Origin of the sequence: Xanthomarina sp. F2636L (assembly GCF_026410195.1) — a bacterium.
GTDB lineage: Bacteria > Bacteroidota > Bacteroidia > Flavobacteriales > Flavobacteriaceae > Xanthomarina.
The window spans coordinates 57,672-173,014 of record NZ_JAPMLM010000058.1; the positions used below are offsets into that span (position 1 = coordinate 57,672).

117 protein-coding genes, 1 tRNA gene and 1 pseudogene (1 of these 119 only partly in view) are annotated in these 115,343 nt (G+C 31.6%); 68 read left to right on the forward strand and 51 right to left on the reverse strand.

Features of this window, described 5'->3' with window-relative positions; genetic code table 11:
* The 4 genes from OS191_RS04015 to OS191_RS04030 form a co-directional block, all read right to left on the reverse strand.
* Positions 1-43, reverse strand: the 5' portion of a protein-coding gene (locus OS191_RS04015) for a TrmH family RNA methyltransferase (protein ID WP_267154430.1). It extends 755 nt beyond the left edge of the window; the window shows 43 of its 798 coding nt (coding positions 1-43); the start codon lies at positions 41-43; its stop codon lies beyond the left edge, outside the window.
* A gap of 60 nt (positions 44-103) precedes the next feature.
* Positions 104-1,414, reverse strand: a complete 1,311-nt coding sequence (locus OS191_RS04020; RefSeq protein ID WP_267154431.1) for an amidohydrolase family protein — start codon at positions 1,412-1,414, stop codon at positions 104-106.
* 11 nt (positions 1,415-1,425) lie between these two features.
* Positions 1,426-4,404 carry an amidohydrolase family protein gene (locus OS191_RS04025; RefSeq protein ID WP_267154432.1) on the reverse strand — a complete coding sequence of 993 codons (2,979 nt, stop codon included), beginning with the start codon at positions 4,402-4,404 and terminating at the stop codon, positions 1,426-1,428.
* Positions 4,405-4,471: 67 nt separating this feature from the next.
* On the reverse strand, positions 4,472-5,542 hold the full coding sequence (locus OS191_RS04030; RefSeq protein ID WP_267154433.1) for a DUF3810 domain-containing protein: 1,071 nt from the start codon (positions 5,540-5,542) through the stop codon (positions 4,472-4,474).
* 72 nt (positions 5,543-5,614) lie between these two features.
* On the opposite strand from OS191_RS04030, the gene OS191_RS04035 reads away from it, so the two are divergent.
* Complete coding sequence (locus OS191_RS04035) at positions 5,615-7,075, forward strand: aminoacyl-histidine dipeptidase (protein WP_267154434.1); 1,461 nt, start codon at positions 5,615-5,617, stop codon at positions 7,073-7,075.
* A gap of 85 nt (positions 7,076-7,160) precedes the next feature.
* Here the strand turns inward: OS191_RS04035 and OS191_RS04040 are convergent, their stop codons facing one another.
* From OS191_RS04040 to OS191_RS04050, 3 genes are all read right to left on the reverse strand, one after another.
* Entirely contained in the window at positions 7,161-8,300 is a 1,140-nt protein-coding gene (locus OS191_RS04040) for a peptidylprolyl isomerase (RefSeq protein ID WP_267154435.1), read from the reverse strand.
* Between the two features lie 76 nt (positions 8,301-8,376).
* Entirely contained in the window at positions 8,377-8,913 is a 537-nt protein-coding gene (gldI, locus tag OS191_RS04045) for a gliding motility-associated peptidyl-prolyl isomerase GldI (RefSeq protein WP_267154436.1), read from the reverse strand.
* Positions 8,906-9,925 (reverse strand): DHH family phosphoesterase, encoded by a 1,020-nt coding sequence (locus tag OS191_RS04050; protein ID WP_267154437.1) that lies wholly within the window; start codon positions 9,923-9,925, stop codon positions 8,906-8,908. Before OS191_RS04050 ends, gldI begins: the two co-directional genes overlap by 8 nt.
* A 90-nt stretch (positions 9,926-10,015) precedes the next feature.
* Here OS191_RS04050 and OS191_RS04055 point away from each other — a divergent pair, with 90 nt between their 5' ends.
* A complete protein-coding gene (locus OS191_RS04055; protein WP_267154438.1) occupies positions 10,016-10,435 on the forward strand; it encodes a nucleoside-diphosphate kinase in 420 nt (139 codons plus the stop codon).
* A 102-nt stretch (positions 10,436-10,537) separates the two neighbouring features.
* Positions 10,538-13,087 carry a M4 family metallopeptidase gene (locus OS191_RS04060; RefSeq protein WP_267154439.1) on the forward strand — a complete coding sequence of 850 codons (2,550 nt, stop codon included), beginning with the start codon at positions 10,538-10,540 and terminating at the stop codon, positions 13,085-13,087.
* Positions 13,088-13,162: 75 nt separating this feature from the next.
* Here OS191_RS04060 and OS191_RS04065 read toward each other — a convergent pair whose 3' ends face one another.
* The 4 genes from OS191_RS04065 to recF form a co-directional block, all read right to left on the reverse strand.
* Positions 13,163-13,354, reverse strand: a complete 192-nt coding sequence (locus OS191_RS04065) for a cold-shock protein (protein WP_267154440.1) — start codon at positions 13,352-13,354, stop codon at positions 13,163-13,165.
* Between the two features lie 80 nt (positions 13,355-13,434).
* Entirely contained in the window at positions 13,435-13,731 is a 297-nt protein-coding gene (locus OS191_RS04070) for a DciA family protein (protein ID WP_267154441.1), read from the reverse strand.
* Positions 13,732-13,743: 12 nt separating this feature from the next.
* Entirely contained in the window at positions 13,744-14,169 is a 426-nt protein-coding gene (locus OS191_RS04075) for a hypothetical protein (protein WP_267154442.1), read from the reverse strand.
* Between the two features lie 107 nt (positions 14,170-14,276).
* Positions 14,277-15,356 (reverse strand): DNA replication/repair protein RecF, encoded by a 1,080-nt coding sequence (gene recF / locus OS191_RS04080; RefSeq protein ID WP_267154443.1) that lies wholly within the window; start codon positions 15,354-15,356, stop codon positions 14,277-14,279.
* 131 nt (positions 15,357-15,487) lie between these two features.
* On the opposite strand from recF, the gene OS191_RS04085 reads away from it, so the two are divergent.
* The 9 genes from OS191_RS04085 (at position 15,488) to OS191_RS04125 (ending at position 22,339) form a co-directional block, all read left to right on the forward strand.
* Complete coding sequence (locus OS191_RS04085) at positions 15,488-16,258, forward strand: tetratricopeptide repeat protein (protein ID WP_267154444.1); 771 nt, start codon at positions 15,488-15,490, stop codon at positions 16,256-16,258.
* A 25-nt stretch (positions 16,259-16,283) separates the two neighbouring features.
* On the forward strand, positions 16,284-16,766 hold the full coding sequence (gene ribH, locus OS191_RS04090; protein WP_267154445.1) for a 6,7-dimethyl-8-ribityllumazine synthase: 483 nt from the start codon (positions 16,284-16,286) through the stop codon (positions 16,764-16,766).
* A gap of 186 nt (positions 16,767-16,952) precedes the next feature.
* Entirely contained in the window at positions 16,953-17,165 is a 213-nt protein-coding gene (locus tag OS191_RS04095) for a hypothetical protein (protein ID WP_267154446.1), read from the forward strand.
* 8 nt (positions 17,166-17,173) lie between these two features.
* A complete protein-coding gene (locus tag OS191_RS04100; RefSeq protein ID WP_267154447.1) occupies positions 17,174-17,449 on the forward strand; it encodes a riboflavin synthase subunit beta in 276 nt (91 codons plus the stop codon).
* Positions 17,450-17,457: 8 nt separating this feature from the next.
* Positions 17,458-19,311 (forward strand): DNA mismatch repair endonuclease MutL, encoded by a 1,854-nt coding sequence (mutL, locus tag OS191_RS04105; protein ID WP_267154448.1) that lies wholly within the window; start codon positions 17,458-17,460, stop codon positions 19,309-19,311.
* A 15-nt stretch (positions 19,312-19,326) separates the two neighbouring features.
* Positions 19,327-20,091, forward strand: a complete 765-nt coding sequence (locus OS191_RS04110; RefSeq protein WP_267154674.1) for a rhomboid family intramembrane serine protease — start codon at positions 19,327-19,329, stop codon at positions 20,089-20,091.
* A gap of 3 nt (positions 20,092-20,094) precedes the next feature.
* Complete coding sequence (locus OS191_RS04115; RefSeq protein ID WP_267154449.1) at positions 20,095-20,964, forward strand: rhomboid family intramembrane serine protease; 870 nt, start codon at positions 20,095-20,097, stop codon at positions 20,962-20,964.
* A gap of 12 nt (positions 20,965-20,976) precedes the next feature.
* Positions 20,977-22,002: an endonuclease/exonuclease/phosphatase family protein gene (locus OS191_RS04120; protein WP_267154450.1), complete on the forward strand. Its 1,026-nt coding sequence runs from the start codon at positions 20,977-20,979 to the stop codon at positions 22,000-22,002.
* A gap of 10 nt (positions 22,003-22,012) precedes the next feature.
* Positions 22,013-22,339, forward strand: coding sequence for a DMT family transporter (locus tag OS191_RS04125; RefSeq protein WP_267154451.1), 327 nt, complete (start codon positions 22,013-22,015; stop codon positions 22,337-22,339).
* Between the two features lie 2 nt (positions 22,340-22,341).
* Here OS191_RS04125 and OS191_RS04130 read toward each other — a convergent pair whose 3' ends face one another.
* From OS191_RS04130 to OS191_RS04165, 8 genes are all read right to left on the reverse strand, one after another.
* Positions 22,342-22,650 (reverse strand): DUF6122 family protein, encoded by a 309-nt coding sequence (locus OS191_RS04130; RefSeq protein ID WP_267154452.1) that lies wholly within the window; start codon positions 22,648-22,650, stop codon positions 22,342-22,344.
* On the reverse strand, positions 22,650-23,270 hold the full coding sequence (locus tag OS191_RS04135; RefSeq protein WP_267154453.1) for a WbqC family protein: 621 nt from the start codon (positions 23,268-23,270) through the stop codon (positions 22,650-22,652). The genes OS191_RS04130 and OS191_RS04135 overlap by 1 nt, the downstream gene beginning before the upstream one ends.
* A gap of 64 nt (positions 23,271-23,334) precedes the next feature.
* Positions 23,335-24,912, reverse strand: coding sequence for a signal peptidase I (gene lepB / locus OS191_RS04140; protein WP_267154454.1), 1,578 nt, complete (start codon positions 24,910-24,912; stop codon positions 23,335-23,337).
* Positions 24,913-24,976: 64 nt separating this feature from the next.
* Entirely contained in the window at positions 24,977-25,678 is a 702-nt protein-coding gene (gene dapB / locus OS191_RS04145) for a 4-hydroxy-tetrahydrodipicolinate reductase (protein WP_267154455.1), read from the reverse strand.
* Between the two features lie 3 nt (positions 25,679-25,681).
* Positions 25,682-26,284 carry a DUF5683 domain-containing protein gene (locus OS191_RS04150; protein WP_267154456.1) on the reverse strand — a complete coding sequence of 201 codons (603 nt, stop codon included), beginning with the start codon at positions 26,282-26,284 and terminating at the stop codon, positions 25,682-25,684.
* Positions 26,274-27,173: a ParB/RepB/Spo0J family partition protein gene (locus OS191_RS04155; RefSeq protein WP_267154457.1), complete on the reverse strand. Its 900-nt coding sequence runs from the start codon at positions 27,171-27,173 to the stop codon at positions 26,274-26,276. The genes OS191_RS04150 and OS191_RS04155 overlap by 11 nt, the downstream gene beginning before the upstream one ends.
* Positions 27,174-27,175: 2 nt before the next feature.
* Entirely contained in the window at positions 27,176-27,940 is a 765-nt protein-coding gene (locus OS191_RS04160; RefSeq protein ID WP_267154458.1) for a ParA family protein, read from the reverse strand.
* Positions 27,941-28,063: 123 nt separating this feature from the next.
* Entirely contained in the window at positions 28,064-29,218 is a 1,155-nt protein-coding gene (locus tag OS191_RS04165) for a porin family protein (protein WP_267154459.1), read from the reverse strand.
* Between the two features lie 168 nt (positions 29,219-29,386).
* On the opposite strand from OS191_RS04165, the gene nirK reads away from it, so the two are divergent.
* The 4 genes from nirK to OS191_RS04185 all read left to right on the forward strand — a co-directional run bounded on the left by nirK (position 29,387) and on the right by OS191_RS04185 (position 33,698).
* Positions 29,387-30,856 carry a copper-containing nitrite reductase gene (gene nirK, locus OS191_RS04170; protein ID WP_267154460.1) on the forward strand — a complete coding sequence of 490 codons (1,470 nt, stop codon included), beginning with the start codon at positions 29,387-29,389 and terminating at the stop codon, positions 30,854-30,856.
* 9 nt (positions 30,857-30,865) lie between these two features.
* Positions 30,866-31,642: a formylglycine-generating enzyme family protein gene (locus OS191_RS04175; RefSeq protein ID WP_267154461.1), complete on the forward strand. Its 777-nt coding sequence runs from the start codon at positions 30,866-30,868 to the stop codon at positions 31,640-31,642.
* On the forward strand, positions 31,643-32,362 hold the full coding sequence (locus OS191_RS04180; RefSeq protein ID WP_267154462.1) for an SCO family protein: 720 nt from the start codon (positions 31,643-31,645) through the stop codon (positions 32,360-32,362). It begins immediately after the preceding gene.
* 64 nt (positions 32,363-32,426) lie between these two features.
* Positions 32,427-33,698, forward strand: a complete 1,272-nt coding sequence (locus OS191_RS04185) for an alginate export family protein (RefSeq protein ID WP_267154463.1) — start codon at positions 32,427-32,429, stop codon at positions 33,696-33,698.
* Between the two features lie 17 nt (positions 33,699-33,715).
* On the opposite strand, the gene OS191_RS04190 is transcribed toward OS191_RS04185, so the two are convergent.
* From OS191_RS04190 to OS191_RS04205, 4 genes are all read right to left on the reverse strand, one after another.
* Positions 33,716-34,177 carry a hemerythrin domain-containing protein gene (locus tag OS191_RS04190; RefSeq protein ID WP_267154464.1) on the reverse strand — a complete coding sequence of 154 codons (462 nt, stop codon included), beginning with the start codon at positions 34,175-34,177 and terminating at the stop codon, positions 33,716-33,718.
* Positions 34,149-35,360, reverse strand: coding sequence for a hypothetical protein (locus OS191_RS04195; protein WP_267154465.1), 1,212 nt, complete (start codon positions 35,358-35,360; stop codon positions 34,149-34,151). The genes OS191_RS04190 and OS191_RS04195 overlap by 29 nt, the downstream gene beginning before the upstream one ends.
* 244 nt (positions 35,361-35,604) lie before the next feature.
* Positions 35,605-36,336: an iron-sulfur cluster repair di-iron protein gene (gene ric / locus OS191_RS04200; RefSeq protein ID WP_267154466.1), complete on the reverse strand. Its 732-nt coding sequence runs from the start codon at positions 36,334-36,336 to the stop codon at positions 35,605-35,607.
* A gap of 68 nt (positions 36,337-36,404) precedes the next feature.
* Complete coding sequence (locus tag OS191_RS04205; RefSeq protein ID WP_267154467.1) at positions 36,405-36,839, reverse strand: RrF2 family transcriptional regulator; 435 nt, start codon at positions 36,837-36,839, stop codon at positions 36,405-36,407.
* Positions 36,840-36,972: 133 nt separating this feature from the next.
* Between OS191_RS04205 and OS191_RS04210 the strand changes: the two genes are divergently transcribed.
* Positions 36,973-39,738 (forward strand): M16 family metallopeptidase, encoded by a 2,766-nt coding sequence (locus OS191_RS04210; protein WP_267154468.1) that lies wholly within the window; start codon positions 36,973-36,975, stop codon positions 39,736-39,738.
* 720 nt (positions 39,739-40,458) lie between these two features.
* Here the strand turns inward: OS191_RS04210 and OS191_RS04215 are convergent.
* The 8 genes from OS191_RS04215 to OS191_RS04255 all read right to left on the reverse strand — a co-directional run bounded on the left by OS191_RS04215 (position 40,459) and on the right by OS191_RS04255 (position 48,599).
* Complete coding sequence (locus OS191_RS04215; RefSeq protein ID WP_267154469.1) at positions 40,459-41,046, reverse strand: hypothetical protein; 588 nt, start codon at positions 41,044-41,046, stop codon at positions 40,459-40,461.
* A 40-nt stretch (positions 41,047-41,086) separates the two neighbouring features.
* Positions 41,087-42,133, reverse strand: coding sequence for an AAA family ATPase (locus OS191_RS04225; protein WP_323370045.1), 1,047 nt, complete (start codon positions 42,131-42,133; stop codon positions 41,087-41,089).
* 118 nt (positions 42,134-42,251) lie between these two features.
* Positions 42,252-44,408 (reverse strand): methylmalonyl-CoA mutase, encoded by a 2,157-nt coding sequence (gene scpA, locus OS191_RS04230; RefSeq protein ID WP_267154470.1) that lies wholly within the window; start codon positions 44,406-44,408, stop codon positions 42,252-42,254.
* Between the two features lie 23 nt (positions 44,409-44,431).
* Positions 44,432-45,127 carry a hypothetical protein gene (locus OS191_RS04235; protein ID WP_267154471.1) on the reverse strand — a complete coding sequence of 232 codons (696 nt, stop codon included), beginning with the start codon at positions 45,125-45,127 and terminating at the stop codon, positions 44,432-44,434.
* Positions 45,124-46,476, reverse strand: a complete 1,353-nt coding sequence (locus tag OS191_RS04240; protein WP_267154472.1) for a methylmalonyl-CoA mutase subunit beta — start codon at positions 46,474-46,476, stop codon at positions 45,124-45,126. The genes OS191_RS04235 and OS191_RS04240 overlap by 4 nt, the downstream gene beginning before the upstream one ends.
* Complete coding sequence (locus tag OS191_RS04245; RefSeq protein WP_267154473.1) at positions 46,466-46,795, reverse strand: FtsB family cell division protein; 330 nt, start codon at positions 46,793-46,795, stop codon at positions 46,466-46,468. Before OS191_RS04245 ends, OS191_RS04240 begins: the two co-directional genes overlap by 11 nt.
* On the reverse strand, positions 46,795-47,403 hold the full coding sequence (udk, locus tag OS191_RS04250) for a uridine kinase (protein ID WP_267154474.1): 609 nt from the start codon (positions 47,401-47,403) through the stop codon (positions 46,795-46,797). The genes OS191_RS04245 and udk overlap by 1 nt, the downstream gene beginning before the upstream one ends.
* Before the next feature lie 89 nt (positions 47,404-47,492).
* Entirely contained in the window at positions 47,493-48,599 is a 1,107-nt protein-coding gene (locus OS191_RS04255; RefSeq protein WP_267154475.1) for a PQQ-dependent sugar dehydrogenase, read from the reverse strand.
* Positions 48,600-48,707: 108 nt separating this feature from the next.
* Between OS191_RS04255 and OS191_RS04260 the strand changes: the two genes are divergently transcribed.
* Positions 48,708-48,782, forward strand: a tRNA-Pro gene (locus OS191_RS04260).
* A gap of 238 nt (positions 48,783-49,020) precedes the next feature.
* Here the strand turns inward: OS191_RS04260 and OS191_RS04265 are convergent.
* Positions 49,021-49,596 (reverse strand): RNA polymerase sigma factor, encoded by a 576-nt coding sequence (locus OS191_RS04265; protein WP_267154476.1) that lies wholly within the window; start codon positions 49,594-49,596, stop codon positions 49,021-49,023.
* A gap of 116 nt (positions 49,597-49,712) precedes the next feature.
* Here OS191_RS04265 and OS191_RS04270 point away from each other — a divergent pair, with 116 nt between their 5' ends.
* The 6 genes from OS191_RS04270 (at position 49,713) to OS191_RS04295 (ending at position 61,570) form a co-directional block, all read left to right on the forward strand.
* Positions 49,713-50,882 carry a FecR family protein gene (locus tag OS191_RS04270; protein ID WP_267154477.1) on the forward strand — a complete coding sequence of 390 codons (1,170 nt, stop codon included), beginning with the start codon at positions 49,713-49,715 and terminating at the stop codon, positions 50,880-50,882.
* A 161-nt stretch (positions 50,883-51,043) separates the two neighbouring features.
* Positions 51,044-54,478, forward strand: a complete 3,435-nt coding sequence (locus OS191_RS04275; RefSeq protein WP_267154478.1) for a SusC/RagA family TonB-linked outer membrane protein — start codon at positions 51,044-51,046, stop codon at positions 54,476-54,478.
* A gap of 11 nt (positions 54,479-54,489) precedes the next feature.
* Positions 54,490-55,905 carry a RagB/SusD family nutrient uptake outer membrane protein gene (locus tag OS191_RS04280; RefSeq protein ID WP_267154479.1) on the forward strand — a complete coding sequence of 472 codons (1,416 nt, stop codon included), beginning with the start codon at positions 54,490-54,492 and terminating at the stop codon, positions 55,903-55,905.
* A gap of 36 nt (positions 55,906-55,941) precedes the next feature.
* Positions 55,942-56,976: a TlpA family protein disulfide reductase gene (locus tag OS191_RS04285; protein ID WP_267154480.1), complete on the forward strand. Its 1,035-nt coding sequence runs from the start codon at positions 55,942-55,944 to the stop codon at positions 56,974-56,976.
* Positions 56,977-57,163: 187 nt separating this feature from the next.
* A complete protein-coding gene (locus OS191_RS04290; protein WP_267154481.1) occupies positions 57,164-59,953 on the forward strand; it encodes a M16 family metallopeptidase in 2,790 nt (929 codons plus the stop codon).
* Positions 59,954-60,058: 105 nt separating this feature from the next.
* Entirely contained in the window at positions 60,059-61,570 is a 1,512-nt protein-coding gene (locus OS191_RS04295; protein WP_267154482.1) for an aminotransferase class V-fold PLP-dependent enzyme, read from the forward strand.
* On the opposite strand, the gene OS191_RS04300 is transcribed toward OS191_RS04295, so the two are convergent.
* A complete protein-coding gene (locus OS191_RS04300; RefSeq protein ID WP_267154483.1) occupies positions 61,571-62,719 on the reverse strand; it encodes a BamA/TamA family outer membrane protein in 1,149 nt (382 codons plus the stop codon).
* Positions 62,720-62,885: 166 nt separating this feature from the next.
* Here OS191_RS04300 and OS191_RS04305 point away from each other — a divergent pair, with 166 nt between their 5' ends.
* The 7 genes from OS191_RS04305 (at position 62,886) to OS191_RS04335 (ending at position 67,541) form a co-directional block, all read left to right on the forward strand.
* Positions 62,886-63,314: an FKBP-type peptidyl-prolyl cis-trans isomerase gene (locus OS191_RS04305; RefSeq protein ID WP_267154484.1), complete on the forward strand. Its 429-nt coding sequence runs from the start codon at positions 62,886-62,888 to the stop codon at positions 63,312-63,314.
* Positions 63,315-63,546: 232 nt separating this feature from the next.
* Entirely contained in the window at positions 63,547-63,876 is a 330-nt protein-coding gene (locus OS191_RS04310; RefSeq protein WP_267154485.1) for a YtxH domain-containing protein, read from the forward strand.
* Positions 63,877-63,881: 5 nt separating this feature from the next.
* Positions 63,882-64,232, forward strand: a complete 351-nt coding sequence (locus OS191_RS04315) for a phage holin family protein (protein WP_267154486.1) — start codon at positions 63,882-63,884, stop codon at positions 64,230-64,232.
* 3 nt (positions 64,233-64,235) lie between these two features.
* On the forward strand, positions 64,236-64,436 hold the full coding sequence (locus tag OS191_RS04320; protein ID WP_267154487.1) for a hypothetical protein: 201 nt from the start codon (positions 64,236-64,238) through the stop codon (positions 64,434-64,436).
* Positions 64,437-64,608: 172 nt separating this feature from the next.
* Positions 64,609-65,142: a lipid-binding SYLF domain-containing protein gene (locus tag OS191_RS04325; RefSeq protein ID WP_267154488.1), complete on the forward strand. Its 534-nt coding sequence runs from the start codon at positions 64,609-64,611 to the stop codon at positions 65,140-65,142.
* A gap of 147 nt (positions 65,143-65,289) precedes the next feature.
* Complete coding sequence (locus OS191_RS04330; RefSeq protein ID WP_267154489.1) at positions 65,290-66,639, forward strand: dihydrolipoyl dehydrogenase family protein; 1,350 nt, start codon at positions 65,290-65,292, stop codon at positions 66,637-66,639.
* Positions 66,640-66,644: 5 nt separating this feature from the next.
* Positions 66,645-67,541: a YihY/virulence factor BrkB family protein gene (locus OS191_RS04335; protein WP_267154490.1), complete on the forward strand. Its 897-nt coding sequence runs from the start codon at positions 66,645-66,647 to the stop codon at positions 67,539-67,541.
* 131 nt (positions 67,542-67,672) lie between these two features.
* Here OS191_RS04335 and OS191_RS04340 read toward each other — a convergent pair whose 3' ends face one another.
* Positions 67,673-67,864 (reverse strand): CsbD family protein, encoded by a 192-nt coding sequence (locus OS191_RS04340; RefSeq protein WP_267154491.1) that lies wholly within the window; start codon positions 67,862-67,864, stop codon positions 67,673-67,675.
* A gap of 218 nt (positions 67,865-68,082) precedes the next feature.
* Between OS191_RS04340 and OS191_RS04345 the strand changes: the two genes are divergently transcribed.
* The 10 genes from OS191_RS04345 to OS191_RS04390 all read left to right on the forward strand — a co-directional run bounded on the left by OS191_RS04345 (position 68,083) and on the right by OS191_RS04390 (position 78,671).
* The gene (locus tag OS191_RS04345) at positions 68,083-68,322 is read left to right on the forward strand and encodes a DUF7218 family protein (protein ID WP_267154492.1); all 240 of its coding nucleotides are present in this window, start codon (positions 68,083-68,085) and stop codon (positions 68,320-68,322) included.
* Positions 68,323-68,375: 53 nt separating this feature from the next.
* On the forward strand, positions 68,376-69,392 hold the full coding sequence (locus tag OS191_RS04350; RefSeq protein ID WP_267154493.1) for an AI-2E family transporter: 1,017 nt from the start codon (positions 68,376-68,378) through the stop codon (positions 69,390-69,392).
* A 136-nt stretch (positions 69,393-69,528) separates the two neighbouring features.
* On the forward strand, positions 69,529-70,140 hold the full coding sequence (locus OS191_RS04355; protein WP_267154494.1) for a nitroreductase family protein: 612 nt from the start codon (positions 69,529-69,531) through the stop codon (positions 70,138-70,140).
* Positions 70,141-70,163: 23 nt separating this feature from the next.
* Positions 70,164-70,805 (forward strand): NADPH-dependent F420 reductase, encoded by a 642-nt coding sequence (locus tag OS191_RS04360; RefSeq protein WP_267154495.1) that lies wholly within the window; start codon positions 70,164-70,166, stop codon positions 70,803-70,805.
* Between the two features lie 114 nt (positions 70,806-70,919).
* Positions 70,920-72,752, forward strand: a complete 1,833-nt coding sequence (locus OS191_RS04365) for an SLC13 family permease (protein WP_267154496.1) — start codon at positions 70,920-70,922, stop codon at positions 72,750-72,752.
* A 9-nt stretch (positions 72,753-72,761) separates the two neighbouring features.
* Entirely contained in the window at positions 72,762-73,658 is an 897-nt protein-coding gene (locus OS191_RS04370) for a mechanosensitive ion channel family protein (RefSeq protein WP_267154497.1), read from the forward strand.
* Between the two features lie 162 nt (positions 73,659-73,820).
* Positions 73,821-74,363 carry a helix-turn-helix domain-containing protein gene (locus tag OS191_RS04375; protein WP_267154498.1) on the forward strand — a complete coding sequence of 181 codons (543 nt, stop codon included), beginning with the start codon at positions 73,821-73,823 and terminating at the stop codon, positions 74,361-74,363.
* Positions 74,364-74,388: 25 nt separating this feature from the next.
* The gene (locus tag OS191_RS04380; RefSeq protein WP_267154499.1) at positions 74,389-74,835 is read left to right on the forward strand and encodes a response regulator; all 447 of its coding nucleotides are present in this window, start codon (positions 74,389-74,391) and stop codon (positions 74,833-74,835) included.
* A gap of 14 nt (positions 74,836-74,849) precedes the next feature.
* A complete protein-coding gene (locus OS191_RS04385; RefSeq protein ID WP_267154500.1) occupies positions 74,850-77,444 on the forward strand; it encodes a PAS domain-containing protein in 2,595 nt (864 codons plus the stop codon).
* A gap of 198 nt (positions 77,445-77,642) precedes the next feature.
* Positions 77,643-78,671, forward strand: coding sequence for a helix-turn-helix domain-containing protein (locus OS191_RS04390; protein ID WP_267154501.1), 1,029 nt, complete (start codon positions 77,643-77,645; stop codon positions 78,669-78,671).
* Positions 78,672-78,967: 296 nt separating this feature from the next.
* Here the strand turns inward: OS191_RS04390 and OS191_RS04395 are convergent, their stop codons facing one another.
* Complete coding sequence (locus OS191_RS04395) at positions 78,968-79,120, reverse strand: hypothetical protein (RefSeq protein WP_267154502.1); 153 nt, start codon at positions 79,118-79,120, stop codon at positions 78,968-78,970.
* 11 nt (positions 79,121-79,131) lie between these two features.
* Complete coding sequence (locus OS191_RS04400; RefSeq protein ID WP_267154503.1) at positions 79,132-80,496, reverse strand: NAD-dependent succinate-semialdehyde dehydrogenase; 1,365 nt, start codon at positions 80,494-80,496, stop codon at positions 79,132-79,134.
* A 191-nt stretch (positions 80,497-80,687) separates the two neighbouring features.
* Here OS191_RS04400 and OS191_RS04405 point away from each other — a divergent pair, with 191 nt between their 5' ends.
* The 7 genes from OS191_RS04405 to OS191_RS04435 all read left to right on the forward strand — a co-directional run bounded on the left by OS191_RS04405 (position 80,688) and on the right by OS191_RS04435 (position 83,808).
* Positions 80,688-81,020 carry a YtxH domain-containing protein gene (locus OS191_RS04405; RefSeq protein ID WP_267154504.1) on the forward strand — a complete coding sequence of 111 codons (333 nt, stop codon included), beginning with the start codon at positions 80,688-80,690 and terminating at the stop codon, positions 81,018-81,020.
* A gap of 3 nt (positions 81,021-81,023) precedes the next feature.
* On the forward strand, positions 81,024-81,371 hold the full coding sequence (locus OS191_RS04410) for a hypothetical protein (RefSeq protein ID WP_267154505.1): 348 nt from the start codon (positions 81,024-81,026) through the stop codon (positions 81,369-81,371).
* 41 nt (positions 81,372-81,412) lie between these two features.
* Entirely contained in the window at positions 81,413-81,622 is a 210-nt protein-coding gene (locus OS191_RS04415; protein WP_267154506.1) for a hypothetical protein, read from the forward strand.
* 73 nt (positions 81,623-81,695) lie between these two features.
* The gene (locus OS191_RS04420) at positions 81,696-82,130 is read left to right on the forward strand and encodes a hemerythrin domain-containing protein (RefSeq protein WP_267154507.1); all 435 of its coding nucleotides are present in this window, start codon (positions 81,696-81,698) and stop codon (positions 82,128-82,130) included.
* A 199-nt stretch (positions 82,131-82,329) separates the two neighbouring features.
* Positions 82,330-82,779 (forward strand): ferritin-like domain-containing protein, encoded by a 450-nt coding sequence (locus tag OS191_RS04425; RefSeq protein ID WP_267154508.1) that lies wholly within the window; start codon positions 82,330-82,332, stop codon positions 82,777-82,779.
* Positions 82,780-83,017: 238 nt separating this feature from the next.
* Complete coding sequence (locus OS191_RS04430; protein ID WP_267154509.1) at positions 83,018-83,179, forward strand: DUF1328 family protein; 162 nt, start codon at positions 83,018-83,020, stop codon at positions 83,177-83,179.
* 305 nt (positions 83,180-83,484) lie between these two features.
* On the forward strand, positions 83,485-83,808 hold the full coding sequence (locus OS191_RS04435) for a hypothetical protein (protein ID WP_267154510.1): 324 nt from the start codon (positions 83,485-83,487) through the stop codon (positions 83,806-83,808).
* 2 nt (positions 83,809-83,810) lie between these two features.
* On the opposite strand, the gene OS191_RS04440 is transcribed toward OS191_RS04435, so the two are convergent.
* Positions 83,811-84,221, reverse strand: a complete 411-nt coding sequence (locus OS191_RS04440) for an arsenate reductase family protein (RefSeq protein WP_267154511.1) — start codon at positions 84,219-84,221, stop codon at positions 83,811-83,813.
* A 396-nt stretch (positions 84,222-84,617) separates the two neighbouring features.
* Here OS191_RS04440 and OS191_RS15535 point away from each other — a divergent pair, with 396 nt between their 5' ends.
* The 3 genes from OS191_RS15535 to OS191_RS04455 all read left to right on the forward strand — a co-directional run bounded on the left by OS191_RS15535 (position 84,618) and on the right by OS191_RS04455 (position 86,955).
* Positions 84,618-84,896, forward strand: a complete 279-nt coding sequence (locus tag OS191_RS15535; protein WP_323370050.1) for a hypothetical protein — start codon at positions 84,618-84,620, stop codon at positions 84,894-84,896.
* A gap of 123 nt (positions 84,897-85,019) precedes the next feature.
* On the forward strand, positions 85,020-86,000 hold the full coding sequence (gene trxB, locus OS191_RS04450; protein ID WP_267154512.1) for a thioredoxin-disulfide reductase: 981 nt from the start codon (positions 85,020-85,022) through the stop codon (positions 85,998-86,000).
* Between the two features lie 157 nt (positions 86,001-86,157).
* Positions 86,158-86,955 carry a hypothetical protein gene (locus OS191_RS04455; protein ID WP_267154513.1) on the forward strand — a complete coding sequence of 266 codons (798 nt, stop codon included), beginning with the start codon at positions 86,158-86,160 and terminating at the stop codon, positions 86,953-86,955.
* Positions 86,956-87,033: 78 nt separating this feature from the next.
* Here the strand turns inward: OS191_RS04455 and OS191_RS04460 are convergent, their stop codons facing one another.
* The 4 genes from OS191_RS04460 to OS191_RS04475 form a co-directional block, all read right to left on the reverse strand.
* Positions 87,034-87,759, reverse strand: a complete 726-nt coding sequence (locus tag OS191_RS04460) for a head GIN domain-containing protein (RefSeq protein ID WP_267154514.1) — start codon at positions 87,757-87,759, stop codon at positions 87,034-87,036.
* Between the two features lie 135 nt (positions 87,760-87,894).
* Positions 87,895-89,667 (reverse strand): PspC domain-containing protein, encoded by a 1,773-nt coding sequence (locus OS191_RS04465; RefSeq protein WP_267154515.1) that lies wholly within the window; start codon positions 89,665-89,667, stop codon positions 87,895-87,897.
* Positions 89,667-90,005 (reverse strand): PadR family transcriptional regulator, encoded by a 339-nt coding sequence (locus OS191_RS04470; protein ID WP_267154516.1) that lies wholly within the window; start codon positions 90,003-90,005, stop codon positions 89,667-89,669. The genes OS191_RS04465 and OS191_RS04470 overlap by 1 nt, the downstream gene beginning before the upstream one ends.
* Positions 90,006-90,193: 188 nt before the next feature.
* Entirely contained in the window at positions 90,194-90,640 is a 447-nt protein-coding gene (locus tag OS191_RS04475; protein ID WP_267154517.1) for a DUF4870 domain-containing protein, read from the reverse strand.
* 159 nt (positions 90,641-90,799) lie between these two features.
* On the opposite strand from OS191_RS04475, the gene OS191_RS04480 reads away from it, so the two are divergent.
* The 4 genes from OS191_RS04480 to OS191_RS04495 all read left to right on the forward strand — a co-directional run bounded on the left by OS191_RS04480 (position 90,800) and on the right by OS191_RS04495 (position 93,701).
* Positions 90,800-91,987: a T9SS C-terminal target domain-containing protein gene (locus tag OS191_RS04480; RefSeq protein WP_267154518.1), complete on the forward strand. Its 1,188-nt coding sequence runs from the start codon at positions 90,800-90,802 to the stop codon at positions 91,985-91,987.
* A gap of 64 nt (positions 91,988-92,051) precedes the next feature.
* Positions 92,052-92,507: a DUF4442 domain-containing protein gene (locus tag OS191_RS04485; protein WP_267154519.1), complete on the forward strand. Its 456-nt coding sequence runs from the start codon at positions 92,052-92,054 to the stop codon at positions 92,505-92,507.
* A 62-nt stretch (positions 92,508-92,569) separates the two neighbouring features.
* A complete protein-coding gene (locus OS191_RS04490) occupies positions 92,570-93,370 on the forward strand; it encodes a TIGR00266 family protein (protein ID WP_267154520.1) in 801 nt (266 codons plus the stop codon).
* 133 nt (positions 93,371-93,503) lie between these two features.
* Positions 93,504-93,701, forward strand: coding sequence for a hypothetical protein (locus OS191_RS04495; protein WP_267154521.1), 198 nt, complete (start codon positions 93,504-93,506; stop codon positions 93,699-93,701).
* Between the two features lie 28 nt (positions 93,702-93,729).
* Here the strand turns inward: OS191_RS04495 and OS191_RS04500 are convergent, their stop codons facing one another.
* Positions 93,730-94,668, reverse strand: a complete 939-nt coding sequence (locus tag OS191_RS04500) for a LysR substrate-binding domain-containing protein (RefSeq protein WP_267154522.1) — start codon at positions 94,666-94,668, stop codon at positions 93,730-93,732.
* A 105-nt stretch (positions 94,669-94,773) separates the two neighbouring features.
* On the opposite strand from OS191_RS04500, the gene OS191_RS04505 reads away from it, so the two are divergent.
* The gene (locus OS191_RS04505; protein ID WP_267154523.1) at positions 94,774-95,253 is read left to right on the forward strand and encodes a Dps family protein; all 480 of its coding nucleotides are present in this window, start codon (positions 94,774-94,776) and stop codon (positions 95,251-95,253) included.
* A gap of 78 nt (positions 95,254-95,331) precedes the next feature.
* On the opposite strand, the gene OS191_RS04510 is transcribed toward OS191_RS04505, so the two are convergent.
* A complete protein-coding gene (locus tag OS191_RS04510) occupies positions 95,332-95,757 on the reverse strand; it encodes a DUF2141 domain-containing protein (RefSeq protein WP_267154524.1) in 426 nt (141 codons plus the stop codon).
* Positions 95,758-95,997: 240 nt separating this feature from the next.
* Here OS191_RS04510 and OS191_RS04515 point away from each other — a divergent pair, with 240 nt between their 5' ends.
* Positions 95,998-96,615 carry a trimeric intracellular cation channel family protein gene (locus OS191_RS04515; protein ID WP_267154525.1) on the forward strand — a complete coding sequence of 206 codons (618 nt, stop codon included), beginning with the start codon at positions 95,998-96,000 and terminating at the stop codon, positions 96,613-96,615.
* Between the two features lie 71 nt (positions 96,616-96,686).
* Here the strand turns inward: OS191_RS04515 and OS191_RS04520 are convergent, their stop codons facing one another.
* Entirely contained in the window at positions 96,687-97,409 is a 723-nt protein-coding gene (locus OS191_RS04520) for a peptidylprolyl isomerase (RefSeq protein WP_267154526.1), read from the reverse strand.
* A gap of 72 nt (positions 97,410-97,481) precedes the next feature.
* Between OS191_RS04520 and OS191_RS04525 the strand changes: the two genes are divergently transcribed.
* Positions 97,482-98,123 carry an NUDIX hydrolase gene (locus OS191_RS04525; protein WP_267154527.1) on the forward strand — a complete coding sequence of 214 codons (642 nt, stop codon included), beginning with the start codon at positions 97,482-97,484 and terminating at the stop codon, positions 98,121-98,123.
* A gap of 48 nt (positions 98,124-98,171) precedes the next feature.
* Positions 98,172-98,987: a lysophospholipid acyltransferase family protein gene (locus OS191_RS04530; protein WP_267154528.1), complete on the forward strand. Its 816-nt coding sequence runs from the start codon at positions 98,172-98,174 to the stop codon at positions 98,985-98,987.
* Here OS191_RS04530 and OS191_RS04535 read toward each other — a convergent pair whose 3' ends face one another.
* Together OS191_RS04535 and OS191_RS04540 are read right to left on the reverse strand one after the other, a co-directional pair.
* A complete protein-coding gene (locus OS191_RS04535) occupies positions 98,988-99,632 on the reverse strand; it encodes a DUF8845 family protein (RefSeq protein WP_267154529.1) in 645 nt (214 codons plus the stop codon).
* A 3-nt stretch (positions 99,633-99,635) separates the two neighbouring features.
* Positions 99,636-100,130, reverse strand: a complete 495-nt coding sequence (locus tag OS191_RS04540) for an RNA polymerase sigma factor (protein WP_267154530.1) — start codon at positions 100,128-100,130, stop codon at positions 99,636-99,638.
* 128 nt (positions 100,131-100,258) lie between these two features.
* Between OS191_RS04540 and OS191_RS04545 the strand changes: the two genes are divergently transcribed.
* Positions 100,259-101,536: an NAD(P)/FAD-dependent oxidoreductase gene (locus OS191_RS04545; protein WP_267154531.1), complete on the forward strand. Its 1,278-nt coding sequence runs from the start codon at positions 100,259-100,261 to the stop codon at positions 101,534-101,536.
* Positions 101,537-101,602: 66 nt separating this feature from the next.
* On the opposite strand, the gene OS191_RS04550 is transcribed toward OS191_RS04545, so the two are convergent.
* A complete protein-coding gene (locus tag OS191_RS04550) occupies positions 101,603-102,271 on the reverse strand; it encodes a lysoplasmalogenase (RefSeq protein WP_267154532.1) in 669 nt (222 codons plus the stop codon).
* A gap of 137 nt (positions 102,272-102,408) precedes the next feature.
* Here OS191_RS04550 and OS191_RS04555 point away from each other — a divergent pair, with 137 nt between their 5' ends.
* From OS191_RS04555 to OS191_RS04580, 6 genes are all read left to right on the forward strand, one after another.
* Positions 102,409-104,562 (forward strand): TonB-dependent receptor, encoded by a 2,154-nt coding sequence (locus OS191_RS04555; RefSeq protein WP_267154533.1) that lies wholly within the window; start codon positions 102,409-102,411, stop codon positions 104,560-104,562.
* 95 nt (positions 104,563-104,657) lie between these two features.
* On the forward strand, positions 104,658-105,389 hold the full coding sequence (locus OS191_RS04560) for an energy transducer TonB (protein WP_267154534.1): 732 nt from the start codon (positions 104,658-104,660) through the stop codon (positions 105,387-105,389).
* Positions 105,390-105,565: 176 nt separating this feature from the next.
* Complete coding sequence (locus OS191_RS04565; protein WP_267154535.1) at positions 105,566-106,195, forward strand: hypothetical protein; 630 nt, start codon at positions 105,566-105,568, stop codon at positions 106,193-106,195.
* A gap of 8 nt (positions 106,196-106,203) precedes the next feature.
* Positions 106,204-107,541 carry a 2TM domain-containing protein gene (locus tag OS191_RS04570; RefSeq protein WP_267154536.1) on the forward strand — a complete coding sequence of 446 codons (1,338 nt, stop codon included), beginning with the start codon at positions 106,204-106,206 and terminating at the stop codon, positions 107,539-107,541.
* The gene (locus tag OS191_RS04575; RefSeq protein WP_267154537.1) at positions 107,532-107,855 is read left to right on the forward strand and encodes a 2TM domain-containing protein; all 324 of its coding nucleotides are present in this window, start codon (positions 107,532-107,534) and stop codon (positions 107,853-107,855) included. Before OS191_RS04570 ends, OS191_RS04575 begins: the two co-directional genes overlap by 10 nt.
* Positions 107,856-107,913: 58 nt before the next feature.
* Positions 107,914-108,678 (forward strand): LytR/AlgR family response regulator transcription factor, encoded by a 765-nt coding sequence (locus OS191_RS04580; RefSeq protein ID WP_267154538.1) that lies wholly within the window; start codon positions 107,914-107,916, stop codon positions 108,676-108,678.
* A 12-nt stretch (positions 108,679-108,690) separates the two neighbouring features.
* Here OS191_RS04580 and OS191_RS04585 read toward each other — a convergent pair whose 3' ends face one another.
* Positions 108,691-109,866, reverse strand: a complete 1,176-nt coding sequence (locus OS191_RS04585) for an LETM1-related biofilm-associated protein (RefSeq protein WP_267154539.1) — start codon at positions 109,864-109,866, stop codon at positions 108,691-108,693.
* A gap of 151 nt (positions 109,867-110,017) precedes the next feature.
* Here OS191_RS04585 and OS191_RS04595 point away from each other — a divergent pair.
* Both OS191_RS04595 and OS191_RS04600 read left to right on the forward strand, forming a co-directional pair.
* Positions 110,018-111,262: pseudogene (locus OS191_RS04595) on the forward strand (DUF4331 family protein).
* 74 nt (positions 111,263-111,336) lie between these two features.
* Positions 111,337-112,632 carry a tetratricopeptide repeat protein gene (locus OS191_RS04600; RefSeq protein WP_267154540.1) on the forward strand — a complete coding sequence of 432 codons (1,296 nt, stop codon included), beginning with the start codon at positions 111,337-111,339 and terminating at the stop codon, positions 112,630-112,632.
* Between the two features lie 220 nt (positions 112,633-112,852).
* Here OS191_RS04600 and OS191_RS04605 read toward each other — a convergent pair whose 3' ends face one another.
* The 3 genes from OS191_RS04605 to OS191_RS04615 form a co-directional block, all read right to left on the reverse strand.
* The gene (locus OS191_RS04605; protein ID WP_267154541.1) at positions 112,853-113,533 is read right to left on the reverse strand and encodes a hypothetical protein; all 681 of its coding nucleotides are present in this window, start codon (positions 113,531-113,533) and stop codon (positions 112,853-112,855) included.
* Between the two features lie 176 nt (positions 113,534-113,709).
* Positions 113,710-114,291: a DUF1287 domain-containing protein gene (locus OS191_RS04610; protein ID WP_267154542.1), complete on the reverse strand. Its 582-nt coding sequence runs from the start codon at positions 114,289-114,291 to the stop codon at positions 113,710-113,712.
* Positions 114,292-114,719: 428 nt separating this feature from the next.
* Positions 114,720-115,058, reverse strand: coding sequence for a hypothetical protein (locus OS191_RS04615; protein ID WP_267154543.1), 339 nt, complete (start codon positions 115,056-115,058; stop codon positions 114,720-114,722).
* Positions 115,059-115,343: the final 285 nt, after the last annotated feature.

Consider the following 115,343-nt stretch of genomic DNA (forward strand, 5'->3'; position numbering starts at 1 on the left):
ATTTTAAATAAGGATTTTGGGTGCTTGCTATAACTTTATTCATGATGCAAAAATAGAATATCTAAATTAAAAAGCTCCAGAATAATTCTGAAGCTTTATCTATTTACTGATTCTTATATTTTTTCGAATAACGTTCATAGAGTTCGGTTTGGTGGGTTTCCAAACTAATGTCTCTACCTTGAATAAAAGCTTTGCTTATTTTGTTTGTTCGCATATCTAAGGCGTCTCCTTCGCTAATAAAAAGTGTGGCATCTTTACCTGATTCTAAAGTGCCACAAATGTCATCAATACCTAGAATTTTTGCTGTATTACTAGTAATGAGTTTTAAAGCTTCCTCTTTATCCAATCCATAAGCAGCACAAGTTCCAGCATAAAATGGAAGGTTTCTGGAATTCATACGTTCCATGCGTCCTCCATTAACTTCTAAGGCTACTAAAATATCATTATCTACAAGGATTTTTGCCATCTTAAAAGGTAAGTCGTAATCTTCATCATCACTTGTTGGTCTAGAGTGAACACGTTTAAGTATTACAGGAATATTGTTCTGTTTTAAAATGTCTGTTACTTTGTAAGCTTCATAACCACCAACAATAACCATGTCTTCTATGTTGTTTTTCTTTGCAAACTGAACTGCATCTGTAATCCCTTTGGCATTATCTACATGAATATATAACTTTTTAGAACCCTTAAAAATACCTTGTAAAGCTTCAAAAGGCAAGTGTTTTTTTTGTTTCTCTCCTTTTAAATATGCTTTGCCTTGTTCCAAATAATCAGTAAGTTCATCAATTTGTTTTGCATAATTTTCGTTTGGTTTTAAATGCGAAGGTTCGCCTAGCCACCATTTACCTCTACTATATGGATTTGGCCAATTTAGATGAATCCCATCATCGGTTTTAATTACAGCATCTTCCCAGTTCCACGCATCAAATTGTACAATGGTTGATGTTCCTGCAATGCGTCCACCTTGAGGAGTTATTTGTCCAATTAATACGCCGTTTGGTCTCATGGATTCCACAACTTTAGATTCAGTATTATAGGCAATTAAACTTCTAATATGAGGATTCATACTTCCCACTTCATCATTATCTTGTGTAGCACGGACAGAATCAATTTCACCTAAACCAAGTGTGGAGTTTGGTACAATAAATCCCGGATAAACATGTTGGCCATCTGCGTTTATAACTTCCATATTGGACATGTCTATTTTAGAAGTAGTCGCATCGGCTACGAGCTCGATTTTTCCGTCTTTTAAAACAATAATACTGTTGTTTATTACTTGTCCGTTACCAATATGAGCGGTTGCGCCAATAATACAAATATCTTGTACTTGTTTAGGTGCTGGAGTTTGTTGCGCTGAAATTATTGTAGTACACAATAAAAAAGCAGTTAAAATGTATATAAATGATTTTTTCATCTTTTTAAATTTTAATGTATGTGTCCTTCAACAGTATCACAGTGAAATGTTTGTTTTTCTTTTTTCTTTACAGGAACTGTTTTTAGTCCTTTATTTTTTGCCTGAAGCATCATATTAGTGAGTTCGTTTTTTTCTTGTTTCATCTCACGTCTTAATTGTTTATCTCTTTCTATATCAAAGTAGGTGATACCATCAATCAAAGTTTTCTCAGCCTTGGCATAAATAGATAATGGATTATGGCTCCATAATACCACATCAGCATCTTTTCCAACTTTAATACTTCCAACTCTGTCGTCAATATGTAGTAGTTTTGCAGGATTAAGAGTTACAAACTTCCAGGCATCTTCTTCGCTAACGTCTCCGTATTTAACAGATTTTGCAGCTTCTTGATTTAATCTTCTAGACATTTCTGGATCATCACTATTAATAGCAACTGTAACCCCAGCATTGTGCATAATTGCAGCATTATATGGGATGGCATCGTTAACTTCGTATTTGTAAGCCCACCAATCGCTAAAAGTAGAGCCGCCAACACCGTGTTCTTTCATTTTGTCGGCAAGTTTATATCCTTCCAAAATATGTGTAAAGGTGTTTATATTAAAATCAAATTGATCAGCAACCTTCATCAGCATATTTATTTCACTTTGTACGTAAGAGTGGCAACTAATAAAGCGTTCTTCATTTAATATTTCGACAAGTGTTTCTAGCTCCAGGTCTTTTCGATAAGGTTTTCCACTTTTTTTAAGTGTTTCGTATTCTTTAGCTCTTGTAAAATAATCGATGTAAACTTGTTCCACACCCATTCTTGTTTGAGGAAAACGTATATTAGCATGGCGGCCCCAATTGGATTGTTTGACATTTTCTCCAAGAGCAAACTTGATGAATTTTGGACTGTCTGTATAGATTAAGTTATTTGCTGTTTCTCCCCATTTTAATTTTATAACTGCCGAGCGACCACCAATGGGATTAGCTGAACCATGAAGTATTTGAATAGACGTAACACCACCAGCAAGGTTGCGATAAATACTTACATCTTCAGCGTCTATAACGTCCTCGATTGTGACTTCTGAAGACGCATTCTGTCCTGCCTCATTGACTGCTGAGGTTGCAATATGCGAATGTTCATCAATTATTCCAGATGTTAAATGCTTACCTGTGGCATCTACTACTATGGCATTATTTTCGTTTAAATTGTTTCCTATTTTTGCAATTTCCCCGTTTTTAATTAAAACATCGGTCTCATTTAAGATTCCTTCTTGTTCATTAGTCCAAACGGTAGCATTTTTAAATAAAATGGTTTCTTGTTTAGGCATTGTTTTAAAACCATACGCTTCGTTTGGATAGTTAACAGGAAAGAAATCCGGTGCATCTTTCTTGGTTTCTTTTTTGTCTTTAGAGATTGAATCTATCTTTTCTATTTTCTTTGCGTAGAATGTGGTTTCATTTCCATTGGGTAAAAATGCCTTTCCCTTTATAGAATTGATATTTGAAATTTTTGATGTTAACCTGACATAATTTTGTTTCGTGGTATCAATATTAGAGAATGTAAGATTTAGCCAATTGTCTTGAAAAGAAATTTTTGAACCTAAGGTTTTCTCATTGGCTTTTACGGTCGATTTTAATTTTTCCATTTTCCCAGAAACATTTAAATCGTATGTGTTTCCGGCAAGTGAAATGCTATAATCTCCACGAATATCTTTGGTTGTCATAGAGGTGATTTCATATTTCTCACCTTTTACCCAGTTTTCATAAAGCGTGACATCTTTTTCAAAAATATCTCCAGAAGTAATTAAAAAATTAGCGTACGCCCCATCCTTTAAAGATCCAATTTGGTTTTGCTTCCCTAATATTTCTGCAGGAACAGTTGTAAGAGCTTCTAAGGCCATGGTTTTATCTAAACCGCGTTCAATAGCTTTTAAAAGATTTGGCATAAACTCTTTAGGCTCCTTTAATCCTTTTAAAGTAAGAGTAAACTTGATGTTGTTCTCTGCCAATATTTTAGGATTTGAAGGCTTTTGGTTCCATTCTCGTAAATCTGATAAATTAGCTGCTTCCGCAATAAACGGATCTTCCATATCAAAAGCTGCAGGAAAATCTATTGGAATAATAAATGTAGCTTGTGTTTCTTTAATGGCATCGATACGTTCGTATTCATCACCTCCACCAACAATTACAAACTGCGTATTAATTTCGTCTCCAACTTTATCAAAGCGTAAAGCATTGACTTTACTTCCGGCATCTATTATCTGAACTAAAGATTTATTTGTATTATAAGCTTCAAGGGTTCTATCCGTTACTTTAGAATGACCATTTGCATACCACTCTGCATCGTAATGTACTTGACGTATTAAAGCCATGGTTCCCATTAAAGACGTAGGATAAGACTGTCTGGATTGTAAACTTTTTTTTGTTGAATAATATTGAGCAGAGCGATTATCTAATATCCTGGAAGCATCACCGCTATTAGGTGTTAAAGCTATTAAAGTACCGGTTCCTCTAATAATGCCATCTGGAATATGAGTGTTGATAACACCAAAGCCTGCTTTACGTAAATTATTTGCTTCTTTTTGGTTGTATTTAAAATGTTCTATAGCATTTTGTTCCGAACGGATATGGTCGTTCCAATAAAAACCTTCACGATTTGAATCGTATTGCGGACTATTAGATTTTGCTGCTGTCTGAGGTTTTTCTAATCCGAAGTTTGAATAAATATCTATAAACGACGGATAAATGGTTTTGTTAGAAGCGTCTATAATGACGGCGTTTTTAGGAATTGAAACTGAAATTCCTGTTGAAACAACTTTGCCATCTTTAATTAACAATGTAGCATTTTCGATAACCTGATTAGGAGTTATATAAATTTTAGCATTGGTAATAGCTGTGTAATTAGTGTTCGTGGTGTGTACACCATCATTTTTCGGAAAATACTCTTGTGCACTAGTACTAATATAGCCCAGTAACAGTATAAGAATGTAAAACTTTTTTATCATTTAGGATTGAATATTTGGTAAGTTTCTAAAAATAGAAAATATTGATCGAGAAATTTAAATTTAAGAATTATTTAACGTGATTCGTTTCAAAATAATTCACAATTAGAGCCACCACATAGCTATAACTTTTCATACCGTCTTTTTGATTATTGGCTATTAAATAACTGTTGTATGTGCTTTTAAATAAAGGTTCGGCAGGATTTTGATACCTGTCCCAAAAATCTTGAACTTCCTGATAGTTTTTTAAAACACCTTTATTTAAGGTTTTTAAGGTTTCAAAATATAAATTGGTGTCACGTTTGTAGATCTCCAATAAACAATGTTTTAATAAGAATGTATAACCACTATAATTAAAATAAACATCTGGATGATTAATAGCTGCTAAACCCCCAATAAAATTAGCCTCGTTCTCTTTAGCATAACCTAATTGATGAGCCACCTCATGAGAGCCAACTACTGGAAATCTATAAGAAACAATAAGCCCATTAATTTGTGCTTCGTTGGTTAAAGGATTTAAATACCCACTAAAACCCATATAAGTTAATGGTAAACTAAATAATGATTTTTTAATACTTTTTGGATGGTATTCTAAATGAGGGAACTCTTCTTCTAAAGCTTTATATCCTTTAGGAATTAAAGAAATAATCTCATTCTTACTATATGGTAAATCTATTTTTAGGGTATCGTTTTTAACTAGTTTTAAATGAAGCGCGTTCGACTTTTCTATTAATTTTTTAGTCACAGAAATAAGTTGCTCGTTGGAGTAATCAGCTTCTAAATTTAAGTTTTTATGTAAAGGCATTCTGTGATAATTCATGGCCCAAAATAAGTGAAAGGCAAAGTATATAATTGAAACAGCAGCAAACACATCAATCAACCAATATTTGGTGTCTTTTATTACACGTCTTCTATTTAAAATAAGCCATCTTATTATATAGATTATGGCAAAACCATAAACTAGATCTCCAAACGAGAAAGGTATCCAACCTAGAGTAAAACGAAAAAAGCTAGAAATAATAGGGTAAATTCCCAAGCTGTAATAGGTTTCTACAACTCCTGGAAACTGCTTTAATAATTTCACTATTAAAAATAATGGAATTATGGAAAAAGCTATATATGGTTTTGGGTTTTTAAGCATCTTTCAAAAATAGACAAATGTTTTAATACTCTATAAGATATAAGTACCTTTGTAAAACTTAAAAATACAGATATGAATTCAGAAATAAGAAACCTAGAGCCAAAAGTACTTTGGAACAAATTCGCCGATTTAAATGCAGTGCCAAGAGCTTCAAAAAAAGAAGAACAGGTTATTGCTTTTATGAAAGATTTCGGTAAAAAGTTAAATCTCGAAACTATCGAAGATGAAGTTGGTAATGTCATTATAAAAAAACCTGCAACTTCTGGCATGGAAGATCGTGTAACAATTGTTATGCAATCGCATTTAGATATGGTTCATCAAAAAAATGCAGATACTAATTTCGATTTTGCTACTCAAGGCATCGAAATGTTTGTGGACGGCGATTGGGTTCGTGCAAAAGGAACAACTTTAGGTGCCGATAATGGCTTAGGTGTTGCTACAATTATGGCTATTTTAGAAAGTACAGATATTCCTCATCCGGCTATTGAAGCTTTATTTACCATAGATGAAGAAACGGGTATGACGGGAGCTATGGGATTAAAAGGAGGTTTGCTTGAAGGTGAAATTCTTTTAAACTTAGATACAGAAGAAGATGATGAGATTGGTGTGGGATGTGCCGGAGGTGTCGATGTAACTGCAACTAGAACATATAACGAAGAAGAGACACCTGAATTTAAAACCGGATTTTCTATTGTAGTAAGAGGCTTGCAAGGTGGACATTCTGGAATGCAAATTCATGAAGGATTAGGAAATGCTAATAAACTAATGAACCGTTTATTATTTGATGGTTTTGAAAATTTTGGCTTGCGTATTTCTGAAATCGATGGAGGAAGCTTAAGAAATGCTATTCCTAGAGAAAGTAAAGCTATTGTTGCTATTGATGCTATTCATGAAGAGGCTTTTGTAACTGAAATGGCAGATTATGTCAAGGAGATTAAGACAGAACTGAAAACTATGGAACCAGATTTAGAGATTGAAGTTTCTAAAACTGAAACTCCTAAAAAGATTATGGATTTAGGGGTTCAGGAAGGTTTAACAAGAGCGTTATATGCCGCATTAAATGGGGTGTATAGAATGAGTGCAGATATTCCGGATTTGGTTGAAACATCTAATAATGTTGCTAGAGTGATTGTAAAAGATGGACAGATAGAAATAGCATGTCTTACACGTTCTTCGGTTGAAAGTGCCAAATGGGATTTGGCTAATATGCTACGCGCAACTTTTGAATTGACTGGTTGCGAGGTAGAATTCTCTGGAGATTATCCGGGTTGGGAGCCAAATATGGATTCGGCTATTTTAAAAGTATTAGATAACTTGTACCAAAAGATGAATGGAGAGAAAGCACATGTTGCTGCTTGTCATGCTGGATTAGAATGTGGAATTTTAGGTCAGAATTATCCAGATATGGATATGATAAGCTTTGGTCCAAACATTAAAGGGGCACACTCTCCAGATGAAAGAGCTCAAATATCTTCAGCTCAAAAATACTGGAAATTTGTTTTAGAAATTTTAAAGCAGATTCCTAAGAAGTAAATTGAAATTTAATTAGAATTAAAAAAAGAAAAAGCAGCTCCATTGAGCTGCTTTTTTACTCTATATACTATAAGGGAACAGAGTTTTATTCTGCTATTCCCATGATTTCTAAATCGAAAACTAGATTGCTGTTTGGAGGAATTGGACCCATGCCATTTGCTCCATAACCTAAATAACTTGGAATAAATACGCGGGCTTTATCTCCAACATTCATGTTAAGCATGGCTTCTCTAAAACCAGGAACTAAGCTTGCCGTTTCATTATAAATCATAGGGAATGGTTTGTAACCACCTTGAGTGTCTCTTTGTTCGTTATACTGGTTGTGCTCTTTAGCAACTTCAGCCCAAGAGGTGTCAAATAAGCGTCCATCTTCAAAATAACCAGCATAATTCACCAATACTTTTTGAGAAGAATTTGGTTTAACTGCAGCCTCATCTTGTTTAGTAAATAGCATGACCACACCTGTGTCTAAATTTTTAACTGTACCACCTAAATCGGCGTTTTTAGTTAAGAAAGTTTCAGAAGCTACTTTAGCACTTTCCTTAATTTTTTGAGCTTCTTCTTCTTTTAATTGTTTTTGTCTTTCTTCAACTTTAGGTAATTCTTCAATGTAGGCTTTAGCAGCATCAAAAGCTTCAGCATCTTTACCTTTTTTAATAATATTGATAGATTCAACAATTACCGGCTCATTTGGTTTATTTCCTTGTGGGTTTACAGCCACATTAGAAATGCTGTCTTGTACGTCTAAACCAAGTACTAATTCACCAAAAACAGCATGTCTGTTATCTAAATTAGGGGTAGGAACTTCTGTTATAAAAAACTGACTTCCATTGGTTGCAGGACCAGAGTTTGCCATAGATAAAATTCCTGGCTTATCATGTTTTAAATCAGGATGGAATTCGTCTAAAAACTTGTAACCTGGATTACCAGAACCTGTTCCTGTTGGATCTCCTCCTTGGATCATAAATTTATCAATAACTCTGTGGAAAGTTGTTCCATCATAATATCTTTTACCTTTTAATGAATCTGAAAGGTTAGGATGCGTACCTTCAACCAAAGCTACAAAATTAGCTACAGTAACAGGAACTTCCTTATAATGTAGTTTAGCGACCATGATGCCTTTGTTGGTAACAAATTCGGCGTAAAGTCCGTCTTCTAAATCAGGATATTTTTGCTGTTCGCAAGATGTGACACTTACTAGAAGCGCAAGAATTAAAATTTTCATAGTATGTTTTAAAATGTTCATTTGTTAATAAATTTTCGGTTTTAAAAATAGTGTTTTTTTGAAATTATAATTGGGGTTATTTATCAATGATAGAATTTACAGAAACCTCGCATTTTAATGGCACATTAAGACCAATTCTATTCTCGTCTCCATAATATCCAAAAGCTTTTTGTGAAGGAAACATAAAGGTTACTGTTTCTCCAGATTTCATGAGTTTTAATCCTTCTCTTAATCCAGAAAATAATTCTTGTTTATCCATAACATAGGTTTGGTTTTTTATGTCTTCTTTGGAATAAATAAGTTCGTCTGTTAAGGTTTTAACGTTATAATTAAAGTTTACAATGTCTCCGAATTCTGGAGAAATCAAGCTGTCTGCCTGTTTTACATTATAATAATACCAAAAACCATTTTCTGAAGCGATATAGTTTTCTTCAGGGTTTTCTGACATGATTTTTTTAATATAAGCTTGCTCTCTTTCGTTTAATTTAATATTTCTTTCAACAGAAGCATCTATAAAAGAACCGGACTTTGAAGATACTGGTCTTCTTGCTTCGGGCGATTTACAAGCTACTAGAAGTAGAGTACATATTAATATGGTAAGAATTTTACTCATTATTTAGGGCATTTTTATAGCTTGGTAATATACTAATAAAATTTTCAACGGTTGAAATTAAATTTAATTCGCTTTTGCCACCTGCAGCATTAGTGTGTCCTCCACCTTCAAAATGAGCTCTGGAAAAATCGTTTACAGAAAAATCTCCTTTAGAGCGTAACGATATTTTAATAATGTTATTTTGCGAATCTTCAATAAAAATAGCAGCAAAAATAATGTTGTTTAAAGAAAGTGCATAATTTACAAAGCCTTCCGTATCTCCTTTTTTAAAATTAAATTCATTCAATTCGTTTTGAGATAATGTAATATATGCCGTTCTGTACTCTGGTAAAACTTTTAAATTGCTTAAAGCTCTACCCAAGAGTTGCATACGCTCGTAACTGCTATTATCGAAAATTTGGTTGTAAATTTCTGAATGATTGGCACCATTATCAATCAAGTCTCCAGCTACTTGATGTGTTTTGCTTGTAGTGGAAGGAAATCTAAAAGAGCCAGTATCTGTTAAAATCCCAGCGTATAAACAACTTGAAATATCTGCATCTATGAGGTTTTTGTCTCCTAGCATTGATATAAAATTATAAACCATTTCGCAGGTGGAACTCATACTAACATCCGAATACATATAAGTTGCATAACTGTCTGGTTGTTGATGATGGTCTATCATGATTTTTAAAGCATCACTGGTGCTTAAAGCTTCTTCCATGTCTCCAGTTCTGTTCAAGGCATTAAAATCTAAAGTAAAAATAACGTCAGCTTGAGAAATTAAGACATCGCTTTCTTCTTTTTGAGAGTCATATTTTAAAATTTCTGATTCTCCTGGCATCCATTTTAAAAAATCTGGATAATCGTTTGGAGCAATAATTTTTACATGTTGTTTATGTTTTAAAAGAAAATGATATAAGCCTAAAGTAGAGCCAATAGCGTCTCCATCTGGATTTTTATGTGGAACAATAACTATTTTTTTAGGTGTTTTTAATAGCTGTTTTATCTTTGTAATCTCATCTTTTTTCATAGGGAACGAAGATACAATTTTTTAATATGCGATTTTGATGTTTTTTTATGGAAAAGCATTACTTTTGCACCCAAATTAAAAAAAAATAAAATGGCAACTAACAGAACATTTACAATGCTTAAGCCTGATTCAGTAGAAAAAGGACACATTGGCGCAATTTTAGAAAAAATTAATGCTTCAGGTTTTAGAATCGTAGCAATGAAATTAACACAAATGACAACAGCAGATGCTGAAGAATTTTATGCAATCCATAACGAAAGACCTTTCTTTGGAGAATTAGTAGAATATATGACTCGCGGTCCTATTGTAGCTGCTATTTTAGAAAAAGAAAATGCAGTTGAAGATTTTAGAACTTTAATTGGTGCTACAAACCCTGCTGATGCTGCTGAAGGTACTATAAGAAAATTATATGCTGCTTCTATTGGAGAAAATGCTGTTCACGGAAGTGATAGTGATGAGAATGCTGCCATTGAAGGTGCTTTTCATTTTTCTGGAAGAGAAATGTTTTAATTTAAAGCAGTCCTAAATATTTTATAATCAAGCCTGAAAATTAAATTTTTCAGGCTTTTTTTATTTTTTTTATTCTAAATTCGCTCCACAAAAAAATGACTAATGAAAAAAGTAATCATGCTTTTGGTTGGTTTCGTGATGATTAGCTCAGTGGCTTTCTCTCAAAACATGCAAGAAGCTATTAAGAAATTAGAAACAAAAACAAATGCTAAAATTTCTGTAAACTTAAACGGCATAGCAGAATTTATTAAATTTCCGGCTACCAATCCTTTAGAGTTAGAGGGGCTTACCATTCAATCTAAGGTGGCTTCGTTTTTAGAATTAAATAAAGATTTATTTCCTTATCAAAATTTAGATAACACTTTTAAGTTTGGCACAGTTAAGATAGATAGTTATGGGTTTAAACATATTACTTTAACACAGCATAAAAATAATGTGCCTGTTTTTGATGGTGAGTTACGTTTTCATTTTGATGATAATAATAAGTTGACCGCTATTAATGGAAATTATATTCCAAGTATAAAAACTCATTCAGAACCTTCAATTAGTGTTTCAGAAGCAAATAGTATTGCATTAGAAACTGTAAATAAACAAGAGGTTAATAACTCAGGAGTTGCGTTATTTGCTTTTGATACCAACATGTATCTATTTCAAAAAGGGTTGATTGATAATACCTTTGGAGCTACTTATTTGGTTTATGAAGTTGAGGTTAGAAACGATGCCGATGTTAGAGAATATGTTTATGTAAATGCACATTCTGGTGAAATAACAGAGCAATTTACTGGAATGGCTCATGCTTTAGATAGAATTGTTTACGAAAATAACACCTCAAATATTGTTTGGCAAGAAGGAGATGCATTTCCTGGAACGTTGAATATTTGGCAACAAAACGAAGTTGCAGCATCAGAACATATGTATAATTTTTTCAATAATGCTTTTGGATACGTGTCATATGATGGTGCAGATGCCCAAATGAGAACCATAAATAATAACCCATATATCTCATGTCCAAATGCTAATTGGAATGGAGTTACAGCAAATTATTGTAACGGAACAGCTTCCGATGATGTAATTGCACACGAATGGGGACATGCTTACACAGAATATACTAGTGGTTTAATTTATGCCTACCAATCTGGAGCTATGAACGAAGCATACTCTGATATTTGGGGAGAAACCATAGATTTACTTAATAACTATGAAGACGCAGACGATGATCAATCGTTAAGAACGGCTTGCTATAGTTCAGATAGATGGAGAATGGGTGAAGATGCTACTGCTTTTGGTGGAGCTATTAGAGATATGTGGAGCCCACCATGTAATGGAGATCCTGGAAAATTAACCGATAGCCAATATTATTGTGGAGATGGAGATGGAGGAGGAGTTCATTCTAATTCTGGAATTCCAAATCATACCTATGCACTTTTAGTAGATGGCGGAATATATAATGGACAAACCATTACGGGTATTGGTTTTACAAAAGCGGCTCATATATTTTGGAGAGCTCAAAGCGAATATCTAACTGCTACTAGCGATTTTTATGCCTTAGCAGATGCTTTAGACGCTTCTTGTTCAGATTTATTAGGAATTAATTTAGAAGGTTTAAGTACTGCAGCTCCAGTAGGACCTTCTGGTGAAATAATCACAGCTGCAGATTATACGCAATTAATAAACACTTTAATCGCCATAGAATTAAGAGAAGAAAATGGTTGTGGATTTGTTCCACTTCTTGCAGCAACAACAGATCCTTGTGATGCTGCTATAAATGCTCCAATATTTTTAGAAGACTGGGAATCTGGAATAAACGATTGGACATTATCTCAAATTGCAACGAATCCGGAAACTTGGGAAGATAGAGATTGGATTATTGATGTCGATTTGCCAAATGGGAGAGATGGTCAAGCTATTTTTGGAGCAGATCCTATCAATGGAAATTGTTCAACCTCTTTACAGAATGGGATTATTAGGTTAGAAAGCCCACTAATTACTATTCCTGATCAATTAACTGGAGAATTTGAAATGACATTTATGCATTATATTTCTACTGAAGACAGTTGGGATGGAGGTAATATAAAATATAGTTTAGACGGAAGTCCGTGGGCAATTTTGCCAACAGCTGCTTTTACTGCAAATGCGTATAATGGTTTTATTAACGGAGTTAGTGAAGGAAATGATAATCCATTGGAAGGAGAACCTGCGTTTACAGGATCAGATGGAGGTTCTACTTCTGGGAGTTGGGGTAGAAGTTATATTAATTTATCCGATTTAGGCGTAACGGCCAATTCTACAATTCAATTTAGATTTGAACTTGGTACAGATGGCTGTAACGGAAGAGAAGGTTGGTATTTAGATGATATTTCTGTTTATAATTGCGAAATGACTCTGTCGGTTACAGATTTTGAAGATTTGCAAAACGATATTAAAGTTTACCCAAATCCTTCAAATGGAGAGTTTACACTTAAAAATTTAAATAATATTGAGTTAGTAAAAGCGGAAATTTTTGATATCAATGGAAGATTAATTAAAACTATCGATCTTTCATACAGTCAAAATCTTCAAATTATAGACATGAAGCAGGCTGATGCAGGTATTTATTTTATGAATGTACATGCTAAAAACGCAACACAAGTATTAAAGCTTATCAAGCAATAATATAGTTTCTATAAAATAAAAAACCCACAACTTGATGTTGTGGGTTTTTTTGTTCTAAAAAGATAAGCATATATATTAGATAACTTTTACGTTTATTGCGTTTAATCCTTTTTTGCCTTCTGTTAATTCGAATTCAACTTCATCGCCCTCGCGAATTTCATCGATTAATCCTGAAATGTGTACAAAATGCTCTTTGTTTGAACCTTCTTCTATGATGAATCCAAATCCTTTGGCATCGTTGAAGAACTTAACTGTTCCTTTACTCATAATAAATTTTTATTAAATTAATTACTAGATATAAGGCAAACATTATGCCAAGAATATTATGTGCTTATTAAAAAAATATCTTATCGTAAGACTATTTTCTTAATTACGTCTTTTCCAAGAGATTCATTTAACATGGAAATAATTTTTTCCTTACCATAACTAAGTTCTTCTCTTAGCACACTAGAGCTTAATTGTACGTATAGTGTGTCGTTTTTTAATTGAATATCTGTCGTGTAATTATTTACACCATTTCCCATCATGTCTCTCCAGGTGTCTTGTACATTAACGACATCTAAACCATATTCTAGCTTATTGGTTTCAACAAATTCTTTTAAAGCATCTGCAATGCTAATATGTTCGTTGTTTCTTTTTGCCATGTTTTTGAATTCTTATTTTGTGATGTCTATAGGTGTAAATTTCTTATATAAAAATACAGCTTTATTTTTATTTATAACTTTAAGTTGCTCATTTGTTGCTAACAAAACAGTTTCTTTCCAAGTGTCGAATGGAGTTTTATAATATAAGTTTAAACTATCGTTTTCAACTTTAATTGTAAATTGTTCTGTGTCTTTAGAAGTTTCATAAGTACCATCGAAACCGGGTTTTAACTTTATTCTAAAACCAGCCATACTATCTAAAACCTCAATATAATCTACAGTATCATTATATGTGTATTTTTTTTTGCTGCCATCTGGTAATTGTACTTCTTCAATTTCCCAATAGCCTTCAAGATGCTCAATGTATGTGTTTGGGTCTTTAGAACAGCTGTTAAATATTAGCAGACTTAAAACTGCGATGAGATATTTTGAGTTCATAATGGAATCAGGTTTAAGATTCAAAGTTCAAAAAAAATGAATTAAGTAACAAGTAGAATGATATAAGAATCTAAACTAAACAGTTTATTTATCTTTCTTACATGGCTTTATAGTTTAAATATCTCATAAGCTTGATGCACTTGTTTTACAGCTTTTTCGGTTCTTTCTGCATGAGTATCGCTAATGAAAATCTGACCAAAATTTTCGTTGTCAACCAATTTTAGTATTTGAGACACTCTGTTCTCGTCTAGCTTATCAAAAATATCATCCAGTAACAAAATAGGATTTTCGCCACTTTGGGCTTTAATAAAATCGAATTGCGCTAATTTTAATGCAATTAAAAAAGATTTTTGTTGTCCCTGACTACCAAATTTCTTTATGGGATGATTTTCAATTTCAAAAACCAAATCATCTTTATGGATACCAACACTTGTGTACTGTAAAGCCTTATCTTTATTAATGGAATTCTTTAATAATATTTCTAGTTGCCCTTGGTTTAAATCGCTATTGTAAATTAAACTAACATCTTCATTTCCATTGCTAATAGCGTTGTATCGTTCTTTAAAGATAGGAATAAAAGTCTTTAAAAAAGCTTGTCTTTTTTCAAAAACAACATGTCCATAATCATTAAGCTGTTTGTTGTAAATATTTAATGTATCCGCATTAAAAGTATTGTTTAGGGCAAAATATTTTAATAAAGAATTTCTTTGAACAAGAATCTTATTATAATTTATTAAGGTATTTAGATAGGTTTTATCGCTTTGAGAAATTACACTATCAATAAATTTTCTACGGGTTGTACTGCCTTCAGTAATTAAATCTCTATCTGCTGGCGAAATTATAACAAGAGGTAAAAACCCAATATGATCACTAAATCTATCGTAATTTTTGCTATTGCGTTTAATTATTTTTTTCTGACCCTTTTTTAAGCTAACAACAATTTTTTCTTTTTTATCTGCTTTTTCATAGTCTCCATTAATTACAAAAAAGCTTTCGTCATGTCTTATGTTTTGAGAAGCAATTGGGTTAAAATAGCTTTTTCCAAAGGATAAGTGATATATGGCATCGAGCACATTCGTTTTACCAACACCATTGTTTCCAACAAAACAATTAATCTTGTGGTTAAACTCAAAAGACTGACTTTCAAAATTTTTATAGTTGAGTAATGAAAGTGATTTTAAAATCATAAAAAAGTAACTTAAATACGGTTTTGAATTTCTAAAAGAATAAGTTGTGCAAATTATTGAAAAATAACAAATAAATAGGCTTTTATATATGAAGAAAAATCATATTTTTGCTCCGCATTAATTTAAAGAATATGGCAACTTACAAGAAAAGAGGATACAAACCAGCTAATAAAGAAGAAAAGGAGCACGATATTGTTGATAATTCAACAACTGCTGAAGTTTTTAATACATTAGATGAGTCGGCTTCAAAAACGGAAGACTGGGTTATTGCTAATCAAAAATACATTTTTATAATTATTGGAGTTGTAGCGGCTGTTGTGTTAGGATATTTAGGGTTTAACGAATTTGTTGCTAAACCAAAACAAAGCGAAGCATCGAATGAAATGTTCCATGCTCAAAAATATTTTAATCAAGCTGTAACTGGTACACAAAAGGACTCACTTTATACTCTAGCATTAAATGGAGGAGAAGGAAAACTAGGGATGATAGATATAGCATCTGAATATAGTGGAACTCCTGCAGCTAATTTAGCAAACTATTATGCTGGAATGGCTTATTTAAACTTAAAAGATTATAAAAATGCAGTAACGTATTTAAGTGATTTTTCTAGTAAAGATTTAGTTTTAGCTCCTATGGCTAAAGGTAGTATTGGTGATGCTTTTGTACAGTTAAACCAACCAGAAGATGCTCTAGATTACTATGAGCAAGCTGCTAAATTAAGAACAAACGATTTTACAACACCTTTGTATTTATATAAAGCTGGTATTATTGCTTTAGAATTAGGTAAAGCAGATAAAGCGCTTACTTATTTTAATAATATTAAAGAAAACTATGCGTCTTCTACTGAAGCATCTAATATTGATGTGTTTATAGGAAAAGCACAAGTGTTGGCTAATAAATAATTTCTCCGTTAATCGGAAAGAACACATGGCAACAGAGAACAAAAATTTATCTGAATACGATAAAACTACAATCCCAAGCGCGAAAAATTTTCGGTTTGGGATTGTTGTTTCAGAATGGAACGATACCATAACAGAAGGATTGTTTAAAGGTGCTTATACCGCATTATTAGATAACGGAGTAGATCCAAATAACATTCTACGATGGGATGTGCCTGGGAGTTACGAACTTATTTTTGGTTGTAAAAAGATGCAAGAAAAAGATGTTGATGCAGTGATTGCTATTGGAAGTGTCATTCAAGGAGAAACCAAGCATTTCGATTTTGTGTGTGAAGGAGTCTCTCAAGGTATCAAGGATCTGAACATACTTCATGATATTCCTGTTATTTTTTGTGTATTAACAGACAATAATCTACAGCAAGCCATCGATCGATCTGGTGGTAAACATGGAAATAAAGGTACAGAAGCTGCTATTGCTGCTATCAAGATGGCTGTTTTAAATAAGCTGTAAAAAAAGTGTATCTACTCCAGTAATAAAAAGGATAAATCCTACTTCTTACTTTTTTAAAAAATTCTGTATTGATTTTGCAATCATTAGCGATATTTTAGCCTATGAATGTTAACAATTTTTGGCATTTGAAAGCCTGTTATTCTTTGTTTTTTAAGTATTTTTGAAACATATCAAAGGATTATACTCGTGGCTATATTCAAAAAGAATAGACAATTTAATATCAAACCTAAATATCAAAAGGACACTGATGCAAGTCAGGAGAAAGATATTCAGTCAAAATGGCACGAATTAAAACAAGCAAGAACACGAAAAAGTAGTATTTTAACCTCACCATGGTATATGGTCTTGTTTTTGATAGTTCTTTTAGTGCTTTGGTATTTTTTAAGTGGTTATGAATAGACGATTGTATGGGGATTTTTAAAACAAGAAAAAATAAAACGTATAGTTATACACCTAGACATTATAAAGGTGAAGGCAATCCGTATGAAATAAAACATAAGTTCGACGATTTTAGAACAACGGTTGGAAGTAATAAAGGATTAAAAAATAAGCTTGTTACAGCTCTTAATGATTATAAAAATAATCAAGATAAAACGGCAAATAAACGAGTTTTAATAATTATTGGAATTTTAGTTTTAATCTTCCTTTTTATTATTGAATTCGATTTATCCATCTTCTTTTAAAAGCGCTCATGTCAGATATTATTCAGTTATTACCAGATCATGTAGCTAACCAAATAGCAGCAGGAGAAGTTGTACAACGTCCAGCCTCTGTTGTTAAAGAGCTTTTAGAGAACGCTATTGATGCCCACGCAACTATTATAAAACTACTTGTTAAAGATGCAGGAAAAACTTTAGTTCAGGTTATTGATAATGGTTCAGGAATGAGCGTTACAGATGCCAGATTAAGTTTTGAGCGTCATGCCACTTCAAAAATACGTTCTGCAGAAGATTTATTCCAATTACACACTAAAGGCTTTCGAGGTGAAGCTTTAGCTAGTATTGCTGCTATTGCTCATGTAGAATTAAAAACCAAACAAGAGCAGGATGAGGTTGGAACACAAATAGTTATTGAAGGTAGCGAAGTGGTTTCTCAAGACGTTATAGTAACTACAAAAGGCACATCGATAGCAGTAAAAAATTTATTTTTTAATATTCCTGCCAGACGTAATTTTTTAAAATCTAATCAGGTGGAAACGCGTCATATTATTGACGAATTTCATAGAGTTGCTTTAGCACATCCAAACATTCAATTTGTAATGTATCATAATGGAAGTGAGTCTTTCAATCTTCCAGAAAGTAATTATAGACAACGAATAGTAAATATCTTTGGTGCTAAAACTAACGAAAAATTAGTTCCAGTAAATGAAGAAACCGAAGTGCTAAAAATTTCAGGATTCGTTGGAAAGCCTGAGTATGCTAAGAAAACCAGAGGTGAACAATTCTTTTTTGTAAACAATAGATTTATAAAAAGCGCTTATTTAAATCATGCTATTACATCGGCTTTTGAAGGGCTTTTAAAAGACAACACGCATGCTAGTTATTTTTTAAATTTAACGGTAAATCCTCAAACTATAGATATAAATATTCACCCTACTAAAACAGAAATTAAATTTGACGATGAACATACGCTCTATGCCATTTTAAGAGCTTCAGTAAAACATAGTTTGGGACAATTTAATATTGCTCCTGTTTTAGATTTTGAAAGAGATGCTAATCTAGATACTCCTTACAATTATAAGGATGTTCATAATCCAAGTGTCCCAAATATAGAGTTTGATAGAAGTTTTAATCCGTTCAAAGAAAAAACCGTTTCGGGGAAGCAAATTACTGCATTTAAAAAACAAACGCCAGCTAATTGGGATAGTTTGTATGTAGGATTAGAATCAAAAGGCACTCAAACACAAAAGGATTTTTCTAGTGTGCAATTTGAAAGTGAAGAACAAACGGGCTCTATTTTTGGAGATCATACACAGGTTGAAAAGAAGCAAACCACATTTCAAATTCAAAATAAATATATTATTAGCACTATTAAATCAGGGATTTTAGTAATTGATCAACATCGCTCACATCAACGTGTACTCTATGAAGATTTTCTTAAGAATATGACCATAAAAGAAAGCATGAGTCAGCAATTACTATTTCCTGTTCAGTTGCATTTTTCACCTCAAGAAATTGAGATTATTAATCAAGTAAAAGAAGATTTAGAACATACAGGGTTTTTGTTTTCAGAAATTACATCAGATCATATTGAAATTTCAGGAGTACCTGTTCATGTTCCTGAAAGTGAGGTTTCGGTAATCTTAGAGCAGTTAATTAGCGATATTGAAAATGAAGTTCCAGATAGTAATTTTAGTCCAACAGATTTATTAGCAAAATCGATGGCAAAAAGCCTGGCAGTAAAGACTGGGCAATTTCTTTCTGTACAAGAGCAAGAACATTTGGTAAACAGTCTATTTGGTTGTAAAGAACCTAATATGTCGCCAACAAATAAAACAACGTTTATAACGTTGGGTGTAGATGAATTAGATAAAAAATTTATATAAGTACTTTGTCTTATGATGAATAATATTACAGATACTGTAAAACATTTGATTATTATTAATGTAATCATGTTTATTGGAACCCTTGCTATTGGTGGTCAGGCCTTTGGTGAAAACACGTTGTTTTACGATTGGTTTGCCCTTCATTTTCCAAAAAATGCAGCCTTTCAACCTTGGCAGATAATTACACACATGTTTATGCATGGAGGATTTATGCATATTTTCTTTAATATGTTTGCACTTTGGATGTTTGGTACTGCTGTAGAAAGTCAATTGGGAAGTAAAAAATTTCTATTTATTTATATTTCTGCAGGATTGGGAGCCGTATTATTTCAATTAGGATTTTATTATTTTAATTACTTACCAGGTTATAACGAATTGATTAATGGTGGTTTGTCTAAAGATATGGTGGTTCAAGCTTTAAATACAGGTCAAACTACTGGTGGTGTAACCCAAAGTCAATTGGTAATATTAAAAGATCTTTTCCAAATATATCACGCTTCTATGGTTGGGGCTTCAGGTTGTATAATGGGAATTTTAGCAGCTTTCGGAATGATGAACCCTGAAGCCAAATTGATGCTTATTTTTTTACCAATCCCCATAAAAGCTAAATATTTTATTCCTGGAATTATTCTTCTAGATGTTATTTCAGCTTTAACTGGACAATCATTTTTTAGCCCGAGTAATACTGCTTATATGGCCCACATTGGAGGTGCTTTAACAGGGTTTATAATTATGTGGTATTGGAAAAAAACACAGTTTAATAAAAACCGGTGGAACTAAAGAATGACAACGCTTAATAAAGATATACAAGACAAACTGCAGAACTTAAATGTGTTCGAAAAAATAATTGGAATCAACCTCATTATCTTTTTTGTTGGTTTAATTATTAAAGTAGTTTTTTCAATGGGCTCTAGCCTAAGTTGGCTAGAACTACCAAGCGATTTTATGGATTTTATTTTAAAACCATGGAGCCTTATTTCTTACGGATTTACACATTACGATTTTTGGCATATCCTATTTAATATGCTTTGGTTGTACTTTATTGGACGCATGTTTATGAATATGTTTTCGGTAAAAATGAGTTTAAATGTTTATTTCTTAGGAATTATTACTGGAGGTATATTGTTTTTATTTGGCTATAATGTATTTCCAGGTTTTTTTGAAGGGAGTAGCCGACTTGTTGGTGCTTCAGCAGGTGTTAGAGCATTACTAATATTTTTATGTGCTTATATGCCAAATATGGAAGTGCGCTTTTTTACTTTCAATTTAAAACTGTGGTATGTTGGCGCTGCAATTGTAGCTTTTGATGTGCTTGGGCTTTTTGGATTAAATGCTGGTGGAAATCTCGCGCATATAGGTGGTGCTTTGCTAGGATATTTCTATGCTATCCAATTAAAAAAAGGAACAGATATAGGAAAAGGCTTCGAAAAATGGATGGATTGGTTTGCAGGTTTGTTTAAAAAATCTAATAAATCGCCTCTAAAAACCGTTCATAAAAAGAAGTCTCAGAAAGTTGCTGGTTTTTCTAAAGATGAATTTAACGAGTTTAATAAGCAGAAAAAAATCGATCTCATTCTAGATAAAATTAGTAAAAGTGGTTACGATAGTTTAACTAAAGAAGAGAAAGAGTTTTTGTTTAAAGCAGGTAAATAATAGATTGTACATATGAAAAACCTAAAGCTTATCGATAAATTCATTTATGTGATTAATGCTTTAGTGGCAACCATGCTTTTGCTTTCGTATGTGCTTCCTTATTTTCCTCCAAAAACGTTTGCTTTGCTTTCTGTTTTAAGTTTGGGTGTGCCTTTTTTAATTTTAACTAATGTGCTTTTCTTTATTTATTGGTTGATAAAACTCAAAAAGCAACTCATTACTTCCTTAGTTGTTTTAATTATTGGATATTTTACTTTGGGATCTTTTTATAAGTTCTCGTCATCAGATTTGGAACCTGATAAAACCGATTTATCGGTTATGAATTATAATGTGCGTTTGTTTAATCTTTACGATTGGATTCCAGAAAAAGGCATTGAAACAAAAATGGTAGATTTTATAAAATCAAAATCTCCAAATGTGCTTAGTTTACAAGAATATCATCCTCATAAAAACATAGATTTATCCTTTTATAAATACAAATTTGAAAAACTGTCTGGAAATAAAGTGAAATATGGACAGGCTATTTTTTCGCAATATCCCATAATTCATTCTGGTTCTGTAGAATTCCCAAATACTTCTAATAATGCCATTTTTGCAGATATTGTTAAAGATGAAGATACCATTAGAATTTATAATGTTCACTTGCAATCTCTTAAAATAGATGCTAATGTTGAAAAACTAAAACAAGAAGATTCCGAATGGATTTTAAAACGTGTGGAACAAACCTTTAAAATGCAGCAATTACAAACCGAAATATTTTTAAAACACAAAGAATCAAGTCCGTATAAAATGATTATTTGTGGCGATTTCAACAACTCTGCTTTTTCTTATGTTTATAAAGAGATTAAAGGCAATTTAAAAGATGCCTTTAAAATGGCAGGAAATGGTTTTGGAAGAACTTACGATTTTAAATTTTTTCCCATAAGAATAGATTTTATTTTTGCTCAAAAGGAGTTTGAAGTCACAGACTTTAAAACTTTCGATAATAAATATTCAGATCATTATCCTCTTTTAGCAACTTTTAAACTTCATCCATAACTTAACAAAAATGAATTGGATTTTATTAATTATAGCTGGATTGTTCGAAGTGGCTTTTGCAGCCTGTTTAGGCAAAGCAAAAGAAACTACAGGAAATGAAATGATTTTATGGTATGCGGGTTTTATTGTTTGTTTAACTATAAGTATGTTTTTACTTGTTAAAGTCACTCAAGAATTACCTGTTGGCACTGCGTATGCTGTTTGGACAGGAATTGGAGCCGTTGGAACTGTGCTTGTTGGGATTTTTGTGTTTAAAGAACCAGCTAGTTTCTGGAGAGTCTTCTTTCTATTTACTTTAATAACGTCTATTGTAGGTTTGAAATTTGTTTCAAATTAAAACTACATCAACATGCAATCTACAGAATCGGCAATGATGTGAATAACCAAGCCTAAACCAATTAATCTTGTTTTCTTAGGAAGTAATAAAAGCACATAAACTACCATGGCGTAATAACTGTGTAATGGATGAAAATTAATACTACATCTATTTGGATCAAACATGGGAGTAGCAAGTAAATGATCTAAGTCTATTAGCATACCACAAATCATGATAAGATAAGCCATTTTCCATTGTTTTTTAAAAAAGAAAATGGCAACTGCTAAAGGCAATAAAAAGTGTATCCCATAATGTACAATAGGTTGCAACATTATATATGTTTGAATTGATTTTCTAAATAAATTGAAGCATTAGGACCTTCGTTAAATAACAAATCTAAAACACTTAAATTTGATATAAAACCATGCTTATCGTTAAATACTTGCATGTAAAAATCGAAGTTATATAATGGCTCTTTTCTAGCGTTTGTTAAATGTCTAAAATCGGTTTTACCTTCTAACGATTTCTCATAGATTTTAGTTTTAGAACTATTTAATTCTAGTTGTAAACAATCGAAAATCACATCCAAACAAGCCATGTTAAAATCTAAAAGTTTTTCTGCTTTTTTAGTGAAAAGAGGTTGGAAATCATCTTCGTAAAACTCAAAGAAAGGAGATGTCCTATAAGCTGTTTCTATAGATTTCCAATGAATGGCTTGCCAGCTTTCATTATTGTAAATCTTAATATCTCGATATTTTTGTCTTTCTTTTTGGGTGTGGATAATAGGAATACTTAACTGTAAATTCCCATTAGCTCCATAAATATACGTTCTGTTTCTATAGGTTTGCTTTTGATAGTTATCGTCCATTTCAAACGTTACTTGGTCTGATTGAACCATAGCAGCAACATGTGCAATGTTTGGAAAATATGTTGGATGGATTAAAACGTCCATTAGTTTAGTTGTTTGAAGTTAGGTTTTTTTAAAATATTCAGCCAAACGTCTTTAAGCCTAACAACTAACTATTTGCTTTTTTATGCTTTCTCCACTTGTTAAAACCGAATAAAACAGCTAATGCAATTAAAAACGGAATTATATAAGATACAGGTTTTCCACTTCCGTGAACCGTAGTGAAAAATCTGTCCCAACGTGGTTTTCCAAATCTATCCCAACTCATCCAGATAAATACTGGTTTTCCTACCACATGGTCAAATGGTACAAATCCCCAAGATCTAGCATCTTGAGAGTTATGACGGTTGTCTCCCATCATCCAGTAGTAATCGTTTTTAAAAGTATAAGAGGTTGCTACTTCTCCATTAATAAAAATTTGATTTCCCTTTATTTGAAGTGTATTATTCTCATATTCTGTAATAACTCTTTTATATAAAGGCAAAACATTTAAATCTAAATCAATTGTTGCACCAGCTTCAGGGATGTAAAGTGGACCAAAAAAATCATTGTTCCAATGGTAGTTTGGATCGTGAGGAAACACGCTAGCTTCACGCTGTCCTTTTTCTCGTTTTAAAGATTCGACACTTGCAACGTTTGGATGATCTTTAAACTGATTTAAGGTCTCATCTGTTATTCCAGGAAAATAACTTATAGAATAATCTTGATTGTATTGTGGCAAATCAGTAATATCATATCTTTTAGTTAATTGATCGTTATTGAAAGGACCGTTTTTAGTTTCAATTTTATAAGAAAACTGCAGTTTAGCTCTATCTGGTAATTCATTTTGTTTCCCATTAATATAAACATAACCATCTCGAACTTCTAGTGAATCTCCAGGTAATCCAACGGCACGTTTTACATAGTTTGTTTTCTTATCGATAGGTTTATAGCGATTTCTATCTGTATAACGCATATTTAGCATGGTATCTACAGGCCAGTTAAACACAACAATATCATTGCGCTTTATGTTTTGAAAACCAGGAATACGCATATAAGGTAAAGACAGCTTATTAACAAAGGCTGTGTTTTTTTTCTCTAAATGATCGTTATACAAATAAGATTTCTTTTTTATAAAAGGAATGGTATCATGAACCATTGGTGCAGCAATAGTAGTCATTGGTACTCGAGGCCCATAATGAAATTTACTTACAAAGAGAAAATCTCCTACCAATAAGGATTTCTCTAATGATGATGTTGGAATGGTATAAGGTTGAATAAAATATGTATGGACAATGGTAGCAGCTACAATAGCAAAAAGAATGGAACTCACCCAATCTCCTGCTGAAGTTCGAGGGTGTAAACTTCTGTCTTTAACATGTTCAAGATCTAAAACATAATTAAGGTAATAATTATAAAAGCCTAAGGTTAAGATTGCCAGAACAGTATCTTTTGTCGTGTTTTTTCCAAAACTTCTAGCAGTTTCAACCCAAACTACAGGAAACATTATAAGATTTACAATAGGTAAGAAAAGTAAAATAGTCCACCACCAAGGTCTATTAATTATTTTCATTAAAATAACAGCATTGTAAACTGGAACAAAAGCTTCCCAAGCTTGTCTACCAGCTTTTATATATAATTTCCAAGTTCCTAATCCATGAATTATTTGAATAATTATTAGGAAAATAAACAATTGCGTTAAGGTCATAGTTTTGTCTTTTGTTTTTTTATTAGTGCAAAATCACTAAAAAATGTTACTTATTATGTAAGTGTTAACCAATATTTAACACATCATTCATGGTGAAAACTCCTGTTTTTCCCACAATCCATTCTGCAGCTACAATAGCTCCAAGAGCAAACCCTTCTCTAGTGTGCGCTGTGTGTGTTATGGTTATAGTATCTGTTTTACTTGTATAGTCTATAGCATGTGTTCCAGGAACATTTTCTAATCGTTTGGCTGTAATAGGAATGCTATTTTCCTTGGTTTTGTTTAGTAGCCATTTGTTGTATTCTTGATGTTCTGATATAATTCCTTCTGCCAAGGTTATAGCTGTGCCACTTGGTGCATCTAGCTTTTGCGTATGATGAATTTCTTCAATAGAAACCTGATATTGTTTCAATTGGTTCATCATTTTTGCTAGATGTTTGTTTAGTTCAAAAAAAATGTTGACTCCTAAGCTAAAATTTGAAGCATAAATAAAAGAGCCCTTATTTTCAAGACAAAGTTGTACAGCATGTTCGTAATTATTTAACCAGCCTGTTGTTCCAGAAATAACAGGAACTCCTGATTTTAGACACTTTGCAATATTAAAAAAGGCAGCTTTTGGTACGCTGAAGTCAATAGCAACATCAGCTTGAGAAATATCGTAACCATCCTCATCATTGGTTTTTATTACAATTTCATGTCCACGTCGTAAAGCAATTTCTTCAATTGTTTTACCCATTCTTCCATAACCAAGCAATGCAATTTTCATGAACTAGAATTTGAAATTTAATGTTAGACCTAGATCTCCGGTATTATCGTATTCATTTAATTTATAATGAGGTTTTAGAGATAAGTTATCATCTACATTATATTGAAGTAAATGTGCATCTACATTGGCATCAATAATGTTTAAGGCGTAAATAGCGATGGTAACCAATAGCGAAATTTCTCTGTTTCTACCAAAGTTTTTTTGTGCTTCCTGTAAGCCATCTGTAGTAACGGTTCCAAAAAACTCATCATCTTCAAAACCGGCTAATCGTCTTTTATAGGCATCTCTATAACGGTTGTATTCTTTGTTGTTATCTATGTAGAAATAAAGTCCAACTCCCAAACCAGCATAGACAATAGGTATTTTCCAGTATTTTTTATTGTAAGCTTGGCCTAAACCAGGTAGGACAGCAGAATAGAAAGCAGCACGAGCAGGAGATAAAGGGTCTATAGGGTCTTGAATTATAGATCCTGCTTCCACAACCAACTCTTCTGTTGGAATGTTGTTTTCGTTCTTTTTCTTATCTTTTTTCTTGTCTTCTTGTGCAACAGTAGATAGACAAAACACAAGAAAAAAAACAGCTAGTATGACAAGTTTATTTGGCACCCTTTATTAGTTTTAACATACGTTTAAAATCTTCTTCGGAATGAAATGGAATTGTAATATTCCCTTTGCCATTCTTAGAAACTTTAACGCTAATTTTATGTCCAAAGTATTCAGAAAAATCTTGAGTTCCTTTTTTTATGAAATTGGGGATTTCTAGTTTTTCTGGAACCTCTATTGTTTTCTTGTTTTGGTAGGTCTTAACCAAAGCTTCTGTGTCTCTAACAGATAATTTGTTTGAAATAATTTTTTCGTAAATATCAAGTTGAATGTTTTGATCTTCAATATTGATGATGGCTCTTCCATGACCCATGGAAATAAAACCATCTCTCATACCAGTTTGAATAATAGGATCTAACCTTAATAAACGTAAATAATTAGCAATGGTTGAGCGTTTTTTTCCAACACGTTCACTCATTTGCTCTTGCGTTAAGTTAATTTCATCAATTAATCTTTGGTAAGATAAAGCAATTTCAATTGGATCTAAATCTTGACGTTGAATATTTTCAACCAAAGCCATTTCTAAAGATTCTTGATCATTTGCAATACGAATGTATGCTGGAATGGTTTTTAAGCCAATTAATTTGGAAGCTCTAAAACGTCTTTCTCCAGAAACTAATTGAAACTTATTAAATTCAAGCTTCCTAACAGTTATTGGTTGAATAACACCTAATTCTTTGATAGAAGATGCTAGTTCTAATAAAGTTTCTTCATTAAAATTAGTTCTTGGTTGAAACGGGTTGATATCAATAGTTTCTATGTCTAATTCAACAATACTACCAATAACCTTATCTGCATTTTTATCTTGTACAGATGATATGTCGTTTGAAGGGTCTTTTAAAAGAGCCGATAATCCTCTTCCTAAAGCCTGTTTTTTTGTTGCCTTCGCCATTTTTAGGAGTTTTTAATAATAAGTTCTTTTGCCAAACTTAAGTAATTAGAAGCGCCTTTGCTACTTGCGTCATAGTTTATAATACTTTCTCCATAGCTTGGAGCTTCACTTAAACGAACATTTCTTTGAATAATGGTTTGAAATACCATATCGTTAAAATGCTTTTGGACTTCTTCAACCACTTGATTGGATAGACGTAAACGCGAATCGTACATAGTTAACAATAAGCCTTCAATATCTAAGGTTTGATTATGTATTTTTTGAACACTTTTAATGGTGTTTAAAAGTTTTCCTAAGCCTTCTAATGCAAAATATTCACATTGAATTGGAATAATTACAGAGTCTGAGGCTGTTAGGGCGTTTAATGTTAATAACCCTAGAGAAGGTGCGCAATCTATTAGAATAAAATCATAGTCATTCTTAATATCTTGTAATGCTTTTTTAAGCATATATTCACGTTCTTCCTTGTCTACTAATTCAATTTCTATAGCTACTAAATCTATATGCGATGGAATTACGTCCAGATTTGGTGAGCTGGTTTTTAAAATAGAATCTTTGGCATTGCTAGAATGTTCCAACAATTGGTAGGTACCAACGTCTACTGTATCTACATCTATTCCTAATCCTGAAGTCGCATTGGCTTGTGGGTCTGCATCTATTAAAAGTACTTTCTTTTCAAGTACTCCAAGAGAAGCAGCTAAATTTATTGAGGTTGTTGTTTTTCCAACGCCACCTTTTTGATTAGCAATTGCTATGATTTTACCCATTAATGATTTGGTTTTTTATAACCGTAAAAATACAATTATTTGTGAGTTTAAAAAACGTAACTTGTTAACAAAAAAGTCGCTTCTTCAAGCGACTTTTATCTTACTAGAAGTTTTTATTAAAAATTAAAACACATATGTTGCTTTTAATTGAAAGCCAGACATTTTATAATAACCTTCTATTCTGCTTAAGTTATCGGTAGAAACAACTTCAAATTTGTTTTCTGGTTGATATGTTAAATTAAAATCTATTTTTTGTTTTCCAAAGTGAATATATGAACCGATACCAAGGTTATAAGCTAATTTATTAGTAGAATCAAAATTTATTAATTGCGCTCCAAACACGGCATCTTGAACAGAAACACTAGACATGGAATTAAAAATAAACCCACCATTAAACCCTATGTAAGGGCTAAACGTTTTACTAATGTTATTAAAAGTATATCGTGTTCCAATCATTCCGGTGATATAAGATAGTTCAGATTTTAAATGAATTAAATTCTCACTAGAATTAAACTTTTTTGGTAAAGAATAATCTACTAAAATTATAAATCCTAAACGCTTCTCTAGCATATTTGTGTTAAAATATACCTGAGCTCCAATTACTGGTGTTCCATAATTATTAGAAACCCCTGGAGATAAATCGTCAAAAGTAGTATTTAAGAAGCTATAGCCTATATTTACACCAATTTCAATAATTTCTGAAGGTGCATTTGCAAGTTCAATAATGTTTGTTGCAAACTGGGTGTCTTCACTTAAATTACAGGTGTTAAAAGTTTCAACAACATCTTTTAAAACACTAATTGAAATAGATTGATTTTTATTATAAGCAAGTTCTTGCGCTTCTTGACATTTATTAACAAAAACCGAAAGAGTTGCATAGTCAAATCTATTTAAGGTTTTTTCATCAATTACAACTCTTGGAATTTCCTTTAAACCATATTCTTCATTTTCTAAAAAATAATTTTTCCCACTTTTATAAAGCGATAAGGTGCTTTTGCTAACTTCTTCTAAAAGATATAAGCTTTTTTTATATTGTCTTGTTTTGTAGTTAACATTATTTTTTCTGAGGCTTACAACATCATTTAAAGAAATGTCTGTCTTGTCATTATTTGCCGTTTTAGTTTTTAATCCAACAATAAAATCTTCTGTATTGTATTCAAAACTTACTTTATCAAATTGTTTTTTGGAGCCATCTTTAAAAGTAATGGTCGAAGAATTATTTTGTGCAAACCCATAGGTAGAACATAAAATTAAGTAGATTAGGATTGTTTTTTTCATATTATTTTTTTATTTTTTAATGGTTCAAAGATATTATTTCCAAAAGCTAATTTCATGATTTTTGTCATATTTTCGCTAAGTTTATACGCATATATTTGCAGTGTAACAATTAGGATTAATTTGTCCGAATTAAGAACTGAATTAATAAATCACTAAAAATTATTTTTTATGAAAACAAACCAAAAATCAAAAAGAAAATTTAGATTAGTAAGGAATATGGCTTTACTAATAACACCTATCTTTTTTGTAGCTTGTTTAAACGACAAGAAAGAAGAGAAAGTAAATGCAGCTGAAATTCCAGTAAATCAAGAGATGATGGCCGAATTAACTTCGCCACCAAACGTTCCAACACCCGTAGGAGCAAGAAAAGCGAAAAAGCTTAAAGTGAATATGGAAATACTAGAAGAAGAAGGCGAAATGACGGACGGTGTGCGCTACAACTATTGGACATTTGGAGGTTCTGTACCAGGAAGTTTTATTAGAACTCGAGTAGGTGATGAAGTAGAGTTTACATTATCGAATCACCCCGATAACAAGTTGCCGCATAATATTGATTTACATGCCGTAACTGGACCAGGTGGAGGCGCTGAGTCTTCTTTCGTAGCTCCAGGTTTTGAAAAAACGTTTTCTTTTAAAACGTTAAATCCAGGGCTTTTTGTTTACCATTGTGCTACAGCACCAGTTGGGATGCATATTGCAAACGGAATGTATGGTTTAATTTTAGTTGAACCAGAAGGAGGTTTACCACCTGTAGATAAAGAATATTATATTATGCAAGGTGATTTCTATACCAAAGGAAAAAATGGTGAAAGAGGATTACAACCTTTCGATATGCAGAAAGCAGTTGATGAAAATGCAGATTACGTGGTGTTTAACGGTAGTGTTGATGGTTTAACAGGCGATAATGCTATTACTGCCAAAGTAGGAGAAACTGTAAGACTTTATGTTGGTAATGGTGGACCAAACCTAGTATCATCATTCCATGTTATTGGCGAAATATTTGATAAAGTATATGTTGAAGGTGGCGATTTAATTAACGAAAATATCCAAACAACACTTATCCCTGCAGGAGGTGCTGCTATTGTAGAGTTCCGTGTAGACGTTCCTGGGTCACTTGTTTTAGTAGATCACTCTATTTTTAGAGCTTTTAATAAGGGTGCGTTAGGAATTTTAAATGTTGAAGGAGAAGAAGATGAGAAAATCTATTCAGGTGAAACATATGAAGGTATCTACCATCCGGAAGGCCCTGGTATTCAAAGTATGCCTACAACAGATGAAATTGTAGAATCTGAAGTTCCAGCAAAATCATTTGAGGAGCAAATGGAATATGGTAAACAAGTATATATGCAAACCTGTTTTGCTTGTCACCAAGGTGAAGGTCAAGGGATTCCTAATGCGTTTCCTCCATTGGCAAAATCAGATTACTTAAATGCTGATGTTAATCGTGCCATTAGTGCGGTAGTAAATGGGTTAAGTGGAGAAATAACTGTAAACGGAAAAACTTATAATAGTGTTATGACGAGACAGATGATTTCTTCAGAAGAGGTTGCAAATGTATTAACTTACGTTTACAATAGCTGGGGTAACAATAAACAAGTTGTTACAACAGAGATGGTTAATAAAGTAAAAAATAAATAAATTTTAATTATGAAAACCAAAGTCTTTAGCTTGTTATTAACGTGTTTAGTTTTTCAAACTTTTATGTTTGGACAAGCTAAAGAAATGGTTCTCATAGAAGGTAGTCGCTATTTACCACTTTACGGAAGGGATTCTACAGTAGTTGCTGTCAAGGATTTTAAAATGGATGTGTATCCAGTAAGTGTTGAAGAATATATGACTTTTTTAAAAGATAATCCGAAATGGCGAAAGTCTAATGTTAAAGGATTATTTGCAGACAAAAGTTACTTGTCTAACTGGGAATCCGATTTAAAAATGAATGAATCTGTTAACCCAAATAGTCCAATTACAAATGTATCTTGGTTTGCAGCTAAAGCTTACTGCGAATGCCAAGACAAACGTTTACCAACTGTTGATGAGTGGGAATATGCTGCTATGGCAGACGAAACTACTAAAGATGCTAGAGTTAAACCAGATTATAACGCACGGATTTTATCTTGGTACGAAGAACCTCGTAAAGAACTTATTATTGGTGATAGCCCAAAAAATATATGGGGAGTTTACGATTTGCACGGCTTAGTGTGGGAGTGGACTCTAGATTTTAATTCGGTATTAATCACTGGAGAATCAAGAAAAGATACCGATAAGGACAGTAATTTGTTTTGTGGTAGTGCGTCCATAAATGCTACCGATTTAATGAATTATGCAGCCTTTATGCGTTATGCGATTAGAGGAAGTTTGCAAGCAAAAAATTCTATGAAAAACTTAGGTTTTCGTTGTGTAAAGGATGTAAATGAATTAAAATAAATGAAATATCTAAAAACAATCATATCAGTAATGATGTTGCTTATAGTAGTAACATCTTGTAATTCAGATAAATCTAAAGGTTCTCAAGAAGAAGTAGCCGTTTATCAATGTCCCATGCAATGCGAAGGGGATAAAACCTATACTGAAAACGTAACTTGTCCTATCTGTAAAATGGATTTAAAACAAGTTGATGCCCAAGTAAAAAAATCTGAAGCTAGCGATGAAATTTCAGGTGAATCTATTTTTAATCTTACTAGTAAATGGAATACAGAAGAAGGTAAAGAAATTCAACTTGAAGATTTAAAAGGAAAAACCTTAGTTATGGTTATGATTTATACGTCTTGTAAAGCAGCCTGTCCAAGACTTGTTGCAGATATGCGAAATATTGAAGCTAAAATTCCTAAGGAAAGATTACAAAATTTAAACTTTGTTCTAGTAAGTATAGACCCTACTGTAGACACACCAAAACGTCTTAAAGATTTTGCCATAGAAAATGTTATGGATGATGAGCACTGGACATTTTTACAAGGAACAGAAAGTGGTGTAAGAGAGTTTGCCAATGTTCTTTCTGTAAAATATAAAGAAATTTCACCTATAGACTTTTCACATTCTAATATTATAAGTGTTTTTAATTCTGAAGGCGAGTTAATCCACCAACAAGAAGGCTTAGGTGTAGACAATAAAGAAACTGTAGAAGCTATTATTCAGTTAACACAATAATTTTACCACTCGATAATTATTAAAAAGCGTTTTTATAACGCTATCGAATCCTAAAAATAATACAATGAAAAAAATACTAGCAATCCTATGTATAGGACTTGGCATGGCAACCTATGCTCAAGAATTTGAAGTTTCGGCAGAATTAAGACCTCGGTTTGAATACAGACATGGTTACAAAACATTAGCCGTAGACTCTATAAATGCAGCTGCTTTTGTATCTCAGCGAACACGTTTAAATTTTGGGTACAAAAGTGAAAAACTAAATGCCTATTTTAGTTTGCAAAACGTAAGAGTTTGGGGAGATGTTCCAACTTTATCAGATTCTGATGTCAACGGCACAGCCATTCATGAAGCTTGGGCTGAAGTTCTTTTAAACAACCAGTTTTCTTTAAAATTTGGACGCCAAGAAATTGTTTACGACGACCAACGAATGTTTGGTAATGTAGGCTGGGCACAACAGGCCAGAAGCCACGATGCGCTTATTGTAACCTTTAAACCAAATAAAAATAACAGAATAGACTTAGGTTTAGCTCTTAGTGCTGAAAGTGAATCTTTGGCTGAAATAGATTATAATGTAAATAACTACAAATCGTTTCAGTATCTATGGTATCATACCCGTTTAAGTGATATTGGATTGAGCTTTTTAATTCTTAATAATGGTTTGGCTTATTACGATTTAGATAGCGAGCAACAAGTAGATTATAACCAAACTTTTGGAACACATGCTAGCTATGCTAAAAGCAAACTAAAAGCAGATGCTTCTGCTTACTTTCAAACAGGAAAAATAGCAAATACAGATTTAAGCGCTTTTAACTTCGCTTTAAATGCATATTATGACATTACAGATAATTTTAATATAGGTTTAGGAGGTGAGTATTTATCTGGTACAGATATGAACACTACAAGTAATAAGCTTGAATCTTTTAATCCTTGGTATGGAACCAACCATAAATTTAATGGATGGATGGATTATTTCTATGTTGGCAGTCATTCAGCTTCTGTTGGGTTACTGGATTTGAATGCAACCATTGCTTACCAAAAGAATAAATTTACAGCGAAATTAATGCCACATTTCTTTTCCTCAGCAGCAACTATTATTAATGGTTCAGGAGAGGAGTTAAGCAATACTTTAGGAACTGAAATAGATTTGACACTTGGTTATAATTTCTCGAAAGACATCCAGTTTCAAGTAGGATATTCTCAAATGTTTGCTACAGAAAGTATGGAAGTTTTAAAAGGAGGAGATAAAGATGCAACCAACAATTGGGCGTGGGCTATGATTGTGGTAAAACCAACCTTGTTTAAAACCAACTTCAAAAAAGAAGTAACAGAATAAAAACTATTTAAAATAGATTATTTCCAAAATTCATCATCAAGATTGTCTTCAAAAGGCGCTTCGTGGTGAATTTTTTCTATTAGAATTAATTGCTCTTCTGTTGCAATTTTTTGAATTTCAGGAAAAAGCACGCGTTCCTCAAAACGAATATGTTGTTCTAATTCTTCTTCAATTTTACTTAAGGTTTTTGGTTCTACTTCTGTTTCCGAAAACAATCGCTTTAAACGTCTGTGTTCTGCTAAAGCACGTTTTACCAGTTCATTGTCACTTTCTAAAATAGGGAAAACATGATTTTCTTCCATGTCAAAATGAGGAATCAAATGTGTTTCAAAAAACCAATCTGCATATGTTTTTATACGTTTTGGATCTATGTTTTTATTGAATCCGCTTCTAATTTTCCATGATAAAAGTAAGCCATGATGATGCTCTCTGCTTAAAGGTTGTAACGCTTTATGACGTTTTTGAGGTTTGGTTTTCATATGATTTGGTTTTATAAATATTAAAAATAAGACCTACAATTCCTAAAGGAAGTAAGATACTACTTAAAAACAGTAAGACATAATAGTTTGGTAACAATCCTATTCCAAAGTAAAACAAACAGCCTTGAATTATTAAAATGAGCTCTGTTAGCACAAACCCCAATACAAAAATATACATTCCAAGAGTTATGTTTTTATTGAACTTTACTAAGTTGCTTTGTAAAATATAAACAAATAAAAATCCTGAAATAACGCCTAACATGGTTAAATGTATGAAGCCAATTACTAAGTTTCTATGTTGAAATGCCATATTTGAAATTTCTGGAATTAATGATAAAGTTTGCATACCTATTTTTAATATGAAACAGAATAAGGCAAACCTTAACATGAACTTAATAATTTTAGAGCTTTCATTGATTACTTTTTTAAAGCCGGGTTTAATTAGATTTAAAAAAATCATTAAAGCAGCTATTTGAAGTATTACACCCAAACCATTAACCCAAAGTAACGTAATATGTGGGGCAAACCAGTTTATAGGTAAAGCAAATGTGAGAATGGTTGAGGTAATTAGTAATTTAAAAAAAAGTCTAAATTTTCTTGAGTCTTTTATCTGTAACTTATGAAACAGAATGGCTAAAACAGCTATTAAAAACCATCCGTTAAACTGAAAATGTAGGAAAAACTGTATGGCAATTTGATAAAAAGCTGAAGCCTGACCAAGAATTCCAACTGCAGGACCTAAACACCATACTCCAATGGTAGAAATAATCATAAATAGGAGTGATCCTTTAAGTAACAGTTTGGAGACTATAGACTGCGTTTCATGGTTTTTCCAAATAAGTCTAAAAAAATAATAACTACAAAATATATGGAGCGTCGAGAATGTTATTGAAATTGCAGCATAGCCTTGAAAAGGAAAACTGAACAACATACCAACAACTGCAATTTGGGTAATCCAGAATAAGATATTGTAAACATGTTTTTTCTCAGGAATAAAATAATGGACAAAAAGTGTGTAAAGCATTAAATATACCCAACCCAACATGGCAATATGTGAATGCGCATGTGTTAAAAACCGATAATTAAAAGAGATAGGAGATAAATAGGTGTAGCGCAAAGCCAATCCTAATAAGGCTGCAATAAGAAAATTAATTAAGCAAGTAAGTACGAGCTTTTTGGGCATATTTAAAAACAATAGTAAAATGTAAAAGTAACGAAATAAAGAAAAACACTCCTCTTGTATTAGAAAAACTACATGAACATAAACTTACTCCTCAACAAATTTAAAACCATAATTAATTACAGGAGAAGTGTTTTATTAAATACTATTACTAATGTTAAAATATTTATATTTTAAAATCTGGAAGCCGTTGGGGAAGAGACTCCCAGATTTATCTTTAGAAAATGTCATTTGCTATTAATCATTCTTAAAGAAAAGCTTTTTCTAATTTGGCAGCTTCAGGGAATAATATGTTATTTTCTAAATGGATATGTAAGTGTAAATCTTTTTCAAACTCATCCAACATGGCAAATGTTACTTTGTATGTATTACAAGCATCTGCTGGAGGTGTATAATTGTCTGTCAATTCAGCAATTTGTCTAAAGCGCTCTCCTTCATTCTCATGTTCTTGCATCATGGCAGCAATAGGATTAGCAACAGTTTCAAACTGTGGAGATAAAATGGCACCTTTTTCTATTTGTGCTTTTACCATCTTTTTAATGAAAGGGAATAAAATTAATTCCTCTTTTTTCATATGAGATGCAAGCTCACCAGTAGAAGCAGTAAACAACTCATTGATTTTAAATAATTCAGGATGATTCCCACCATGTACTTTACAAAGCTTATCTAAAAACTGACGTAAAACAGGTGTTTTTTCTTCCACATATCTGTGATGTTTTTTCTCAATATACTCAGCTAATAAATCTAATGGCCATGATTTGTAATCTATAGATTGATTTGCATTGGAAGATACAATCTTATCTAAGTCGCTTAATAAAGTGTTGCTATCAATATTATTTTTTGTACAAACTTCTTCGATTGTTCTGTCACCTTTACAGCAGAAATCTATTCCATACTTAGAAAATACTGAAGCTGTTCTATAATCTTCGGCAACATACTGCCCTATTTGTTTTTGTGTGTCTTTAGTTAATGTTTCCATAATTATTTTTATTCGGATGTTTTTATCCTATTTATATTTAAATTTTTTTAAGTGAACTCAATTATTTTTTAAGTTTTTAAAAATGAGACACCAGATTTAATGTCTAATGCTAATTCTTCTAAGTTTGTGTTTTCCAACATAAATTTTAATTCGTCTCTAACAGATTTAAATTTATCGTGTACTGGGCAAGGATGCAACTCATCACAAGTATGTAAACCTAAGCCACAACCTTTATAAATACTGTCTCCATCTATAGCATTAACAATTTGAGATAATTTAATAGTTGCAATAGCATGTTTGTCTATCTCAAAACCACCATAAGCACCTTTTACAGAGTTAATAATTCCATGTCTTACTAGATCTTGAAGAATTTTAGCTGTAAAAGCTTCTGGAGAATTTATTTCTTTAGCAATAGCTTTCAGGCTAACTCGTTTATTTTCATAAGAGTTTAACGCTATATAAATAGACGCTTTAATTCCGTATTCGCATGCTTTAGAAAACATATAATAGTTTTAATTCGGTACAAATGTAAAATAAAAATTTAATACGGACAAATTTATCCGAATTAAAATAATGTTAAATTTTAAAACAGATTTATTTGTAAGATTTTATATATATTTAAAGAAACAAAAAAATATGAAATCAAAAAATCGATTTATTGCTGTATCCGCTAGTTTATTGCTATTTATAATGTCTTTTACTACAGCGGCGCAAATTAAACAGACTGCGAGTGTTGAAGGAATAACAGAATATAAGCTAGATAATGGTTTAAAAGTGCTATTGTTTCCAGATAATTCGTCATCAACAATAACAGTAAATATTACCTATAAGGTTGGTTCTAGGCATGAAGGTTACGGAGAAAAAGGCATGGCTCATCTATTAGAACATATGGTATTTAAAGGCACACCAAAACATCCTAATATTCCAGAAGAACTTACATCTCATGGAGCTAGGCCTAATGGAACAACTTGGTATGATCGTACTAACTATTTCGAAACATTTAATGCAACAGATGAAAATTTAGATTGGGCTTTAGATTTAGAAGCAGATAGAATGGTGAATTCTTATATTGCAAAAAAGGATTTAGAATCTGAATTTTCCGTAGTAAGGAATGAGTTTGAAAGTGGCGAAAACTCACCTTCAGGTGTGTTGATGAAAAAAGTTATTAGTGCTGCATTTATGTGGCATAACTACGGTCAGTCAACTATTGGTAATCGTTCAGATATTGAACGTGTTCCAATAGAAAACTTACAAGCATTTTATAAAAAGTATTATCGCCCAGATAATGCCGTATTAATGGTAACCGGTAAATTTGAAACGGACAAAACTTTAGCTCTTATTGAAAAAAAGTTTTCTGGTTTAAAAAACCCTTCAACACCATTAAACGATGTGCCAACTATAGAGCCTCCACAAGATGGAGAAAAGTTGGTGACTTTAAATAGAGTAGGAGATTTACAAATTGTTTCTGCATTATATCATACCCCAGCCGGATCTCATGAGGATTATGCTGCTATGAGCATCGTAGATAAAGTGCTTAACGATGTCCCATCAGGGAGAATATATAAAGCTTTGGTTGATGAGAATAAAGCCTCTTCTGTTTGGTCGTTTATGCCATTTACAAAAGAGCCTTCTTTTATTTATATAAATGTAAATGTGCCTTCAGATAAATCTTTACCAGAAGCAGAAGCAGCGTTATTAGGCCTATTAGATGATTTAAAAAATAATCCAATTACTGAAGAAGAACTCAATAGAGCGAAATCTTTAGAGCTTAAACAAATAGATCAGTTATTTAGAAATTCGTCTTTTTTAGCTACTTATATGAGTGAATTCATAGGCGCTGGAGATTGGAGATTAGCTTTTATAAATCGAGATAGAATAGAGGAAATGACTGTAGACAAAGTTAACGCTGCTATTCAGAGGTATTTAATTCAAACGAATAGGACAGTAGGAAAGTTTATTCCAACCGAAAAACCTATGCGTGTTGCCATTGAGCATACAGAAAATGTAGAAGAGTTAGTTGCTAATTATAAAGGTAAAGAAAGCCTGGGAGCAGGAGAAGCTTTTGATGTGTCTTATGATAATATTGCAAGTCGTTTAGATATAGGAAATCTTGAAAAAACGGTTATCGAATATGGCTTTATTACTAAAGATAATCGTGGAGAAACAGTTAATCTTACATTTACCATTAGAAATGGAAATATAAACGATTTCATGAATAAAGGAATGATTGCTAGTTATACTGCAGGTATGTTAGATAAAGGAACAACTACCAAAACTAGACAAGATATTGAAGATAAATTAAGCGCTTTGAAATCTTCAGTAAATATCAATGGTTCTAATGGTAACATTCGCGTGACAATAAATAGTACTCGCGAAAATCTAAAAGGGGCTTTAGCAATAATGACAGATATGTTAAAGAATCCAAAGTTTGATCAAACAGAATTAGATAAATTAAAAACACAAGCTCTAGCTAGTATCGAACAAAATAAAACAGAGCCACAGTTTTTAGCCATTAGAGAAATTGGATTGTTAAATCAGAACTACAAAAAAGGACATCCAAATTACAATATGTCCATTGATGAAGAAATTGCAGCTATTAACGATGTAAGCATTGAGAAAATTCAATCGTATTACGATACGTTTTACGGGATATCAGATAATGCAACTTTAGTAGCTATTGGAAATATTAATGAGCAAGAGCTGAAAGATTATTTTGAAGCTGAATTTGCAGATTTTAAAGTAAATAAACCATACCTGCCAATAGCAGACCCATACATTGCAAATACAACAGATAATGTTAAAATTAAAACGCCAGATAAGAAAAACTCGATTTCCTTTGGTGTATTGTCGTTTGAAGTAAGTCAGAATAATGAAGACTATGCAGCTCTACAAATGGCTGGAGCTATTTTAGGTGGTGGGTTTTTGAATTCTCGAATTGCAAATAGACTACGTCAGCAAGATGGAGTTAGTTATGGAGCAGGAGGAAGTGTAAACGTCGATAGCGATAATAAGGATAAAAACTCTTCCATTTTTGTGTATGCTATTTATGCTCCAGAAAATGCTGCAAAAGTACAATTAGGATTTAAAGAAGAGATTGCACGTTTTATTCAAGATGGTATTACTGAAGAAGAACTTCAAGTTGCAATAAACGGATGGGTTCAAGGTCAAAATGTGTCTAGAGCAAAAGATAATGAGTTAGCAAGATTAATTAATAACAACTTATATTATAATAGAGATTTAAACTTTCAGAAAGAAATTGAAGAAAACGTAAAAGGTTTAACTGTTGATGACGTTAATACAGTCATTAAAAAGTATTTCAAAACATTCGAAGAATGGACGGTTGTTAATGCTGGAGATTTTGAAGAATTAAAAATTACTAATGAAGATAAAAAAGTAGATTAATAATTTTTTATAGATTATAAAATAAGCCGATTAGCTTCATGCCAATTGGCTTTTTTGTTTTACTTATTGTTTAGACAGTAAAACCAACTCAGAATTTCTTAATAAAGGGTTAATTTGAAGGGAACTATTTGAAATGTCAGGAATATTGGTTATGTTCGCTTAGTTACCAAAAACAACCAATACCTTGGTTTATTTTGTTGATTATGAGAAACGCCTTTAAAAGACATATTCAGTTTTTTTTAACTTTACTTAAAGTTTATCATAGGACTTTTGGGTTTTTAAATTACGCACTTCAACCCTCAGTTCCAATTAGAAAATCTAAAATTATCTTTCCGAATTTTTAAGCACTCGCGAGTGTGCTTTAAACAATTCGATTGTCTTACTCCATCAATTAATAAATCTATGTGTTTAACACTTAGTATAAACTCGTAGGAGTAGGTTACACTAATAGAATTGACGTTTTATTTATAATTAATTATTAAATTTAAAACATATTATCATGGCTAAAGGTAGAAATTTAAAAGCGCCTAAAGTAGATCTTAAAGAAAGAAGACAAGAAAAAATAAAACAAAAATTAGAAGCAAAACAAACAAGAAAACGCAAATAATAGTTGTTCAATTCCGAAACATATTGGTTATATAGATTAAAGTCGGAATATTAGTTAAGTGAAACCCCTTGAAGAGCCATTTTCAAGGGGTTGTTTTTTTTGGATTATGTGCTTTATTTAGGAAGTTTAATCTTGTTTGTATTCTCGTACCTAAAGTCGTTAAAAGCTTTTAATTGAGTCGTAATTTTTTCTTTCCAGACAATCATTTGTTGTTCATTTCTGCCACTTTCGGTTTCGTTAACGAATTTGATTCTAATTTCAGAAAACTCAGCCATAATATCATTACTAATTTGATTCACAATATCAAAGCCTTTAGAAATTTCTTTCTTATGTTCTAAAACACGCTTTCTAAATTTCCTAGCTTGAATTTCAGAAAGGTCAAATTGCATTTGCTGAAAATCTATTTGCTTGTCTAAACTTCTAATTTTGGTAGTGTCAATCCAAGAAGCGTTCCCTAGGAAGACGTTATCAATTTTCTGATTTAGGTTTCGTTTCATGAAATCAAATCCCCCAATAGCATGAGAAATCATAAACTGACTATAAACATATTCGTTATTGCCGTCATTGATTTTAATTTTAAAATCGTCTATGGTTAATTTCGATTCAGAACTCCATCTTTTTTGTCCTTCTTGCAAACTTTGAGCAAAAGTGGAATGTAAGCTAAGAAAGCATAGTATAAATCCCAGAAATATTTTATTCATTTGTTAAATGCTAAGTAATTAGTATAAAGTAAGAAATAGGTTAAAACGAATTATGAGCTACGTAAATCCAAACCTCTGCACCAGATTCTGTGGTTTCCTGAACCCTTTTGTAGTTAGAAAGTCCAAATCTATCTATTTGCATAAGTTCTGCTCCTGTTATTTCAAGTACAAGCCCTTCAATAGTATTACTGCCTCCTCTTGATTTTGTGGCAATGGAAAGTTTATCTGTTTTATTTATTTTAATTACTGAAGTGTCCTTTATTTCTATATCGGTTAATATATAATCAGATAAGGTGTCTTCTTTACCTTTAATTTCTCTCCCAAAATGAGCTTGTTGTACCTGTTTAGATTTTAATGCGCCATAAGAAAAGAGTAAATGTTTTCTTTGTTTTTCAAATTCAATAACATGGGCTTTAATTTGTTGATAAGCTAAATCTTTGGCTTCAGCAAAGGAAATTCCATAGCTTCTTTTAATCTGGTTAATATTGTCTGGGAAACTGGATAAAACGCCATCGTAATAAATATCTAAAGCCTCTTTTGTTGGTAATAGATATTCTAGTCTTATCTGAAACCTTCTCAATAATGCCGTATCAATAATATCTAAATGATTGGTTGCACAAATGAGTAAGGACGTATCCGATAAATGATCAATTTGCTGAATTAAGGCATTAACCAATCTTTTTATTTCGCCAGAATCTTTATTATCATAATCTCTTAATTTACCTATAAAGTCAAATTCATCTATAAATAAAATAGCTTTATCGTTTGAGGCTGTTTTAAAAATATCTGAAAGGTTTTTTGCTGTTTCTCCTAATCTTGAAGATACGAAACTACCTAAATTTAAGGTAATTACCTTTTTGTTTAATGCCAGTCCAATAGCATGTGCTGTAGCCGTTTTTCCACAACCTGTATGACCATGAAGTAAAATTTTATTATCTACAGGAATATTAAGGGTATTTAAAGCTTCTATATAAGTAAATTCTTCAATCAGCTGATTTATTCTTCTTCTGTTTTCAATATCCAGATGGAGCTCATCAAGACTTAGAACCTTGTTTTTAGAATTTAAAGTGTTATTATGGTTTGCCATGGTTTTAAATCTTGTATAGAATGTAGCAAATTAAAAAGGGAGCTTGCATTTACATGAAAAGTATATTCGTAACATCCTAAGAAAGAAACAAAAGAATTAATTTAAATGTTTAAAATTGTTAGTCCATTAAAATTTCCAAAATCTGTATAGCGGCATCACTAATTCTAGTTCCAGGACCAAAAACAGCCATGGCTCCAGCATCGAATAAATATTGATAATCTTGTTTTGGAATCACGCCTCCAACAACGACCATAATATCTTCTCGACCATAGTTTTTAAGTTCTTCGATAACTTGTGGCACTAAGGTTTTATGTCCTGCAGCTAAGGAGGAAACGCCTAATACATGTACGTCGTTTTCTACAGCTTGTTTAGCAGCTTCTTGAGGGGTTTGGAAAAGAGGTCCAATATCCACGTCAAAACCTACGTCTGCATAACCTGTGGCAACCACTTTGGCACCTCGATCATGACCATCTTGGCCCATTTTAGCAATCATGATACGTGGTCTTCTACCATCTTGTTCTGCAAAAGCATCTGCCATTTGCTTGGCTTTGCTAAACGAACTATCGTTTTTTATTTCTTTACTATACACACCTGAAAAGGATTTAATTTGTGCCTTATATCGTCCGTATACAACTTCTAAAGCATCGCTTATTTCACCAAGGGTTGCTCTTTCTCGAGCAGCTTCAACAGCTAAAGCTAGTAAATTATTGTTCTCTTTCAAAAGAGAGTCTTTAGAATTTTTAGTCCAAATTCTGGCGGCCTCGGTTAAATTGGCTAAAGCTTTTTTTACTTTATCAGTATCTCGTTCTGCCTTTATCTTGTTTAAACGCTCTACCTGTTGAGTTCTAACCGTTTGATTATCTACTTCTAAAGTGGCAATTGGGTCTTCTTGGTCTAATCTGTACTTGTTAACACCAACAATAATATCTTCACCAGAATCTATTCTTGCTTGTTTTCTTGCAGCAGCTTCTTCAATGCGTAATTTTGGAATTCCAGCTTCAATAGCTTTGGTCATCCCACCAAGTTCTTCCACTTCTTCAATAAGTTTCCAAGCATTTTGAGCGATATCGTTTGTTAGTTTTTCAACATAAAAACTTCCAGCCCAAGGATCCACGGTTTTAGTGATTTTGGTTTCCTCTTGAAGGTAAATTTGGGTGTTTCTAGCTATTCTTGCAGAGAAATCTGTTGGTAACGCAATGGCTTCATCTAAAGCATTTGTGTGCAAAGATTGTGTGCCTCCAAAAGCAGCAGCAGCAGCTTCAATACAAGTTCTGGCTACATTATTAAAAGGATCTTGCTCTGTTAAACTCCAACCACTAGTTTGACAATGTGTTCTTAAAGCCAAAGATTTTTTGTTTTTTGGATGGAACTGTTTCACCATTTTTGCCCATAACATTCTGGCAGCTCTCATTTTGGCAATCTCCATAAAATGATTCATGCCAATAGCCCAAAAGAAAGATAATCTAGGAGCAAAGGTATCTATGTCCATGCCAGCATCTATGCCTTTTCTTATGTATTCTAATCCATCGGCTAAAGTGTATGCTAATTCAATATCTCCAGTTGCTCCAGCTTCCTGCATGTGGTATCCAGAGATACTGATACTATTGAATTTTGGCATATTTTTGCTAGTATATTCAAAAATATCTGAAATAATTTTCATGGATGGTGTTGGAGGGTAGATGTATGTATTTCTAACCATAAACTCCTTTAAAATATCATTTTGAATAGTACCTGCCAATTGTTCTGGCTTCACACCTTGTTCTTCGGCTGCCACAATATAAAAAGCCATAATTGGTAAAACAGCACCATTCATAGTCATAGAAACACTCATTTTATCTAGTGGAATCTGATCGAAAAGCACTTTCATATCTTCTACAGAATCTATAGCTACTCCTGCTTTTCCAACATCGCCAAATACGCGTACATGATCTGAATCGTAACCTCTATGTGTAGCCAAATCGAAAGCAACGGATAAACCTTTTTGTCCTGCCGCTAGATTTCTTCTGTAAAAGGAATTGCTTTCTTCAGCAGTAGAGAATCCAGCATATTGGCGAATAGTCCATGGCCTACGAACATACATCGTACTGTATGGCCCACGAAGATATGGAGAAATTCCAGCTACAAAATTTAAGTGTTCTAAATTACTTAAATCGTCTTTACTATAAGTGGATTTAACATCAATATTTTCGGCTGTATTAAATACAGAATTTACTAAAGACTTTTCAGTTTCTAAATCTGTTTTTAAAGTGATATGTTGAATGTTTTTTCTTGACATTTTAATGGTGTATCAATTCCCTATTATTTTTTGGCGTCTATTAAATTAACAGCATTAGGTAAGCCATTATTGTTTTTATTAGCATTATTGTTCTTTGGTTTTTCTGAAACTAATGCAGGATCGACATTGAATAAATTTGCATAATATAAATCGAAAGCCACATAAGCGGCCATATACCTGTCTTCATGAGCGTTTTTAACTAATTTAATAAGCGGAGCCCCAAAAATATCTGCTCTCATGCTGTTGGTAGATACTAAAGCGTTATAGGTAGCTTGTAGGTCTTTATTTTTAAAATTCTTAGAAAGACAATTTAAGAGATCTGATTGATAGTTGATACTATTATCTGTTTGCCATAAGTCTTTGTCATTTTTTAATGCTTCAAAAATCTCCATGGTATGAGGAGATACAATCTCTTGGAAATTTACCTTCCCATTTATGGCATCTCGTGTAAAAAATGAATAGCCTCTTCTAATATTTTTATTTTTTGGATCGTATTTGTCAGTAATATCATCTTCGAAAGAAAGCAGAGCTTCAAAATATAATTTGGTATCTAAATTATCGCAAACTAAAATGTTTTCTTGATCTGCATACTTATAATTATTAAATGATGCTGATTCATCTTGACAGTTAAAAAGAGTCAAGCATAAAACAATTATTGTAAGTTTTAATAGGTTTTTACTCATGGCAATATTATTTATTTTTTTAATTGAGGTTTTCATTCAGATTTTAGTCTGTTTTTTTCTAAAGTTTCGGCTAACCTTTTTTCAATTATTGGCTCGATAAGTGTTTTTCTAGGGTTGGTTTTAACAAAAGGATAAAGTTCCAAATCCTGTTTCATTTTATCGTTTGGATTAGGGTGTTTGTTTGTTCCTAAAAGAACTTCTTCACCTGTATTAAATTGTGTTTGTTCTTTTTCAGCACTTTCTTTTATTTTTCTTTGAATGGTGCCTTCTTTTAATTGTTTTAAAAAGCCACCATGAGCTTCGATATCTTTAAATAACTCTAGGGCCTTTTCTGCTAATTGCTGACTAAGACTTTCTATATAGTATGCACCATCTGAAGGATTATTTACTTTGTCGAAATAACTTTCATGTTTTAAAACCAAGAGTTGATTTCTGGAGATACGACTTCCAAATTCGTTGTCTTTATGATAAATAGCATCGTAAGCTAAATTATTTATGGTATTTGCGCCACCAAGTATAGAACTCATACATTCTGTGGTAGTACGAAGCAAATTGGTGTTATAGTCGTAAAGTGTTTTGTTACGTTTAGTTGGGACTACAAATATATGACACTCAGAAGTAATGTTATATTCTGAAGATAGCGTGTGCCATAAGGTTCTTAAGGCTCTTAATTTGGCAATTTCGAAAAAATAATTGGTGCCAACAGACACATTAAAGATTACTTGAAGAGAATCTTTTTGGCTTAAATGATTTAAATATTCATTTACATGAGCCAAAGCATATGCTAGTTGCTGAACCATATTTGCTCCAGCATTTTGGTATAATGCCACATCGACACTCATGGTAGATGTTTTATTAACTATAGCTTCAAATTCTTTATGGTCTTCTTGCAGCGTAGTAAACCAATTTCCGCTTCTTGAAAGGTTTCCAATAATATCTGTTAGAATAACAGTTCTTTCTTTTGAAGCAATTTCAAAGATTTTATTAACATAGGATGAAGCTATAAACTGAAGTTCAAAAAATAGCTGTGTTTTACTTGAGTCAATATCTTTTAAAAGAATTTCAATTGAAACATCTTCTGAAGGAATAATAAATTTTAAACTTTCTGCACCTCTATTTAATAGTTCTTTAGCGTGTGTATTTGATTTTTGAACATCGGCTACAAAGATGGTTTCACAAATATGCCATTGTGTAGCTTTTGATGAAGACATGTTTGGTATTGAAGAAAATTCGTCTGCATGATAAAAAGGTTTTACATGGATGCCTTCGTTTGTTTTCCATATAAGCGTATCGTTATAATCGGCTCCTTTAAGGTCTGCTTGAATTTTTTGTTTCCATTCTTTAGATGAAACATCGCTAAATTCTTCAAATAATTTATTGCTCATTTTTATCTTTTTTAGCTATACTATCTTGGTATTCAATAATAAATATTTCTTCATTTTCTTTCTTCATATAATATTTTTCACGAGCTAATTTCTCAACACCTTCTTCGGTACTCAGTTCTTTTATGGCTTTACGATCTTTAATAATTTCGTTTTTGTAAAAGTTTTTTTCGGCTTCAAGTTCATCAATATCTGAGTTTAATTCGTTGTGAATTAACCATGAATTGGCATCGAAAAAAAACATCCAAACAGCAAATACAACTAGGATTAAAACAAAAATGTTTTTAAAAGGTTTTAAGTATTTACTTGTTTTTTTAGCCATTATACTAAACGTTGATTGATAATAGTTTTAACAATATCTACAGCAACCGTATTGTATTTGTTGTTAGGAATAATAATGTCTGCATATTCCTTCATTGGTTCAATAAATTGTTGGTGCATAGGTTTTAATGTGTTTTGATATCTAGCCAATACTTCTTCAATATCTCTGCCACGTTCTGTGATGTCACGTTTTAGACGACGTACCAATCGTTCGTCACTATCTGCATGAACAAATATTTTAATGTCGAACATCTCTCTCAATTCTGGATTTGTTAGAATTAAAATCCCTTCAACAATCATCACTTTTCTTGGATGCGTTAAAATGGTGTCTCCAGTTCTGTTATGTTTAATAAAAGAATAAACAGGTTGGTGAATGTCGTTGCCTTTTTTTAATTCTTTTAAATGATTTTCAAGTAATTCGAAATCAATAGAACGAGGATGGTCGAAATTAATTTTAACTCTTTCGTCCAGACTCAAGTGAGAGGTGTCTTTATAATAGGAGTCTTGCGAAATTACACCAACCTCTCCTTCTGGTAACTGATTTAATATTTGGTTTACAACCGTTGTTTTTCCACAACCTGTTCCACCTGCAATTCCAATAATTAGCATGAATTTGATTTTTTATTTAAAGCACAAATTTAGGTATTTACATTGGAAATATGAGTGCTATTTTTGAAACTTACAAATCAATAGACTTATTACTTTTCAGGTAAAAGTTTAACAATGCCTAAATTCTCCACTCCTACATACATATAGCCATCTAGACCTTGTTCAATAGACCGAACTCTGCCAAGGCCTTCCAATAATTTTTCTTCACTTAGAACCTTATCCTCTTTTAAAATGCATCTACTAACATACTGAAATTTTAAAGATCCAACCAATAAGTTACCTTTCCATTCTGGATAGATATCGCTAGAAATAAATGCCATTCCACTTGGAGCAATAGATGGTACCCAATAATGTATAGGAGATTCCATACCTGGAAGCTCTGTATAATCTGTAATTTTTGTACCTACATAATTTACTCCATAAGATACTTTAGGCCATCCATAATTTTTACCAGAATTTATAATATTTATCTCATCACCTCCCTTAGGTCCATGCTCATGAGTCCAAATTTCTCCATTTTTTGGATGAATTTTCATACCTTGAGGATTTCTGTTACCATAAGTATAAATTGCCTTTTTTGCATTTGGTGTATTATAGAACGGATTGTCTTCAGGAATTCTTCCATCGTCATAAAGTCGATAGACTTTGCCGCCATCTTTTGTTAAATCTTGGGGATTTATATCTTTTTCACCTCTGTCCCCAATGGTAAAATACAAATAACCCTTATTATCAAATATAATTCTGGAACCAAAATGATAGCTTGTTGTGGTATTTGGTGATGCTTTATACAGTAATTCTTTATTAATTAATTGATTGTTTTCAATTTTTGCTCTCATAATAGCGGTATTGCAACCTTCTTTCTCACCTTCAGGAGAAGCGTATGAAATGTAAATCCAACCATTATCTTTATAATCAGGGTGAAGTTCAATATCCATTAACCCACCTTGACCTAATACTTCTATCTCAGGCAAACCTTCGATAAGTGTTTTTTTTCCATCTATAAAATGGATGAGTTCGCCTTTTTTTTCAGTAATCAACATGGAGTTATCTGGTAAAAATGCAAACCCCCAAGGAATATTTAAATCAGGAACAACAACTTGATAGGTTTCTTTAGAAGCTATCTTCTTTTTATCTTGTCCGCAAGATATTACACTAAATAAGCAAAAAATTAAGATGAAAGAGTAAGATGATTTCATGATATAGTAATTTAATCTATAAATTTAAAAATAAAAGTTGTTGGTTGTTAAAGAAAAGTCATATATTTGCACCTCGAAATTCACTATGTGAGTATTAGATAGCCAATTCGGGGTGTAGCGTAGCCCGGTTATCGCGCCGCGTTTGGGACGCGGAGGTCGCAGGTTCGAATCCTGCCACCCCGACTAATTAAGCCTAAAATCTGTAAGATTTTAGGCTTTTTTAGGCAAAAAGTCGTCGGAGTCAGCCGAACGTTAGTTTTGTCATAAAAAAAGCCGTCAACTGCGATAGCAGTTTAGGCTTGATTGAGCAACATCACTTAATCAGGATCAGCGAAGCTAATCCTGCCACCTCGACTAAAAAAAACCAATCATGAAAATGATTGGTTTTTTTTGTTTATTTTAAATTTTTCGTTGTAAAATATTAATTACCAAACAACAAAAATAAAATTCCATCTACTTTAGGACCTATTTTTATTCGTAAAATCGAAAAAGCTTTGGTTATATGTGCTTCAACAGTTTTAAGAGAAATATTTTTATGCTCAGCAATTTCAATATTTGTAAGACCACTTTCTTTACTTAATAAAAAGATTTCTCTGCATTTGGGTGGTAAATTCTGAATTTCCTTCTTTACAAGACCAATCAAATGTTCTACGGCACTTGAATCGTTATCCTCTATAATAGTTGTAAGTTCTTCAATATATTTTTTTTCTAATGGGAATACATTTTTTTGCTTTCTATACTGATCGATAAATTCGTTATAAACTAATTTATATAGAAAACTTTTTATAGAAAATTCAGATTTTAATTTACCTCTTTTCCTCCAAGTGCGTATAAAAACATTTTGTACAATATCTTCAGCTAAATCGTGGTCCCGTGTTAATCCATAAGCATACACACATAGTTTATGATGATAATTATCCACCAAATAAGTATAAGCTTTTGATTCTCCAGATTTTAGAGATTCAATAAGGTGCGTGTTATCTGAATACAGATTCATAATATGAGAAAATACCAATAAAAAAGGTTATTTGTTGTGCAAAGTATAAAAAAAGTGAATAAAAAAGTTAGGGTTGTTTAAAAAAGGTTCGTAATAGATGTAAATAATAGATTAAAATGATATCTCCAAATCAGGAAAAATTAATAATTAAATTTCTAACCAATCAGGCAACTGCCTTAGAGTTAGATTGTCTTGAAAAATGGCTTGAAGATTCTAATAATAAAGAGTTATTCAAAACATTTGTAAAAATAAATTACGCAGTGGAATATAATGTAAGACAATATGACTCAAATAAAGTGAAGACTGCGTTGTTGGATGTTATAAACCAAGATAAGAAGGTAATTAAGCTAAACAAATCCAAACAATTTTTAAAATATGCAGCTGCTGCAATTGTAGTAGGAATATTAGCAACAGGATATTTCTTTAAAGATACGTTTTATGATAATAAAGAAGAATTTCAATCTATACAAATAGCTAGTCCTATCGAGATAGGTTCTAATAAAGCCGTTCTTACTTTAGAAGATGGAAAAGAAGTTGCTCTTGAGAAAACAAAAGTCTACGAGACAAAAAATTTAAGTAGCGACGGAGAAACCTTAATTTATCAGGCTGCTGAAGAAAACCTCACAGAAATAACCTATAACTACTTAACCATTCCTAGGGGAGGACAGTTTTTTATCACTTTGTCTGATGGAACCAAAGTTTGGTTAAACTCCGAATCCAAAATAAAATACCCAGTTTCATTTCAAGAGAAAAAACCTCGTAATGTCGAGCTGGTTTATGGTGAAGCTTATTTTGATGTATCTCCAAGCGAAGTACACAATGGAGCTTCTTTTATAGTAAGTTCTAAAGGCCAAGAAATTGAAGTTCTTGGTACAGAATTTAACGTAAAAGCCTATCAAGATGAAACCATTACTTACACCACATTGGTAGAAGGTAAAATTGCTTTAGAGACAAATGATAATAAAGAAATACTAAAACCAAGTCAGCAAGCCATAATTGTTGAAGGTGAAAATGGCATTGATATTAAAACAGTTGAGGTTTATGGAGAAATCTCTTGGAAAGATGGCATTTTTAGTTTTAAAGGAAAATCCTTAAAACACTTGATGAAAGTTCTTTCCAGATGGTACGATGTAGAGGTAGTATTTGAAAATAAAGAGCTTGAAAATATGACTTTTAAAGGGGTATTAAGTAAGCAACAATCAATTGAAGAAATATTGTCTGCAATTAAAAGCGCAAGTGTTATTAATTCATTTGAAATTAAAGATAAAACAGTTTTTATAAAATAAAAAGGGAACAAAGATTAGACCGTCGAAAGCATAATACTTTATTCCCGAAAATTCATTACTAATCAATTAAATGTTTAACCAATTAAATAATATGCAAATTTATGGAAATTAACTTAAAGACAGTTTTTTTTAGCTTTAGAAAAAAACTATTAATCCAGATTATGAAATTGTTCGTTCTTTTATGCTGTTTTACAGCTTTTAGTTTTACTCCAGCAACAATTGTTTCGCAAAATGCTAGAGTAACAATTGATATGGATAAAACAGTAACAGTAGATGAAGTGTTTGATATTATAATGAATCAAACTGATTATAGATTTATCTACCAAGAAGGTCTGTTTAACAACTTGCCTAAAGTAGAGTTAAGAAAAGGAAGAATAAAAGCAAATAATTTGTTAAAAAGAAGTCTATCTTCTGGAACCTTCGATTTTGAATTTACTCAAAATAATACTATCGTTATTAAAAATCAGTCCTCAAAAGCGCAAGATAATTTGTTTCAAGATCGTGAAGTTAGTGGAATTGTAAAAGACGAAACTGGTATGCCCATGGCCGGAGTTACCATTGTGGTAGAAGGCACACAAAGAGGTGTTGTTACTAATTTTGATGGTGGATATACTATAGTTCTCGAAGGAAGTGAAAATATTTTGGTGTTTTCTTCTTTAGGCTATAAAACAGAGCGTATTAGTGTTGGAGAAGAGAATGAGATAAATATAATCATGAAAGAAGATTTAAGTCAATTAGAAGAAATTGTACTTATTGGTTATGGCGAACAAAAACGTGAAGACGTTAGTGGAGCTATATCTTCTATAGATCCAGGAAATGTAATACAGGCTGCTACAGGGTCTATTGGGTTTGATAAAGCTTTAGGTGGCTTAGTCAAAGGTGTTCAAGTTAGTCAAGCAAGTGGACGTCCTGGAGCACCTGCAAGACTTAATATTAGAGGTGTTACTTCACCACTTTCAGATATAGGAGGGTTAAATCAGCCTTTATATGTTATCGATGGAGTTCCTTTTAATATTGATGCTTTAGCCGGAGCCAATCCCTTATTAACAATTAATCCTAGCGATATTGAAAGTTTTGATATTTTAAAGGATGCTGCAGCGACTTCTATTTATGGATCTCGTGGTGCAAATGGTGTGATTATCATTCAAACGAAAAGAGGAAAGCGTAATCAAGAACCTAGCATTAATTTTTCTTATGCAACAACTATAGCAAAGCCTATAAATACAGTAGATGTTTTAGATGCTAGTCAATATCGTGAATTTTACGATTTGCTTATCCAAAATAGTGTGAATGCTATGAATGCTGGACAAATGGATCCGTTTTTCGCTTTCGATTTAGCAAATATTGGATATGTGGATATAGATTTTAGCACCTTTGAAGTTACCTACGATGGGTTAAGAGAGGATTACTTTGGTACTGCTAACACAGATTGGAATAATGAAGTATTTAGAGATATGGCTATTACCAACCAGGCTAATTTAAGTTATAATGGAGGAAGTAGTAAAACTAATTACTCTTTAAGCTTGTCTTTTATAGATCAAGAAGGGTTAACCATATACGATGAGTTAGCACAATATACCTTAGGAGTTTCTTTAGATACAGATATCAATAAATATATAACTGTTGGTGGTTCTGTTAATGTAGGTCATACAAAATCTAATTCAGGTGAAGATGATTTGTTTGGACAATATACTGTAAACTCATCTATTGCTCAAGCCAGACCAGATTTACCTGCTTATGATGAAAATGGTCAATTGTTTGGACAAGAAGTTTATACGTATGGTTTTCCAACTTACGAGCCTAACCCATTAATGCGTTTACAAAATAAAACAACTAATAAAGCATATAATTTTATTGGGAATGGTTATATTGAAGTAGAACCTATTAATAGACTAAAAATTAAGGCAGATGTTAATTCTGCAGTATTTTATACAGACAACAGTAGTTTTGTGCCAAAAATTACTCAAACCGATTTTGTGTTTTTTGAAAACGATTCCTTTTTAAGTGAGGCTACAGGTTTAGTAACCAATTTAACTACTAACTTAACAGCTAATTACGATTTTACACTATCTGATAATCACTTTAATGTGATGGTAGGAGCAGCTTGGGATCGTACAAAATTTGATAATAAAAGTCAGTTTTATACAGGATTTCCTAATGACGATGTGCTAACAAACGCATCATCTGCTGAAACTGTTTTAGGATATAGTCATACGCAATTAGAAACGGGATTAAACTCTTTATTCTCTCGTTTAACATACGATTATAAAGGTAGATATAATGCCACCTTTAATTTTAGAACAGATACCTCATCAAAGTTTGGTCCAGATAATAAACGAGCATATTTTCCATCGCTTTCTGCTGGTTGGAATATATCAAATGAACAGTTTATGAGTGATTCTAAAACTGTTGATGCCTTAAAATTTAGAGCAAGTATTGGACGTGTAGGTTCTACAAATGTATCAGATTACGCTTATATCCAATTTATTGAAACAAATTCTGGAGATAATTATTTAGGTAATACAGGTTTGGTTTTAGGTAATAATTTTCCTAATCCTAATGTAGGATGGGAAACAACCGAAGAGTTAAATTTAGGGTTAGATTTTGGTTTATTTAATTCTAGATTACGTGGAGGACTAGATGTGTATACCAGAAAAACCAATGGTGCTTTAGTAAAAGCTCCTATCCCATTAGAATTGGGTCCTAGCACATACTACTCTAACTTATTGGATGTAACAAACAAAGGGGTAGAAGTAAGTTTAGGAGGTGATATTATTAAAAACAAGAACTTTACTTGGACTGCAAATATTAACTGGGCTTTTAATAAAAATAAACTGGTGAGTCTTAACGGAGCCAATATTAACGATTATCAACTAGACTATTTTGTGGAAGGGCAACCAGTAGGAACGATTAAAGGCTATAAAGTGGTTAAAATTATCCAATCACAAGACGAGATAGATGCGCTTAACGCAAACTCTCCAACAGGTTTTTACGATCAATTCTCAACTGGAGCAGGAGATTACCTGTATGAAGATATTAATGGAGATGGACAAATTACACAAGAAGACAGAACCATTATTGGTGATATAGAACCAGATTTCTTTGGGGGTATTTCAAATACATTTGTATATAAAAACTTTAGTTTATCAGCTTTTTTCCAATTTTCGGTAGGGGCAGAATCTGTTTGGAACTCCATTCCATTAGGAACATTTAATAATTTGGGAGAAAACAAGTATAGTGAATACGCTTTAAATACTTGGACTCCAGAAAATCCAAATGCACAATATGCGAGAGCATTGTACTTTGATCCTTCAGCTAGTAGTAGAGTGTCCGACCGTTATTTATACGATACGTCTTATTTAAGACTAAAAAGCCTGCAACTTTCTTACAACTTAGATAAGAATTTAATGAATAAAATAGGAATAGATCACGCAACCTTAATGCTTACAGGATCTAATCTGGTAACCTGGACGAAATGGCCAGGAATAGACCCGGAAACTTTTTCTGAAAGAGGTGGGATAATAGATAGTGTTAGCAACGAGGATCCATATCCTTTAGCTAGATCATTCTCATTAGGTTTACAAGTTCAATTTTAAAAAATAAAAAAATGAAAACATTTAAAAACACATATAAAAGTCTAGTTTATTTATTTCTTTTAGCTATAGTTACAAGTTGTAGTATAGACGACGTAGAGCCTATCAATCAATTACCAGCTGAAGATGCTATTACAGACGAAACCTCTGCACAACAAGTTTTAAACAGTGTATACGATTTAGGAAGAGAATTCGATTTAGGAGGCTTCCCACTTTATCTGGCAGCTTACGGAAACGAAGGAATGATTACCGGATTCCTTTCTGGTAGCACAGGTTACAATACCAATCAAGTACCTGTAGAAAATATATTTTTAGCAAACCTTTATAACGGACATTACAAAATTATAAATCAGAGTAATTTTTTAATCCAAGAACTTGAGGCTGGTAAAGCAATAGGTATTTCAGATGAGCGTAAAACAGAAATGATTGCAGAAGCTAAATTTCAAAGAGCATTTTCACACTTTACTTTGCTACGTTATTTTGGTCAGTTTTACGATCTAAATTCAAGTCTTGGAATTGTTATAAAAGACCAATTCTCTTCAGAGCTTGTTGCATTACCTAGAAACACAGTTCAAGAAGTTTACAATCATATTATTGAAGATTTAGAATATGCAGAAGCTAATGGTCCTATTTTTATACCTCATTACTTTACAGGTAGCCTAGCAGCACGTGCGTTATTAGCTAAAGTATCTCTTTATATAGGCGACTATCCAAGAGCAGCTATATTAGCTGATCAGGTAATTAATAATGTTGAGGACTATGCTTTAGAAACAACTTACTCTTCAATTTTTTCAAATAGTTTTGATTCCTCAGAAGTTATTTTTGCACCATATTCTGGTCCAGAAAATGAAGGAGGTAGTACTATGAATCAGGTAAATAGAACTACTTATAGCGAAAACTTAAGAGCTTTATCAGATGCTCAAGTTGGAGTTGTAGGAGATGGTGACCTATCTGGCACAGGTGCAGGTTACGACCCAAGATTCAGTTTTGCTTATTCTCAAGTAACACAAGGAAATAACCAAAATGGAAAATACCCTTTTTTAGATAATGTATCTTCACAAGGAAATACACTTTATCATCTTCGTTTAGCCGAAATATTTTTAATCCACGCAGAAGCAGAAGCAAGACGTTCAGGTGGTGTTCTAACCGATGCTTTAGGTAGTTTGAATATAATTAGATTACGTGCAGGTGTAACTGCTAAAAATTTAGATCCTTTAACTATTTTAGAAGATATTCGTCAAGAAAAATTATTAGAATTGTTTTTTGAAAATGGCGAGTCTTGGTTCGATATGGTTCGATATGCAAAGTTGGGAGATATTGATATATCTACAGTAAAACCAACGGTAATTTCAGAAAACCAATATGTATTACCAATTCCTTCGCAGGTAAGAATAGGTAATAACAATGTGAGTCAAAATCCTGGTTATTAAATATATAACCAAGTATGAACTTTTAAAACAATATATATGAAACATATTAGTATAATAGCCATAATAGTATTACTTGTTGTCTCTTGTAAACAAGAACAATCACCAAAAGACTATTTAATTTTGGAAGGTAAAATTACCAATCCAATTGATAGTTTAAATTTACGCTTGTTTGATCCTATTGCTAACAGAACCATAATGGTTGATGTTGATGAACAAGGGAATTTTAATGATACTATTAAAATTGAAAAACCGGCTACATTCACGGCAGTTTATAAAAACATCTTTAGTATATTTTTAAAAAATAATATGGATGTTAAAACAGAATTTAATACCGAAGATTTTAATACTAGCCTTAAGTTTTCAGGAAATGGTGCAAACGAAAGTAATTTCTTAAAAATAAAATCGGCTAAAACAACTGATTTATTTGGTGAGAATTATAAAGACTATCTAAGTTTAGATAAAGCAGATTTCGATAAAAAAACCGATACCTATATTGAGTTTTTAAAAAATGATTTAAGAGCCAAAGCTACAGACTTAGATTCAACATTTGTATTAGATCAAAAATTAGGTTTAGATAAATTTAAAGAAGAAATAACCGCTCAACATAAAGAGCAACAAACCATAAACAAAACTTTAGGAAAAGGAAATCCTTCTCCTCAATTTGTAGATTATGTAAACTATAAAGGAGGAACAAACTCTTTATCAGATTATAAAGGGAGTTATGTTTATATAGACGTTTGGGCTACCTGGTGTGCGCCATGTAAATACGAAATTCCATTTTTAGAAAAAGTAGAAAAGCAATATCACGATAAAAATATCAAGTTTGTAAGTCTTTCTATCGACAGAATAGCTGACGAAAAGAAATGGAGAGCCATGATTAAAGATAAAAATATGAGCGGGATTCAATTGTTAGCAGATAACGACTTCGAATCGCAATTTGTTAAAGATTATTTTATCTATGGAATCCCGAGGTTTATCCTTATAGATCCTAATGGAAACATTGTTAATTACGATGCGCCTAGACCTTCAGAAGAAAAATTAATAGAGTTATTTAATTCTCTTAATATTTAATCCATTGTTTTAGTTTATTTATTAGATTAGAGAGCATCTGCTCTCTGGTCTGATAATGTTTAAAACGTATAAGTATTATTAAGAATTGTCATTTTATTAATGTCACTTCGTTTTTAAAAATCATTCCTAAATCATTCATTTTCAAGAGTTATTTATTTTTGTAAATGTCACTTTAACATATTTAAATATGAACAACTTAAAACAATTTAGCAAACACATATTATTTGCCATTTTCTTTTTACCATTAGTTATGGTATCTCAAGAATTAGATTCCAAATTTCAGAAGGTATCAGAAATGGGAGAAATTGAAGAATATCTATACCAACCTAATGGGATGGAAATTTTATTACTTCAAGATAATTCTGCACCAGTAGTTACGGTTCAAATAGTATATCGTGTGGGTTCTAAACACGAAGTTTCTGGAAACACGGGTTCTACACACTTATTAGAACATTTAATGTTTAAAGGAACAGAAAAGTTTAATAAAACTAAAGGAACTTCTATAGATAGTAAATTAACTTCCATAGGAGCACAAATGAATGCGACTACTTGGAATGATAGAACCAACTACTATCAAACAATTCCAAGCGATAAGATTGAAATAGCTTTAGATATTGAAGCAGATAGAATGCGTAACTCTCTATTGCTAAAAGAAGATAAAGAAGCCGAAATGACGGTTGTAAGAAATGAGTTTGAAAGAGGTGAAAACAATCCAAATAGTGTTTTAAGAAAAGAAATTTGGGCTGCTGCTTATATGGCTCATACCTATCACCATTCTACCATAGGATGGCGTTCGGACATAGAAAATATGTCTATGGAAGCTCTAAGAAACTTCTACGATACATACTACTGGCCAAATAATGCCACTTTAACTATAGTTGGAGATTTTCAAAAAGACAATCTTTTTCAGTTAATTGATAAGCATTTTGGAGTTATTTCTAAAGCACCACATGTTATGCCTCAACCAATAACTGAAGAACCTAAACAATACGGTCCAAGAAAAGTGGTAATTAAAAAAGCAGGACAACAAGGTGTTATTAATGTTACCTATAAAATTCCAGGAAGATTACACGAAGATTTACCAGCATTAACCGTTTTAGGTGAAATTATTGGTAGTGGTCCATCTTCTTTACTAACTAAAAATTTGGTAGATAAAGGTTTAGCTTATTATGGCTATGCTAGTCCGTCGCAATTTCAAGAAGTAGGCTTATTTACAATAGGTTTAGGTTTTGAACCAACATCGGACCATGATAGCTTAAATAAAAAAGTTTTAGACATTTTAGAACAAGTTAAAACTGAAGGTGTTAAGCAAGAAGAAGTAGATAGAATTATAGCCAAAATTAATGCCGAAACTATCTTGTATAGAGATGGTTCTGCTAGTATTTCTGCCGAGTTAACAGAAGTTATTGCAGTTGGAGATTGGAAGGAGTTCTTTAATGCAAATACAAAACTAGCTCAAGTTACAGCAGAGGATGTTAAGCGTGTTGCAAATACGTATTTAGTAGAAGACCAAAGTACAACTGGTTACTTTATTCCTGTAATACCAGGAGCTAATAAAGAGACTGCAGAAGAAGCAAATAATGTTTTTGAAGCAGACGAATTTGGAAAGTTTTATTACAGACATCCAGAGCATACCAAAACAGACCTTGAAGCACATAAATTAGCTAATAATACAACTGCTGAAGTTTTGAAGGTAGAGAAAGACAAAGACAAAGACTTTGAACGTAAAACTATTGCTGGTATTGATGTTATTTCAAAAGAAACTGGAGCTAAAGACTTTATTACTGTGGCGGCTAGTTTTGCCATTGGAGAATATTTGGCCCAAGAACATAATGAAATGGTACCATCTTTAACTACACAGTTATTGAGTAAAGGAACACTTAAAAACGATAAAATTCAGTTTTCTCAAAAAATAGAAAAATTAGGTGTTAATATTTCAGTAAGCGCAGATAGTTACAATGTTAATATGTCTTTTAAATGTTTGAAAAAAGACTTAAATACGGTTGTTGAGTTATTAGCAGAAGAGTTGAGATATCCATTATTTGACGAAGATGAGTTTCAACTTATCAAAGATCAAAACATCGGTCAATTAAAACAGGGTTTATTAGACCCTTCAACCATGGGTAATATTGCTTTACTGCAAATTATTTATCCTGAAGGACATCCAAATTATGCAACGTCCATTGAGGCTTTAATTGAAGAAGTACAAAACACAAGTATAGAGGATGTAAAAGCATTTCATAAAAAATACTTCGGACCAAAAAGTATGCACTTAGTAGCTATTGGAGATGTTGATACTAAACCCTTATACAAAGCTATATCTTCGTCTTTTAAAGGATGGAAAGGTGGTGTTGATCAATTATTAACTTCAAAAGAAATAATAAAGGTTAATGCTGAAACTAAAATTGTAACCATTCCTGAAAAGCCAAGTGCAGAAATGATTATTGCTCAGTTTACGGGACTAAATAGATTAGATAAAGATTTTTTACCTTTTTATATTGGTAACAGTGTTTTTGGTGGCGGATTTTCAGGTCGTTTAATGAGAACGGTAAGAGATGAAGATGGTTTAACTTATTCTATAGGTTCAGGACATTCTGGACATACCTATAATAAAGGATATTGGATGGTAAAAGCTTCTTTTAATCCAGAATTATTTCAACAAGGTTTAGATGCCACTATGGTACAATTAGAGAAGTGGGTGAACCAAGGTATTACACAAGAAGAGCTAGACGCTAAAAAAACAAATATTACTGGTAGTTTTAAAGTAGGAATGGCAACCACTACAGGTTTAGCAGGAACTATTTTAAATTTTGTAAAAAGAGGTCAATCTCCAGATTATATGTATCAATACTCCAAGGATATTGAAGCAGTAACTTTAGAGCAAGTAAATGCAGCGATTAAAAAATACATTGATTTAGATAAATTAATCATTGTTAAATCTGGATCCTTAGACGAAAACGGAAAACCACTTGAATAAAAGACTTTAAAAAAGATGCTTATTTAATTCGTACATTTATATTAATATAATGAGTCACTTTTAACTAATTAGCTAAAAGTGATTCATTATAAAATGTTTAAAATCATGGGTAAAGCAATTTCAGATACAGTTTCAAAAAATAAAATTTCTGACTTAGAAAACTATTTTAAACCTTTTAGAGAGCAGATTATTGGTTTAAATCAAACATTCCAATCTCCTTATGGAAAAATGGATATGCTTTATGCCGATTGGACTGCAAGTGGCCGACTTTACAGACCCATTGAAGAAAGGTTTTTAAATACTATTGGTCCTTTTGTGGCAAACACACATACGGAAACTTCTACTTCTGGTGCAGCTATGACTAAAGCATATCATGAGGCCAAACATATTATTAAAAAACATGTAAATGCTAACGATGAGGATGTCTTAATTTCTGTAGGCACAGGAATGACAGGAGCCATCAATAAATTTCAACGCATATTAGGTTTAAAAATACCAGAAGCAGCAAAGCCTTATACAGATATTCCTGCCGAACTAAAACCAGTAATTTTTATTTCGCATATGGAACATCACTCTAACCAAACTTCCTGGTTGGAAACTATTGCAAAAGTTGAGGTTATTCCTTGCGATGAAACAGGTTTAATGTGTTTTAAAAGCTTGAATAATTTATTAGACAAGTATAAAGATCGGCCAATAAAAATAGCTGCAATCACGGCCTGTTCTAATGTTACTGGAATTAAGACAGAATATCACAAAGTAGCTAAAATTATGCATCAAAACAACGGACTTTGTTTTGTGGATTTTGCTTGTTCTGCACCTTATGTGGCTATAGATATGCATCCCGAAGATCAAGACGCATATTTAGATGCCATTACTTTTTCTCCTCATAAATTTTTAGGAGGACCAGGAGCTTCTGGAATATTAATATTCAATAAGAAACTATATAAAAATCTTGTACCAGATAATCCAGGAGGAGGTACTGTTGCTTATACAAATCCTTGGGGAGATCATGATTATATTGACGATATTGAATCCCGTGAAGATGGTGGAACACCAGGTTTCTTACAAACTATAAAAGTAGCTTTAGCTATTAATTTGAAAGAAAAAATGGGAGTCGAAAATATTTTGGAAAGAGAACATGAGATTAATAATCATGTGTTTGAGAGATTATTTAAAATAGAGAATCTACACTTGCTAGCAGGAGAGCATAAAAATCGTTTAGGCGTTTTTTCATTTTATATAGATCAAGCACATTATAATCTAATTGTTAAACTTTTAAACGATAGGTTTGGTATTCAAACCAGAGGAGGTTGCTCTTGCGCTGGAACTTATGGGCATTTTTTATTGCATGTAAATAAAAAAACATCCAAAGCTATAGAGAAAAAAATCTTAAAAGGCTTTTTAAATGAAAGACCTGGTTGGGTTCGTATGTCTATTCATCCTACTATGACAAATGTTGAAATTGATTTTATTTGTGAAGCTATAAAAGAAGTTGCACTTCATTTTGAAACATGGGGTGAAGATTATACATACGATAAAGTAAAAAATGAATTCATTCATAAAACACAACCTGAAATAGAAGAGCAAATAACAAAAGACTGGTTTTGTATTGGTTAATTATTTTCTGTTATTCCAAGCACAGCCAAAAATAATATAGTAGCCAAAATCATTATTAGACCATGCTACGTCTATTCCCATACGTATTTTAAACTTTCGGGCAATGAGGTATCTAAATCCTGTTCCGTAATTATAAACTAATTCGGCATCATTAAAAGAAACATTTTCCAGAACAGCTTTGGCAAGGCCTCCAAAACCCATTAAACTCCATCTGGTAGAAAAATCAAAACGTTGTTCTGTTTCTATTAGAAAGGTCGATTTACCCTGATATCTCATTTTTGGAACCCCACGTAAATTAATGTAAGGCTCTGTATAAAACGGTGCGTTATTGAACTGCATTTCAGAACCCAAACGCAATCCACTAACAAGCTTAGGTGTAAATTGATGATAATATAAAGCAGATATTTCTAAGTTTCCAAAATCATAATCACTTCCTGTCCAATCGGCATTAAAGTGATAGGTGGTGTTTATTAAAAAACCATTATCAGGCGTGAAAATATTATCTCTATTATCAAACTCTAAAACCAGACCAGGACTGCTAAGGGTGCTTTTTAACGATTTATTATCAATAAACTCTGGAAGATTTTCAAATTTAAATTCAGGCGTAACTTCATTTTTTAAAAATAAATATTCCACACCTATAAAAAAACCAGATGTATTAATTTCTTTTAAAAGCGAAACAAAAATGGGTAAAGCTTTAAAGTTAAAAGTATATGTCTTTTCGCCTATTGTAGGTAGTGTTCTGTAAAAATCCATATTAACAGACGAGTAGGCCATCATGACTTGATATTTTAAATTATATTTAGATATAGTTGCCATTCTTAATGCTCCAACCATCCAAGTGTTATTAGCCGTATAGCCACCAAAAGCTGTTGTAATATCTGGAGGAGTAGCTTGACCCTCAATGGGATGTTTGTTAGGACTAATAAAAACTGGAGAAATAACACCTCCAATATTGCCTAAAGCGGGTTCTGTAATAGGTTGAATAATTGGAATAAAACCTTTCGGATTCATTAAGAAGTTGCTAAAATCCAGTTTGTTATCTAAAGAATCTCTAAAAACACTTTTCTTTTTTGAAGTTTGTGAATAGGAAGAAGTAGCAAAAACCAAACATAATGTAATTGTAATAATGGTTTTTAGAGCTTTCATAAGTTTTTTATACTAAAAATTAAAAGTAGGTAAAATTTTACTTTAATAATAATTTGTTTTTAGAGCCTCCATAAAAAAAACGTTAATATTTTAATAAGGTAGCTGAGTGCTATGGTTTTCCGACTAATATTTGGTAGTTTTGCCCAAATTTTAAAAATACAATTTTATGAGTCATGTAAAAGAAAATGATACAGTAAAAGTTCATTACACAGGAAAATTAAGCAGTGGTCAAGTTTTTGACAGTTCTGAAGGAAGAGATCCTTTAGAGTTTACGCTTGGTCAAGGAATGTTAATTCCAGGTTTTGAAAAAGCTGTATTAGAGATGAAAGTAAACGATAAAAAAACAGTTGTTATTGGTAAAGATGAAGCTTACGGCGATGTTCAAAAAGAATTATTTCACGAAGTGAAAAAAGAACAATTACCACAAGATATGGCTCCAGAAGTAGGAATGGGATTAGCGTCTAAAAACCCTGATGGATCTGAAAATCAATTTCGTGTAGCTGCTGTTAACGAAGACCATATTGTAGTTGATGGAAACCACCCTCTTGCTGGTCAAGATTTAACCTTCGAATTAGAATTGGTTGAGATAAAATAAATATACATTTTGTATAATCTTAAAAGCTTGGGTTCGCTCAAGCTTTTTTTATACTCAAATGTTAAATTAATTGTAATTGGCGTGCTAAATTAAAAAATCTATGGTATTATATATTAAATCAATTAGCAGAACTATTTAAATGTCAGCGACATTTATTAAATTGCATATAGAATTATACAAGATTCACTTTTTGATTTTAAAGAGACATTATTAATTATAAAATTAAAATACCATGGGAAAAGAAAGTAGTACATTATTAGGAATATTGGCAGGAACAGCCATTGGAGCAACATTAGGAATTTTATTTGCCCCAGACAAAGGTTCAAACACAAGACAACGTATAGCAGATGAAGCTGCATCAGCTAGAGACAGAGTGTCTGCAGAAGCACATCATTTAAGAGATAAAGTGGCTGATACAGTTTCAAGTAAAAAAGAAACCTTAGACGAACAAATAGAGGATATTGTTAGTAATGTGAGTCATAAAACAGAAGATGTGATTACCACTCTGGAAAAAACGTTAAAGGACCTTAAAGCCAAAAACAAAAAGTATCAAAAATCTTAATTTGAATGAATATTTTTGAATCCATAAATGATACATCTGGTAAAATGGCAGATGCAGGAGAAACTTATGCTAAAAAAACCCAGGAGTACATTAAGTTAAAAGTTTTTCAACAGATTAGTGTGTCTATTAGTTATATATCTAAAGCACTAATTATTGGAGGTCTGTTGTTTATAGCTTTATTTTTCTTAGCCTTTGCTTCAGCTTTGGCAATAGGACAATGGCTTGAAAATTTAGCATTGGGCTATCTAATTGTATCTTTACTTTTTATAATTTTAACAGTTATTGTCTATTACAATAGGAAGTTTATCGATAAGAAAATTATAAAAAGGATATCTACTAAATTTTTTGACTCATAACACATGAAACAATATCAATCTTTCGAAGACATAGAAACAGAATTAAAGCATTTAGATCTAGAGCGAAAAATAGCTTGGGAAGAATTGAAATTTTTAAAAAATGAATTTCAAGAAGATTTAAAACCTGCAAATTGGATTCAATATGCTCTTAAATCAGCTGGTAAATATGGCTTGTTTTTATTAGCAAAAAGGTTTTTCAAGTAAAAATCATAAAAACTTATAAAACAAAAAGGGAATCTAAATCAGGTTCCCTTTTTGTTTTATAATTCACAAACAGTCTAATGTTTATTTATTTGAGCTAAGATATAAATTAATCAAGTCATTGTTTTTTCTATAATTTAAATATGTTTGACTATAACATTTTAAAACATAAATTATGAAAACTATTAAAACACTAATGGCAGTTTGCCTACTATTTATATCAGTTGGAGTAACTGCCCAAAACGACAAAGACAAACAAGTTATTTCAGATGCTGAAAATGCCAAAGCTACCTTGTTGGAGAAAGATCCAGGCTTAGAAAAGTTCTTTGATACTTCTGCTGGATATGTTATTTTTCCTAACATTGGAAAGGGGGCATTAATTATTGGTGGTGCAATGGGAAATGGTGTTGTATATGAAAACGAACACATTATTGGGATGGCCAATTTAAAAAAATTAAGTGTAGGCTTGCAAGTTGGTGGAGAATCGATTATTGAGGTAATCTTTTTTGAAACTGAAAAAGCTTTAAAAGAATTTAAAGAAGGAAACTTTGAGTTTTCTGCCAGAGCTTCAGCAATTGCAGCAGATAAAGGAGTTTCAAAAGATGTTAATTATAGCGATAACGTTTTAGTTTTTGCGATGCCAAAAGTAGGATTAATGGCAGATACATCTGTAAGTGGACAGAAATTTGAATTTCACCCATTTAAATAAAAAAAAGAATTAAATTATAGATAAAGAAGGTTGGCGGTTTGTCAACCTTTTTTTATAGAATAAGTGAAAGTTACATTAAAATGAATAGAGTTAAGTAAAATTTGTTTACAGTCAAGCCAGAGAATTATAATATATTAAGTTTATAATATGAAAATCATAGAATTCGATGTTTTTGTAATAGGTAGTGGTGTTGCTGGACAATTAGTGGCTAAGTCATGTGCAAAAGCAAATTTAAAAGTAGCCATAGCTGATAATCGAGAGTATGGAGGCACCTGTGCGAATAGAGGTTGCGATGCTAAAAAAGTACTATTAGGTCCAACCGAAGTTTATCAGCATGCTTTAAATTTAAAAGGAAAAGGAATCACCTCTGTTCCAAATTTAGATTGGGAAAAACTTCAAAACTTCAAAAGAACATTTACAGATAGGGTCCCTTTGGAAACAGAGAAAATTTTGGAGAAGTTAGGGGTAAAACGATATCATCAATCTCCTGTATTTATTGATAAAAACACACTTTCGGTTGAAGGTAAAACCGTTAAAGCAAAAAAAATAGTCATTGCTACTGGACAGATTCCTAGAACTTTAAAAGTTTTAGGAAATAACTTATTGAAAACTTCAGATTATTTCCTTAAAATGAAACAGATTCCAGACGAAATTGTTTTTATAGGTGCAGGTTACATTGCTATGGAATTTGCACATATAGCAGCTAGAAATGGAAGTAAGGTTACCATTTTAGATCATGGGAGTAGAGCTTTAAATGGTTTTGATCCTGATTTAGTTTCAGAGCTTATTAGCGAATCTGAGAAAATGGGAATCCAGTTTATTTTTAATGCTAAAGTGACAGAAATAGAGAAATTAAGAACCAATTATAGAATAATTTATAAAATAAAAAATGAAGAAACATCATTAAAAGCTAAACTGGTGTTTAATACAGCAGGCAGAGTTCCAGCTATAGCTAATCTACATTTAGAAAAAGGAGATATAGATTATTCCATAAAAGGAGTTTCGGTAAACAAATATTTGCAAAATACAAGTAATCCTAATGTGTATGCCTGTGGAGATGTGTCAGATCATAGCTTGCCTTTAACTCCATTATCAGGAATTGAAGCAAAAGTAGTAGCTGAGAATATTTTACATGGTAATAAAAAACAAATAGAAACACCTATTGTGCCTTCTGTGGTGTTTAGCTTGCCAAACTTGGCAACTGTAGGCTTGAGTGAAGAAGAGGCAACAACAAGATATAAAGACTTAATTGTAAATTATCAATCCGTCCCAAATTGGTATAATGCCAAACGCATAAAAGCTTCGGTTTATGCTTATAAAATTCTAGTGAATAAAAGAAATAATCACATTGTTGGTGCTCACATTCTTGGACCTCATGCAGCTGAAACTATTAATTTATTTTCGATGGCTATGCATCAAAAAATGACAACAAATGATATTAAAAATATGATATTTACCTATCCTTCTTGGGGAAGCGATATAAAAAGCATGATATAATACTTATGGTTCTAACAAATTCAAATAAATTTAAAATTAAAGACCTGCCTTCGCTAATAGTTGAAACTTATAAAGCTTGGGATGCTTCTAATCCATTTCGATTAAGTGCTATTGTTGCTTATTATGCTGTACTTTCAATGCCTGGACTTTTGGTAATTATTATCAACCTAGTTGGTGCTGTTTGGGGAGTTGATATTGTTCAAGGCAGATTAACTAATGAGATTTCCAGTGCTTTAGGGAGTGATGCTGCAGATTCAATACAAACCATGATGATAGAAACCCAAAACGAGAATAAAAGTACTTTGGCAACTATTTTAGGGATAGTCACCTTAATTTTTGGTGCTACGGGTGTTTTTTATCACTTACAACTTTCTCTTAATCAAATCTGGCAAGTAAGCTCAGAAAATAGTATGAGTTTTGGTAGAATGTTGTTAAGTCGCGCAAGAAGTTTTGCATTTATATTAGCCATGGGGTTCTTACTTCTTATAAGTTTTTTGGTTACAACAGCCATATCAGTACTTAATGAATATATACAAAGTCTTCTTCCAGATTTAATAGTTTATATTGCTTTTGTGTTGGATTTCTTAGTGTCTGTTGGAATTATTACAGTTCTATTTGCTATGATATTTAAATTCCTGCCAGATGCAAAGATTAGATGGAAAACCGTTTGGATAGGAGCTTTAATAACTTCAGTTTTATTTGTATTAGGGAAGTTTTTACTCGGACTCTATTTTGGAGAAGCCAATCCAGGTTCAACTTATGGAGCAGCTGGAACTATTGTATTAATTCTACTTTGGGTTTCATATTCTTGCTTAATCTTATTCTTTGGTGCCCAGTTTACTTGGGTCTATGCCAAACGTTATGGTCTAGGAATTCAGTCTAATATAAAAAGTAAATCTTAAAAAAGAAGTTGTATAAAATTATTATAAAAAGTAAGAGATATAGTTTTTATATTTAGTAGAATATCTAACATATAAAAATGCCTCTAATTAAAAATTAGAGGCATTTTAGTTTTAAGAGTTTACTCTTATAATTAACTTTTCCAATCGTTAATTTCATTTTTTAAATCTTCTTTGGTTTTACCAGTTTTCTCTTGAAGTTTTCCTAGCATTTCGTCAAATTTACCTTCAGAATAGGTTAAGTCGTCATCGGTAAGTTTACCATATTTTTGTTTAAATTCACCTTTAACTTGTTTCCATTTACCTTCTAATTGATCCTTGTTCATGATTTTATTTTTTTAATTAATATTATTTTGATAATTACAATTTACCGTAATTATATCTTTGTTCTTAACTCAAAAAAATAATTTCTTGCACCAATAACACTCATTGTATTGAGAGTAACCTTTTTTCTGATTGTGTTAAATAAACTTATTCTTTCTAACCATATTTGATTTATTCTGATTAAGAAGAATAACAATTAAAGAAAAAACTAATAATTATTATGGATAGTTCAGCTATAAAAAATGAAGCGCAATATGAAGCTTTAAAAGATAAAGGCTACAGCAAAGAAAAAGCTGCTAGGATTTCAAATACACCAGATGCTGGTAAAAAAGGAGGTAAAGCAAAACCGTATGAAGAGAGGACAAGAAGCGATTTATATGAACAAGCAAAAAATGTAGGTATTAAAGGACGATCTAAAATGGATAAGTCTGAATTAATTATCGCGCTACGCAACAATTAATATGCTATCTTTATTTTGAAAATTAAATAATATACTAACATTAACTATCACAAATGATTAACTCAAAAATAATAAGACAAGTCTTTCTTCTTCTTTTAATAGTTTTAATAGGAGTTTTAATTTTTAGAGAAATGATACCTTATTTCTCAGGAGTTTTAGGTGCAATTACTTTATATGTGTTGCTAAAAGGAATCATGTCTAAAATGGTTAGAAAAGGATGGAACCCAAATTTTGCAGCCGTATTTTTAATGTTTCTTTCATTTGTTTCAATATTAATTCCAATAGCTGGTGCAATTTTAATGTTAGGAAACAAAATAGGTGAAGCTGCTAAAAATTCAGAGAAAGTAACCCAAGTTATAAAAACGCAATTGGGAGAATTAGAGAGCCGTTTTGGATTTGATTTGACGTCTCAAATAGATGCTACGGCAATTTCAAGCTGGTTGTCTGAACACTTGCAAAATTTTGCAGGTGGCACGTTCAATTCAGCCATAGCTATTGCCATCATGTATTTTCTGTTATTTTATATGTTAACCAATAGAAAACAACTTAAAGAATCTTTAATGGATTATATTCCTATAAGTAGGGATAATTTAAAAATATTAGGAAAAGAAACAAGGCAAATGGTAAAAGCTAATGCTATTGGTATTCCTTTAGTAGCAGTTGCACAAGGGATTGTGGCATTAATTGGGTTCTTAATTTTCGGAATAGAAAGTCCGTTTTTTTGGGCTATTATAGTAACCATTGGATCCATGATTCCTTTTGTGGGCAACCTTTTAGGAACCATTCCAGTTTTTATTTTAACCATGTCTGGTGGGAATGATTTTGAAGCATGGGGGATTTTAATATATGGTATTGTAGTGGTTGGTTCTACAGATAATATTATACGTTTGTTTGTGCTTCAAAAATTAGATAATGTACATCCATTAATAACCTTAATTGGAGTTATAGTAGGAATCCCTTTATTTGGATTTATTGGATTAATATTTGGTCCTTTATTGGTTAGTTTGTCCTTAATAATTGTTAGAATTTATAAAAAAGAATATGCTTCTAATAAAGAGGAGATTGGATAAATTCTTAAATTATTCTTTTAGATTTTTTAGTTTTAAGCGCACATAATAGTGGTTTGAATTAAGATTTTTTTGCTTTAAGTCAAAAATTTCTTCAATTAATTAATAATTTGCAGTATAACTAAACAGAAAAAAGGGGATGATGAATTTAGCCGAACAAATAAGATTAGAGAATATAGCAGATACAGATTATGAAATATTTGCATTATTAAAACAACGTTATAGCCCTAGAACTTTTAAAAAAGAAGCAATAAAAGAAAGGCATTTAAAACAGCTTTTTGAAGCTGTACGTTGGTCTGCAAGCTCAAATAATCTACAGCCTTGGCGTTTTATATACGCCGAAAAAGGAACGAAAGCTTTTAAAAACATATATAATTGTTTAAGCGATTTTAATAAATCGTGGACTAAGAATGCACCTGTTCTAATGTTTTCAGTTTATAAAGAAAAGACCAAAGACGGTAAAGAAAATTTTCATGCTTTACACGATTTAGGTTTAAGCTTAGGTTCAATGACAGTGCAAGCACAATATTTAGGAATTGCAGTTCATCATATGGCTGGAGTTGATTGGGAGAAAGCACAAAAAGAGTTTAATGTTCCTGAAGGTTATCATATCTCTACGGCAATTGCCATAGGTTATTATGGTGGAGATTTGGAAGATTTACCAGAAGAATTACAAAAACAAGAAACAGCTAAACGCATGAGGATTTCTCAACAAGAATTTGCATTTAAAGATGAGTGGAATCCCAAATAAAATTAATTTTAAAATATTAGATGATGAAAATAGGAATTATAGGAAGTGGACATATAGGTGGTAATTTAGGAAAACATTGGGCCAAAGCAGGACATGAAGTGCTTTTTAGTTCAAGACACCCTAAAGAACTTGACCATTTAGCGCATGAAGCAGGGAATAATGCTAAAGCAGTTAGTGTTACTGAAGCTTTTGAAGCGAATGCAGATGCCTATCTATTAGCAACCCCATTTAAGGCAATAGATCAAATTTCAGAAAAATATGCAGGAGAATATGGCGATAAAGTTATAATTGATGCCACAAATCCCTACCCTGAACGTGATGGAGAAATGGCTCAAGAAGTTAGGAATGCCAATTACAACGCTACAGAATACACAGCTATGAAATTTAACACAGCAAAAACCATTAAAGCGTTTAATACTATTAAAGCAGAGGATTTAAAGAATCAAGCTTTTAGACATGATAACAAGTTATCTGTTCCTTTTGCTGCTCAGGATGAAGAAAGCAAAACTATTGGAAAGCAACTTATTGAAGATATAGGTTTTGATGCATATTATGTTGGGAGTTTAAGCGATTCTAATATTATGGATCCAGATCAGGAAATTTATGGCAAGTCTTTGGAAATAGACAAACTAAAGAAATTAGTAATTGAAGCCAGAGAATATTAAAGGATTCATCAAACCTCTAAACTTTTCGAATAAAAAATAATTAAAAAATTTTCAGGTTAATTTATTAATTTTAATAACAAGAGACAGGCTTTAAAAACACTAATAAATTAACAGATGAGTTGGGAAATTATTTTAATGTTTTTAGTACTACTTATTACTGTAGTGCTTTTTGTGTTTGAGATTTTTCCAATGGATAAAATTGCCTTTTTTATTATTGTGTTGCTCATTCTATTAGGATTAGTAACTCCAGAAGAAGGCATAAGTGGGTTTTCTAATACAGCAACTATTGCTGTTCTGGCACTTATGATATTAGCCATAGCCATGGAAGAAAATGGCGTTATTAATTGGTTAACATCTGGAATGGGTAGAATTAAATCTTTACCGGTTTTTATTATGGCACCCATTTTTATGTTTGTTACAGCTGGTATTTCAGCATTTATTAGTACAACGGCTGTGGTTATAGTCTTTATTAAAATGATAAACCAACTCTCCGAAAAATATAATATTTCACAATCAAAACTTCTACTCCCCATTTCATTTGCAGGCATTTTAGGAGGTTCTTGTACCTTAATGGGAACGTCAACAAACCTAATTGTTAATTCTGTATCTAAAAATCTTGGTGCAGAAAAATTGGGCTTTTTTGAGTTCTCTTTGTTGGGACTTATTTTTCTGAGTATTTCAATAATCTATCTAACATTTTCATTGCCTTGGCTGCCTTGGGGAGATAAACAAAACCTTAATAAAGATTATAAAATAGATAATTACATTACCAGTGTAAGGGTAACTCCCAATTCAAAATTAGTTGGAAAAAAAATTAGTGATAGTTTCTTGTATAATAATCCAGATGTATCGCTTTTAAGACTTACAAGAAATAACCATTCTCATAATTCTCCCGGAAAATACATTTCTCTTAAAGCAGAAGATGAATTGCTTTTAATGTGCGATCTAGAAAATTTAACACGCATTAGCAAATCGGAAAACATGAGTATCATTCATGAAAATGAAAGTTACAGCGAAGGCAATTTTTTAGATAGTACAAAAACAGATTCAGATATCAAAGAACCAGAATTAGACGAGCGTATTTTTGTTGAACTACTAATGCTACCCGGAGCTTCTTTATTAGGGAAAACCTTAGGGAATTTAAGAAGTTTTATGATACAAGATGCCATTCCGATAGCCATAAAAAAAAGGAAGACACTTGTAAACTTAAACGAGAGAATGGTACATAGTAGCAAGGATAAGTTGGCATTAAAAGCAGGAGATAGGTTGCTAGTGGAAATTTCAAAAGAAAAACAGTTTGCTTTAGAAACCATGGAGAATGTGGTTGTTTTACAGCAATTGGACAAAATTAGCAAAACCTCCAAACGAAAAAGATATTTTACATTCTTTGTACTTTTACTAGTAATTGCTATGGCTGCATCTGGGTTGCTATCCATAATGGTAAGTGCTTTAACTGGAATTAGTTTGTTATTAGTTACTAATAATTTAAACCTCAATACCATTTATAAAAAAGTAAATTGGCAAATATTTTTCTTGTTAGCAGGAATGATCCCCTTGGGAGTGGCTATGCATAATACGGGAACAGACATGTGGATTTCAGAAAAACTTTTAGGCGTTTTACACAATCAACCTAACTATATAATTATAGGAACCTTATTTTTTATTACTATGATAATGAGTGGGGTTGTAAGTAATAATGCTACGGCTATAATAATGACGCCAATTGCTATTTCTGTAGCTTATGGTATGAATTTGGATTTTAAACCGTTTATATTATCAGTCATGTTTGCTGCCAATTTTAGTTTTTTTACCCCAGTAGGTTACCAAACAAATTCATTAATTTATGGAATAGGAAATTATCGTTTCAAGCATTTCCTATATATAGGTGGAGGTCTTAGTTTGATACTATGGATTCTGGCCACTTTTTTATTAACTAAGATGTTATAAATTTTAAATATGAAAAATAAATTTTCAGTAGAAGACGCTATTAGTAAATTATGGGACAAATTAGACGGCTGGATGGAAGCCATCATTTTAAAATTGCCAAATCTAATCATGGCTATTTTAATCATGATTCTGTTTTATTTTATAGCGAAAGTTGTTAAAAAGGTTTTTAAAAAATACTTATTAAAAAGTATCAATCAAAAATCTATTCAGGTAATAGTTTCTAAAATAATCTTCTTGATTGTTATTTTAGTAGGGTTTTTTATAGCTCTTGGTGTATTAGAACTTAATAAGGTTTTAACTAGTATCCTAGCTGGTGCTGGAGTTATAGGTCTTGCTATTGGTTTAGCTTTACAAGGAACTTTAAGTAATACTTTTGGAGGTTTGATCTTGTCGTTTATGCCAAAAATAAAAATCAACGATTATATCGAAACAGATAGCGTAAAGGGTTTTGTATCCGAAATTAGTTTGCGTAACATAGTACTTCGTAGACCAGATAATAATTACGTTATTATTCCAAATTCCAAATTTGTTGATAATGCTTTTACTAATTATTCTCTAAGTCCAAGAAGTAGAATTTCAGTAAGTTGTGGTATAGGTTATGAAAGCAATTTGCAAGAAGTTGAGGATCTAGTTATACGTATTATTTCTGAAAATTTCGAACAAAAAGAAGGAGAGAAAGTTGAATTTTTCTTTACTGAATTTGGAGATAGTTCTATAAACTTTATCACGCGTTTTTGGATTGACATGGTAAAGAGCAAAGAAAAATATGAAGAAACACATAAAGCCATAAAACTTATTAAAAGTAATTTTGACAAACAAGGCATTAATATTCCTTTTCCAATTCGCACATTGGATTTTAGTAAAAACACCATGCAGATTAAAAATAATAATAAAGAGGAAAAATAATAAAGCTTTTGAACGTCAGTCTGTTGAAATATGTGGAATAAGGCATGCTAATACATTGGTATTACCAGAGTGTTAAATCTTTTTAGACAATTTTATTTTAATCAGATATTTGGTATATCTTTAGAATTCCATAATTAAAAAGATAAAAGAATCCATTTATCAATGACACTATTTGTAAAATACAATTTCGATTTGGTATGTAAGACTCTTTTAAAAGAGCAGTTAGATGCGCTGGATATTTCTTATACCTTGAATAGCTTGGGAGAAATTCAAATTAATGGCGCGTTGTCTCCAGAAAAACTCGAAATATTAACAACATCCTTAAATAAATATGGCATTGAAATTTTAACAAAACAAAAAGTAACCTTAGAAGATAGAATTAAAAATGCCATTGACGATTACTTGAAAAACAAAGAATTTCGAACAGTAAAACTATCAACCTATCTTTCAGATAAATTGCATTATTCTTACGCGCATTTATCCACAATTTTTTCAGAAAACACCTATACATCCATAGAAAATTATATGATTCTTAAGAAAGTAGATCTTGCAAAAGAGTTAATCTGTCATACAGATTTAACTTTAACTGAAATAGCTTTTCGCATAGACTACAGTAGCGTAGCACATTTATCTGGACAGTTTAAAAAAACAACAGGACTTACACCAAGTGCGTTTCAAAGAATTATGAACAACAAAAAACTATAAACCAACAATCAACAAACATAAATAAATGAGTGATAAAACTTTAAGCATAGCCCTGGCAGACGACGATGAAGATGACAGAATGCTATTTAGTGAAGCTATAGACGAAATAGATATTAGTACAAAACTATCGCTCTTTAACCATGGTCAAGAATTGATGGATTACTTAACCTTACCCAATATTGTTCTTCCAAGTCTTATTTTTTTAGATTTGAATATGCCAATCAAAAATGGGCAGCAATGTTTGGTGGAAATTCGTAATAATCCAAAGTTAAAAGATTTGTGTATAGCCATTTATTCAACATCTTCTTCAGAAAAAGATATAGAAGATACTTTCTTAAATGGGGCAAACATTTATGTAAATAAGCCCAATAACTTTAGTAAATTGCGAGAAGTGGTAGAGAAAGTTCTACAACTCAATTGGCAATATCATACATCCAATTTGAATAAAGAAACCTTTCTTTTCCGAATCTAAGACACTATCAAACTATGGATTTTAAGCGTGTTTACACTTCTTCTAAAACGTATATAACTTTATTAGTTGTTGCTTTAGGGATACTTGTTTTTACTGCAGGTATGACCTATAGACAGATAATAAACATGCAAAAATCTTCTGCCTCAGTAAATCACACGCTTCAAGTTTTTAATGGAATAAGTAATTTAACAACTCACTTCTCTCAAGCAGAATCTGAAGAGTTTAGAAATGAATTATTAAAAACAGGTGGTGCCAGTCAAGCTTTTAAAGAATATAAGCAGGAAGGACAAAATATTATTGATAGCTTAAAAGTACTTACTTCAGATGATTCTTTACAAATAGATCGTTTAAATTCATTAAGTGTTTTGTTGGAAAGATTATATTCTCAGCTAGAATTATTAGAAGCAATTGATTATAAAAATACCCAAGAAGCTCATTCTTACAGACAATCGCAAAAAATGAAAGTAAGTGGTACATTGTATCATATACGAGAAGTTAAAAATGAGATGCTTGCAAGTGAGCAAGAGTTAATGCAGAAAAGGAAAAGTACCTATGACTCATATAAGTCTTTGGCACCTTTAACTTTAACTATACTAACGTTTATTGCCATATTGGTATTTGTGCTTTCTTTTATTCGTATTTATAAAAATAAAAAGCGTTTTAGAGAATCCGAAGCATTTTTAAAAAATGTTTTAGGCACAACAGACAATGTGGTTAACTTTTACGAGCCTATTTTCGGTATTCAAGATGAAATAATAGATTTTAAAATTATATATGCTAACGACTGTAATCGGGATTATTTTGGAATAGAACCAGATATTATAGTAGGCCAAACTATTTCAAATGTATTTCCATTCTTAATGGAAAATGGCGAGTTTGAAAAAATGAAAACATGTTTTCTTAATAAAACAAAGGAGATTTCAGACAGACAGATAGTTATTCAGGATAATAACATGTGGTTTCAATCTATTGTAACCCCATTAGCCAATGGGATTTTAGAAACTGCTAGAAATTCTACTGCAGAAGAAGAAGCAAAAGAAGTCCAATTGACATTTAAAAAGAAATTAGAGAAACAAAACCTAAAACTCTTGGATAATAGAGCGTTTTTAGGAAATATCTTTAAAAGTATATCACATATTGTCATGAATTTTAAAAGCATTCGGGATGTTCATGGAAAAATTATTGATTTTAAAATTTTGTTTGTAAACGATAGGATAAACCCAGTAACAGGAGATATTCCTGAAGATTTAAAAAACAAAAAGGTTTCTCAAGTTTTTCCAGATATTTTTGAAAATGGCGTTTTTGAACATTTAGTAAATGCTGTTGAATTAAAAAAATCTGAAGAATATGAAGTGCCACTCGAAAAAAATGGTAAAACCATATGGTTTCATGCCACAGCTATAAAATTAGGAGATGGTGTAACAGTAACTACTAGAGATGTTACTGAAGAAAAAGCAAAAGCAAATCAACTTTTAAAACTAAACGATCAACTTGTAATTAGGAATTCCATTTTAACCGATGCCGAAAGTATAGCCAAAATTGGTAGTTTTCTTTGGTATTTGGATTCTGATATTTCAGAAATGTCTGATAATTACTTTCAAATGTTAGGTTATCAACCCAATGAATTTAAATCTTCGTTTAAAACATATAAAGAATTTATCCACCCGGACGATCTTGAAATGGTTGAAGAAAAATCAGCACAAGCCTTAAAAAGTCTAAAACCTAGTGAATATACATATCGTGTTATTACTAAAAACGGCAATGTAAAACACTTTAAAACCAATGGACAGTTTATAAATAAAAGCAATCAAACTGTTATGATTGGTGTTGTCCAAGACGTTACCCAAAGTATTGTTGCCGAAGAAAAATTACGTAAAAGTAATTTAGAGCTGTTGCAAAGTAATGCCGAATTGGAATCGTTTAACCGTGTTGCCAGTCACGATTTACAAGAACCACTTCGTAAAATACAGTTATTTATTACTAGAATAGAAGACATGGAGTCTGATAGGTTTTCAGACAAAGGAAAAACCTATTTTGAAAAAGTAAAGAATGCAGGAGTACGTATGCAGTCGCTCATTCAAAATTTATTGGCTTACTCTAGAATAGATAGTACTAAAACAGATTTTGAAAAACTAAATTTAAATCATGTATTAGAAAAAGTTACAGAAGACCTTGCCACAAATATTAATGATTACAACGCACACATAAAAATAGATAAGTTACCAGAAATAAAAGGGATCTTTTTTCAAATGGAACAGTTGTTTGCTAATTTAATTTCAAATGCTTTAAAATATAGGAATACGATAGATACTCCAATAATTGAGATTACCTATCAAAACGTATTGGCCACCGAAGTTCCTAAGCCATTTGTTGTTACTGGCAAACAATATCACAAAATCTCAGTTATTGATAATGGTATTGGGTTTGATGATGTCTATGCAGAAAAAATATTTGAAGTCTTCCAGCGCCTACATCAAAAAACCGAATATTCTGGAACGGGAATTGGTTTAGCTATTTGTAAAAAAATAGTTGAAAACCATAGTGGATATATTCATGCCACTGGAAAATTGGGATTAGGTTCTCAATTCATTATTTATTTACCTGCTTAATTATTTAATTATATTTATTGCCTACTGTTCTACTTCAAAAGCACTTTTACACAACGCTTTTAAGCTTATTTAACACACTTTTAACCAAAAACCAATAGTTGTATAACACAATACCAAAATTGTGTAATAGGAAACATCTGTTCTCTCACGACCTTTACCATATCATAAAAACAGACCGTTTAACTTAATCAAATTCCTATGAAAACTGCATATATTGAATCAAATGTTATTAAAGCCATGTTAGAACAATTAAGAGTTCATTTTGGTGGCGAATTGACAAAAGAATTAAAAGAATATACCTTAGAAATTAATAATGACCTAGGGAAAGGTATTATAAAAGGAATGTCTTTAAAAGGAGGTATTTCTTATTTAGAATTTGATATGATTTTTTATCATGATTTGGTATTGGCGATCAATACACCAGAAAAAAATCCAATATATTTTACCTATTGTTCTAAAGGAACATTAACACACAGTTTTGGTGAAGATGGTGAAAAACGTCAATTAGAAAGATATCAAACCGGAATTTTAACTAGTCAGAACCATAACGAGAATGTGCTGTATTTTAAGAAAGATGAAGAATTAAAAACTACATTAATTACTGTGCAAACTGGAAAAAAAGGTGATATTCCTGGAGCCAATGGTTTAAAGGATATGTTACGAGAAACTTTTATTTCTGAAAACCCATCGGGTAACTTTATATATGTAGGATCACATAATTTGAAAATTGCCGAAAAAATTGAACAATTAAATGCCATATCACAAAAGGGTATTGTAAGAAGTCTTCTAATTCAAGGTCTAGTTCATGTTATTTTAGCATTAGAAATTCAACAACATAAAGATGATCTTAAAAACGATAATCTTCAAACAGGGTCTTTAACCCGAAGAGATATGGATACCATTCAAGAAGTAAGTCAGTTTATTAATGAGAATTCTGAATCTCAAATAACCATTTCGCAACTTTATAGTCAATTCGGACTCTCTCCTTCAAAACTTCAAGAAGGATTTAAATTAATGCATGGCCATACAGTTACCGAATATATTAGAGAGGTACGTATTAAAAAAGCCGAAGAACTTATAAAAAATACAGATATGAATATCTCAGAAGTGGTTTATACCATTGGATTAACAAGTAGAAGTTATTTCTCTAAAATTTTTAAAGAAAAGTATAACTGTAGTCCAAAAGACTACAAATTTGCACAACGTTCAGTAGCAATGTCTGCCTAATTCTCGATTAGGATTTAAATAATAAATTATTGAATATTCTCTTGCTATAAAATTATATAAATACAAGAATACCATTTTAAAAAACCCAACAATTGTTGGGTTTTTTGGTACTTAAAACAAGGTGTTTTAAATTAAATTTTAATGTATTAACTAATTGGCTATTCGCAAAAAAACTATTAGTGGTCTTTGTGCAAAATAGCAACTTTGAAAAAAACCATGTTTCTTTCTGTATCGTTTTAGAACTTTACAAAATGAAACATGGCTTTATATGTCTGATTTTTAATTAAAACAAAACCTTAAAACCATTTAAAATATAAGCCAGAAGCCACTACAGCTATAGCTAATATTACTAGGATTAAAACAATAAATGTGGCTCCAAATCTGGTTTTTTTATCGTCTTGTAATAAATAATCTTTAGTTTCTGAATCTTCATCTTTAATAATAGGCATACGTTTTAGTTTTAAAGGTTAATATATACTGTTTTTTTGTTTACAAATTCATGAATCCCTTCTATTGAAAGTTCTCTTCCAAATCCAGAAGTTTTGGTGCCTCCAAAAGGCAATCTAGGATCCGATTTTACAAGTTCGTTTATAAAAAAGGCTCCATCTTCAATTTGTAAAATATGTTTTCTGGCTTCTTTAATATTTTCAGTAAAAACCATGGTTCCTAAACCAAATTTTGAATTGCTGGCAGTTTTATAAGCTTCCTCATTATTTTTTACTTTAATAATGGCTGCAACCGGACCAAAAGTTTCATCATCGAAAACAGGCATTCCAGGTTTTACATGGGTTAGAATGGTTGGTTCAAAATAGGCCTTATCTTTTTTATTTCCTATTAAGGTTTTTGCTCCTTTTTTAATAGAATCATTTACTTGCTTATTTAAGATTTCAGCTAGATCCTCTCTCGCTAAAACACTTAATTGTGTAGCTTCTTCCATTGGGTCTCCAACTATAATTGCTTCCACTTCCGCCTTAAATTTCTGTAAAAACTCTTCGTAAATAGTTTCTACAACTATAAAGCGTTTGGCTGCAATACAACTTTGTCCAGTATTTTGCATTCTGGCATTAACTATGGTATCAATGTGTTTTTCTAAGTTTGCATCATCTAAAACCACACAAGCATTATTTCCTCCAAGTTCTAAAACCAATTTTTTAAGGTTCTTTCCAGCGACTTCAGCAATATGTTTTCCTGCCTTTTCACTTCCTGTCAGAGAAACAGCCTTAATTCTAGGGTCTGCAATAATTTGATCTATTTGTTCATGATTTACAATAAGTGTTTGAAAACACCCTTTTGGAAATCCACTGTCTTCAAATAAATCTTGAATAGCTAAGGCACACCCTGTAACATTACTGGCATGTTTTAATAGGATTGTGTTTCCTGCTGTTATAGTTGGTATAGCAAATCTAAGTACTTGCCAAAATGGATAATTCCATGGCATAACTCCTAAAATACAACCTAATGGATCGTAGCTTATAAAACTTTCCATTGCATCGGTTTCAATAAGTTCGTCTGCCAAAAATTGATCAGCGTTCTTAGCAAAAAAATCGACTAAATATGCGCATTTTTCAATTTCAGACTTACTTTGAGAAATAGGTTTTCCCATTTCTTGAGTCATTAATTCACTATAAATTTGCTTATTCTTTATTAAGTTTTTAGAAAGTTTTTTTAAAAGTTTTGTACGTTCAGGAATTTCTAAATGTTTCCAAGTCTCAAAAGTTTTTTCAGCTTGATCTAGATAGCTTTCTAACATCGCTTTCGAAAACTGTGTGTAGCTTTTAATATGTGTTCCATTATATGGGTTTGTAGTTGTAATTTCTGAAGACATAATCTTTATTTTTTATGTGAACTAAATGTAATTCTTTAAACATTTACGGCTTGACCTATTCCATAAAACAATTAACTCTATAAGGTATTTCGGATTAGGTCAATAATTTAATTTTTAGCGATAATAGTCACGGTAAGTTTTTCGGATATTTGATTTATAACAAAAATGTTTAACTAAAAATATATTATATCATGACAAATAATGGAAGTACAGGATTAGGAGTTTTAATTGGAGCAGCAGCAGGTGCTGTGTTAGGAATTTTATTTGCTCCTGAGAAAGGAAGTGTAACTAGACAGCGTATTGCTGATCAGGCAGACTTGCAAAGAGAGAAATTAACTTCAACTGCAGCCGATTTAAGAGATAAAATTGCACATACAGTAAGTGCAGAAGCAAATACTTTAGAAGGTAAAGTAGAGTCGATAGTATCTGATGCAAGTTATAAAGCTGAAGACGTGATTTCGACTCTTGAAGCCAAACTAAAAGATTTGAAAGCTAAAAATAAAAAATATCAAAAAGCATCATAAATTATGAACGTTTTTGAATCTATAGGAGATACTACAGATAAAGCTACAGATATTGGTGAGATGTATATTAAATCGTCTCACCAATACCTGAAGTTGAAAATATTTCAGCAGTTAACCTTGTCAGTTAGTATGATTACCAAGCTAGTTGCCATTAGTTTATTTGTGTTTCTTGGACTTATTTTTTGTGCAGTTGCTGCAGCCATGGCTATTGGAGATGCTTTAGAAAATCTACTTTTAGGTTATCTAATAGTAGGCTTATTATTCATGCTTATTGGTGTTTTAATCTATTTAGGTAGAACAACTATCAATAAGATAGTAATCCAAAAAATGGGTTCTAAATTCTTCTCCTAAAAAATAAATTTTTATACAAATTTTGAAAAACATATTAATTTATGAAACCAACTTACACAAACTTTGAACAGATTGAAACCGATCTAAAGCGTTTATATTTAGAACGTAAAGTAGCCTGGGAAGAACTAAAGTTATTAAAAACGGAGTTCAAAGAAAGTTTTAGACCTTTTAATTGGGTGGAGCCCATTATTAAAGGAGCAAGTAAATATGGTGTATTTGTGTTGTTAAGAAAATTTTTCTTAAAACGCTGATGCATCATTAATATGTTCTAAAGCGATTTGGTTTTAAATAAACCAACTATAAATCTAACTAAAAAACAAAACAATGAATATTTTTGAAGCCATAAGAGAAGATCACGATACACAACGAGATTTATTAAGTAAACTTGTTGAAACTTCTGGTGATACTAAAAAAAGAAACGAGCTTTTTAAAGCCGTAAAAAAACAGCTTGAAGTCCATGCAGACGCCGAGGAACGTCATTTTTACAAACCTTTAATAAGTAGCGATATGATGCAGGAACATGCCAGACATGGTATTGCAGAACATCATGAAATAGACGAGCTTATTGAACAATTAGAAGAAACAGATTACGATTCTTCTGCATGGTTAAAAATAGCAAAAAATTTAAAACATAAAGTAGAACACCATTTAGAAGATGAAGAACATTCATTTTTTCAAATGGCAGGAAAAGTGTTTAATAAAACACAAAAAACAGCACTTGCAAAAGATTATCAAAAGTATATGAAATCAAATTTGTAATTTTCCCCACATTTCTACAAGTTTTACTCTTCCAAATTCATTGCGTTAACTTTTATTTTTTTCGCATTAATCCAAACCAGTTTCTTATCGTAATTTTATAATAATAATGAATCAGCGTTTTGATTAATCAGAACGTAAGGATGTAAAACAGCAAGCATCTTTGTAAAAAAATTGCTCGAAACTTTAAATACATATTATTATGAATTCATACACAGAAGAAGTGGGAAACAAGTTAAATGCCTTGTTAGAAAAGAACTATGATGCCGAGAAAGGTTATAAAAAAGCAGCTGAACACACAGAACATACAGCTTTAAAAAACTATTTTAACCGTAAAGCTGCAGAGCGTTATGATTTTGGACATCAGTTAAAATCTGAAATTAGAAACTTTGGCGAAAAACCAGAGGAGAGTGGAAGTATAACTGGAACAGCACACAGAACCTGGATGGATGTAAAAGCCATTTTTTCGGCAGATAACGAAGAGTCTATGTTGGAAGAAGCCATTAGAGGTGAAAAAGCTTCCGTTGAAGAATATAACGAAGTTTTAAACGAAACAAGTTTACCAACAACAACTAGAGATCTTGTGTTCAATCAAAAAAACACTATTTCTCAGGAGTTGAATACCATTAAACGCTTGGAAGATATTAAATAATATCTCCATTTAATTGATTTGGAAAATGGACTCTTTATTAAAAGAGTCCATTTTTTATTGGTATTAAACAAGATATATGGAACAAAAAGTAGCAAATTAGAAATGATAAACTTCAAATAAACGATTTGAGTTAAAGGCTGTTTCGATAGAGCAAAACACAACTAAAATATATAGCGATATTTATATTATAGAAATCTGATAGTCAGATATCTAATAGTTAACCTTAAAAACAAACACTATGTTACGTTGGACAATCACATTTATAATCGTTGCAGTTATCGCAGGAATTTTAGGATTTGGTGGTATTGCTGGAGCCGCAGCAGGAATTGCTAAAATACTATTCTTCATTTTTATAGTATTATTTATCATCTCATTATTTATGGGAAAGAAAAAAATCTAGAACAAAAAATAAACACTAACACTTAAAACCATTTATCATGAAAAAATTATTTTATGTATTTCTCTTTTCATTCACTATGTCCTTGGTTCTGCCAAGTTGTAGAGAGAAAAAAAACGACAGTATTGAAGACGTTGCCGACGATGTAGGAGATGCAGTAGATGACGCTGCAGATGAAGTAGAAGACGCATTTGATTAATAAAAACACTTACTATTAGTTAGTTAAAATTAGTTAGTTGGTTTGTAGTTAAAGGCAGATAAGCATCTTTAAAAGCTCATCTGCCTTTTTTAATTTAAAACAAAGTATTATGACACAGGATAGAAACGAATTAGACCTTATAAAAAAGTATCAAGACAAAGGGTATACCAGTAATTTTAAATGCGAAAATGGCTCTATAATAGAGCTTAAAACAAAAAAGGAATATCTGCCTAAACAAATTATTATTGAAAGAGAACATAGATTTGAAGGGATGAGTAATCCATCAGACATGTCCATTTTATATGTTATTAAGACTGACGATGGTGCCAAAGGAATGGTAACAGCAAATTATGGTGTAAATAGCGATACGGATACGAATGAATTCTTTAAAAGCATTCCTAAAGAAAACGATCATTCTAATAAAAATATTTGATGTTATTTTTTAGAACGAGTATCTATAGAAGTGTCTTCTTTTTCTAAATGTTTAGAAATTTCTGAAGGTGTTTCAATAAGATGATAATTGTTACCATCAATTAAAATTGGGCATCGCAACGTTTCTGGGTGGTTTTGTAATACTTTTATCCAATCTTCTTTATCTAACGTAATTCCAGAATCGTAATGATCTTTAAAGTTAGGATGATCTTGATTTACAAGTTTAGAAAGTATGGTATGTAAGTTTTCTGAAATTTCCAACCATTGCATTCCTGTTACTTTAGTTTTAGAAATATCTATAGCTAAAATCTTCTTTTTAGAGGCTTGTAAATAGCCATAAGCTTGCTTTCCTAAGGAATTCTCCGAGTGGTAATAAAGTATAATTTTTCTTTTATCTGTTGCAATTGTTCCCATAATAATTTCTTTTAAAGAATAAATCTAACTTTTTTAAATACGACTTACTAACTGTAAAAAATATATTATTAATTCATATAAAAATGACTTAAAGATCTAAAAACAATGACAGAATTCTTTAAACAAAACAAGCGAGCCATTTCTGGAGGATTAATTGCGTTTATATTAATTAGTATCAGTGTTTTTTTTTATTGGGAAATATTTCTGGATATGAAGCAAGACAATTATTAAGCTCTTCTTTAATGGGAATTAATATGTTGTGTAATACCATTATTTTGGCTTCAGCTACTATTCTGGCTTTACTTTTAACCTTATTGGGAATAAGTTCTTTACAAAATATAAATTAAAAGATAGTCATTATTTAGAAGTTATGAGTATTGCCAAATAGACACTTTTTTGTTTATTATCACTCTTGTTTTATTTCAGGTATTCAACATTCCAATTACAGAATCAGACAATGTGCCAACACTTTGGTTTAAATCTATTTATTGGGCAACTTTAATTATATCTTCTATGTTAAGCGGGATAATGGTAATCGTAATTTTAATGCTGTACAATACGGTAAGCAATATCATTCTTATAGTAGGCTTAAAACAAGATCACCCACTTCTACATAACGAACAAGAACAAGCTAAAAAAGATCAAGAAAGCTTAGAAGAAGAAAATAAGTTATAAATTTAATATAGGTGAAAGATTAAAATAAAGGAAGCTTATAGAATGATAATAACTTTTAATAAATTTCAAGATAGGTTTCTTTTTAAAATCTCTATTTTTGCATAAATAAAATACAATTGTATTATGTCTGAAAAAATAGAAAAAGTAAAGTGTTTAATTATAGGGTCTGGACCTGCAGGATATACTGCAGCCATATATGCTGCCAGAGCAAATATGAAACCTGTTTTATATCAAGGAACACAACCAGGGGGACAATTAACCACAACCAATGAAGTAGAGAACTTTCCAGGTTATCCAGATGGTATAACAGGACCAGAAATGATGATTGAACTACAAAAACAAGCCGAGCGTTTTGATACAGAAGTACGTGATGGCTGGGTAACTAAAGTTGATTTTTCAGGAGATATACATAAAGTTTGGGTAAACGATACTAAAGAAATTCATTGCGATACTGTTATTATTTCAACAGGAGCTTCTGCCATGTATTTAGGTTTAGATTCTGAACAAAAATATTTAAAATTAGGTGGAGGAGTATCAGCTTGTGCCGTTTGCGATGGCTTCTTTTATAGAAATCAGGAAGTAGTTATTGTTGGAGCAGGAGATTCCGCTTGCGAAGAAGCACATTATCTCTCTAAACTTTGTAAAAAAGTAACCATGTTGGTAAGACGTGACGAGTTTAGAGCATCTAAAATTATGGCCGCTCGTGTACAGAACACAGAAAATATTGAGATTTTATATAATACAGAAACTGAAGAAGTTTTAGGAGATGGACAAGTAGTTACTGGTGTTCGTGTCTATAACAATCAAACCAATGAAAAACACGACATTCCTGCAACTGGGTTTTTTGTGGCTATTGGACATAAACCAAATACAGATATTTTTAAAGACTTTTTAGACTTAGACGAGACAGGATACATTATTAATGTTCCTGGAACTTCTAAAACAAATGTAGAAGGTGTTTTTGTTTCTGGAGATGCAGCAGACCATGTGTACAGACAAGCTGTTACTGCAGCAGGAACGGGATGTATGGCTGCTTTAGATGCAGAACGATGGTTGGCATCAAAAGACTCTGCGTTTGAAGTATCTACTTCTAACTATAATTAATAAGAATTCTAAGATAATTGAAAATCCGAAAGCGAAAGTTTTCGGGTTTTTTGTTTTTAAGAACTTTGGAAAATTTAATTTATGTTTCAGAAAAACAACTGAAAACGTATATCTTAGTTTTTAATAACAATTTACCTAAATGTTGAATAGAAAAAATATGTTAAAAATAATCATCTTCTTTTTGATAACAAGTAATTTGTCGGCTCAACAATGTGAATATCAAGACTATTTTCTTTTAGCTGATTCTGCTACTAAAGATTATGCAGATAAGAATTATAAAGAAGCTGGAAAAACATTAAAACTCGCTTTTTCAAAAGTTGAATTTCCATTGGGAGACGAATTAAGTATGGCTTTTTCAGTTGCTCAAAAGACTAAAGATTATGAATGGGCTGAAGTGATTGCTATTCAGTTAGCTAAAGGAGGAGTTCCTTTAAGGTATTTTAGTAATTATAAACAATCCAAATGGTATGACAGATTTAGTTCAGATTTTGAAAGTTACACAAAATATTATAACGAAAACTTTAGATCTGAATTAAGAGAGAGATTGAATTCTTTAATTGATATAGACAAGGAATTTACTGCCAATTTAATGGAATGGCACAATGGTGAAATTGAATTAACTGCTGAAGATGCCTATCAGGAAGCTAATTCAATTTTGGCTGAGTTTAAAGCAATAATTGAAACTTATGGTTTTCCTACTGAGAGACTAATGGGTTATAACTATGTTAGAAGGTTAAATAGAGTAGAGTATTATAAAACAAGCATACTAATGATTCATTTGTATAAATATGGGGAATTAGTATACGTAAATGAAATTCCTCAGTTAATTTGTGATGGAATACTACATCCAAATTTACAGCAGACATTGAACAATGTTCGTGGATTTGGTAATAGTACTGGAATTGAACAAGAAATGAAGGTTAGGTTCGAAAAATATAGTAAGGTAAAAGAGTAAATATTATAAATACAAAAACCATCATAATCTTTGACACTTAAAGATTACGATGATTTTCACTTTGGTTGAATTAGAATATTATTGTTTTTTTATAGAACCAGAAACACCATCACTCTTTTCAAGAATTTCAGGATTTCCTAGATATCTAATATCGCCTCCACTAGTTGCTTTAGCAATTAGCTTCGAAGTGTTAACAACAATATCTGCACCACTTGTAGCTTTTATTTGCGCGCTTTCAGTTATCATATTATCTGCTTCTATGGCGCTACCACTTGTAGCTTCAGCAATAAAATTATCTGTTTTACCTGTTAATTCTATATCGCTACCACTTGTAGAATAACAAGTAATAGATTTAGATTCTATATGTAACTCCATATCACTTCCACTAGTTGCTTTTAGTTCAATTTCGTCTGTATAAATGGTGTTTGTTGAAAATACATCGCTACCACTTGTGGATTTAATAGCATGTAGGTTTTTAAAATTCAACATGATTTTTTTTGAAGTTGATCTCCCAATATTTTCAGTTGCTGAAATAAGAAGTACATCGTTTTCAATACTTGTAGTAATAATCTCGTGAAGATTTTCGTCTGCTTCAACCGTTAAGCTTTCGGTATCGCTTTGGGTTAAGTATAAATCTAATCCTCTGCTTACCTTTACAGAATTGAAAGACCCTTCTAGAGTTCTTTCTTTGGTGATGACTTCTCCATTTCCATTAATTCCCATCCCAAAATTTCCGTCGAAATTACAGGACATCATAACGATAGCCATGATAATGGATGCTAAAACTTTTGTTAGTGTGTTCATAATTGTTAGTTTTTTGATGTATCCTCCAGAGCTTTTAGCTTAGGAGGATAGATGATTAGTTATTCAAAGGTTAATTATTATTACCAGTTTAGAAATAAAATATTCTTGAACTGTTAATATTGCTAGATGAATTGATTAGTTTCCATCTGATGTAATGTTGATGCCGTTTTCGTCTATATCAACTCGAACACTTTCACTCTCGGCTTTCACACCTTTATCGTTAATTTCCAAACTAGAATCTCTTGATTTAATATCGATTCCTTGATCGTTTATTTTTACTCTAGACTTATTGTTATTGATATCGATATCCATGTTAAATTCTCCCGGACACTCTTCGCAAATAATGCGATTATCCATTATTTTTAGTAAGTAACCTTCCATACCATTGTCTAGAATGTCATTATAACGACTGGTATTACTATGAAAACTAGATGTGTTTTCGTCTGCAATTAACATGGTTCCTTCAGGTAGATAAAGAATGATTTCTATTTCCTGATCGCTAAATTTATTCTCATATTCGGTTGTTAAATAGGAATCAAGTCTCAATTCATTATTTCTCAAAGCATAGTTATAATGAATGTTTTTAGCGCGTTCTTTTGCCTGTTGGTAGCTGCTGCCTTCAGCACTTCTTTCAATATTAATAGAAGCTAAGCTATCTTTTGTAGATCTTACTATAAGTCTCACATCTGAAGAAAAAATTATTTTTTCGTCATCTTCATTATAAACCAACTTAAATCCACCACTTCTATTAATGTACTTTTTGTAAGAATCCTTACCATACATTTTCAGGTTTAAGGTGTCGTTTGCTGTAATGTTTAGGCTTACTTTCTCAGTAACACTAGCATCAAAAGCATGTTCGCTAGCTTGTTTTACGCCAATAACAATTAAGCTTATTAGTGCTAATAACCAAACCCCTAATAGTGAGAATTTTGCAATGTTTCCAATAGATTTCAGGTTATTCACTAGAATCTTCAGACCTAAATAGAATACAAAGAAAAATGGAACTCCAATAGCAAAGAACAGTAATAAAGATACTAACCAAACGGGAGTGTTTGCTGCATTGGCTGCATCGATAAAGTCAATTCCAGGGACTTTGATAATGTCTGCAACACCTACGGATAAAAAGCCAATAATTAAACCAATTAAAGTGGATGCACCAACAATTATTAATATAATTCCAATAAACTTTGCGAAAATATTAAGAAAAAACATAAGGATATCTCCAATAGTATCGAAAAAGGATTTAGAACTGGATTTTATCTTGTTGCTCTGTTTTGATACATCTATGTTTTTTACCGTATCTGAAACGGTTTGGGAAACATTTTCAAATCCGTCTTTAATTTTTTTTTCAATATTACTAATGTTCACCGGCTCTCCCGTCATAGTTAGCTTATCTGCTGTGCTTAAAGCTTCTGGAACCAAGATCCAGAATAACATATAGATAAAAATGAAAGTACCACCAGAACCAATAGCTAGAAAAATCCAAAGTAATCGAACCCAAAGTGCGTCAATTCCTAAATAATGCCCAAGTCCAGACGCTACACCACCTATATAAGAGTTGTCTGTATCTCTAAATAGTTTTTTTGAACGTCCAGAAGACTTGCTTTTGTAAGAAGATTTTGGCTCGTCCTCAAAGATTTCATCATCTACCAAATAATCCTCAGGTTGCCCCATGATGGTTATCACATCGTCAACTTCTTTGTTTCCAATAACTTGTTTTTCGTGTTTTACACGTTCGGTAAAAAGTTCGGCAATTCTTGCTTCTATATCTGCAATAATTTCAGAGCGTCCTTGAGAGTCTGTAAATGAACGTTTTATAGCCTCAAGATAGCGTTGTAGTTTTAAGTATGCATCTTCATCAATATGGAAAAAGATACCTGCTAAATTTATGTTGACTGTTTTATTCATTATTTCGTGTTTTTTTGTCTGGTTACTATATTAACTGCATTTTGTAATTCACTCCAAGTGGAGTTTAATTCCTTTAGAAACAATTTTCCTGTTTCGGTAAGACCATAATATTTTCTTGGTGGTCCTGAGGTAGATTCTTCCCATCTATAATTGAGAAGTCCAGCGTTTTTAAGTCGTGTTAGTAAAGGATAAATAGTTCCTTCTACCACTAACAACTTGGCATCTTTTAAAGTTCCTAAAATTTCTGCAACATAGGCGTCCTCATCTTTCAGGACAGACAATATGCAGTATTCAAGGACCCCTTTTCTCATTTGTGCCTTTGTGTTTTCAATTTTCATAAGTCTTTACTATTGTTTTTTAAAGGTCTTATGCAATTCGCATAATAGACATTTAGATTGATTGATGTTTTTTTGATTTGCTTGTGTCATTCTCTAAGCTTTTTTGATTTTTTTTAACTGTTCGTTTTTTGATTGTTGATTTTCTCCAACATGTTGTATGGTTGATTCACGAGGGAGGATTGATGAATTTATTTTAAAAAGTTAATTGCTAATGGATACTTATAATATTCTCCTTCTTTTGCAGCTAAACCGGCCTTAACTATAAAAACCAATTCTAAGATAAAACCTACTACTGCAATAAACCCTAGACCACCCGATATATAAAGTAGAGGTGAAGGCTTTGTTAAGCTAATATGTATGCTGTTAAAGGCATCGATATCTAAAAAGTTAAATCCATTAAAAAGGTTAAATACAAATAACGGAATAGTTATCATGCCTAGAATAATAGCATATAACAAAATGCTTAATTGAAAATTAAGCGCTTGTTTGCCATGAGCATCTATAAAATCTGATTTTTCCTTGTTAGCAACCCATAATATAATAGGTCCAATAAAATTCCCTAATGGAAAAAAGAACCTTGAGAAGGTTGATAAGTGAATAAATGTGGCGATGTTTTTATGGTTTTTATCTATCATTATATAAAGCGTATAATAGTTGCTTATGCAAATATATATCTTTAAAAAGGTATTATGCAATACAAAGTACTAAAAATTAACAAAAAATTAACAAATTTAAATTCAGTAATTTTTAATAAATTGGGTGTTAAATAAATTAATACTATTTATATTTAAAATATGATAAAGAAGTTGACCTATGTTGCCTTATTAATGTGTTCAAGTTGTTTTTCTCAATCTTATCCTGTTGAAGAAAACATCATGAAAACTACATGGAAAGCCTATGAGATACCCGATAATGACCCAGTTTATTTAGAGCCTTTTACAAACACGTTTGGGAAGCAAGTAACTAGAGTAAGCGATGTTACTATTATAGGAGAGGACTCTAAACAAATGAGACACCATTATAGTGTAGACTCTCCGTGGAATAGCGATGAAACCTATATAAAACTCTCCGGATATCCTGCAGCTATTTTAGATGGTAGCACTTACAAATTTATTAAATGGGCAGATATTCCGGCTTCTGCAACATGGGCAAATACAAAACCTAATGTTATGTATGGTGTTACAAAAAATAAATTAGTTTCTTATAATATTGTTATTAATACCATTCAAACTCTTCATACGTTTAGTGATTTTGAAAAAATTAGTTACGGTTTTAATAAAGGGAATATGTCTTATGATGATAGGTATATTGGACTTATTGGTAAAAATGGAAACGATTTAACCTTAATCGTATTCAATTTAGAGAACGGTCAAATTGAAGGAACTGATTATATAGGTGATATTAAATTAGCCTGGTTTTCAGTTAGTCCTTTAGGTAATTATGCGGTTGCTACTTTTGGAGAAGATGGCTCTTTGCCAAATCAAGGCATCAAAGCATATGATATTGATATGACTAACAAAAGACATATAAATAATTATAGTACTCATTCAGATTTAGGGATTGATGCCGAAGGAAATGAGGTCTATGTAGCTTTTGGAGATGAAACAACTAGGCCTAATGGTTATTTTATGAAAATGGTAAGACTGTCAGATGGATTAACAACTCCGCTTTTTAATTACACCATAGATAATGGCGTTTGGAATGGACATATTAGCTGTAGAAATATTAATAGACCAGGTTGGGCTTATGTTAGCGAAGGTTGTTGTGAAACCATTGGAAAAAAAGAACTCTTTGCAATTAAATTAGATTCAAGCAATACTATAGAGCGTTTTGGTTTGCATCATGCTATGTATCATGATGGATATCAGCAACAACCACAAGCCGTCCCAAATAGGGATGGAACAAAAATTATGTTTGCTAGTAGCTGGAATGGTTTGTTTACTACCCGGTTTCCTCCAGCTTTTATAGTTGAAAAAAAATAACAAGTTACATGCAGATAATTTTTTTATTACCTGAAATTATTTGTTTTAATAATGACATTTTAAAATGAAAATATCCCCAAAAAAACTCAATGCCTTTTTATTGTTCAAGCTTCCTTCTGCTTATTTTACAGGGGTAAGGACAAAATATATTGATAAAGAAAAGTGTATCGTGACAGTAAAACATAGATGGGTTAACCAAAACCCATTTAATTCCATGTTTTGGGCGGTTCAAGGAATGGCTGCCGAATTAACTACTGGAGCTTTAGTAATGCAACAAATAAAAGCTAGTGGAAAAAATATTTCTATGCTTGTAGCCAATAATAGGGCATCTTTTGTGAAAAAAGCAACTGGTAGAATTACTTTTGTTTGCAATGAAGGAGCACAAGTAGAAGAAACTATAAAAAAAGCCATCGAAACAGGTGAAGGACAAACGCTTTGGATGCGTGCAAATGGAGTTAATACTGAAGGTGTTGAGGTATCAAATTTTGAATTCGAATGGACGCTTAAAGTAAAAAGTTAAATTAGATTGTAACAATTTTTAATTTATTTCAACTTATAAATAAATCAGTAAAAGATAATAATATGATAGCACACGAGATAGATTATAAGATTTATGGCGAAGAAATGCAGTTTGTGGAAATAGAGCTTGATCCACAAGAAGGCGTTGTAGCTGAAGCTGGTAGCTTTATGATGATGGACGATGGCATTAAGATGGAAACTATTTTTGGCGATGGATCATCTAAGAATAAAGGGTTTCTAGATTCTATTCTAGGTGCTGGAAAACGTATTTTAACAGGCGAGAGTTTGTTTATAACAGCTTTTTATAACAATCTTTCGGGTAAACGTAAAGTAAGCTTTGCCTCTCCTTATCCAGGGAAAATAATCCCAATAGATTTAACAGCATTTAATAGCAAGTTTATCTGTCAGAAAGATGCTTTTTTATGTGCAGCAAAAGGTGTAAGTATAGGCATCGAGTTTAGTAAAAAACTAGGTCGAGGTCTATTTGGTGGAGAAGGTTTTATCATGCAAAAATTAGAAGGTAATGGTATGGCTTTCGTGCATGCTGGAGGAACCATGGTGAAAAAAGAATTAAAACAAGGTGAAATTCTTAGAGTTGATACAGGTTGCATCATTGGCTTTACACAAAATATAGATTACGATATAGAATTTGTTGGAGGTAATAGAAATACCGTGTTTGGTGGAGAAGGCTTGTTTTTCGCTAAGCTTCAAGGGCCAGGAACTGTTTTTATACAATCTTTACCGTTTAGCAGATTAGCAGGACGTGTTTTGGCTTCTGCTCCAAAAGGAGGAGGGAAAGATAAAGGGGAAGGCAGTATCCTTGGTGGTTTGGGAGATCTGTTAGATGGCGATAATAGATTTTAACATCAATTCTGATTGTTAAATTTTTGTTTAAATTTAAAAGCAATCCTTTTAATTGTTATATTTATAAAACTAAACTAAATATTAGCCTATTAAACAAATCTACTTTTATTAAACCCAAAACCTAAAAAATATTATGGCTAGAGCAATGTTCGAGTACACTAAAATTGTACTCAATAAAGTGAGTTTTGACGCTACGTTGTTTTGCAGAGAAGTACAAAAAGCCCTTCAACGATTATTACCTTATGAAATTGAAGAGTTAAAGGTTTATATACAATCTCTTGTACAGCAAAATCCAGACTTGAACCAATGTTTAATTTATTTAAAAGAATAAAAATTAAAGCGACCAGTTGGTCGCTTTTTTATTTTGCTAAAGGACTTATTATTTCTACATTCTGAAATTTAATAGCACCTCTAATAATACCAGAAATCACACTCTGCATGGCTTCTATAATTTGCATTTTTAGTTCACTTTTATGATATAAAATACTTACTTCCCTAGCAGGATTTGGTTCGTTAAAATAATGTAAGTTTTGCATAGCTTTTTCATTTAAATCCAGTGTATGTAAATAAGGAAGCAATGTCATTCCCAGGCCTTCATTAGATAATTTGATTAAGGTTTCTATACTACCACTCTCTAATTGAAAGCTACTGTCTGGCTGGTTTTTTAATGTTTTACAGAGGTTAATAACTCCATCTCTAAAACAATGTCCATCTTCTAAAAGCAACATGTCGTCTATCTCTAAATCTGTAGTGTTTATTTTTTGTTTGCTATGTAGCCTGTGGTGTTCTGGTATATAACCAACAAATGGTTCGTAATAAAGAACACGTTCTTTAATACTTTCAATTTCTAAAGGTGTTGCAGCAATAGCAGCATCGAGATGCCCTTCATTCAATCTAGAAATAATATCGTCTGTAGTTAGCTCTTCAATTTTAAGTTTAATTTTTGGGTACTTTTTTATGAAAGCTTTTAAGAACATGGGTAAAAGAGTAGGCATAATGGTTGGAATAATACCAAGTTTAAACTCACCTCCAATAAATCCTTTTTGTTGATCTACAATATCTTGAATCCTATAAGATTCATTTACAATATTTTTTGCTTGATTTACTATTTTCTTTCCAACTTCTGTTAATTCTATGGGTTTCTTACTTCTGTCAAAAATTAAGATATCGAGTTCATCTTCTAATTTTTGTATCTGCATACTTAAAGTGGGTTGGGTTACAAAACATTTTTGGGCAGCTTTTGTAAAGTTCTTATTTTCAGCTACTGCTAAAACATAGTATAATTGTGTAATAGTCATAAGTATCAATTTAGACTATAAAAATATAAAATCTATCAATAAAACTTATAGTAATTATTGTTAATTATCATATAAATTTGAATGAACAATAAAAAAACATAAATTATGACACTTAATAGCATAGGATTAAATCAAAATAAAACAAAAGATATAGCAAAAGACTTAAATGGTTTATTGGCTAATTTTCAGATATATTATCAAAATTTAAGAGGAATTCACTGGAACATTAAAGGAAAACGCTTTTTCGATTTACATGTAAAGTTCGAAGAATTATATACAGATGCGAACTTAAAAGTAGATGAAATTGCAGAACGTGTTTTAACTCTAGGAGAAACACCTTTACATACTTTTGAAGATTACACAAAGCTGGCGAAAGTACCCGTTGGAAAAAATATTTCACAAGATGAAAAAGCGGTACGTTTAATAGTTGACTCCCTATCTGAATTACTGAAAATTGAAAGAAACATTTTAGATAAGTCTGGAGATGTTAATGATGAAGGAACAAACTCCATGATGAGTGATTTTATTACTGAACAAGAGAAAACTGTTTGGATGATGAAAGCTTGGTTAGGAGAAACCGTATAATACCCAAAATAATTAATAGCAAATAAAAAGAGAGCAAAACTTAGTTTTGCTCTCTTTTTTATTATAATAAGTTATAGTTTATAGTCTTATTATTAATTCTAAATCGTCATTGTCTAAGTCAAATTTGGCATCTGCAAAACTTGGAGGCCCATAAAGCATTGGATTGTTAGACATGCCATAAGATTCTAAAGGCATACCTGTAGTGTCAAAATCCATTTTACCATTATCATTGGCATCATGAAACACCATGATGGCATATGTTCCAGGGGTTAAGCCTTCAAAAGTTACTTCTACTTTTCCATCCACAATGGCACTTTTCATATTGTCAATACCTTTCCCTTTCATAAAAGTATCTTCACTATGTAAGCCAATAAGCATGCTACCATCGTCGTTAAAAGCATTGTCTATTTTTACAGTAATACTATAGGTTTTTAAACTATCATCTTGAGCTTGAATAAAAGTTGTAGTTAAAAAAAATGAGAAAATTAAAGCTAGTGTTTTCATGATATAAAATGTTTTAGTTGATTAATACGCTCCAAAGATGTGTATAATTTTAAGATCAGTCTAAGTAAATACTCCGAACTGTAATTTTTTATACTTGAATTGTTGATTTCCTTATTATATGCTTTTCAGATTTTTAACATAAACCTTTTATATGGTTTACAATTGTCTTTATTTTGCTCTTTAAAGATTAATAAGTAATTGACTTATTTGTTCATTTAATAATTAAAATAGTAATTAATCATGTTTTATGCCATTGATATTTTAGGTACCGTTGCTTTTGCAATTTCTGGTGTTTTAGTTGCCTTAAACAAAAGAATGGATCCTTTTGGTATTTTAATTATAGCCTTTGTAACTGCTGTAGGAGGAGGGACTTTACGGGATCTTTTAATAGGAGATACGCCAGTAAGTTGGATGAAAAACATGACCTATGTATATGTTATTTTTGGTGCTACCGTATTTGCAGTGGTTTTTAGAAATAAGATTGATTATTTAAGAAAGTCTTTATTATTATTCGATACTATTGGAATAGGTCTATATACAGTTGTTGGAATCGAGAAAGGAATTTCTGCTGGATTAAACCCAATTATCTGCGTTTCCTTAGGAACCATGTCTGCTTGTTTTGGAGGTGTTATTAGAGACATTCTTTGTAATGAAATTCCAGTTATTTTTAGGAAAGAGATTTATGCTACAGCTTGTATTGTTGGTGGTTTTTCGTATTTTATAATTAAAAAACTACCAATAGATATCGATTTTGCTTTTGTAATTGCAGGGTTGATAGTTATTCTGGTAAGACTTTTGGCTATTCGTTTTAAAATTAGTTTGCCAAGCGTTTATAAAGATGAGACCCACAACGGCTAAGCATAAAACTAAATAAGTACCTAGGGTTGGAACATGTAGAAGTAATACTTGCTAATAATACTCTCGTGCTTCTATTCAATTATTTCTACTTTAGAAATATAAATATTGTGTAAAGGCCAGTCGCCTTCATCTGTTTTTTGCTTTGCAATTTCATCTACCACATCCATGCCTTCAATCACTTTTCCAAATATGGTATAGTCGCCATCTAAATGATGCGCGCCTCCTTCTTGTTGTACAATAAAAAACTCGAAAGGAGAAGCTAGTTTATACGGATTTTCAATATCACTACTAGGCATGCTTATAACACCTCTATCGTGTCTAAAACCACGTTTGGTATCCGTTGGTAAAAGATATCTTCCTATTTGATTGCGCTTTTTAGAGATCTTTGAATTGTCTGAATTTCCAGCCTGAATAATAAAATTATCAATTATTCTATAAAACTGCGTGCCTTCAAAATAGTTTTGTTTGGTTAAAAAAATAAAATTGGCTCTATGGAATTTGGTTTCACTGAATAATAAAATATCGATATCTCCAAAACGTGTAGTCAAACGCACTTTGTTTTCAGGGTTTTCTTTTTCGTATTCAAGAAAAAACTCCATGGCATTTTCGTCTGTTAACTTAAAAGTTTCTTCAGTTTCTGTTTTTATTTTTTTATCAACTTTATCTTTCAAAAGTGTTTGGCTTTTATTTTTTTTGTTTGATTCTTTTAAAGGGGTATTTGTTTTTTTGTCAGATTGTTTATCTTCACAATTCAATAAAATAAAACTAAATAGCACTAGAAAAATATATTTCATAAATAAATTAAGATATTTTAAAATGTTAGGTTTATGAATGATGATATTTGATTTAATATGTAATACAAACCCATGGAATTTGATAAATTTTGTAAGCTTATTTCAAAAATAGAAAATATCCCACTCCCAGCCGAACCATCTCAGTTAAAAATGTCTCCTCCTTTTAGAGAAGCTTTACAGGAAAAGCAAAAACATTTAATAAAAGATGCTAAAAAAGCTGGAGTCATGGCCTTGTTTTATCCAGACACTATAAAACAGACAAGTTTGGTTTTAATTTTGCGTAAAACATATAAAGGTGTTCATTCTGCTCAAGTTGGTTTTCCTGGAGGCAAATTAGAAATTACAGATGCTTCAATTCAAGAAGCAGCAGTAAGAGAAACCTTTGAGGAAATTGGCGTGCCACACAATTGCATTGAGGTTTTAAGACAATTAACACAAGTATATATTCCACCAAGCAATTTTTATGTGCAACCTTTTATTGGAATCTCTAGAATAACTCCTATTTTTATAAAACAAGATGAAGAAGTTGAGGATATTATAGAAATTTCTTTAACAGATTTTATTAACGATGACAATGTGGTAGCCAAAACAGTATCAACATCTTATAATGTGGATGTAGTAGTTCCTGCATTTAATTTAAATGGTCATGTGGTTTGGGGTGCAACAGCCATGATGCTCAGTGAGATAAAAGACTTGTTAAAACAAGTCATGTAAAGGTTCTGTTTTATTACCTTTGTGTTTCCTAACATTCAAAATAATTTTATGGGATTATTTAAAAGAAATCCTTTCGGACATTTACTTTTTATAAAAAAGTGGGTTATTAGAATCATTGGTTCTTTATCCCATAGAAGGTTTAGGGGTTTTAACGAACTTCAAATTGAAGGATCTGAAATAATTAAAAAATTACCAGATAATAATGTGCTTTTTATCTCTAATCATCAAACTTATTTTGCTGATGTGGTAGCTATGTTCCATGTTTTTAACGCTAGTTTAAGCAATAGAGAAGATAATATTAAAAATATAGGTTATTTATGGAATCCTAAATTGAATATCTATTATGTAGCCGCCAAGGAAACGATGAAATCTGGTTTATTGCCTAAAATATTAGCTTATGCAGGGTCTATTAGCATTGAGCGTACATGGAGATCTAAAGGAGAGGATGTGAAGAGGCAAGTAAAAATGAGTGATATTTCTAATATTAAAAAAGCTTTAGATGATGGTTGGGTAATAACCTTCCCACAAGGCACTACAACACCTTTTAAGCCTATTAGAAAAGGAACAGCTCATATTATAAAACATTACAAACCTACTGTTGTGCCTATTGTAATTGATGGCTTTAGACGTTCTTTTGATAAAAAAGGATTGCGTGTAAAAAAGAAAAATATTTTACAAAGTTTTGAAATTAAACAACCTTTAGATATTGATTATGAAAATGAAAGCATAGCAGAAATAGTTGAAAAAATAGAATATGCTATCGAACAACATCCTTCCTTTTTAAAGGTAATACCTAGAGAAGAAATTGAAGTTCAAGAAGAACTGAACAAGCTAAGAAAATGGCGTCTTGAAGACGATTATTAATTAGACTTCAAGCTTTTTAAGTTCTCTATAATTTTTGTTTAATCGTTTTAATAAAATCCCGTAAATTAGGTAATAAAATCCTAAGACAATTCCAATTAGAACAGCAAGTAATACGGCAGTTACAATAATGGTTATAGCATATAATTTTAAAACCTCGCCATTTGCTGAAGCTTTATCAACAAGGGAAATCATCTCTTTGTCTCTGTTAAATTGAATTCCCAATACCATAAAAGCTGAAACAGCTAAGTATATTAAGTTGAAGCCCACGTATTGCTTTACGGTACGTCTTGTTTTTAAGATGTTTTCCATTAAAATTTTAGCATTGTCTGTAGCTGAGATGGTTTTATAGTTCATAAAGAACTTATAGAAAAAATAAGCTAAAATAAGATAACCTAAAATCATAAATGGCAGCATGATTTTTTCTGCATGATAGGTTTCAAAACGCTTATTAAAATCGGCGTCTTTTAATGCAAACGAAATAATAATCCAGAAAACAAACTCTAAAAGACTTATTATAAAAATCCATTTAACAATTGAAGAGGATTTCTTCAAAATCATGCTGTATATATCCTTATAAGAAAGTTTTGGATATTTATTATCCCCATCTTTCTTCCAGTCTTTTTTTAATAATTCTAATTCATCCATAGTTTACGGATTTAAAATGGTTCTTAACTTAGTTTTCACTCGATTCATCTTTACTCTTGCATTCACTTCAGTAATACCTAGTGTTTCACTTATGTCTTTATAGTTTTTGTCCTCTAAATAAAGAAAAACAAGCGCTTTTTCAATATCATTTAATTGGTGTACAGCTTTGTATAAGAGTTTGAGTTGTTCTTCCTCGGTATCGTCATAAGGCTCCGATTTTATCTTGTACTGAAAATCACTAAAATCTTCTGTAACTATAGAGCGTTTGCGTTTCCTGTATAGCGTAATTGCTGTATTTAGACCAACACGATACATCCATGTACTAAATTTGGAGTCGCCTCTAAATTTAGGATAGGCTTTCCAAAGTTGTATGGTTATTTCTTGAAACAAATCATTATGTGCTTCTTGATTGTTTGTATAAATTCTACAAACTTTATGCACAATGTTCTGATTTTTCTCTAATTCTTCAACAAAGCTATGTTCTAACTCTTTATTCAAACTGGTGGTTTAGTTACACTATAAGTAGTGTTTTTTATTATTTGTTACAAAATCTCGAAACAATCTTTAAAAATAGTCTTTAAGTTGTGTTTTTAGTATCTTTGTAAGAGATATTTTTCTTCATTCTTATGAATATTCCAAAATCAAATAATCCAAGAATTGTTATTGTTGGAGGAGGTTTTGCTGGTGTTAGTTTGGTAAAACAATTTGCGAAACAAACTGTACAAGTCGTGCTTTTAGATAAGCGTAATTATCATACATTCCAACCTTTATTGTACCAAGTGTCGTCTTCAGGTTTAGAGCCAGATTCTATAGCTTATCCTTTAAGAAAAATTATTAAAAAACACAATAATATCTTTTTTCGTTTAGCCGAAGTAACCACTATTAATGCTGAAAAAAATCAAATAATTACTGATATCGGATCCCTTAATTATGATTATTTAGTAATTGCTACGGGAACCAAAACCAATTATTTTGGTAATAAAGCTATTGAAAGAAATAGCATGCCAATGAAAACGGTACCACAAGCTCTAGATATTAGAAGTTTAATCCTTCAAAACTTTGAAAGAGCCACAATTGCAAAATCAATAGAAGAGCGTGAAGCTTTTTTAAACTTTGTTATAGTTGGTGGTGGACCAACAGGCGTTGAGCTTGCTGGAGCAATTGCAGAACTTAAAAATCATATTCTTCCAAAAGACTATCACGATTTGAATGCTCGAGATATGCAAATTCATTTATTAGAAGGAGGACCTAAATTATTGCCACCAATGAGTGATCATGCTTCCAGAAAAGCTTTAGAATTTTTAAATAAATTAGGAGTTATTGTACATTGTAATACGTTTGTAAAAGATTATAATGGCTTGCTTGTTTCTACTAATACCGATTTAATTTTAGAGTCCGAAACCTTAATTTGGGCAGCTGGAGTTACTGGAAATCCCATACAAGGTTTGTTGGAAAAAGCGCTTGTGGAAAAAGCAAATAGATACCGTGTAAATAGGTACAATCAAGTGGAAGGTTATACGAATGTTTTTGCTCTTGGAGATATTGCTTTAATGGAAACGGAAAGCTATCCAAAAGGGCATCCTCAAGTAGCGCAACCTGCTATTCAACAAGGTAAATTATTGGGTAAAAATCTGATAAAACTTATAGAAGGAAAGCCGTTAAAAAAGTTTGTATATAAAGACAAAGGCTCTATGGCCACCATAGGAAGAAATAAAGCTGTGGTGGATCTAAAAGCCTCTAAGTTTTCTGGATTTTTTGCTTGGTTTATTTGGATGTTTGTACACCTCATGTCTTTGGTTGGATTTAGAAATAGAATAGTGGTTTTGTTTAATTGGGTTTATAATTATATCAATTTCGACAAAGCAGCTAGATTAATCATTAGGCCTTTCAAGAAGTTGAATTAATTATTTAAAATTTTGCAAGGTAATTATCTGATTAATAAAAGTAATAAGACATAGTATAGATAAAACCTATCGTTGTCTTAAGAGTCCGAAAACGATAAATAGTTGTGCAAGAGCATAAGTAAACATAATACTAAAATTTCTAAATGGCAAAGGTTGGTAGAATTTGTTTAAAGCTAAAATGCTATCAGAAATCATAAATAATATTGCTCCAATAAACACAAAAACATAGTTGTTTTTAACTACTTGGTCTTGTCTTAAAAATGCAGTTGTTGCCATACTTAAAATTACCAGCATATATAAAACTACCGGTATTAGCATGCCTCCCAAACCATCTTGTAATAGATAAAATAAAAGCGCTCCGTAAGCTAACATCAAACCAATAAAAAAGCCACCATTTTTAGACGGATTCCTTTCTTTTAAAAATACTAATATATAAAAAACATGTGCTGTTAGAAAAGCGACTAAACCTCCTATAAAAAAGTTTCCAGACTGTGGTACAAACATGAGTAAAATATCACCTAGTAATGAGAAAACTAAAGCTAAAAGTATCATCATTCTGATTCTTTTTTCCATGCCAAAACTTTGTTTCCAGAAAAAGAATATTAATGAAATTAGTAAAGCCGGTTTGGCTAAATAATTTAGATTAGAAATACTTTCAAAACTTGAGGTTGCAATTTCTAAAGCAAGAAGTATAACAAATAGAAATGAAAAAGATTTTTCGGTTTTTGTTAGCATAGGTTGGTAGATGAAATCAAATATATTCAATTCATCATACAATTTTTACATTTCGGTCATTTTTAGTTTCAGTTCTTTTGGTTTCTGATGAGTTTTGACCTATCAATCTAAAAAAACAAACAACAAAACCAACAGGAATGAAACCAATACTCTTAATCTTTTTCTTTTTTACTGCCTTTTCTGTTACATCACAAACTACTATTAGTGGAAAGGTGATGGATAGTAAAAACCAACCCATAGAAGGCGCCAATGTGTATTTAGAAGGTACTTATGATGGAAGTACGACAGATGAGAATGGTTTTTTTTCATTCAAAACCAATAATGTAGGGATTCAAACCTTGAAAGTTTCCTTTATATCCTTCGAAACTTATTTACTAACAAAAGATGTTTCAGTATTTAGTGATATACAAATTATATTACGAGATGATGTGAATGCTTTAGATACGGTTGTTATTTCTGCAGGAACTTTTTCTGCAGGAGATAATAGCAAGATTTCTGTTTTAAAACCATTAGACGTCGTTACAACGGCTAGTGCTATGGGAGATTTTGTTGGAGCGCTGCAAACACTTCCTGGAACAACAACGGTTGCCGAAGATGGACGCTTATTTGTGCGAGGAGGAGAAGCCGAGGAAACCCAAATTTTTATCGATGGTATTCGTGTATTTACACCTTATGCACCTACTGCAAACAACACGCCAACCAGAGGAAGATATTCGCCATTTTTGTTCGATGGCATTACTTTTTCTACAGGAGGTTACTCGGCAGAGTATGGCCAAGCTTTATCATCTGTTTTATTATTAAATACCATTGAAGAGCCAGATCAAGAAAAATCAGATATTGGTATTATGAGTGTTGGCGCAAGTTTAGGGCATACCGAAAAATGGAAAACAAGTTCTTTAAGTGTGAATGGAGCCTATATTAATTTAGCCCCTTATATGTCTTTGTTTTCAGATAGAAATGATTGGATAGAACCATATCAAGGAGGTTCAGGGGAGGCCGTTTTTAGAAAAAAATTCAATAACGGCTTATTGAAATTATACTCTGCATTCGAGTTTAGTAATTTTGAATTGATTCAAGAAGATATTAATTTTCCTGAAGGTGTTTACAACAAACTCAATAACAGAAACCTGTATTTTAATGGCTCATACAAAGGGATTCTTGGTGATAATTGGACTGTTTTTACAGGTTTGAGTTATACTAACAATAACTCTAAAATAGATGTTGTTGAAGACAATATTAAAGACACAGAAAACTCTTATCATGCTAAATTTAAATTAAATCATCGGTTTAATAATAGGTTTAAATTGAATTTTGGTGCAGAGTATTTTGCAACCAATTTTAATGAAGATTATGATAACCCAATGATTAATGAATTGTCTTACGGATTCAACAATAATATTTCTGCAGCTTTTACTGAAGCTGATGTGTTTTTTTCAAAAAACTTAGCTTTTAAAGCAGGTTTAAGAACAGAATATAGCGAGTTGTTTAAGCAGTTTACGCTATCTCCAAGAATTTCATTGGCTTATAAAACATCAGCTAAAAGTCAGGTTTCTTTAGCTTATGGAAACTTCTATCAAAATCCGAACAATAACATTTTAAAATTTAAACAGGATTTAAATGCCCAAAAAACCACCCATTATATTTTAAATTATCAGTTAAATAATAATGGCAAGATCTTAAGGGCAGAAGCCTATTATAAAAATTACGACGCTTTAATAAAATACGATACGGAATATGCTTCTTTCTCTAGTAACTACAACAATTCCGGTACAGCTTATGCCACGGGAATCGATTTGTTTTGGAGGGATAATGTAACTGTTAAAAACCTTGATTATTGGATTAGTTATGGTTTTTTGGATAGCGAAAGAGATTATGAAAATTACCCAATTAAAGCAACTCCAAATTTTGTAAACACACATAATTTATCGGTTGTAACAAAATATTGGATTGAGAATTGGAAAAGCCAAATTGGTATGAGTTACGCATTTGCATCTGGAAGAACTTATACCAATCCCAATACTGTAGGATTTTTAAACCAAAAAACAAAATCTTATAACAGTTTGAGTTTAAATTGGGCCTATTTAATTTCCCAACAAAAAATACTCTATTTGTCTGTAAACAACGTTTTGGGAATAAAAAACATCAATGGTTATCAATATGCAGATGTTCCAGATAGTCATGGAAATTATGCAAGTAGAGCTCTTAGACCAGCAGCAGATCAGTTCTTTTTTGTAGGATTCTTTTGGACAATAAGTGAGAAAGGAACCGATAATCAATTGGATAAATTATAAAATATTCCTTCGCTTTTTGGCTGAATCAAATATGACGAATATCATAGTAATATGATTGTTAGTGTCTTAACTTTAAGAAGCTAAATCTTATTGTCATGAAACCAAAAAAAAATCCAAATGTAGAAGTTGGTAGAAATAGTGGAATTTATTTCGCTATAGGCCTAAATGTCATGTTGCTTTTTGCTTATCTTTCCATGGAGCATAAAACCTTTGAAACTTCTGATGTTACTCTGGAAGAACTCCAATTAGTGGAAGAATTTGAAGAAGATATTCCTATAACCGAATTAAACGCGCCACCACCACCTCCGCCACCTCCAGTTCTTGCAGAACCAGAAACTATTACGGTTGTTGAAGATGCTCAAGATATTGAAGAAACAGTATTGGAAAGTACGGAAACCAGTCAGGAAGAAAAAATTGATGAGCCCGTAGTTGAAGTGCAAGATGTTCAAGTGGAAGAAGTTGAAGAAGATGTTTCTGTACCATTTTCAGTGGTAGAAAAGGTCCCCATCTACCCAGGATGTATTGGGGCTACAAATAAAGAATTAAAAGACTGTTTCAGTAAAAAAATAAACGATCATATTATTAAAAACTTTAAATATCCACAAACAGCTTTAGATTTAGGAATTTATGGACGAGTTATCGTACTTTTTATAGTAGATAAAAATGGAAATGTGACCAATATAAAATCTCGTGGACCGGACAAAATGCTAGAGCAGGAAGCCGAACGTATTATTGGCTTGCTACCAACTATGAAGCCGGGCTTACAACGTGGAAATCCCGTTTCTGTACCTTATAGTATTCCAATTAATTTTAAGATTCAAAATTAAAAGAATCCTTTTTTTTATTAACTCTTTCAAGTATTTTAAAAACACTTTCTAAGTTTTTCAGAAGGTGTTTTTTTGTTTTTTTACAATTCAGAAATAAAATATAACAGTTCGGCGTAACTCTTTTTATTTGTTGAAACATTAGTAAGATATTTGTTTCAACATAAAAAGTAATAACCATGACACACTTAAAACATTTTACTCTCTTAATAACAATTTTGTTGTCAGCAAACATACAATCTCAAGCCAATTACGAAAAGGGCATGGAGAAAGCCTTTGATTTATGGGAGACAAATCCCATAGAAGCGTCACAATTATTTGAACGTATTGCATCTGCAGAGCCAGATAATTGGTTGCCCCCTTATTATGCTGCAGAAACATTGATATTAGATGGTTTTACAAAATTAAACGATAAACAAACTTTAGAAACACAATTAAATTTAGCTCAAAATTTTTTAAATGATGCGACTGCTATTTCAAAGAATAATCCTGAAATAATGGTTATGCAAGCTTTATTATATACGGTTTATGTAGCAAGCGATGGGGCTACTTATGGTATGACATTATCTGGGAAAATCATGGCTCTGTATAATCAAGCTGAAGTTTTAGAGCCAAACAATCCACGAGTGGTATTAAATAAAGCTGATTGGGAAATAGGTGGAGCACGATATTTTGGCCGGGATACTAAGCCATTTTGTAAAGATGTAGAAAGAGCCTTAGAACTTTTTGCTACCTTTAAACCAGAATCTAAATTTGCACCATCCTGGGGAAAAGAAAGAGCTGAAGAAATTTTAAAAGATTGTAAATAATAATACTCATGAGTAGTAACACTAAAAATATTTTAATAACCTTTGGTATAGGCTGTATAGTCTTTGTAATTGGTAATGCAATTTTTAACGGTTTTGAATTTGAAAGTGTTAATGAGTTATTAATCCATTTTTCATTCTATCAGCTATATGCATTTGTTTTAGGATACTCTAATATGTATTTTTTTGGTTATCTAGAAAAATATCCATGGAAAGAAAATGATAGTATAAAAAGAATTATTTTTGGTATTGTAGGCTCTGTTGTTATTACTCTTATTGGACTATTTTTATTAAGAATGTTAACAGCCATGTTTTATAATGGCCTATCGATTGAAGTTTTTATAGCTAACGAATCTTATAGAAATTACACCTTTGGATTATGGATTACTTTGTCAATAGTAATTACATTTCATGCGGTATATTTCTTCAAAAAGAACCAAGAAAAAAAGGTCAAAGAATCTCAAATTGTTGCACAAACTCAAACGGCTAAATTTGATGCTTTAAAAAACCAGTTAGATCCTCATTTTCTATTTAATAGTTTAAATGTTTTAACTAGCCTCATTGAAGAAAACCCAGATAAGGCACAGGATTTTACAACGTCATTATCTAAAATATACAGGTATGTTTTGGAACAAAAAAATAAGGATTTAGTATCTGTAGACGAAGAACTTAAATTTGCTAAAACTTACATGTCTTTATTAAAAATGCGATTTGAAGATAGTATTGTTTTCGATATTCCAGAACAAGCATCTGACCCAGACAGTAAAGTGGTTCCGTTATCACTTCAGTTATTATTAGAGAATGCTGTCAAACACAATATGGTTACAGAAAAGAACCCGTTGCATATAAAAATTTATGAAAACGACGGACTTTTAATAGTACAAAACAATTTACAAATTAAACAAATAGTAAAAAAGAGTAGTGGCGTAGGGTTGAGTAATATCATGCAACGCTACGATTTATTAACCAAACGAAAAGTCATCATCAATCAACAAGCAGATAGTTTTGCAGTTGCAATTCCTATGCTTACTAAACAAATTACCATTATGGAAACAAAATCAGATCACAACAGAGAAGACGCTTATTACAGAGCAAAAAAACAAGTAGAAGAAATAAAAGGCTTTTATGGGAATTTACTTTCTTATTGTATTGTTATTCCTTTTTTAGCATTTTTAAATTACCAAACATCATGGAGTTTCCAATGGTTTTGGTTCCCCATGTTAGGCTGGGGAATGGGCTTAATCTTTCATGGGTTTACCGTATTTGGGTATGGTAAATCTTGGGAACAAAGAAAAATTCAAGAGATTTTAGAGAAAGAAGATGAGTTTAAACAAAATAAATGGAAATAATTATGGAACGAGATTTTTCTGAACTAGAACGTTTAGAACGTGCTAGAAAACGGGTAAAAAAAATTAAAGGATTTTACTCACATTTATTGGTATATGTAGTAATAAACCTAATGCTTGTTGTTATTAATGTTCAAGATTTAGAGCCAGGTGAAAGTTATTTTCAGTATAAAAATTTCTTTACTTTATTTTTCTGGGGAATTGGTCTAGCAATTCATGGGCTTAGTGTCTTTTTACCAGATTATATTTTAGGGAAAAACTGGGAAGAACGCAAAATTAATGAACTGATGAAACAGGATAAAAAACACTGGGAATAACTTTTTTTATATTAAAATTAATACCAATAAATAATTATATCAACCAACCACTAAATATATGAAAGTAATAATTATTGAAGACGAAAAACCCTCAGCAAGACGTTTACAACGTATGCTGGATAAAATTGGAATTCAAATTGAAACCATGTTACATTCTGTTGAAGAATCTGTAACCTGGTTCCAGGGAAATAAACATCCAGATTTAATATTTTTAGACATTCAATTGAGTGATGGTTTGTCGTTTGAAATTTTCGACTTGGTTGAGGTTAAATCTTCAATTATTTTCACCACAGCTTATGATGAATATGCACTTCAAGCCTTTAAATTAAATAGTATCGATTACCTGTTAAAGCCAATAGATACTGAAGAAATGAAACAGGCAATAAATAAGTTTACTTCTAGCCGGAAGATCAAACAATCTATAACTTTAAATTTCGACGAGATTAAAAAGATGTTGGTGAATCCAACAAAAGTTGAAGAAAAAGAATATAAAAAGCGTTTTTCCATTAAAGTAGGACAGCATTTAAAGCTTATTTCAATCGAGGAGATAGAATGTATTTACAGCGAAAACAAAGGCACTTACCTTTATACAAACGAAGGAAGAAACTATTTAATAGATTTAACTTTAGAGCAATTGGAGGAGGAGTTGCAACCAGAAGTATTTTTTAGGGTAAATAGAACATTCTATGTGAATATAAATGCTATAAAAGATATGGTTAGCTATACCAATTCACGTTTGCAAATTAAACTGCAATCTTATAAAGAACAAGATATTATTGTTGCTAGAGAACGTGTTAAAGAATTTAAGCAATGGTTAGAATAAAGTTTTAAGTTGTTATTCTTCAATTCTATTATCATCAAAAGAAGAGGGTAATAATTTTGGTATAAATTTAATAACCAATGGTAATAGTAAAGCGCCACCAGGAAGCATAAAAATAGCTAAACTTGGTATGGATTTAAAAATATCTAATAACTGTGCTTGAACTTTTTTATGTTCTTCTTCGCTTAAATCTCTAACGGTCGATTTAGATAATAATACCATAAGTTCCTTACTTTCTAAAAGCTCTTTCTGTAAACGTTTGCTATTTCTAGAAATAAGCTTACTTACCATTTTACTCGAGTTGGAATAAAAGGTTTTTACAATATTTTGAGAACTTAATAGCGCAATTTTATCTTTGTTGTTATTATAAAAGGTTTCAATAAACTGTATAGAATTGTCAATGCGTTGTTGTTCTAGGTTTAGTTTCTTACCAAGTTTTAGAAGTAAGGTTTTTTCACTTTTGTCTATATTTAAATCTCCCCAAGTTGCCATACTGGCAATATCCATAATATAATATTTTTCTAAATCGGTATTAATAAACTCTAATGCTTCTTGATAGGTAAGCGTTTTATGAGATTTATACCTTATAGACTGTTCCACTAGCTTTATCAAGCTTCTATCGTATTCTGACTTCTTGTTTTTAGAATTTAAAACTTCACTTACTATACTTTCAATAGCAGATTCAAGATGTTGAATGTGTTTCTCGGAAATTTCTTGAGTTTGTAAAAATGCTTTATAAGCTAAAATATCGGTAAAAAGTAATGCGTTTGTAATAAAATAATTGAAGCTTCTATCAATTAGGTTATCATCAATTTGAATGCGTTTATGAATAATTTTCTCTAATAAGGAAGCTGTTTTCTTTTCACCTAATAATTCGGAAAAAACAGATGTGGAATAAGCGTTTATTTCAGAATAAAAATTAATAACACTTTCAACAAAATTAGAATCTGAAGTTTTATTTTCTTCAAAAATAAAGTTTAGAGCAAGCAAGAAGTTCACTTTACAGATTTCTTCTTCAGTCAATCCGGGATAATTAAAATAGTCTTTTACAACCTTAATATTGCTTCCATAAATAAAACCACTTTCCCTTAAGCTATCATAAAAGCTGTTATAGTCTGTGTTTATCCAAATAGGAACACTGTCTATTTCGTTTAATAATTTCTTTATCCAGCCACTAGCTGATGGATTCATGATTAAAAATATTTCTTAGATGTAAAGATAATTTTTTTATATCGAATATGAACTAAATAAATAAGATGTAAAAAAAATATAAAACCGACTTGTTCTTTTTTTCGTAGGTATGCTTGAGAAACAATTATTAATTAACAAAAAACTTACTATTATGAAAAAAATGAAAGCATTATTTGGAATTGGCGCTGTTGCAGTAGCTGGTTTCTTTATGGTAGCAGCAGATCATATCGATGCTCCTGCAGTACAAGGTGGTACAAGTGATATCACAGATTTTTATGCCTTTCAAGGCCAAAATACAGACAACGTTGTGTTTGTAGCAAATGTTCAAGGGCTCTTAAGTCCAACAGCAACTGCTGACGCAACCTTTGATGAAAATGTATTGATTGAATTTAATATAGACACAACAGGTGACTATGTTGAAAATTTAGTTATTCAAGCCATTCCAAGAGATGGTAAAATGTACTTTTTTGGACCAACAAATCCTACAAATGTTGGATTAAATAGCTCCATTGAAACAGCTGGAGCAAAATCTATGGTAGATATTACACCTTATGGGTCTCAAGCAATTTCTAAAACAAGTAATGGATTGAAAATTTTTGCAGGACCAAGAGATGATCCTTTCTTTATGGATTTTGCTCAATATGGCGAAATTCTTGCCGGAAATGCAACAGGATTTAATAATCCAGGCTCAGATACATTTGCAGGAACAAATGTGATGTCTATTGTTGTGGAAGTACCAAAAACCATGTTGGGTGGTTCTGGAACAATAAATACTTGGGTAGAATCTAAGAGAAAACAATAATAACCTTAAAACACTAGAATTATGAAAACTTTACTAAATATAAAAAACATCGTTGCGGTCTTATTAATTTCAGGACTGGCCTTCAATTGTTCGAACGACGACGATATGAATTCAGCAAGTCCAATGCCATCAGAACCTGATTTTTCAGGAATCTATGCGCAACAAGATCAAATCGGAAGACCAGCAGTAAATACTGTTTTTGTGTCTCCTTCAGGAAAAGACATGTTTAATGTAACACCTCCTTCGCAACAAAACGCAGCGTTTCAAAGCATGTTTCAAACTAATTTAATGGCTTTAAGTCCAGCTTACGCTAATCCAGGAGATACAAATGCACTTGGACTAGATGCTGCAACTTTTACAGGTTTACTGGCCACAGATGTATTAAACCTGTCTTTAGATGGAACAACTACTTTTTATGATGGAACAAATGTGTTAACAGGTCGTGCTTTAGCAGACGATGTGATTACCGTGGAATTATTATTAATTTTTGGAGGTGAAGATTTTTCTGAAAATCCAAATTTATCTAACGATAATGTTGATGCAAACGATAAACCTTTTTCTGCCTCATTCCCTTACTTAGCTTCGGCTTGGTAATATTCTAATGGTCATTAGAGGATGGCTTTCATTCTCTAATGATTTTTTCTTAAAACAACAAAAACAACAACAAGATGAATACATATAAGAAATTCCTGCCAATGGTTTTAATACTTCTGTTTTTAACAAGTTGTCATACAAACCAAAACAACATTACAGATGTAGAAGATTATAATTTATATCTGCAAACAAAAGAAAATAACACGAAGCAAAAAGCCACTGAGGAACTTAATTTTTGGGAAGAAAAGCTAGAAAAAGAACCGAGTCAGTATCCTTATTTGGCTAAAATTGCTTCGGCTCAATCTCAAATGTTTCATGTAACAGGAGATATTGATCATTTAATTTATGCTGAAGAAAGCTTGATTAAAGCAAATAAACTTACCAATTATAAGCAATCCGGATACTTACGCGCTTTATCAAGAAATTATATTTCGCAACATAAGTTTAAAGAAGCCTTAGAGCTTTTAAAGAAAGCAGAATCTCATGGAGATAATCTAAAAGGAACTCAAAAAATGTTATTTGATGTCTATTTAGAATTAGGAGAATACGAATTGGCTAAAACATACCTCTATAAGATTAAAGATGTTGGAGATTTCGATTATTTAATCCGTTTATCAAAATGGAGCGATCATCAAGGAAATTTACAGGCAGCCATAAAATATATGGAACAAGCAATGGTAATTTCTGAAGCTTCTAATATAGCAAGTTTTAAGCAATGGACTTATACCAATATGGCCGATTTTTATGGACACGATGGACAAATTGAAAAATCTTACAGCTATTATTTAAAAGCTTTGGCTTTAAACCCAGACGATGCGTATGCTAAAAAAGGGATTGCATGGATTGTTTATTCTTCAGAAAAAAATCCAGACGAAGCACTTCGTATTTTAAATAGTATTTCAGAAAACCATCAAGCTCCTGATTATTATTTATTTAAAGCCGAAATTGCTGAATATCAAAACAATTTAGATGTCAAAGATGAAAATTTAAGTAAGTATTTTAAAGCAGTTGCAAATACAAAGTATGGTCAGATGTACAATGCATACAATGCTATTTTATATGCTGAAGACTTGCATAAGATAGATGAAGCTTTTCAAATAGCACATATAGAAATTAAAAACAGACCAACGCCACAATCTTACGATTTATTGGCCTGGACCTATTACAACAAAGGAAATTATACAAATGCTTTATCTGTTGCAGAAGAGCACGTTGTAGGTAAAACCTTTGAGCCTGAAGCCTTATTTCACTTAGCAAAAATTTATAAAGCCAATGGAAAAATTGCTGTAGCAGAAGAATTAAAAAAAGAATTATTAGAAAGTACTTTCGAGCTTGGCCCAGTTATGGAAAGAGAGATTCATAAAATATAATATTAAAATTTACAATAGTGGTAACCAATGAAAAACATGTTTTTTAATAATAAAAAATAGAATTGAGGGATTTGGTAGTGTTTTTTGTTGGTTTTTTTGAAAACGTCAAGTTTATTTATGCTTGGCGTTTTTGTTGTAGTATAGAAACTAACAGGTGTATATAGAATTAATTAGATTAAAAATACGGATGTTTGTTAACGATGTTATAGTTTGATTTTATTTAAGATATCCAAGTTCCAATCACTTTTTCAATGATCCATTTTCCGTTGTCATCTTTACTTATAAAAATGCGATAGCCATTTCCAATTAGAATAGCCGTTGTAAATCCAGCATTCAAAACCCCGTAAGATTTACTCTTATCAAACAAAATTCTGCTAAATCCTATTTTTGCTCCTATGTTAAAGTCGTATTTAGTTCTCCAGAATTCATGCCCATTTGGGAATTCAGATTTATATTTAAATACGAATTTTTTGTCGTTAGCCTTTAACTGACGTAAATCTATTTTGAAACCTTTATTTAATTCAATGTTTTTAGAGTCTAAAATAATATTTTGATTTTTAAAATATTTGACTAATTCATACATGTCTTCTCTGTTGAAACTTTTTATAGAATCAGAAATAACTAAATAGATTGAAGTTGGATCTTGGATTAGAGAATCTTTTTTTATTTCATAGTTTTTTATAGCTTGTGTATATATATTAGTCTTTTTATAAGCTTCAAGAGCTTTATCTATACTTTCATATTTATCAAAAAATTCTGGTGAAGGCGGTGGAGGAGGAAACAGTCTATTGTCCCAATATATAGAATCTAAAATAGCAGGAAATATTTCGTAAAAAACAATTTGTTCAAACTCAGTTTCTGAAATATTTTTTTCTTGCTTACAATTCCAAAACAATGACATTAAAACGAATATTGAAAAAATATAATTGCTGATTTTTTCATTTTGTTTGAAAATGTTTATTTGTATAATTTCTTTAGGTATTCAACAGATACTTCTTAAATAAAAACTCCAGCCAAGAAACCTACCAGTATGATTTGTCAAGCTGGTTAATTACACAATGTGTTTTTTTTACCTATTCAAATTTTATAACTATAATGCCCAATTATTTTAAAGTCAAAAAGACAATCTTCCAAAACTTGTCCACTTCCAATATTATGAACAATTAAATTACGTTTTCCATCTTTTGATTTTTTATTAACTACAATTCCAATGTGAGTTAATGCGCCACCTAAACTCCAACAGACTATATCTCCAGGTAAATAATCTTTTGGATTGTCTGAAATTGATTTTTCGATACCTTTTCGTTTGAAATATGTCATTAAATTTGGAACTCTTCTATGATCTATGTTTTTATCAGTTGTTTTTAGTCCCCAAATTTTTGGATAAACACTAAAGTTAGCTTTCATGTCTTCATGGACATTTTTTTGTAAGTCAATCCCAATTTTTCGATAAGCACGGATTACAACATCTGTGCAAACTCCTTTGTCTTTTGGAACATCCCCGTTTGGATAAGCAATTGAGAAATAGCTTGGGTCATAAGTCACTTCTTGTGCTGTCAATTCTAAGGCGCTATCAGATAATTCAATTTTTTCAATTTCTGTTTGTGTAAAACAAAGATTAAAACAAAAAAATACTATTATTAAAAGCGCTTTTCTCACGTGGTAACTTGTTTCTTTATTTTGTAATGATGTTTGTTAGCGGTTTTGTATATGAAAAGTGCGTGCTTGTGTCAGAGGATTTTCGGAACGAGAATCAGATGAAAGCAAGTACGCACTTTCCTTTGGTTTAGCACTAAATTACACATTTTTTATATACAATGTTGTAACACGTTTTTTTTAATCAAAAATCAGTTTAATTATCGGAACAATCATAAAAACAAAACCTATTGCGCCTATAATTCTATTATTAAATTCATGTCCCATTTCGTCATAGTAATCCGAATCTTTTGGTCCATAAAGATATTCTTTGAAAGTGAATTTCTTTTTTCGGAACAATGTTCTCCAAATATTACCGTAACACCACCTTATCACTGCTCCAATGAAATTAAAAAATACTCTACCGAAATAAAATCCCAAAACTTAAATTTTTAGTATATAAACATTTTGACAATTATAAAAATCCAAATTCCGATTGCTGGAAATGACAATTCAATTAATATTAGTTTTTTATTTAAGTCAGTCCAAGTTTTCCAATGTTTTATTGCCAGTCCAATCACAACAAATCCAAGTCCGATTACAATTAACATAGAAGGAAGAAAAAACGTAAAATTATACCCAAAATTATGTGGTGCGTAACCTTTTTTTATTCCGAATAATGGTTCTCTAAATTCATTTATCACTAAAGCAAGAATTAAAATCCCTAAACTGGCAAACGCCATTCGAGTTGTCCATTTAATTTTCTTTATGTGTCTTTGTGTTAATTCCAATTATGTAGCCTTATTTTAGGACGGGTCAAAATGTGTTACAACGGTTTTGTATATGACTCTTAGCGTGCAAATTAGAAAATTATTTTCGGTTGAGCACAAGCCAGATTTTTAAATTTTATTATTTATCTTTTTTATTGGAAATCGTCAAATTTAAAAATTTGGCGACTTTCCAAATATGCCTTAACTTCGATTAAGCAACTAACAGGCTATGAGCTATATACTTTGTTGTGCAATGTTTTTTTACACATTTAGTTCATCCGTTAATTGAGAGTTTATTCCAGTTTT

What these genes read in the sequence shown, in the direction of transcription:
- OS191_RS04020 (WP_267154431.1), bottom strand. Translation starts at nt 1,414, where the DNA reads ATGAAAAAATCATTTATATACATTTTAACTGCTTTTTTATTGTGTACT.
- OS191_RS04025 (WP_267154432.1), bottom strand. Translation starts at nt 4,404, where the DNA reads ATGATAAAAAAGTTTTACATTCTTATACTGTTACTGGGCTATATTAGT.
- OS191_RS04030 (WP_267154433.1), bottom strand. Translation starts at nt 5,542, where the DNA reads ATGCTTAAAAACCCAAAACCATATATAGCTTTTTCCATAATTCCATTA.
- OS191_RS04035 (WP_267154434.1), top strand. Translation starts at nt 5,615, where the DNA reads ATGAATTCAGAAATAAGAAACCTAGAGCCAAAAGTACTTTGGAACAAA.
- OS191_RS04040 (WP_267154435.1), bottom strand. Translation starts at nt 8,300, where the DNA reads ATGAAAATTTTAATTCTTGCGCTTCTAGTAAGTGTCACATCTTGCGAA.
- gldI (WP_267154436.1), bottom strand. Translation starts at nt 8,913, where the DNA reads ATGAGTAAAATTCTTACCATATTAATATGTACTCTACTTCTAGTAGCT.
- OS191_RS04050 (WP_267154437.1), bottom strand. Translation starts at nt 9,925, where the DNA reads ATGAAAAAAGATGAGATTACAAAGATAAAACAGCTATTAAAAACACCT.
- OS191_RS04055 (WP_267154438.1), top strand. Translation starts at nt 10,016, where the DNA reads ATGGCAACTAACAGAACATTTACAATGCTTAAGCCTGATTCAGTAGAA.
- OS191_RS04060 (WP_267154439.1), top strand. Translation starts at nt 10,538, where the DNA reads ATGAAAAAAGTAATCATGCTTTTGGTTGGTTTCGTGATGATTAGCTCA.
- OS191_RS04065 (WP_267154440.1), bottom strand. Translation starts at nt 13,354, where the DNA reads ATGAGTAAAGGAACAGTTAAGTTCTTCAACGATGCCAAAGGATTTGGA.
- OS191_RS04070 (WP_267154441.1), bottom strand. Translation starts at nt 13,731, where the DNA reads ATGGCAAAAAGAAACAACGAACATATTAGCATTGCAGATGCTTTAAAA.
- OS191_RS04075 (WP_267154442.1), bottom strand. Translation starts at nt 14,169, where the DNA reads ATGAACTCAAAATATCTCATCGCAGTTTTAAGTCTGCTAATATTTAAC.
- recF (WP_267154443.1), bottom strand. Translation starts at nt 15,356, where the DNA reads ATGATTTTAAAATCACTTTCATTACTCAACTATAAAAATTTTGAAAGT.
- OS191_RS04085 (WP_267154444.1), top strand. Translation starts at nt 15,488, where the DNA reads ATGGCAACTTACAAGAAAAGAGGATACAAACCAGCTAATAAAGAAGAA.
- ribH (WP_267154445.1), top strand. Translation starts at nt 16,284, where the DNA reads ATGGCAACAGAGAACAAAAATTTATCTGAATACGATAAAACTACAATC.
- OS191_RS04100 (WP_267154447.1), top strand. Translation starts at nt 17,174, where the DNA reads ATGGGGATTTTTAAAACAAGAAAAAATAAAACGTATAGTTATACACCT.
- mutL (WP_267154448.1), top strand. Translation starts at nt 17,458, where the DNA reads ATGTCAGATATTATTCAGTTATTACCAGATCATGTAGCTAACCAAATA.
- OS191_RS04110 (WP_267154674.1), top strand. Translation starts at nt 19,327, where the DNA reads ATGAATAATATTACAGATACTGTAAAACATTTGATTATTATTAATGTA.
- OS191_RS04115 (WP_267154449.1), top strand. Translation starts at nt 20,095, where the DNA reads ATGACAACGCTTAATAAAGATATACAAGACAAACTGCAGAACTTAAAT.
- OS191_RS04120 (WP_267154450.1), top strand. Translation starts at nt 20,977, where the DNA reads ATGAAAAACCTAAAGCTTATCGATAAATTCATTTATGTGATTAATGCT.
- OS191_RS04125 (WP_267154451.1), top strand. Translation starts at nt 22,013, where the DNA reads ATGAATTGGATTTTATTAATTATAGCTGGATTGTTCGAAGTGGCTTTT.
- OS191_RS04130 (WP_267154452.1), bottom strand. Translation starts at nt 22,650, where the DNA reads ATGTTGCAACCTATTGTACATTATGGGATACACTTTTTATTGCCTTTA.
- OS191_RS04135 (WP_267154453.1), bottom strand. Translation starts at nt 23,270, where the DNA reads ATGGACGTTTTAATCCATCCAACATATTTTCCAAACATTGCACATGTT.
- lepB (WP_267154454.1), bottom strand. Translation starts at nt 24,912, where the DNA reads ATGACCTTAACGCAATTGTTTATTTTCCTAATAATTATTCAAATAATT.
- dapB (WP_267154455.1), bottom strand. Translation starts at nt 25,678, where the DNA reads ATGAAAATTGCATTGCTTGGTTATGGAAGAATGGGTAAAACAATTGAA.
- OS191_RS04155 (WP_267154457.1), bottom strand. Translation starts at nt 27,173, where the DNA reads ATGGCGAAGGCAACAAAAAAACAGGCTTTAGGAAGAGGATTATCGGCT.
- OS191_RS04160 (WP_267154458.1), bottom strand. Translation starts at nt 27,940, where the DNA reads ATGGGTAAAATCATAGCAATTGCTAATCAAAAAGGTGGCGTTGGAAAA.
- OS191_RS04165 (WP_267154459.1), bottom strand. Translation starts at nt 29,218, where the DNA reads ATGAAAAAAACAATCCTAATCTACTTAATTTTATGTTCTACCTATGGG.
- nirK (WP_267154460.1), top strand. Translation starts at nt 29,387, where the DNA reads ATGAAAACAAACCAAAAATCAAAAAGAAAATTTAGATTAGTAAGGAAT.
- OS191_RS04175 (WP_267154461.1), top strand. Translation starts at nt 30,866, where the DNA reads ATGAAAACCAAAGTCTTTAGCTTGTTATTAACGTGTTTAGTTTTTCAA.
- OS191_RS04180 (WP_267154462.1), top strand. Translation starts at nt 31,643, where the DNA reads ATGAAATATCTAAAAACAATCATATCAGTAATGATGTTGCTTATAGTA.
- OS191_RS04185 (WP_267154463.1), top strand. Translation starts at nt 32,427, where the DNA reads ATGAAAAAAATACTAGCAATCCTATGTATAGGACTTGGCATGGCAACC.
- OS191_RS04190 (WP_267154464.1), bottom strand. Translation starts at nt 34,177, where the DNA reads ATGAAAACCAAACCTCAAAAACGTCATAAAGCGTTACAACCTTTAAGC.
- OS191_RS04195 (WP_267154465.1), bottom strand. Translation starts at nt 35,360, where the DNA reads ATGCCCAAAAAGCTCGTACTTACTTGCTTAATTAATTTTCTTATTGCA.
- ric (WP_267154466.1), bottom strand. Translation starts at nt 36,336, where the DNA reads ATGGAAACATTAACTAAAGACACACAAAAACAAATAGGGCAGTATGTT.
- OS191_RS04205 (WP_267154467.1), bottom strand. Translation starts at nt 36,839, where the DNA reads ATGTTTTCTAAAGCATGCGAATACGGAATTAAAGCGTCTATTTATATA.
- OS191_RS04210 (WP_267154468.1), top strand. Translation starts at nt 36,973, where the DNA reads ATGAAATCAAAAAATCGATTTATTGCTGTATCCGCTAGTTTATTGCTA.
- OS191_RS04215 (WP_267154469.1), bottom strand. Translation starts at nt 41,046, where the DNA reads ATGAATAAAATATTTCTGGGATTTATACTATGCTTTCTTAGCTTACAT.
- OS191_RS04225 (WP_323370045.1), bottom strand. Translation starts at nt 42,133, where the DNA reads ATGGCAAACCATAATAACACTTTAAATTCTAAAAACAAGGTTCTAAGT.
- scpA (WP_267154470.1), bottom strand. Translation starts at nt 44,408, where the DNA reads ATGTCAAGAAAAAACATTCAACATATCACTTTAAAAACAGATTTAGAA.
- OS191_RS04235 (WP_267154471.1), bottom strand. Translation starts at nt 45,127, where the DNA reads ATGAAAACCTCAATTAAAAAAATAAATAATATTGCCATGAGTAAAAAC.
- OS191_RS04240 (WP_267154472.1), bottom strand. Translation starts at nt 46,476, where the DNA reads ATGAGCAATAAATTATTTGAAGAATTTAGCGATGTTTCATCTAAAGAA.
- OS191_RS04245 (WP_267154473.1), bottom strand. Translation starts at nt 46,795, where the DNA reads ATGGCTAAAAAAACAAGTAAATACTTAAAACCTTTTAAAAACATTTTT.
- udk (WP_267154474.1), bottom strand. Translation starts at nt 47,403, where the DNA reads ATGCTAATTATTGGAATTGCAGGTGGAACAGGTTGTGGAAAAACAACG.
- OS191_RS04255 (WP_267154475.1), bottom strand. Translation starts at nt 48,599, where the DNA reads ATGAAATCATCTTACTCTTTCATCTTAATTTTTTGCTTATTTAGTGTA.
- OS191_RS04265 (WP_267154476.1), bottom strand. Translation starts at nt 49,596, where the DNA reads ATGAATCTGTATTCAGATAACACGCACCTTATTGAATCTCTAAAATCT.
- OS191_RS04270 (WP_267154477.1), top strand. Translation starts at nt 49,713, where the DNA reads ATGATATCTCCAAATCAGGAAAAATTAATAATTAAATTTCTAACCAAT.
- OS191_RS04275 (WP_267154478.1), top strand. Translation starts at nt 51,044, where the DNA reads ATGAAATTGTTCGTTCTTTTATGCTGTTTTACAGCTTTTAGTTTTACT.
- OS191_RS04280 (WP_267154479.1), top strand. Translation starts at nt 54,490, where the DNA reads ATGAAAACATTTAAAAACACATATAAAAGTCTAGTTTATTTATTTCTT.
- OS191_RS04285 (WP_267154480.1), top strand. Translation starts at nt 55,942, where the DNA reads ATGAAACATATTAGTATAATAGCCATAATAGTATTACTTGTTGTCTCT.
- OS191_RS04290 (WP_267154481.1), top strand. Translation starts at nt 57,164, where the DNA reads ATGAACAACTTAAAACAATTTAGCAAACACATATTATTTGCCATTTTC.
- OS191_RS04295 (WP_267154482.1), top strand. Translation starts at nt 60,059, where the DNA reads ATGGGTAAAGCAATTTCAGATACAGTTTCAAAAAATAAAATTTCTGAC.
- OS191_RS04300 (WP_267154483.1), bottom strand. Translation starts at nt 62,719, where the DNA reads ATGAAAGCTCTAAAAACCATTATTACAATTACATTATGTTTGGTTTTT.
- OS191_RS04305 (WP_267154484.1), top strand. Translation starts at nt 62,886, where the DNA reads ATGAGTCATGTAAAAGAAAATGATACAGTAAAAGTTCATTACACAGGA.
- OS191_RS04310 (WP_267154485.1), top strand. Translation starts at nt 63,547, where the DNA reads ATGGGAAAAGAAAGTAGTACATTATTAGGAATATTGGCAGGAACAGCC.
- OS191_RS04315 (WP_267154486.1), top strand. Translation starts at nt 63,882, where the DNA reads ATGAATATTTTTGAATCCATAAATGATACATCTGGTAAAATGGCAGAT.
- OS191_RS04320 (WP_267154487.1), top strand. Translation starts at nt 64,236, where the DNA reads ATGAAACAATATCAATCTTTCGAAGACATAGAAACAGAATTAAAGCAT.
- OS191_RS04325 (WP_267154488.1), top strand. Translation starts at nt 64,609, where the DNA reads ATGAAAACTATTAAAACACTAATGGCAGTTTGCCTACTATTTATATCA.
- OS191_RS04330 (WP_267154489.1), top strand. Translation starts at nt 65,290, where the DNA reads ATGAAAATCATAGAATTCGATGTTTTTGTAATAGGTAGTGGTGTTGCT.
- OS191_RS04335 (WP_267154490.1), top strand. Translation starts at nt 66,645, where the DNA reads ATGGTTCTAACAAATTCAAATAAATTTAAAATTAAAGACCTGCCTTCG.
- OS191_RS04340 (WP_267154491.1), bottom strand. Translation starts at nt 67,864, where the DNA reads ATGAACAAGGATCAATTAGAAGGTAAATGGAAACAAGTTAAAGGTGAA.
- OS191_RS04345 (WP_267154492.1), top strand. Translation starts at nt 68,083, where the DNA reads ATGGATAGTTCAGCTATAAAAAATGAAGCGCAATATGAAGCTTTAAAA.
- OS191_RS04350 (WP_267154493.1), top strand. Translation starts at nt 68,376, where the DNA reads ATGATTAACTCAAAAATAATAAGACAAGTCTTTCTTCTTCTTTTAATA.
- OS191_RS04355 (WP_267154494.1), top strand. Translation starts at nt 69,529, where the DNA reads ATGATGAATTTAGCCGAACAAATAAGATTAGAGAATATAGCAGATACA.
- OS191_RS04360 (WP_267154495.1), top strand. Translation starts at nt 70,164, where the DNA reads ATGAAAATAGGAATTATAGGAAGTGGACATATAGGTGGTAATTTAGGA.
- OS191_RS04365 (WP_267154496.1), top strand. Translation starts at nt 70,920, where the DNA reads ATGAGTTGGGAAATTATTTTAATGTTTTTAGTACTACTTATTACTGTA.
- OS191_RS04370 (WP_267154497.1), top strand. Translation starts at nt 72,762, where the DNA reads ATGAAAAATAAATTTTCAGTAGAAGACGCTATTAGTAAATTATGGGAC.
- OS191_RS04375 (WP_267154498.1), top strand. Translation starts at nt 73,821, where the DNA reads ATGACACTATTTGTAAAATACAATTTCGATTTGGTATGTAAGACTCTT.
- OS191_RS04380 (WP_267154499.1), top strand. Translation starts at nt 74,389, where the DNA reads ATGAGTGATAAAACTTTAAGCATAGCCCTGGCAGACGACGATGAAGAT.
- OS191_RS04385 (WP_267154500.1), top strand. Translation starts at nt 74,850, where the DNA reads ATGGATTTTAAGCGTGTTTACACTTCTTCTAAAACGTATATAACTTTA.
- OS191_RS04390 (WP_267154501.1), top strand. Translation starts at nt 77,643, where the DNA reads ATGAAAACTGCATATATTGAATCAAATGTTATTAAAGCCATGTTAGAA.
- OS191_RS04395 (WP_267154502.1), bottom strand. Translation starts at nt 79,120, where the DNA reads ATGCCTATTATTAAAGATGAAGATTCAGAAACTAAAGATTATTTATTA.
- OS191_RS04400 (WP_267154503.1), bottom strand. Translation starts at nt 80,496, where the DNA reads ATGTCTTCAGAAATTACAACTACAAACCCATATAATGGAACACATATT.
- OS191_RS04405 (WP_267154504.1), top strand. Translation starts at nt 80,688, where the DNA reads ATGACAAATAATGGAAGTACAGGATTAGGAGTTTTAATTGGAGCAGCA.
- OS191_RS04410 (WP_267154505.1), top strand. Translation starts at nt 81,024, where the DNA reads ATGAACGTTTTTGAATCTATAGGAGATACTACAGATAAAGCTACAGAT.
- OS191_RS04415 (WP_267154506.1), top strand. Translation starts at nt 81,413, where the DNA reads ATGAAACCAACTTACACAAACTTTGAACAGATTGAAACCGATCTAAAG.
- OS191_RS04420 (WP_267154507.1), top strand. Translation starts at nt 81,696, where the DNA reads ATGAATATTTTTGAAGCCATAAGAGAAGATCACGATACACAACGAGAT.
- OS191_RS04425 (WP_267154508.1), top strand. Translation starts at nt 82,330, where the DNA reads ATGAATTCATACACAGAAGAAGTGGGAAACAAGTTAAATGCCTTGTTA.
- OS191_RS04430 (WP_267154509.1), top strand. Translation starts at nt 83,018, where the DNA reads ATGTTACGTTGGACAATCACATTTATAATCGTTGCAGTTATCGCAGGA.
- OS191_RS04435 (WP_267154510.1), top strand. Translation starts at nt 83,485, where the DNA reads ATGACACAGGATAGAAACGAATTAGACCTTATAAAAAAGTATCAAGAC.
- OS191_RS04440 (WP_267154511.1), bottom strand. Translation starts at nt 84,221, where the DNA reads ATGGGAACAATTGCAACAGATAAAAGAAAAATTATACTTTATTACCAC.
- trxB (WP_267154512.1), top strand. Translation starts at nt 85,020, where the DNA reads ATGTCTGAAAAAATAGAAAAAGTAAAGTGTTTAATTATAGGGTCTGGA.
- OS191_RS04455 (WP_267154513.1), top strand. Translation starts at nt 86,158, where the DNA reads ATGTTAAAAATAATCATCTTCTTTTTGATAACAAGTAATTTGTCGGCT.
- OS191_RS04460 (WP_267154514.1), bottom strand. Translation starts at nt 87,759, where the DNA reads ATGAACACACTAACAAAAGTTTTAGCATCCATTATCATGGCTATCGTT.
- OS191_RS04465 (WP_267154515.1), bottom strand. Translation starts at nt 89,667, where the DNA reads ATGAATAAAACAGTCAACATAAATTTAGCAGGTATCTTTTTCCATATT.
- OS191_RS04470 (WP_267154516.1), bottom strand. Translation starts at nt 90,005, where the DNA reads ATGAAAATTGAAAACACAAAGGCACAAATGAGAAAAGGGGTCCTTGAA.
- OS191_RS04475 (WP_267154517.1), bottom strand. Translation starts at nt 90,640, where the DNA reads ATGATAGATAAAAACCATAAAAACATCGCCACATTTATTCACTTATCA.
- OS191_RS04480 (WP_267154518.1), top strand. Translation starts at nt 90,800, where the DNA reads ATGATAAAGAAGTTGACCTATGTTGCCTTATTAATGTGTTCAAGTTGT.
- OS191_RS04485 (WP_267154519.1), top strand. Translation starts at nt 92,052, where the DNA reads ATGAAAATATCCCCAAAAAAACTCAATGCCTTTTTATTGTTCAAGCTT.
- OS191_RS04490 (WP_267154520.1), top strand. Translation starts at nt 92,570, where the DNA reads ATGATAGCACACGAGATAGATTATAAGATTTATGGCGAAGAAATGCAG.
- OS191_RS04495 (WP_267154521.1), top strand. Translation starts at nt 93,504, where the DNA reads ATGGCTAGAGCAATGTTCGAGTACACTAAAATTGTACTCAATAAAGTG.
- OS191_RS04500 (WP_267154522.1), bottom strand. Translation starts at nt 94,668, where the DNA reads ATGACTATTACACAATTATACTATGTTTTAGCAGTAGCTGAAAATAAG.
- OS191_RS04505 (WP_267154523.1), top strand. Translation starts at nt 94,774, where the DNA reads ATGACACTTAATAGCATAGGATTAAATCAAAATAAAACAAAAGATATA.
- OS191_RS04510 (WP_267154524.1), bottom strand. Translation starts at nt 95,757, where the DNA reads ATGAAAACACTAGCTTTAATTTTCTCATTTTTTTTAACTACAACTTTT.
- OS191_RS04515 (WP_267154525.1), top strand. Translation starts at nt 95,998, where the DNA reads ATGTTTTATGCCATTGATATTTTAGGTACCGTTGCTTTTGCAATTTCT.
- OS191_RS04520 (WP_267154526.1), bottom strand. Translation starts at nt 97,409, where the DNA reads ATGAAATATATTTTTCTAGTGCTATTTAGTTTTATTTTATTGAATTGT.
- OS191_RS04525 (WP_267154527.1), top strand. Translation starts at nt 97,482, where the DNA reads ATGGAATTTGATAAATTTTGTAAGCTTATTTCAAAAATAGAAAATATC.
- OS191_RS04530 (WP_267154528.1), top strand. Translation starts at nt 98,172, where the DNA reads ATGGGATTATTTAAAAGAAATCCTTTCGGACATTTACTTTTTATAAAA.
- OS191_RS04535 (WP_267154529.1), bottom strand. Translation starts at nt 99,632, where the DNA reads ATGGATGAATTAGAATTATTAAAAAAAGACTGGAAGAAAGATGGGGAT.
- OS191_RS04545 (WP_267154531.1), top strand. Translation starts at nt 100,259, where the DNA reads ATGAATATTCCAAAATCAAATAATCCAAGAATTGTTATTGTTGGAGGA.
- OS191_RS04550 (WP_267154532.1), bottom strand. Translation starts at nt 102,271, where the DNA reads ATGCTAACAAAAACCGAAAAATCTTTTTCATTTCTATTTGTTATACTT.
- OS191_RS04555 (WP_267154533.1), top strand. Translation starts at nt 102,409, where the DNA reads ATGAAACCAATACTCTTAATCTTTTTCTTTTTTACTGCCTTTTCTGTT.
- OS191_RS04560 (WP_267154534.1), top strand. Translation starts at nt 104,658, where the DNA reads ATGAAACCAAAAAAAAATCCAAATGTAGAAGTTGGTAGAAATAGTGGA.
- OS191_RS04565 (WP_267154535.1), top strand. Translation starts at nt 105,566, where the DNA reads ATGACACACTTAAAACATTTTACTCTCTTAATAACAATTTTGTTGTCA.
- OS191_RS04570 (WP_267154536.1), top strand. Translation starts at nt 106,204, where the DNA reads ATGAGTAGTAACACTAAAAATATTTTAATAACCTTTGGTATAGGCTGT.
- OS191_RS04575 (WP_267154537.1), top strand. Translation starts at nt 107,532, where the DNA reads ATGGAAATAATTATGGAACGAGATTTTTCTGAACTAGAACGTTTAGAA.
- OS191_RS04580 (WP_267154538.1), top strand. Translation starts at nt 107,914, where the DNA reads ATGAAAGTAATAATTATTGAAGACGAAAAACCCTCAGCAAGACGTTTA.
- OS191_RS04585 (WP_267154539.1), bottom strand. Translation starts at nt 109,866, where the DNA reads ATGAATCCATCAGCTAGTGGCTGGATAAAGAAATTATTAAACGAAATA.
- OS191_RS04600 (WP_267154540.1), top strand. Translation starts at nt 111,337, where the DNA reads ATGAATACATATAAGAAATTCCTGCCAATGGTTTTAATACTTCTGTTT.
- OS191_RS04605 (WP_267154541.1), bottom strand. Translation starts at nt 113,533, where the DNA reads ATGTCATTGTTTTGGAATTGTAAGCAAGAAAAAAATATTTCAGAAACT.